This is a genomic window from Microbacterium sp. B19(2022) (genome assembly GCF_012030385.1).
GTDB lineage: Bacteria > Actinomycetota > Actinomycetes > Actinomycetales > Microbacteriaceae > Microbacterium > Microbacterium oxydans_B.
This window is the reverse complement of sequence record NZ_JAAUVO010000008.1, coordinates 111,747-195,555: the sequence shown is the minus strand read 5'-3', so window position 1 is coordinate 195,555 and position 83,809 is coordinate 111,747. Positions and strand designations below refer to the sequence as shown.

Here is an 83,809-nt window from a genome sequence, read left to right as displayed (position 1 = left end):
GACAGGGCCGACAGATGTCGGCCGCCCGCTCTTCCTCGCAGCGCTAGGCCGCCGTACCGACGACGATGCGGGGCGTGCCCGTCCATCGCTCGGCGTCGGTGGCGGCGCGTCCATCGACGAGCAGCTTGACTCCGGGCAGCTGGGCGGGAGCGAGCTCGCGGTAGTCGGCGTGGTCGGTCTGCAGGATCGCGAGGTCGACCTCGTCGCCGATCTCGTAGGGCTCGAAACCGAGACCGCGCAGTTCCTCGTCAGTGTAGAGCGGATCGTGCACCCGCACCTCGGCACCACGATCGCGCAGCGCCTTCACCGTGGGGAAGACTCCCGAGAAGGCCGTCTCCTTGACGCCTCCGCGGTAGGCGGCACCCAAGACGACCGCGCGCTGCCCGGAGAGGGAGCCGAGGATGCCCTCTGCCTGCGCCACCAGACGCTCCGGCATCGACGCGTTGAGCTGGCGGGCGACCCGCACGATGTCCGCGTCGGGGTCGGTCGCCAGGTAGAGCCGCGGGTAGACGGGGATGCAGTGTCCGCCGACGGCGATGCCAGGCCGGTGGATGTGGCTGTAGGGCTGAGAGTTGCAGGCTTCGATGACCTTGTAGACGTCGATGCCGTGCGATGCCGCGAAGAGGCCGAACTGATTGGCGAGACCGATGTTCACGTCACGGTAGGTGGTCTCGGCGAGCTTCGCCATCTCGGAGGCCTCGGTGCTCCCGAGATCCCAGACACCGTTGGGGCGGGGCAGGTCGGTGCGCTCGTCGAACTGGAGGACGGCCTCGTAGAACTCGCGCGCACGGCGGTTCCCCTCGGCGGAGAGCGCGCCGATGAGCTTCGGGTACTTGCGGAGGTCTTCGAAGACGCGCCCGGTGAGCACGCGCTCCGGCGAATAGGCGAGGAAGAAGTCCTCGCCCTCCGTGAGGCCCGATCCCTCTTCCAGCATCGGCTTCCAGCGGCTGCGCGTCGTCCCCACGGGCAGGGTGGTCTCGTAGGACACGAGGGTTCCCGGCGTCAGGTGCTCGGCGAGCGACGCGGTGGCAGCGTCCATGTACTTGAAGTCCGGTTCCCAGGTCTCGTCGTTCACGAAGACCGGCGCCACCAGCACGACGGCATCCGCGCCGGGAATCGCCTCGGCGTAGTCGGTCGTCGCACGCAGACGACCGGCGGGGATGAGCTCGGCGAGTCGCTCCTGGAGGTGCGCCTCGCCGGGGAAGGGCTCGCGCCCGGCGTTGATGGTGTCGACAGCCTTCTGGTTGACGTCGACTCCGATGACGTCATGGCCGGATGAGGCGAACTGGACGGCGAGGGGGAGCCCGATCTTTCCGAGGGCCACGACGGCGATACGCATGGGGTCCAGTCTACGGGCCCGTGGGTGCCCCAGAGCTCCCCCGCCGCCGTGTGACCGCGGTCAGAAGATGCGCCCGATCACCGGCACGCGACGCAACGGCACGACCAGTGCGAACGACAGCACCACCACGATGAGCCAGACCAGAACGGCCGACACGACGGACGTGGTCGCCGCGTCGGCGAACCAGGGCACCGACCGCACGGCGATCAGGAGCGCGAAATGCACGAGGTAGACCCCGAAGGTCGCTTCCGACAGCGTCCGGATGACCCGCCCCGCACCGGTGCCGACGTCCCCGGAGAAGAGACTGTTGACGAAGACGAAGAGAGTGAGGGCGATCACGACCGTGACGGGGCCGAGATAGCTCTGCGGAAGCAGCGCTGCGAGCAGCGACGCGGGATCGACGGAACCCGCCTGAAGGATCGTCCACGCGATGGCCGCCGCCGCGATCGCGCCGCACGCCCACATGCGCGCACCGGTCAGTCGGAGATCACGCAACGCGTAGCCCGCGACGAAGTAGCCGACGTAGGGCAGCCACTGCGTGAGCGCGCTCAGGATGATGGGCGACGGGCTCCCCGCCCACGCCAGCAGCGCTGACGTCGAGTACGTCGCGACCGTGACCAGGATGAGGACCCCGCCGAGAACGAGCGCGCGCCGACGTCCCCCCTCTCTGAGGAACGGGGCGAGAACCGGTGCGATGGCGTAGAGACCGACGATGAGCCAGAGGAAGTAGAGGTGAGTGTACGGCTGCCCGCGCAGGACGAGCGCGAGCATCGTCGCCGCGCTCTCGTCGAGCCCGCTCATCCACTGCCGCACGACGATCAGATAGAAGACCTGCCAGAAGATGAAGGCCGGCGCGAGCCGCATCAGACGCTGACGATAGAACGCGGCGGGGCCGGCGGCATGCGGCCGCGGGTCGAGCAGGAGGGCGCCGCTGATCATGACGAAGACCGGGACCGCCCAGATGAATCCGGCGTTCAGCGCGACCGCCACCCACCAGGAGCGGGATCCCTCCAGCTCAGGAGAGGAGCGCAGCGCTCCGAACGTGTGGATGCTCACCACGCCGATGATCGCCACGATGCGGAGGATGTCGAGTCCCCAGCGTCGGTGAGTGAGGGTACCTGGAAGCGATGTCACCCCCGTACGCTATCCCGTCCACGACCCGCGCATCGAAACCGCCGAGCCGCCACCGCGAAACCTCCGTGCTAGCGTGATATCGCCATGGCACACTCTCCCGCGCGCACCTGGTTTCTGCGCCACCGCAGCACGCTCCTCCTGTGGACGATCCTCGCATCGACGTTCCTCCTCACGTACGCCACGTATGTGAGGTGGTACCGGATGTTCTATCCGGACTCGCGCTACTACCTCGCCATGGCCTATCTCTTCCTCGGCAACGATCCCGAGACGGCCCGGCAGCTCACCGTGGACTACGCGGGCCCGCGCAACATCGACGTCCCCCCGGTGGAGGATCTCTTCGGATGGGGCCTGGTGCAGCCGCGCGTGGTCCTTCCGACACTCAGCGCCCCGTTCATCGCGCTCTTCGGTCCAGCCGGCCTCGCCGTCATCCCCCTGCTGGCGACGGCAGCGCTCATGGTCATCGCGGTGATCATGCTCCGTCGTCGCTTCGGCACGCTCGTCGCGCTCCTCATCGGCCTCCTCCTGAACACGTCGATGTTCCTCGTCTCCATCGGAACCGGGATGCTCACCGAGGGCCTCTCGGCGCTGTTCACGGCCGTCGCACTGCTGCTCGCGTGGCGTTGGCTGGAAAAGCCCCGCCCCTGGATGCTGATAGCGATCGGCGCGGTCACGGTGCTCTCGGCCTTCACGCGCCAGGCGACCCTCATCATGGCCGGCGCTTTCATCGCGGCCTGGGTCATCGGCTCACTGATCGAGCGTCGCAACAGCCGCATGATGCTCCCCGCGATCATCGTGGGCGCGGCGACGATCGGCTGCCAGGTCCTGCAATCGCTCATCTTCCCGTCGTTCTCGCAGCTGGACCAGTTCCTCATGCAGGCCGGGGCGAGTTCGCTCGGCGAAGCCCTCCTCAACGTTCCGCGCATGGCGTTCGACATCGTCAGAGCCGATGTCGTGACGATGCTGCGAGGCGACCGTTCACTGCTCGTGCTGATCTGCCTCGCGGTCGCCGGGATGATCATCTTCTGGCGGCGCGTGGAGTCGCATCTGCTGCTCGGTGCCATCGCCGCCACGGCGATCTACAACATCACGAACGGCACGCCCACGCAGTTCCGGTACGCGACTCCCGGACTGATCTTCTGGCTTCTCGCCGCCGGGATGCTCGTCAGCGCGACCGTGACCTGGGTGCAGCGGTCACGGACCAATCCGACCGGCCTTCCGGGCGCGCGCGATGACTCCGATCCCGTGGCACGCGAGTCGGAGGCGTCGGCCGAGCCGGAAAACGTGTCCCAGCCGGACGACGGGCCTCAGCCGGCGGACAGCACCTCGACGACGCGCCGCGCCGCGGAGCCGTCTCCGTAGGGAGCCTCGTCGGTCGGCGACGGGGCAGGACGTGCGACGGTCTCGGCCAGGACCGACGGGTCTGAGACCAGGGCGTTCCAGCCGAGCTGCACGGTTTCGACCCACTCGGTCTCGGTGCGCACCGTCGTGCACGGCACCCGCAGCAGGAAGGCTTCCTTCTGCAGCCCGCCCGAATCGGTGACGACGTGTCCGCTGCTGAGCACCGCTGCGATGAGATCCCGGTATGCGAGGGGTCGGTGCACGCGCAGGTTGCCCTGCTCGAGATCGATGTCGGCTTCCGCCGCCTTGGCGACCAGCCGCGGGTGGGCGAGCAGGACGGTCGGAGTGGCCAGCGCGCCCAGCGCCTCGATGATCTGCGCGAGGCGTACCGGGTCGTCGGTGTTCTCGGCGCGGTGGATGGTCGCGACCTGGAACTCGCCGGGAGTGAGCCCCAGCTCGTCGATGAGCACGGAGGGCTCGCCCGAGAGCTCGTCCCTGGTCGAGTAGAGGACGTCCGTCATCACGTCGCCGACGAGGACGGAACGGGCCTCGAGCCCCTCATCGGCGAGGTGCGCCATGGCGACCTCGGTCGGCGCGAGCAGGATGTCGGCCGCGTGATCGGTGAGCACGCGGTTGTGCTCCTCGGGCATGCGACGGTTGAACGACCGCAGGCCGGCCTCCAGGTGCGCGACGGGAATGTGCATCTTGACGGCGCTCAAGGCGGCCGCCACCGTCGAGTTCGTGTCGCCGTAGACCAGCACCCAGTCCGGTGCGTGGGCGTCGAAGACGGCATCGAGCTGTCCCAGCATCGCGCCGGTCTGCACACCGTGACTCCCCGAGCCGACACCGAGGTGCACGTCGGGGCTGGAGATGCCGAGCTCGGAGAAGAAGATGTCCGAGAGCATCGGGTCGTAGTGCTGACCGGTGTGCACGATGACGTGTTCCACTCCGGCCTCACGCGCGGCGCGGTCGATGGGGGCGAGCTTGACGAACTGCGGGCGGGCGCCGACGACGCTGAGGATCTTCACCCTACGATCCTATGCGGCGCGCGCCGCCCGTCGTGCCCGGCGCTGTGCGAGGAGCGAGGCCGAGAGGAAGCGCAGCGGGGCGTCACGGTCGAGCGTGCGGTGCAGCGAGGGCGTGAGCATCGCGCGGGGCTGCGCATACCGTCGCCGCCGTTCGACGAGCGCGGCGACGTCTTCGACCGGGGCGTTCGCCCGGAGCCGATCGATGAGCTCGCCGTCGAGGCGCGAGAGCGAGCGCAGCGCCGAGGGCGCCGACCTCAGCAGCGTCTCCAGCGCGGACGCCGCATCGCTCACGGCGGTGGCGTCCAGCTCACGTCGGCCCAGCGCCCCGAGCACGTGCACGCGGATGAGTTTGCGGGTCACAGCCGCCCGGGCCGTCTCACCGAGACCGCCCCACGTGTCCTCGGCGACGAGCAGCGGCGCGAAGGCGAGCTCGGTCGCGAGAGTTCGAGCGGATTCCGTGACACGGTCGACAGCATCGTCGCCGACGAGGTACGCGTCGCCGTCGGCCGCGGCGACCACCGTGCGCGCACCGAACCACAACCGGATGCTGGGGGCGATGTCCTCCCCCGTCTCCAGCCCCTCCACGGGGCGCGCGTGTTCACGGAGGTCGGCGGAGAAGAGTCCCATCGTGCTCGTGCGATAGCTCAGACGGTCACGCACCGGGTCCAAGACGACACGGCCGGGACGGCGCGGTGGGGTGGGGAACCCCTCCCCGACCGCGGGGATCAGCATCGCCGGCAGTACAGCGTCCGCTCCTCTTTCCTCGGCGCGACGGACCCAGCCGTCCAGGGCGCCGGGGCTGAGTCGATCGTCGGAGTCGATCTTCGTGAACCACGGAGCCCTCACCCGGTCGAGGGCGAAGTTCATCGGTCCGGCCGGCGACGGGATCCCGTCACGGAACCCGACGACTTCGACCCTGGCGTCCTCGGCATACGGCCCGAGCGCCGCTCGGATGCGATGCTCCTCGATGTTGTGCGCCACGACGAGAAGACGCACCGGCACGTTCGTGTGCTCGAGGACGCTCTGTGCGAGTCTACGCACCGGCCGCGATGCGGAGTGCACCGGAACGAGCACGTCGACCTGTGCGGGCGTGGCCATCGTCATCGGCCCGCGATCGTGTCGATGGCGCTCTTCCACACCGGCATCTGCGCTTCTGCGGACAGCTCGCGTGCCGCGTCGGCCGCCGCCGCCTTGAATCCGTCGACCCCCTGCGGGGTGAGTGCATCGAGCGCACGCGCCACGGCGTCGGCGGAGAAGTCGTCGGAGACGACACCCAGTCCGTGGCGCGTCAGCGTCGCGGCCATCTCCGGCGACGGTCCGATCACGAGCCCGAGCCGGGCCTGCACGTACTCGAAGAACTTGTTCGGCATGGCATACGCGTTGTTGTAGTTGGTGGGCGCGAGGATGTGGATGCCGACGTCGTACCCGGCGAGGGTGTCGATCAGCGAGTCGAACGGTACCGGGTCATGCATCCGGACCGTCGGCACCCGTGCTGCCGCCGCCCGGAGCTCTTCCAGATACGCCGGATCGTTCGGCGGGAGATACAGGTCGAGCGTGACATCGGCGGAGGTGCGCTCCATCGCCTCGATGAGCGTGCCGAGTCCGCGATTCCGCAGCGCCGCACCGGCGTGGACGACCCGGATCGGCGACGGCGTCGGGTGAGGTTCGCGCTCCGAGTAGGCGGGCGCGTTCATCACGAGCTTCGTGTCGAAGGCGAACTCGCGTCGATAGCGGTCCGCGATCGCTCGGCCGACGGTCGTGGTGGAGGATGCCTTCGAGACGAACTTCCGCAGCTGCCAGCGCAGGAACGGGGCGACGAAGAGCCGGAAGGTCAACTTCTCCGTGTGCAACGTGGGCGCGTACTCGTGCAGATCGACGTGGAAGCCCTTGGTCGGCGCGAGGCCGGCGGCCACACCGGCGGACTCCACCTCGTTGGCGAGGATCACGTCGAATCGGTGGCCGGCGAGATGGTCACGCGCCCACGCCAGGGCACGGTTTCCCCAGTACGCGCGGCGGTACTGTCGGGCGATCATCGCCGCGCGGGGATAACGCCAGACCGCGAGCTCTTCCGGGATCTCGAAGTGCTCGACGCTTCCCTCGGGCTTGGGCCCATAGCCGCAGGTGACGATCTCCCAGTCGTCTTGGAAGAGCTCGATCTGACGCCGCACCCGAGGGTCCGACTCGATTCGGGAGAACGAGAGGACGAGCAGCTTCATCTTTGTCCCTTCCTGTCCAGCGCCGTCTCATAGACGGCGTCGAAGGCGGCACGGCGCGCGTCGTCCGAGAAACGGAGCTCTGCACTGCGGCGGATCTCATCGCGGTCTCGATCCAGAACGTCTTCGACGGCGGCCGCCCAGTCCGTCGCGTCCGTCGTGCCGACGAGTGCCCCGTCCTCGGCGCGGACGAACTCGGTGTGGCCGCCTTCATCGCCGACGACGACGGGGAGTCCATGACGGAGCGCTTCTGCGATCGCCACTCCGAAGGTCTCCCCTTCCGTCGGAAGGAGGAAGACGCGAGCCGAGCCGAGCAGGCCCGAGATCTCGGCGGGATCGACGTTGCCCCGCAGCTCCACGCGGTCTCGAACCCCCAGTTCGGACGCACGCGCGAGCACACGAGCGCGCTCGGGGCCGTCGCCTGCCCAGATGAGACGGGGGTCCCGGCCTCGTCCCACCAACGCCGCGACGGTTTCGACGGCGAGCACGGGGCGCTTGCGTCCGATGAGCCCACCGACCCCGACGATCACCAGGTCGGTGATGTCGCGTGGCGGCTCCACCGGCGCTGACACAGCGTTCGGTACGACGACCGTCGGGCCAGTCCGCGTGCGGCGGACAGCGGTGGCGAGCTGCTCGCTGACAGCGATCACCACGGCTGGATGCTGAAGCAGTCGCGCCATCCAGCCCCCGACCACGCGCACCGGGAGAGGCGCGGTACGCGGGCTGAGCAGGCCGGACCAGTGCTCCGTGTGCACCCACGGAACAGACAGCCTTCGTGGCACGGCAGGCAGCGCGGAGATCGCGTGGCTGTGCACGATGTCGACACCGGCGGCACGTTCTCGGATGGCTCGACGCGCGCGACGGATCCCCCGGAGCGACGCCGCGGCATACGGGATGCGTTCGACGGCCGCACCGTCGAGCGGTCGATCGGTCGACGTGCTCAGGTGCAGCACCGACACCTCGTGGGACCGGCGGAGAGTCTCGACGTCGCGTTGCACGAAGACGCCGGTCTGCGGGTTCTCGACGGTGGGATACCACGGGGTGACGATGAGGATCCGCATCTCAGCTTCCCTCGCGCCCGGCGATCGCATCGAGGCTGCGCCGCCAGACCTGGACCTGCTCCTGCGCACCCAAGGCGTGGGCGCTGGCGTGCGCACGCTCCTTGTACCGGCGAACGTCTTCGACGGTCAGCGCATCGATCGTGCGAGTGAGGTCGGCGGCGTCGAAGCCGTCGGCGACCGCGCCGAAGCCGTACCGTTCCACGTACTCGCGCATCTCGGGCGATGGGCCGATCAGGACGCCGAGACGGGCCTGCACATAGTCGAAGATCTTGTTCGGCAGGGCCCACGTGTTGTTGAAGTTCGTCGGCGGAAGCAGGTGGATGCCGACGTCATAGGCGTTGATCGTGCGGATCAGGTCCGCATACGGCACGGGATCGAGGATTCTGACCCGCGTGCTCCCCTCGGTGAGAGCGCGCAGCTCCTCGAGGTAGTCCGGGTGGTTGGGGGTCAGATACAGATCCAGGGTCGCATCCGCACTGGACGCCTCGACCGCCTGGATCATCTCGTCGAGGTTGCGGTTACGCAGACACGCACCACTGTGCACCAGGCGCAACGGCCCCGCGACCGGAGTCGGAGTCAGGTCCGCGAAGGGGGCGGCATTCGTGACGAGCTCCGGACGGAAGCCGAACTCCTTCTCGTACTCACGGATCAGGCCGTTGCTCACCGTCGTCCAACTCGCGGCCTTCGACACATACGTCCGGCAGATCCACTCGTGATACGGCTTGATGCGCCGAGCCCACGCCGCATGCTCCTCGTTCAGACGCGGGGTGTACTCGTGGAGGTCGGCATGGATGCCGAGGCGCGGACGGAGCCACTGCGCGACGCCGACCGCTTCGGGTTCGTTCGCGAGGATGATGTCGTACTCACCGCGGGGAAGATGCTCGCGGACCCACTTGACCGCCGAGATCCGCCAGTAGACGGCGCGGTAGGCGTGGAGCGTGATCAGACGCCCGTTGTAGTCCTGGTAGTCGGCAGACCGCGGCACCTCCCAGTGGGCGGCCACCCCCTCGGGTGCGGGACCGTACCCGACTGTGGTGAGCTCGAAGTCGTCGCGGAAGGCGACGACCTGCTTGAGCACGCGCGCATCGGAGACGATCGGCGAGAACGAGATCAGCAGCAGACGCGGCTTAGTCATCCGTCGGGTCTTTCGTCAGACCGGCCAGCGCAGCCTGATGGGCGAACTCGGGCTCCTGCGCGATGACCTCTGCGAAGGTGCCGCGGGCGCGGACCTCTCCGTCCCGGAGGAACCACACCTGATCCGAATGCCGGATCGTCGACAGCCGGTGCGCGACCGAGATAACGGTGATCTCTGCGCCGAGCGCATCGATGGAGGCCGTCACCGCAGCCTCCGTTCGCGTGTCGAGCGCACTCGTGGCCTCGTCGAGGACGAGCACGAGCGGCTCTGCGTAGAGGGCGCGCGCGATCCCGAGACGCTGGCGCTGACCGCCGGAGAGCTGGAGCCCTCGGTCGCCCACGCGTCCGTGGATGCCGTCCGCTCTGGCTTCGACGACGTCGAGCAGCTGCGCCTTGCGCAGCGCTTCGCGCACGCGGGTCTCGTCGAAGTCATCCGTCCAGGTCAGGGCGACGTTCTGTGCGATCGTGGCGTCGAAGAGCGCCACGTCCTGTGGGACGTATCCCACGCGCCCGCGCCACGCGGCCATGACATCGGTGAGGTCCTGGTCCCCCAGCGCGATGTGTCCTGCCGTCGGGGTGAGGAGTCCGAGAAGCAGATCGACGAGTGTCGACTTCCCGGCCCCGGAGGCCCCGACGATCCCGACCCTGGTGCCGAACGGAATCGATCCGGTCACGTCGGCGAGGGCCGGCCGGGGCGCGTTGGGGAAGGTGAACCCCGCACCGTGGAAGTTCAGCTCGGTAGGAGTCCCGACGATGGGATCGTGCCCGATGTGCTCGGAATTGTCGCGGTAGCGCCGCGACGACTCGATGTCGCGCAGCACGGCCTCCACATGGGGGATGTTCGCGGTCATCATCGAGACGAGCGACTGGAATCCGGTCAGCGAGGGGACGAGACGGAACCCGGCGACGCCGAAGAGGGCGATGGCCGAGACGGCGGCCTCGAATCCCGAGAAGAGCATCGCCGCACCGCCGACGAGCAGGAAACCGCCCACGATGCCGGCGTCCAGGACGAAGCGCGGCACCGAGGAGAGGAAGTTCAGATTCGCCCGTGCCTTGGCCGACACGCTGCGATCCGCCTGGACGACGCGAGCGACCTCATCGGACTTGTTGCGCAGCGTGATCTCCTTGAGGGCGGACACCATGTCCGTCATCAGCGCGGCGACCCGGAAAGAGTAGTCGCGGTTCACCCGACCGGCCGTGACTGTGCGGCGCGAGAGCACCACGTACAGCAGCAGCGCGATGAGTCCGAGATAACAGACGGTCACGAGCGCGGTCAGCGGCTGCATGATGACGATGACCACCACCACGAGAAGCGACGTCGTGAGCAGAGCGGGCAGACTCATGAACGGCAGCAGGAAGCCCGACGTGACGTTGGCGATCCCGACGTCCGCGAGACGGACGAGATGCGTCGTGTTCCGCTGGAGCCTGTCGATCCACGGCGCGTGGATATAGCTCTGGAAGAGCTGATCGCCGATCTCGAGCTCGAAACTGGCGAGCCGTCTGGTCGCGAACCACTGCATGATCAGCGACGCCGTCGACTTCAGGATGATGAGTCCGGAGACGAACACGATGATCCAGATGTAGCCGTCGGGTCCGATGGCCCCGACCACCGGCAGCTGCACCGGAGTCCCGGCGAGCATGGACGAAAGGGAGACGGCGAGGATCATGAGCGCCGCGACATCGAGCGCGGCCAGCAGTGCGGAGAGCAGCACGAAGGTGTTGATGTAGCGACGGGCCGAGTCGGGGAGATTCGGCATGATGTCGCGATAGGTGGAGAAGATCGCTTTCATAGGACTTCCTCGCTCCAGGGAGCGGTCACGCCGAGGAAACCGGCGAGAGCGAGCGCCGAGCGCCGCCCGTCATGGACTCGGCGCACGAACGCGGGACCTCGTGCGGCGAGCGTACGGAAACTCTCGGGATCCGCGCAGATCTCGCGCAGGGCGTCTTCGAGTGTGTCGGGGTTCGCGAAGACGCACGGCGGAACAGCGCCGGCCTCCTCGGCCTCACTCACCGCGAGATCGGTGAGGTAGGTCACCACGACGCGCCCGGCCGCCATGGCCTCGACGGCCGCGACGCCGTAGTTGCCCATGCGCAGGGCGTCGATGACGATGTCCGCCGAACGGTACAGATCAGGCATCTCGTCCGCCGGCACCGCGTGCGCCTCCCGGTACTCGATCAGCCCTTCGGCCTCGAGGCGGGCAGCTGCTTCGCGCACGGCCGCCGTGCCTTTGACGATTCCGCTGCTGGGCACGTGCATGACGACCGGCTTCGCGCGGGTCATCGGAGGCTCGGTGCTCGCCCAGCGGTCGGGATCCACCACGACCGGGAGCCAGCTGGCGGGCGGCAGGTGCCGCGCCAGGGTGGCCGTCGAGTAGAACGTCGGCAGGGCCAGCGAAGACGCGAGTGCGCTGCGGACCTGAGCGCTCTGCTCCAGCAGGGGCGTCTGATCCCACTCGTCGCCGTGAAAGGGAGAGTAGGGGTTGTCGGAACGGTGCACGCTCGGGACCCGCACGTCGGTGCCGTGGGCGATCAGCCCCACCTGCAGGCCGGCGTCCTTCATCGCGGCGACCTCCTGCCGGACGTCACCGTCGAAGAGTTCGCCGAAGATCGGACGAACCGCTTCCACCAGCACGTGGGAGAACCCATTCACGACGGCGTCGAACTGCGCGCGCTGCCACCGCCGGCTCTTCAGGAACACTGCCGTGGGCAGGGCGTAGTCGGCAGGGAACCCGAAGTCGCCGGTCGGATTGCGGTACTGCATGTTCACCGCGCCCACCCCGGGGAGGAGCTCGGCGGCTCGCGCCCACCGGAACGCCTGCCCCGCGAAGTTCACCGGCGCGATGTACAGCCGGACGTCACCGTCGGGGGCGACCACCGGTGCGGGGACGTCTGCGGCGTCGAACCCGTAGCGAGAACCGGCGATGCGGAGCCGGATGCCCTCCGGAAGCGCGTCGAGGACGCGACCGGCGCTCCGACGCACGAAGGAACCGCTCATCGTGTCACCGGATCGGAAGGCGTCTGGCCCTGAGCCATGGTTCGACGACTCACAGCCTCACGGAGTCGCCGTCACGTGCGGACTCGAGCGCGGCTTCGACGACCACCAGCGTGCGAAGGCCCTGCTCCATGGTGACCACGTCGGTGCGCTGGCCGAGGACGGCGTCGCGGAACGCCTCGTGCTCGACGCGCAGCGGTTCGCGCTTCGCGAAGGCGAAACGGGTGACATCGCCTTCGGAGACCCCGCGGAACGACGAGACGGACTCCCACTCCAGCGGGATCGTGCCGTTCGCGTAGAAGGTCAGGTCGCCGGTGGACGTGTCGGCGAGGAACGCACCCTTCTCCCCCGTCACGACCGTCAGCCGCTCCTTCATCGGGCTCAGCCAGTTCACGATGTTGTTGACGATGACGCCCGACGCCGTGCGTCCTGTGATGGTGATCATGTCTTCATGCTCGCGGCCGCTCTTGAACGCCGTCTGCGCGAAGATGCGCTCGTAGTCGCTCTGCACGACCCACGCCGTGAGGTCGACGTCGTGCGATGCCAGGTCCTTCGCGACACCGACATCGGCGATGCGCGAGGGGAACGGCCCCTGCCGGCGCGTGACGACCTGGTACACGGCTCCGAGTTCGCCGGCTTCGATGCGGCGCCGGAGTTCCTGGACAGCGGGGTTGAAACGCTCTATGTGACCGACGGCCCCCACGAGACCGGCTGATGCGAAGGCGTCGACCATGCGCTGGCCGGCCTCGACGCTGTGCGCGATCGGCTTCTCCACCAGGGTGTGCACACCCGCGGCGGCCAGCTTCAGGGCTGCATCCTCATGGAATCGCGTCGGGACCGCGACCACGGCGATGTCGATGCCCGTGGCGATCAGTGCTTCGATGTCGGGGAGGATCTGGAGATCTCCGGCGACGCCGTGCGGGTCGCCCCCGGGATCGGCGATCGCCACCAGTTCGACGCCGTCGATCTCCCGGAGGACGCGTGCGTGGTGACGCCCCATCATCCCCACGCCGAGCAGGCCAGCGCGCAGAGTCATCACGCACCCGCCTTTGCGATCGCGTTGACGGCGGCGACGATGCGTTCGAGATCGTCCTGGGTCAGCGACGGGTGGACCGGCAGGGAGGCCACCTCGCGGGCGGCGCGTTCGGTCTCCGGCAGGTCGAGCCCCGGAGCGAAGTGCGTCAGCGAAGGCAGCCGGTGGTTCGGGATCGGGTAGTAGACCCCGGCGCCGACGTTGTATTCGTTCTTGAGCGCGGCGACGAAACCGTCGCGGTCCTCGGGAACACGGATCGTGTACTGGTGGTAGACGTGCACGGCGCCGTCCGCGACCGGAGGCACGATGACGCCCTCGAGATTGGCGTCGAGGAACGCGGCGTTGGACTGCCGGGTCTTCGTCCAGGCATCGACCTTGGTCAGCTGCACGCGTCCGATCGCGGCGTGGATGTCCGTCATGCGGGCGTTGAAGCCGATGACCTCGTTCTCGTACTGACGCTCCATGCCCTGGTTGCGCAGGAGCTTCACCTGGCGTGCGAGTTCGTCGGTCGCCGTGGTGACCATGCCCCCCTCGCCGCTGGTCATGTTCTTCGTCGGGTAGAGGCTGAACATGGCGAAGTCGCCGAACGAGCCCACCGGGCGTCCGTCGAGCGAGGCGCCGTGGGCCTGAGCCGCGTCCTCGTACAGCGCGATCCCGCGCTCGGCGGCGAGGGCCTCCAGCTCCCGCATGCGGGCCGGGTGGCCGTACAGGTGCACGGGGAGGATGCCCTTGGTCTTCGGTGTGATCGCGGCCGCGACCGCCTCGGGGTCGAGCGAGAACGTGTCGGGCTCGATGTCGACGAAGACCGGCGTACCACCGGTGAGGGCGACGGAGTTCCCCGTGGCGGCGAACGTGAACGACGGCACGATGACCTCGTCACCGGCACCGACGCCGGCCGCCAGCAGGCCGAGGTGCAGGCCCGCGGTGCCGGAGTTCACCGCGACGGAGGGGCGACCGGGCACGAAGTGCGCCGAGAACTCCTGCTCGAACGCGGCGACCTCGGGGCCCTGAGCGACCATGCCGCTGCGCAGGACTCGGTCGACGGCCTCCCGCTCTTCGTCGCCGATGATGGGCTTCGCGGGGGGAATGAACTCGCTCACACGGTCTCCTTGCTCAATGTGCCTTCTGATTCGATGTATCTGTCGCCGGTGCTCGGGCAGACCCAGATGTCTGCGTCGTCGGCGGGCTTCAGCGGGATCCCTGCTTCGCCCACCCATCCGATGCGCCGCGCCGGCACGCCGACGACGAGCGCGTATGCCGGGACATCCTTGACGACCACCGCACCGGCGGCGACCGTCGCCCAGGCACCGATCGTCACCGGAGCGACGCACGTCGCTCTGGCGCCGATGGACGCACCCGTCTCGATGGTCACGCCGACCGGCTCCCAGTCGTGTGCGCTCTTGATCGATCCGTCGGGGTTGATCGCCCGCGGGTAGGTGTCGTTGGTGAGCACCACGGCGGGTCCGATGAACACGCCGTCGCCGAGCTTCGCGGGTTCGTAGACGAGGGCGTAGTTCTGCACCTTGCAGTTGTCGCCCATCTCGACGCCGGTGCCGATGTAGGCGCCGCGTCCGACGATGCAGTTCTCCCCCATCCGCACGCCCTCGCGCACCTGCGCGAGGTGCCAGACGGCAGAGCCGTCGCCGATGACGGCGTCAGGGGACACATCTGCGGATTCGACGATCCGCACGCGAGAGGTTTCAGTCACGGGGGCTCCTAGCACGCCGCCGGGAACTGGCAGCACTGACGAGATTCTACTTGGCGCTGCGCCGCGAACCTCGACGCGCGCCGCGAACGACGTCCGCAGCCCGGGCGCCCACCGTACGCAACGACGCGTTGTCGACGGCCCAGGCGACGCGTGCGGGCCGCGCGTGCTCGGTGGTTCCGTCCGCCCACTCGGCGAGCAGTCGCCGCATCGCAGCGGCGACATCATGGGCGTCGAAGCCGACCGCTTCGCCGAGCCCTCCCGCGCGCACGACCTCTCCGCCGGTCTCCGCGCCGGCGAACAGCACGGGCGTGCCGACCGCCGCGGCCGCATACGTCTTGGTCGGTCGCGCGAAGTCGTAGCCGATGCCGGGGACGATGCTCACGAGCGCCGCCACTGCGCCTCTGAGCCACGAGGCGGACTCCGCGGGTCCGACGAGTCCCCCGAAATGCACGCGGCCCGGTGCGATCCGCTCCGCGAGCACCTTGAGTTCCGGTTCCACCGACCCCTGCCCGAAGAACCGGATGTGGACGTCGACCTCGGAGAGCTCCGCCAGGGCACGGATGAACACCTCAGGCTGCTGCCACTCCGACATGGTTCCCGTGTAGACGAAGTACGGGACGTCTGCCGACGGGGCCGGCACGTCGGGCGAGAAGACATCGGTGTCGATCCCGTTGCCGACGCTGATCACGCGCTCGGGACGGCCGCCGATGTCTCCCAGTCGTTCGGCGACCTCCGGCGACACGGCGATGGCGGATGCGGCGCGCCGCAGGACGAAGCTCTCGACGGCGCGCATGACCGCGATCACCGGTCGAGGCGCCTCCATGGACGCGACCGCGTCGGTCCAGACATCGCCCGGGTAGTACACCAGGACGCGTCCGGTGAGCAGGGCGGCGACCGCGGCGACGAGTCCGGTCGTGGGCGGTGCCTCCGCGACGATCACGTCGGCGCGATGCCGCAGCAGACGGAAGAACAACGGGATGTCGAAGGAGAGGTACTGCACGTAACCGCGGATGGCTCCGGTCCGATCGCGAAGGACCCGGGCTCGCCGAACGGTGACGCCCGGAGCATCGGTGGTCGTCATCCCGTGGGGTGGCCGAGTCGTGAGCACCACGACGTCGGAGTCGGGTGCGAGAGCCCGGACGAGTGCGTCCATCCGGAAGCTGGCGGCTGTGACTTCCGGCGTGTACAGCCGCGTCGCGACGACGACCCGTCTTCTCCTCGGCATCCTGCCCCTGTAGCTCGGTTGATGAAGGTCCGTTCGGACACCTGACACAATAGAACCATGTCCTCGAGCGTCCCCGCGCCTCCCTCCCCCGACCGCAGCGCCTGGGTCGTCATCCCCCTCTACAACGAGGCGAGCGTGATCGGCGGCGTGGTGGAGAGCCTGAAACCGTTCTTCGCGCACATCGTCTGCGTCGACGACGGCTCGCGAGACGGATCCGCGCGTGAGGCGGAGAAGGCGGGCGCCATGCTCGTGCAGCATCCCGTGAACCTGGGCCAGGGTGCGGCGCTGCAGACCGGATTCGACTTCGCGCTGGCGCACCCGGAGTGCGAGTACATCGTGACCTTCGACGCCGACGGCCAGCATCGCATCGAGGATGCTATCGGCATGCTGCAGCTCGCCCGCGACGAAGACGTCGCCATCGTCTTCGGATCCCGATTCCTCGACGACCGCACGAACCCCGGTTGGATCAAGAAGGTGATCCTCAAGACGGCCGTGTGGGTCACCAATCTCACCACGAGCCTCAAGCTCACCGACGCCCACAACGGGCTCCGCGTCATCCGACGCGACGCCGCAGCGGCGATCGATCTCCGACAGGACCGGATGGCGCATGCCACCGAGATCGTGCTGGAGCTCGGCCGAACCCATCTCTCCTGGAAGGAGTATCCGGTGGAGCTCCTGTACACGGACTATTCGAAGGCGAAGGGCCAGAGCGTGCTCAACTCCGTCAACATCCTCGTCGACTTGGTGGTGAGGTAGCCATGTGGATCCAGATCCTCCTGATCTCAGCCATCGTGGTGCTCGCGGTGTTCATGATGCGCCGGACGGGCGCAGACAGTCACCTCGCGATCCGTCGACTGCTCATGGGCCTGTTCGTGATCGCCGCAGTGCTCTCGGTGCTCTTCCCGCAATGGCTGAGCTGGCTCGCGCAGCTCGTCGGCGTCGGTCGCGGCACCGACCTCGTGCTCTACGCGCTGATCGTGATGTTCCTCGCGTTCGTGTACTCGCAGTACCGCCGCAACGTCGCCCAGCAGCGGCAGCTCACCCTCCTGGCCCGCAAGATCGCCCTGCTCGAGGCCTCAGAGAACGAGAAGCACCCTACTCACAACCCGTGACCTCGTAGAGGACGGCGTCGCCGACGCGGTCCACCTCGGTGAGGATCGAGGAATCGTCGAGGCCGTGCAGGCCGTCGAAGGTCGTGTAGTGGTTCTCGAACAGCACGCGGTCGCCGAAGTCGAGGGCGTGCGTCACGCCGAGTCTGTCGATCGCGTCGCACACGGCGGGCCCGCCCTCCACCAGGTACCTGGCCAGGGTCGACGCGTCATCGCCGTAGCGCCCGGTCACGTGCGGGAAGACCACGTCGTGCCCGGTGAATGCGAACAACAGGCCGGCTCCGGTCAGCGGGTCGCCGATCACGACGGCGTCGTCGGGCAACTCGTCGTCGATCTCGTCGAACAGCGCCACCTCGTCGGGTGAGAGCCCCTGCGACGCCTCGCTGAACTGGAAGCTCACGCTGCGCATGTAGCCCACGTCGTTGCGAAGTCCCACGAGGTGGGTCGCCCCTGCGACGGCGACGATCGCGACGACAGCGACCACGAGGCCCCTGCGTCCTGCCCGCCACCAGCCTCGGATCCATTCGACGACGACGGACGCGCCGAGCGCGGCGAGCGGCAGTCCCCACACCGCGATGAGCGCTCCGACGCGGGTCGTGTCGTCGTACCAGACGCCGACGAAGACACTGCGGATCGATTCGACCGGGAACCAGGTCGCCATCAGGAAGAAGAAGATGCTCACGGCGTAGGACCCGAGGATCCACCACGTCCGGTCCTTCACCACGCGCCAGATACCGATCGCCGCCAGCGGCCCGAGCAGGAGCCCCGTCGACCTGCCGACCGGGCTGAGGAATGCGACCTCGCCGAGAGCCTGCCCCAGAGAGGAGGTGGGAAGCCACTCGTGCGTCGTCACATTGGCCACGATCCAGACCACGGCGAGTGCGACCGCCCCCAGAACCACCGAGAGTGCGACGACGACCCGTGTCGTGGTTCCGCCCGCGCGAGCTGTGCGCCACGCCAACCAGACGAGGTAGGGCACGAGCAGCACCACCGCGCCGAGAAGTGCGGAGGGATGCGCGAGGGCGACCGCACCCGCGGCCGCGAGGGCGATGAGGATGCGCAGCGTCCTCCCCGCCCACGAGAGCGCCGGCGCGAAGGCGATCAGGACGACCGCGAGGAAGATCGGGATCAGCGCGGTGCCGAGCAGGTTGGGATAGAGGACGCCCCAGTTGAGGAAGCCGAGGGGGAAGACGCTGAAGCCCAGACCCACGAGCGGAGCCCACGTGGTGGCAGCCGGGCGGGACGGGAACGCCACGGCGGTCAGGCAGGCGAGGGCGACGGGCCACACCAGCGCGATCACCGCGACGGTGGTCACGTTGGTCGCCGCGACGATGCTGCCCGCGGCCGGCACGACGAGACTGACCAGCGCGTGCCAGAGGGTGGGATAGAACGACGTCGCGGCGCCGGGCACCACCATCGTCATGTGCAGCGGGGAGGCGTCGCCGGTCTCAGCGATGAACTCGACGGCGTTCAGGTGGAACAGGCCGTCATAGAGCTGGGAGGGGTTGCCGGGAGCCCCGATGCCCAAGGCGACGATGCCGATCCAGGCGACAACGGCCGCGGCGAGCGCGATCCATGCGCCCCTCCCCGCACGGGGTGCGGTGTCGACCGCGCGCCGGTCGAAGAACCGGAGCGCCGCGGCGACGACCCAGATGACGACGGTGACCACGGCCACGGGGATCAGTCCCCAGCGCATCCCCAGCAGCGGTGCGAGGAGAGACGCGGCAGCGAGAACGCCGAGGGAGACGGCGATCGCCACACCGAGGCGCACGATTCCCTGTACGCCGCGAAGGCAGAGCCCGATGGGCAGCCCCGGGACGATCAGAAGGGCGGCCGCGACGAGCAGCGCAGGGATCTGGCCGATCCAGTCGCTCACGCGTCCACCAGAGCGATGGCGCCCTCGACCTCACCGTCGTAGATGACCTCGCCCTTGTTGATCACGATGCCGCGGGTGCACAGCTCACGGACCATCTCCATGTCGTGGCTGACGACGACGAGGGTCTTGCCCGCGGCGATGAGCTCTTCGAACTTGAGTCGGCACTTCTCCCGGAACGGCGCATCGCCGACGGAGAGGATCTCGTCGACGAGGAGCACGTCGAGCTCGACGTGGATCGCGACCGAGAAGGCCAGCCGCATGAACATCCCGGAGGAGTAGTGCTTGACCTCCTGGTCGATGAACTGCTCGATCTCGCTGAACGCCACGATCTCGTCATAGCGAGCCTCGATCTCGTGGCGCTTCATCCCGAGGATCGCCGCGTTGAGGAAGACGTTCTCGCGTCCGGAGAGCTCGGGATGGAAGCCGGCGCCGACCTCGATGAGACCGGCGACCCGACCCCGGGTCAGCACCTGTCCGTCATCGGGCTCCATGACGCCGGAGACCAACTTGAGAAGCGTGGACTTGCCCGATCCGTTGAGCCCGAGGATGGCGACGGACTCCCCCTCGCCGATGACGAGGTCCACGCCTTTCAGCGCTTCGAACTGGCTGGTGAGCTTCTGCCGCTTGATCCAGGCGACGACGGTGTCCTTGAGGGAGAACGCGTGGTTGAGCGTGAACCGCTTGCGCACGTCGTCGATGATGATGCTCGGCCTGATCGCCGTCTGTTCACTCATAGGTCCTGTGCGAACTTTCCCTCGAGGCGGCGGAAGACGAACTGCCCGAGCAGCAAGGTGGCGACGGCGATGAGGAACGTCCACAGCGTGTTCCAGCCCAGGTTCGGCGGAAGCGCGACGAGTTCCGTACCCGCGTATCCGGCGGCCGAGACCATGCCCTCGGTCGCCGGACGCCAGAAGGCGTAATGGAAGAGTTCCACGCCCTGGGTGATCGGATTGAGGAGGTACAGGTCCACGAGCCACGACGGCCAGTGCAGCCGGTCTACGACCGCCTCCTGCACCATGATCCACGCGTACAGCACGGGTGACGCCCACGTGGCGAGCAGCAGCATCAGCTCCACGATGTTCTCGGCGTCGCGGAAGCGCACGTTGACGGCGCCGAAGAAGAGGCCGAGACCGAGGCTGAACACCATGACGATGATCATTCCCGCGAGCACGGCGAGGATGCTCAGCACCGAGATGTGCGCGATCCATCCCATCAGGAGGCAGACCACCAGCAGCAGCCCGACCTGCGGGAGGAAGTGCACGAACGCGACGATCACGGCCGAGACCGCGAACAGCTGGCGCGGAAGGAACACCTTGCGCACCAGCGGGGCGTTGCCGACGATCGACGTGGTCGCGTTCTTGAATCCCTCAGAGAACAGGTTGATCACCACGATCCCCGAGAACAGGTAGACCGCGTAGTTCGGGATCCCGTGGTCGAGCTTCATGAAGATGCCGAGGACCACCCAGAACACGAGGAACTGGGCCGCGGGTCGCACGTAGGACCAGGTCCATCCGAGCACCGAGTTGCGGTACCGCGTCGTGACGCCCGTGCGGACGAGAAGGTTCAGCAGATAGCGCCACCGCACCACGTCGATGAGCCCATGGCTTTTGCCGGGGATGTCGAAGTCGGCTCGCGGGATGATGGCGTAAGGATCGGGTTTGATCGTCACAGGTGTTCCATCCGGGAAAGGAGCAGCCTTCATACTAGCCGGGGCATTCTGAGGATCTGCGCTGCCCACGCGCAGACGATCTCAGCATCGACGAAGCTGGCCGATGCCCTCCGCGGAGAGCACCCCCGTCCCGCCGACCAGGGTGACGGTCGTCGCTCCCCTGGTGCGCAGGAACTCCGCCGCCTGGGGGAACATGCAGGTGCTCTGCGAGAGCACGAGCGGGACCCCGAGCCTGCCGGCGAGAGCCGATCCGGTGAGGGCGTCCGGGAAGTCGTCACCCGTGGCGACGAGCACACGCAGTGCCGTCGAGGGGAAGTACGCGTTGTTCACGGCGATGTTCGTCAGGTATCGATCGGTGCCGGAGAGCCGGTTCATCTTGAAGCCCTGGCCCTGCAGCTGGGCGACCACCGAATCCTTGACCACTCCGGCGCCTCCCACGACCGTGATGTTCGCGGCGCCGATCTTGCGGAGCGTCGCGATCGTCGCGGCATCAGCGCTGTTGGCGAGTCCGTCCACGAGCAGCACCGGAATGCGCCCTGCACCACCGGCGGCCGCCGCGCTGAGAGCATCCGGGAAGTCCGCACCGGTCGCCAGGAGAACGTTGGCGCTCGCGCCGGAGCTCTCGACGATGGCACGCGAGGTCGAGTAACGGTCTGCGCCGCTGATCCGCTCGATCTTGGCAGCCGGTACCGCGGCCTTCGTCTGCGCCGCCACGGCGTCCGAGATCACGCCCACCCCGCCGACGAGGACCACCCGGGTGGGTGCGAGCCTCTTGAGCTCCGCCGCGACGTTCGCCGGGATGGCTCCCGGGGTCGTGAGCAGGAGCGATGCCTGCGCCTTGCTCGCCGCCGCCACCGCCGAGAGGGCGTCGGGGAAGTCGAGGCTCGTCGCGAGGAAGACCGTTCTGGTCCCGGTGGGCCATGCGGCGCGGGAGGCTTCGACCGCGGTCTGCTCTCGACTGTTCCCGGAGATCCGGTCGACCTTCACCGTCGTCGCCGTGTAGGCGGCGGACTGTGCCGTCGCATCGACGTAGCCGGCACGCTTCGCCGTCAGCTTGACCTCGAGCTTCGTGCCGCTGTCGGCGACGGTCAGGTTGTACGACCGCCCGGTGGCACCGGGGATCGCTGTCCCGTTGCGGAACCACTGGTAGAGCGTCGTGGTGGCAGCGGGCGTGAAGACGCCCGTCGCCGTGAGGGTCTGACCGGGGATCACGTAGCCGTTGACGAGCGGCTTGCCCGCAGTGAAGGTCAGCGTCCGCGTCGGACCGAACCAGTCGGTGAAGTAGTTGTAGAAGTTCCGGTTGCCGTAGGCCGAGCATCCGTCACCCTCGCCGTAGCCGGCGCGCAGGGCAGCCGCGTTGGGCTGGTACGGCGTGTAGTAGTAGAGAGCCGACGTCGCCTTGTTCGCGACGTACACCGGCGCGGAGCCGCAGGATGCCTTGGGGTTGTAGAGGATGTTCCAGGTCTTGCCCGGCGCATACCACTGGAACCACTTGCCTTCCATGTAGATCTGCATCTGGCGGGCGGCGCCGTAGATCTGGTGGAAGAAGCCGATGAAGTTCGGGTCGCACGGCGCGGTGTCCGGGCATCCCTGCCCGAGAGCGATCCGATAGCGCCAGGCGCTCGGCCACGTGTGGGTGATCAGCCCCTGCTCCTTCTGGAGCATCACGATCAGTACCTGCGGGTTGATGTTGCAGGCCTGCGAGACGCGGTAGATGATGCGCGCGGCCGATTCGTTCGCGGCGCCCGTGTATCCGCTGCAGTACTGGTCTGCCGGGCGGGTGACCGTGGTCATCCGGAAGTCCTTCAGGCAGACGATCGCCTCGTTGTTCTCGTCACGGCCACCCAGGCAGCGCGCGACCTTGCCGTTGAAGAAGGTCTGGATCTGCGCCTCGGTCATCGTGCTCTTGTTCGTGAACACGGCGTCGCTGATGAGGTTTCCCGGTGTGAAACCGGTGAGGCTGCTCTTCGCGATCCCCGCATCGACGGGGGCGGCGGAGGCGTTCGCGACTGTCGCCACGGGTGACGCGACCGTCGCCTGAGCAGCGGCGGCGGGAACGACCGTTCCGAGAACGAGGGCGGAGACAGCGAGGAAACAGGTGAGGAGTGGGGCAGTCCTCAGGGTGTTTCGCGAGCGTGGGGCACGTCGAGACATGTGACCAGTGTGACGGAAGTTGCAGGATGATGCCACTGTTGCGCCTCTTTGGCCACAGCACCCCGGCGTGTCGCACCGATGTGCAGGTGGCTCCCAGCCCTCAGAGGTCGGCGTGCAAAGCCCAGAGCCGCTCCGCCGAACTCGCCCACGAGAAGGCCCTGGACCGATCCGCGGCCAGGACGCGCAGCCGGTCCGCCGCGGCATCCGTCGCCTCCGCCATGGCGTCCGCGATCTCGTCGGCGGCGACCAGCTTCCCGCCATCGGCGATGACATCCCGGTGCGAGCCGCTGTCTACCGCGACGACAGGGATCCCGAGGGCCATCGCCTCGACCGCGCGCCATGGCCACCCGGCAGAACTGCTCGTCGCGGCGAACACCGATGCCCCGGCCAGCACGGCCGCACGGTCCGCGGTATCCAACACACCTCGGATATGCGCGCGACGCTCGGGGAGCCCCGCGGCCGAGGCGAGCTCGGCGTAACGGGGTTCCGCACCTTCGGGCGCGCCCAGCACGACGGCATCGATCCCCGCTGCGACAGCGCCGCGGAAACCGTCGTGCAGATCGGCCGCCGACCCCGCCAGCACCACATAGTGTGCGGGCAACGATAACGCGGCTCGCCTTTCGGCGGCGTCGACAGGCGCCGCGAACCCACGGGGCGGAGCACCCGCCACCACGCGGACGCGATCGCCGAGACGTGCGAGTTCCGACAGCCGCTCGGCGACGGCATGCGAGGGCACGACCACGGCATCGGCATGCTTCACTGCCCGCCGGAGCATGCCGCGCTGCCAGGCGACGAGGCTCTTGGACAGCTGCTCCGGTGCGTCCCAGGCGCGCAGATCCCACAGCGTGACCGTGGTCTGGTGGTTGTCGTGCACGCGGTCATGCCGCACGAGCGGGGCCATCAGCGTCGGCGAATGGATCATTCCTCCGCCGACCCCCGGAGCGATCCCGAGCTGCCAGGAGGCGGCCAACTCGCGACGCCCGAGCCCGAGGGTCCGCACCTCGCCGACACCGGCGACCGGCACCTCCGCACCCGCAGGAACGATGGCGTCCACCGTGCACCCGGAAGGCGCCGTCGCGATCAGGCCGACCGTGAGATCGAGCGAGGCGGAAGCCTGGTCGGGGTCGACGACATGCACGAGCTGATCCAGAACAACACGCAGCCGAGCACCCATGCGATCAGGCTATCCTCGCCGCGCAGCTCCCCCGTGGAGCGCACCACCCGCGCCGCGACAATGTCAGCGTTCCCACAGTTTTCGCCCACCGCCGCCCCAGCGGTTCGTGCTTGAATGCTCGAGTGAGCGATGGTCGTCTTCCCGTCCGACGCCGATGGATCGGGTGGACCGTCGGCGTTCTGCTGTCGATTCTTCTCATCGCGGTCGGCTGGGTGGCGATCCGCGGGATCGGCGCGGTCAACGACCTTCAGCAGGTCGCCAAGGGCGCCACGCAACTGAAGGCATCGATCGCCTCGGGCGACCTCGAAGAGGCGGAGCGGATCTCCGGGAGCATCGCGCGCAACGCGGCATCCGCCGACGACCTCACCTCGGACCCCGTCTGGCAGGCATTCGGCGTTGTGCCGTGGCTCGGACCGAACTTCCGGGCGGTGAGCGAGATCGCCGAGATCGCGAACGACGTCTCGACCGACGCGCTCACGCCGTTGCTCGATGTGGCCGGCGGACTCGATCTGGCGGGCCTGGGCGTCAAAGGCGGCACGATCGACCTCGCCCCTTTCGCCGAGATCCAGAAGCCGCTCGGGACAGCGAGCACCGCCCTCACCGCTGCGGAGCAGCAGGCCAAGCGCATCGATGCGGACGCGACCCTGCCACCCCTCGCCGACGCCGTACGTGAACTGCGATCCGCGGTGACCGGGGCAGCGACAGCGGTCGGCTCCCTGCACGGTGCCTCTGTCCTGCTCCCGACGATGCTCGGCGGCGAAGGCCCGCGCAACTATGTCCTGGCCATGCAGAACAACGCCGAGTTGCGCTCCTCCGGCGGGATCATCGGCTCGATCGCTCTGTTGCATGCGGAGAACGGCACGATCACGCTGCAGAGACAGGCGTCGACCCGGGACTTCCCGCCGCTGGACACCGCTCTGCCGCTCAGCGAGTCCACGATCGCCCTGTTCGACGACCGCCCCGGTCGCTACCTCCAGAACATCACCGCCATCCCGGACTTCGCCGAGGCGGGCGAGATCATCGCGGCCCGGTGGACGGGTCGCTTCGGCGGGACCGTCGACGGCGTCATCGCCGTGGACGCCGTCGTCGCGGAGCACCTCATGAAGGCGACCGGAGACCTCGCTTTCGGACCCTTCACGGCCACAGCGGACACCGTGACGGACATCCTGCTGTCCCAGATCTATGCAGCCGTCCCCGATCCCGCCGCACAGGACGCGATCTTCGCGCAGGCGGCGGGCGGCCTGTTCAGCGCCGCGCTGTCCGGCGGCGACCCCCGGGCTCTCATCGGGGCACTGGCCACATCGGCGGACGAGAGTCGGATCCGCATCTGGAGCGCACACCCGGAGGAGGAGGCCGTGCTCGCAGCCTCCGAACTGGGCGGCACGATCCCCACGGACAGCGACGACGCGACCTACGTGGGTGTGCTGATGAACGACACCACCGGCGGGAAGATGGACTACTACACCCGTGCATCCATCACGACGTCGGTCGGCACGTGCCAGGGCGCTCCGACCACGCAGGTGCGCGTCACGTGGACGAATACGGCCCCGGCGGACGCCGCGACCTCGCTGCCCGCCTATGTCACGGCCGACGGTTTCTACGGCGTCCCCGCCGGCACGGTGCGCACGCTGATCGCGGTATACGGGCCCGAGGGCGCGACGCCCGCCCATGTCGACCGCGACGGCGAGGAGGAAGGCGTGCAGACGGCCATGCTCGGCGATCGTTCCGTCGTGCAGCACGAGGTCTCCCTTGCCCCCGGCGAATCGACGACGATCACGGTCGAGTTCGAGGGCACGGGCGCCGGAGAGCGATTCACGGAAGTGCGGCACACCCCGCTCATCGAGGCTCCGGAAACCGCACGGAAACCGCTGAACTGCGCAACGTGACATTCCGCGCTCGATAAGGTAGCGTTGAGCCACTGGGGAATATCTGGAGTCTGCAATCTTGCCGTGGGGGCAAGACGACTCCACGCAGTCGGATGCAGGGGTGTATCCGGATGCGATTCCGCGTGAAATTCTGGGGAGAAATCATGCTGAAAAAACTGGCTGCCATCAGCCTTACCGCCGGCGCGCTCGTGTTCATTGCGCCCGCCGTCGCATCCGCTGCGCCGTCGACTGTTCCGGCCGCGTCCACCGATTCGTACACGACGCCTCCCGGCGTCAAGGTCGGCGACCCGGTCATCGACATCTGCGAAGTCTCGACCATCGTGTTCGGACCGGGATACTTCCTGCCGTCCGAGAACGTGAATGTCTCCGTCTCCGGCCTCAACGCCGGAAATGCCGCCGTCTCGGGCAACACCGCCGCGACCGACGGCAGTCTGACGCTCACGTTCCGCCCGCCCTCCGATGGTGAGGGCTCCTACGCCGTCTCCTTCGGCGGCTCGCGCTCGTACACCGCGACGATCACCGTCGCGCACGGTCACGATGCAGCTTCGACGTGCGACCACGATCCTGGGGTCGCACCGGCAGGCGCGGAGATGCCGCTCACGGGCGACGGATTCGAACTCGCCCTCACCGGCGGAAGCGTCTCGCCGTGGGTCCTCGGAGGCGGCGCCGCGGCGCTCGTCGCCGGTGGCGCCCTCGTCGCGGTCGGAGCGTCTCGCCGCAAGCGCGCCTAGGTCCGGCTGCCGCCTCGCGCGGTGGTCGACTGGACGACGGTGATCCCTCCCCCTCCGATCACCGTCGTCTGGTGCATCCGGTGGCACCCACCGGAAGCCCACGGCCCGCCCCTTCTGGGACGGGAGGGCCGTGGGCTTTGTCGCGCACTCGTGGCCGGCGGACTGCCCGCCACCATCTCCGGTCGACGCGGACTAACGTCGTCAGGGAGCGGGGCTCGGCGTCTGCGTCGGGGGATGCAGCGACGTAGCGATCAGGTCGTGGATGGACCTGTAGTCCGGCTCATGTTCGTCCACGCCGAAGTCGGGCGTGAGCTCGATCGACGTGACCTGCTGCTCCTTCGCCTTGAGCATCAGGTCGAAGAACTCCGGCAGCTTGTCCGAGGGCAGATCGGTGCTGATCAGCGCCGTACCCGCCGCCGCCACCTCGTTGAACCGCGTGAGCACGGTCTGCGGTGTGAACTGGGCGAGGATCGCCTCCTGGAGCTCACGCTGACGCTTCATGCGATCCCAGTCGCTGGTCGTGTAGCGGGATCGGGCGTACCACTGAGCCGTGTCGCCGTTCATCCGCTGCGTACCCGGCTCGATCCAGCCGATGGCCCATTCGTTCACATCGGTGCCCGTCCAGCCCTCGGGCGGTCCGCCCTTCGGAAGGCGCTCGGTGACATCGATCTCCACACCGCCCAGAGCATCGACGAGCTCCGCGAAGCCGTGCATGTCCACGAACACGTAGTACGGGATCTCGATGCCGAGTACCCCCTCCGCTGCGTCCTTGGTCGCCTCGATCCCCGGGTCGGAGCCGTGGGCGACAGCGTCGGGATAGAGCCCTGCTCCCCCGTCTTCGCGGCACACCTCGGCCGCGTTGCGCACATGGTTCATCCACCCGTTCCAGCCGCACGTCGATGAGCTGTGCCCTTCGAAGCCGTTCGGATAGAGCTCCTGCATCGGGCTACCCTCGCTGAACGGGGCGTTCGGGAGTTCGCGCGGGATGCCGGTGATGGTCACAGCGCCGGTCTCGGCATTGACCGACACGACCGAGATGCTGTCGAAACGCATCGAGTCGCGGCCGTCGCCGCTGTCGGCGCCGAGCAGCAGGATGTTGTAGTACCCGTCGCTCGGCTCCACGCTCGGGCCGCTCTGCCCGAAGATCGAACCGAGCGTATTGCGCACCGAGCCCACCGCGGTCGCCGCATACGCGGCTCCCCCACCGACGAGCCCCAAGAGCACCAGGGCGACGACGGGGATGGCCATGCGGGACAGTCCGGGAACCTTCACGAGGCGCACGAGCCGCAGCGCGTCGAACGTCAACACGATCCAGAGCACGACGTATCCGACGATGAGCACCTGCACGATCGTGAGGACGGCGGCCGAGAAGAATCCGCCGCCGATCGTGATCCACAGCAGGACAGGGCGCGCGAACAGCGCGAGGCCGAGGGCGACGATCGCCAGGAACCAGGCGATGAGAGTCGCACCGAGGCCGAAACGACCGAGTCGACGATTGCCGGCGAGCACCTGCGCCGAGCCCGGCAGCAGGAGATTCATCGCGACGAGCCACCAGCCGCGCTTCGCCATCGTGCCCGGATCGGAGACATCCGGGTGCCGCAGCGGCCGGGTCTCGATCAGTGGGCGCCCTGATGCGCGCGGAGGCGCAAGGGTCACAGTGACCCCTTCAGCCGTTCGTTCTTCTGCTCGACCAGGGCCTCCAGCTCGCGCGCGAAGGCCTCGACCCGGTCGGCGATGTCGGGGTCTGCCGTCCCGAGGATGCGAGCGGCCAGGAGTCCTGCGTTGCGGGCGCCGCCGATGGACACGGTGGCGACGGGGATCCCGGCAGGCATCTGCACGATCGAGAGCAGCGAGTCCATGCCGTCGAGGTAGGCGAGCGGCACCGGGACGCCCACGACGGGAAGCGGGGTCATCGAAGCGAGCATCCCCGGAAGATGCGCTGCTCCCCCGGCGCCCGCGATGATGACGCGGACACCTCGGGAGCGCGCGTCACGCGCGTATGACATGAGCTTGTCGGGGGTGCGGTGCGCCGAGACGACTTCGACCTCGTGCGGGATGCCGAACTCGGTGAGTGCCGCGGAGGCGTCGCTCATCACGCGCCAATCGGAGTCGGATCCCATGACGACGCCGACAAGAGGAACGGCGGAGGAGTGCAGTGGCTCGGTCACCAGATCAGGCTACGGTCTGCCGCTGGGAGAAACCCCGAACGCCGCGCCTGTTCGGGCGCATGTTTCGCGCCCCACGGCGCCGAGAGCGGGCTCTGTTCAGTCGAAGTGCGCGGCGGTGGCCCGCGCCACGTACACGGCATCGTCGAGGTCGTCATCGACGACGTTCACATGACCGACCTTCCGGCCGGGCCGCGGCGCCTTGCCGTACGTGTGGATCTTCGCCTGCGGGTGCGCGGCCATCGCCGCACCGAAGCGCTCTTCGAGCGTGCCCTCCTCCGGACCGCCGAGGATGTTCACCATCACGGACCAGGCGGAGCGGGGCGCGGTACTTCCCAGCGGCAGATCGGCGACCGCCCGCACGTGCTGCTCGAACTGTCCGGTGACGGCGCCGTCCTGGCTCCAGTGCCCGCTGTTGTGCGGGCGCATGGCGAGCTCGTTGACGAGGATGCGCTCGTCGTCGGTCTCGAACAGCTCCACGGCGAGCATGCCCGTGACACCGAGCCCCTCGGCGATCGTGCGACCGATCGCCTCGGCGACCTCCACGAGGCGGTCCGCGGCGGCGGGCGCCGGGGCGATGACCTCGGCGCACACTCCGTCGCGCTGCACGGTCTCGACCACGGGGTACGCGACGATCTGCCCGCTCGGGCGGCGCGCCACCTGCTGGGCGAGTTCGCGCACGAACGGAACGAGCTCTTCGACGAGAAGTGCGTCATCTCCGGCCAGCGCATCGAGCCAGTCCTGCGCCTCGGAGGCGGCACGGACGACCCGCACGCCCTTGCCGTCGTATCCGCCGCGGGGTGTCTTGACGACTCCCGCACCGCCGTGCGCATCGAGGAAGTCCTGCAGCGCCGCCACGCTGCGCACGGGAGCCCAGTCCGGCTGCGGCACGCCGAGTTCGGCCAGACGGGCCCGCATGACGAGCTTGTCCTGCGCGAACTGCAGGGCATCGGGCCCCGGATGCACGACGACGCCATCGGCGACGAGCGCCCGCAGGACGTCCTGCGGGACATGCTCGTGGTCGAACGTCACGACGTCGACATCCGCGGCGAAAGCGCGCACCGTGTCGAGATCGCGATAGTCACCGACCGCGGTGGCCGCGAGAGCGGCGGACATCCCCTCGCCCTCGGCGAGCACTCGCAGGTCGAGACCGAGCTCCACCGCGGGTGCGATCATCATTCGGGCCAGCTGTCCTCCGCCGATCACACCAACACGCAGCGCCATGTGCCGTCTCCATTCGTCTGCACCCATTCTCGCGCACCGGGACGGGCGGAATCGACACGCTCCGAGTCAGCGGACGAAGGCCCGCCGTGCGGCGAGCAGCGAGCTCACGACGGGTGCGGTTCGTCCCCGACGGCCTGCGCATCGCGATGCGCCAGAATCTGGCCAACCTCGATCTGGTCGGCGAGCGTCTCGTGCACGAGGGTCACATTCGGGACGTTCGCGAGTCGGAGCGGCGCGTCGACGCCGTTCGAGAGAGTGATGTTGCCCGAGCCCCACAGCCGCTGCAGCGGGCCGCGGCGAACCGCGATCGTGTAGCCGCGAGCGTGCGACATCTCGCGGCGCCCACGAGCGCCGATGCCATGGTGCGCGATGACCCGCCGGGTCGTGACCGTGGTGCTCCGCGAATACCAGATCACGAAAGGGATCACGACCGCGAGGACGACCAGGAGCCCGGCTGCGGTGAGCAGCATCCAGTCCTCGAGACCGGCGGGAAGGTTGCCGTAGAAGTATGCGGTCGCACCGAAGGTCGCGATGAGCACGAGCGCCGACCAGAACAGCCGACGTGCGTGGCTCCGGAAGCGCGCGATCAGCAACTCCTCCGAAGGCGTACCGGGCGGCGGCATCAGGGGCCGCCCGCCGAGCGTCACAGGCTGGGTCACACCACCATTGTGCCTGTGATCGCCGACATCGCCGTCTGGACGACGGCGTGTCAGTTTCCGGCAGGGCGGACGTGAACGACATCGCCGGCGGAAATCGCCTGCTGCTCGCCGTCGACGGACACCAGCAGGCGCCCCTCCGGATCGAGCGCTGTGGCCACGCCCTCCAGCATCCGACCGGCCGGCAGCGACACCCGGACCGACTGTCCGATCGTCGCGCACCGGGCGGTTGCCGACGCATGCAGCCCGCTCGTGCCCGCATCGCCCGTCGAGACGAGCGCCGACAGCAGGTCATCCAGCGCGGTCAGATAGGCGGTCAGGAGCCGATCCTCGTCGACGCCGACGTCGAGGGCCGCGAACGACGTTGCGGTCGGCACCGGAAGCTGCGCGGCGGTCATCGCCGTGTTCACACCGGCGCCGACGACCACGGCATCCGCCGTGGCCTCAGCGAGGATGCCGCAGATCTTGCGGCCGTCGACCAGCACGTCATTCGGCCATTTCACCCTGACGTCGTGTTCCGGCAGCTGCGCCCCAACCGCTTCGGCCATCGCCACGCCCGCGGCGAGAGGCACCCAGCCCCGTGCCGCCTGGTCGAGAGGAAGGGTGCGCAGAAGAACGGAGACGGCGAGCGCCGCGCCCTCCGGGGCGACCCAGCTGCGGTCGAGACGACCCCGCCCTGCGGTCTGGTCCCGCGTCACGATGGTCGACAGGTGCGGCCAGCCGACGGCGTCCTCCGCGTGCGCACGAAGGTCGGCGTTCGTCGACCCGGTTCGCGCCAGAACCTCCAGACGAGGGACGATCGTGTGCGCCAGCGGGAAGTCCATGCTCATACTTCCTCGTCGTCGACTTCCTCGTCGTCGTCGTCCTCGTCCTCGCGGATCGCCCCCACCTCGTGAGCCTGCCACCGCTCCCACTCCTGCATGAGCCAGTCGACCGCCGCGTGGAACTTCTCGGTCGCCACTCCCTGCGTCGTGTCGCCGAAGTAGTGCTGCACCCACATGCGCAGACGAGCGGTGGCAGCCTCGTCGGCTCGCACCCGTTCGACCTCGGCGACGATGTCGTTCGCCGCCTCGGCTGTCAGCCATTCGCAATCAGCCAGATAGCCCTGCGTGTCGATGGAGGCACGTTCGTCGGTCGGACGCGTGATCATCAGCGGCTTCCCCGCGGCGAGACGGTCGTAGACCATCGCGGAGATGTCGACGATCGCGACGTCGGCCACCGTCAGCTGCCACCCGAGCTCCGGCGCATGGTCGTAGACGTGCTGCGCGGTCGGGTCCGCCGCATTCGCGGCGTTGATCGCCGCGATGATCCGCCGGTGGGCGGCACCGTAGGCCTCGTCCACGACCCCGCTGCGGGGATGGGGACGGTAGATCACCCGATGCGCACCGGTCGCCAGCAGTCGCGTCACGAGGACTTCACCATGCGTGGCGATCGAGCCGTAATGAGCGCTCGGCCGGTCACCCTCCCAGGTGGGCGCGTAGAGCACGACGGTCCGCGCATCCGGCACGAACGGGAGCGTTCCCGAATAGTGATCCGCCTGCGGCCGGCCGATCTCGATGGTGCGGCGGTCCACGTCGTAATCCCACAGCGTGCGCGACAGCCGATCTCGCGCAGCCTGACCGGCCACGAAGGCGTAGTCGTACGCCTTGTACTGATTCGTGGTCATGTACATCTTGTCGGACTCGCCGTGGTTGATGAACACGTGCCACCGCCGGCCGTAGCGGAACATCTGGAAGTTACGGGTGTTCTGGTTCACGTACAGCACCACGCGGATGTCCTGCGTCGCGATGAACCGTTCGAGGTCGCGGACCTTCGGCACGAAAGCGACAGGAGGGGAATCCTCCTCGAGCAGCCTCTCGGTGCCGGTCGCCTGTCGTGAGAGCACGACGACGGGCCACCGCTTCGCGAGTTCGGCGAGCGGGCGGTACCACTGACGCATCTGGTACATGTTCACGGCACCGTCGGCGAAGTACACCGCCACCTGGAAGTGGTCGGTCGGGAGCGGTTCGCGTTCGGAAAGCCGTCGACGCACGCGTTGCACGGCGGTGCGGGATGCGAGCGCCCGCGTCAGCAGTCGGTACGCCTTCTTCGCATCAGACAGTGCACCCATCCCTCCAGAATAGTTCGTCGAGGCGGCATCGTCCGGCGTCTGGGGACGGATCCATCGCCGGAAGGGCGATAGTCCGCGTCCTGCTCAGGATCACCGGGAGCCACCGTGACATGATCGTCATGTGCCAGCCGACGAAACAGCCGCTCCCCTGCCCGGGGTGTCCTTCGTGATGCCGGTGCTCAACGAGCGCGCCTATCTCGAGCACGCGATCGAATCCGTACTCGCTCAGGACGTCGATGTCCCCACCGAGCTCGTCCTCGCGCTCGGGCCGTCGAACGACGGCACGACCGAACTCGCTCAGCGTCTGGCGGAGAACGACGAGCGCATCCGGCTGGTCGACAACCCCGCGGCGCACATCCCCGTCGGACTCAACGCCGCGATCCGCGCGAGCCGCTATTCGACGATCGTTCGCGTCGACGCACACTCCGAGCTCTCGGCCGGCTACGCCGCCCGGGCGCTTCAGACTCTGGAACGCACCGATTCGGCCAACGTGGGCGGCGTCATGCACGCCGAGGGACGCACACCGTTCCAGAAGGCCGTCGCCCGCCTGTACAACTCCCCCGTCGGACTCGGCGGAGGCGCGTATCACGGCAGCTCCCAGGAGGGCGAGGCCGAGTCCGCCTATCTCGGCGTCATGCGGCGCGAGGTGCTGGACGAGGTCGGCCTGTTCGACGAGTCGATCCGGCGGGGCGAGGACTGGGAGCTCAACCTTCGCATCCGTCAGGCGGGCCACCGCGTCTGGTTCGACCCCGAGCTGTCCGTCACCTACTGGCCCCGTGAGAGCTGGATACGTCTGGCACGTCAGTTCCGCGCGACCGGTGCTTGGCGCGGCGAGCTCGTGCGTCGCTTCGGTCGCCGCAACGGCATCCGCTACTTCGCTCCGCCCGCGCTCGTGCTGCTGGCCGTGCTCGCCCTCGTGACGGGGATTCTTCAGCTCACCGGAGTGCTCAGTGGCGCGGTCTCGCTGGTCGTCTCCCTCATCGTTTACGTACCGCTCGCGCTCTACCTGCTCCTGGTGCTGGGCGTCGCTCTCACGCCCGGCGGCGGCGGCGTACGCCAGCGGCTGTGGACAATGCTCGTGCTGCCGACCATGCATGTCTCCTGGGGCATCGGCTTCATCGGGGGCGTGCTCCGCGGAGCACGCGACACCGTCGATGCCTCACGCCTCGGCACTCGCAACACACCGCTTCCCTGACCCGATCCGGCGGCGACGACGGCGACGTCAGAGCGTGACGAAGCCGAGATCGAGGATGCGGTCGACGACACGCTGAGCAGCGTGGCCGTCGTCACGGGGGTTGAACTGTCGGCGCCACGCCGCATACCGCTCGGCGAATGCGGCTTCGTGACCCGCGTCATCGAGGGCAGCGGTGAGCTCTTGTTGCGTGCGCACCAGGGGCCCGGGTGCACGTTCGGCGAGGTCGAAGTAGAAGCCGCGCAGCTGTCCGCGGTAGTGATCGAGGTCGGGCACCAGGAAGTACATCGGCTTGCCCGTGACGCTGAAATCGAACATCACCGAGGAGTAGTCGGTGATCAGCGCGTCGGCGGCGAGCAGCAGCCGTGCGGTCTCCGGATACCCCGTCACGTCGATGACACGCGCGCCGTCACGGTCGCGGCCCTGCTCCAGGGTGCGGGAATGACCGCGCACGAGCACCACGGCGTTGGCCTGGCGAGCCAGGAGTTCGGGGTCGACGAAGTCGACCATCTCCGTGCGGTCGTCTCGCCAGGTCGGGGCATACAGGAGCACCCTCTCCTCGGCACCGATGCCCAGAGAGCGGCGGATCGCGGCGGCGTCCCCGGAGATCAGCGTGTCGTTCCGGGGATAGCCGTCCACCCAGATCGGTCGCCCGAAGAACGCGTATGCCTTCCGCAGAATGCGCTCCGAATAGGTGTTCTGGGCCAGGAGGACGTCCCAGCGGCGGGATTCCTTGACCACGGCCGCCATGCGTCGCGGATCGAAGCCCGGCCGGTGCAGCGCGAGCCGCTTCAGCGGGGTGCCATGCCAGGTCTGCAGAACCTTCTGTCCCGGTTTGCGGGCGAAGCGACGCCGCAACCAGTCGTTCACGACGAGCAGACGGGCCGCTCCCCGCGCATGCCACCACTGGGGGCTCCCCTCGACGACGGCGATCGCGCCCTCCGGAACCTCGACCGAGAGGTCGACGACGCTCCAGTAGCGCCGCACGTGCGGAGCACGAACCGCGAGCTCGCGGTCGATCGCGCGCGGATTGCAGCCGACGCTGCGGCCGTAGAAGCTCTCGAAGAAGACCGCGTTCTCGGTGCCGCCGCTCTGAGCGACGTAGCGCTCCTCGAGCGTCGACCTGCCCTCCGCCGTCTCATACACGGGCTCGATCGGCGCGGCGATGCGCACGGTGCCGCCGTCGACGGCGATGCGCACGCCGGTCAGGACGACCGGATCGATCCTCAACTCCTGCAGGTCGGCACCCGAGATCCGCAGTTCGTACGTTCCGGTCGGCAGCGGGAGCGACGGTCCTCCCCAGCGCGAGGCCTCGAGCGGGAACGTGGCCTTCCACGTCTTGCCACCGCCACTGATGCGGGCCTCGACCCGAGCGCGCGGTCCGACCAGCGCCGCATCCGCCGGTCGCTCCCCGGTCCCTGCGACGACCAGCGCCTGTGCCGCGTCGTCGATGCGGGCCGTTGTCATACTGCTCCCTTCGGCGCGGGAATCCCCCGTGCGCGGATCACGTCATAGACGCGCTCGGTGTTGCATCCGTCTCGATACGCGTGCATCCCCGCGCTGAGCGTAGCGGACCGCTCGGACGCCGCGTCGTACACGCGACGGTCGGCGAGCAGATGCTCGAGTTGCACGAGCAGCCCGGGCCAGTCCGCGGCCGCATCGTTACCCGCGACCTCTTCATACCCGCCGTAGAAGCCGCGTGTCCGCGCGTACTGCTGCGCATCGGGCGCCAGGAACAGCACCGGCACCGGCAACAGACCGACGTCATACGCGAGGGAGGAGTAGTCGGTGACGAGCACGTCCACTGCTGCCAGCACCGGGGTCACATCGGCGATCACGGACGACCCCAGAGCGCGGACCCGCCTGCTCGGCAGCGGAGGCGCGTAGCCGCCGGCGCCCAACGGGTGCGAGCGCACGAGGAGAACGGCATCCTGCGCTTCGAGGAGGCGGATGATCTGAATCCACTCCGCAGCGGACGGCACGGCCGGGTCGGGAGCGCCGTCCCGCCACGTGGGGGCGTAAAGGACCGTGCGTGCCGACCCGGGGATGTCGCCGACAGCCCGACGGAGAAGTTCGGATGCGGCGCTGCGTCGTTCCTCTCGCGAATTCGCGGAGAGGACATCGACGCGAGGCTCACCGGTCACGACGACCCGGTGATCGCCGAGACCGAATGCGGACTCCAGCCTGCCCCTCGCGCGATGGGACGCGGCGGGTAGCACGCGGATCCGCTGCGCGGCGGCGCGGTAGAGCACCGCGATCGCGCGACGCAGCAACGGTGCACCGGGAACGTTCGGCACCTCGGTCGTCGCCGGTGAGTCCAGCCCGATCCGCTTCAGCGGGATGCCGTGCCAGAGCTGGACGACGAACGCGCCGCCGTTCGCATAGCGGTTGACATCTCCCAGGCCGTGAGTGACCACCAGCACGCCGGCTCTGGCTGTCGCCCACCAGCCGCGCAGACCGCTCTTGCGGACGAACCGGATGCCGTGGGCGGCCGCCTCGCGGTCTTCACGATCGGAGGAAGTGAGCCAGAGCGTGTCATGGCCGGCCGCTGCGGCGTGCTGCTGCAACGCGAGCGCACCGTCACCGATCCCGGCGCCGCAGCCGAACACCCACCGCCGACCTCGCGGGAGGAGGAGCGTACCGATGCGTCCGACGGCATACAGCGGGATCCGGAGCAGTTTGGCCGCGTTGCCGGTGCCGAAAGAGAAGGACGCCACCCCGCGAGCCTATCGCGCGGGGTGGCGTCCTTCGCTGTGAGGCGCCGGGTCAGCCGGCCAGTTCGCCGAGGGTGACCTCGACGTCGTAGTCCTTGCCGTCGCGGACATACGTGACCTTGGCGTCGCTGCCGGCCGCCGCCGCGCGCACCTGCGCGGTGAGGTCGGTGGCGCTGGTGATCGGCACGCCATTGAACGACGTGACGATGTCGCCCTTCTCGATGCCCGCTGCGGCAGCAGCGCCACCCTCATTGGCCTTGGCGATGTAGGCACCGGCGACGGTCGCGCCCTCGATGCTCGAGGCATCCTGGACGGATGCGTTCAGCAGACCGTGGGTCGCGACGCCGTCGGCGATGATCTCCTCGGACACTCGCTTGGCGATGTTCGAAGGGATCGCGAAGCCGATGCCGATCGAGCCGGACTCCTCGGAGCTGCCCGAACTCGCGATCGCCACGTTGATGCCGATCAGCTCGCCCTTGCTGTTCACGAGCGCTCCACCGGAGTTTCCGTGGTTGATCGCGGCATCCGTCTGGATGACGGCGATCGAGATCGACTCCGAGGTCTGCTGCTGCTCGCCGCTGCCGGGGATGTCGAACTGGAACGGCCCCTGACCCTGGCCCTCGGGAGACTGCTCCTGCGGCGCGTCTTCGGTGGACGAGTCCGGCAGAGCGGAGGATGCGATCTGGATGCTCCGGTTGAGCGCGCTCACGATACCGGTCGTCACCGAGTTCGCCAGGCCCAACGGGGCGCCGAGCGCGACGGTCGTGTCGCCGACGTTGAGCTTCGACGAGTCAGCGAAGTCGATGGGCGTGAGCCCTTCTGCGCCCTTCAGCTTGATCACGGCGAGATCGTAGATGGGGTCGGTGCCGACGACGGTGGCCTCGTAGATCTTCCCGTCGGATGCGGTCACACGGATGGTGGGATCTGCCGCTGCACCGCCGAGGGTCACGACGTGCGTGTTCGTGAGCACGTAGCCGTCGTCGCTGATGATCACGCCGGAGCCGCTGCCGGCCTCCTGCGACCCGGCGACCTCGATGGTGACCACGGACGGCAGAGCAGCGGTCGCAACCGCGGTGGTCTCGTTGACCGAGCCGGGGTTGTTGACCGTCACGGTCTGCGGTCCGGTCGCCGTGCCCGATGACGGGGTGTTCTGGAGCCCGTTCAGCAGAGCACCACCGCCGAAGCCGGCGACACCGCCGACGAGTGCGGCCGCGACGATCAGCGCCGCGAACTTCGTGCCCCCTCGCGGCTTCTGCTCCTTGGTCTTGGTGCCATCGCCGACGAGCGGCTCCGCGCCGTACGGCTGCGTGGGCTGCGTGTGCGACGCCGTCGGGATACCGAAGGCCGCGCCCGAAGCGGTGCCCGTCGCCGGCGCAGATGGCGCGCTGAATGCGTGCGGCACCGGCGCGACCTGCGGCGCGGGCGCCACGTGCGACGTGAACATCGACGGCACCTCGTGCCCCTGCACCGGTGCACCGGGCGTCGGCGCGGCGGGGGTGGGCGCGGCGGATGCCGACCCGGTCGTGTCAGCGGCGGCAGCCGTCGCCGGCTGAGCGGCGACCTCTGCAGCCTCGGTGGACGGCACGGCGTCGTTCGACGCGGGTGCCGAGTGGTCCTGGGGTTCGTTCTCGTTCATGGTGTGCTCCTTCAACGACCACTTCAGAATGACGCCTGTGTCTGTGTGTTCCTTATGTCAAGGATGAGTTTCAGCTATGGCCTTAGCCTGTTCTTCATGAGTGTCATTCCCGGCGCATGGCGGCGCACGGCGGCCGGTGCAGGTCTGCTCGCCGCAGACGGAACCGTCGCGCCCACCATCTTCGCAGAGATGTCCGCAGCAGCAGCCCGTACCGGGGCGATCAATCTCGGACAGGGCTTCCCCGACGAGGACGGGCCGGCGGAGGTGCTCGAAGCCGCCCGGAGCGCGATCGCGCATGGCGCCAATCAGTATCCGCCGGGGCGCGGCATCCCCGACCTGCTCGCCGCCATCAGCGAGCATCAGCGGCGCTTCTACGGTCTCGATGTGGACCCGGCCAGCGAAGTGGTCGTGACGGCCGGAGCGACCGAGGCACTGACGGCGACGCTGCTCGCGCTGATCGACGGTCCCGACGACGAAGTGGTCGTCTTCGAGCCGTACTACGACTCGTACGCGGCGGCGGTGGCACTGGCGGGCGCGCGACTGCGCACTGTTCCCCTCCGCGCTCCCGACTTCCAGCCCGACCTCGATCAGCTCGCCGCCAGCGTGACCGATCGCACCCGGATCATCCTCGTCAACGATCCGCACAATCCGACGGGTGCGGTCTTCGGACGCGACGTTCTCGAGGAGATCGTCCGGCTCGCCACGCGGCACGATGCCGTCATCGTCACCGACGAGGTCTACGAGCACCTCGCGTTCCACGCGCCGCACACGCCGATCGCCACGCTCCCCGGAGCGGCCGAGCGCACCCTCACGATCTCCTCGGCAGGCAAGACCTTCTCCGCGACGGGATGGAAGATCGGCTGGGTCCACGGCCCCGCCGATCTCATCACCGCCGTCCTCACCGTGAAGCAGTACCTCACGTATGTGAACGGCTCGGCCTTCCAGCCTGCTGTCGCCGTGGGGCTCCGGCTGCCCGATTCGTACTTCACGGATGCCGCGGCGACGCTCGCCCGCAAGCACGAGATCCTCGGGGATGGGCTGCGCACTGCCGGGTTCACCGTGTACGCCCCGCAGGGCGGCTACTTCACGGTGGCGGATGCGACGGCACTCGGAGGCACGGATGCCGCAGCATTCTGTCGCGCCCTGCCGGAGCGCGCCGGAGTCGTGGCGATCCCCCTGACGGCGTTCGTCTCCGAGCCCCGCCGGCATGAGTACGCGGGTCTGGTGCGCTTCGCCGCCTGCAAGCGCGTCGATGTGCTCGAGGAGGCGGCTTCGCGCCTGGCGCGGTTCTCCGCCTGACCGGCTCTCCCCGCAGCGGAACCCGCCCTCAGCGCGGTACGACCGCGTACCTCCGCACACGCAGCGAGGGATTGCTCCGTCGCACCCGCTCGATCGCCGCGGCCTCCACGACCGCGACCGCGATGCCGGGGGCTGTCCCGACCCCCGCCAGGACCACGCCCTGCGGGTCGATGATCTGCGAGTGGCCGACGCCGATCGGCGTCGGGTGATCGGCCGCGACCACGTAGACGGTGTTCTCGATCGCCCGTGCGGCGAGCAGCGTCGTCCAGTGGTGCTCCTTGAGCGGTCCTCTGACCCACTCGGCGGGGACGACCAGGACGTCGGCCTGCGCATCGACGAGCGACCGGGCGACTTCAGGGAACCTCAGGTCGTAGCAGGTCATGAGTCCGAACCGGAGACCGCCGAGTTCGAACGTCGCGGCCTCCCCCACGTCTCCGGCCTCGATCCAGTCGGACTCGGTCTGCCCAAAGGCGTCGTAGAGATGCTGTTTGCGATAGACGGCGAGGATGCCGTCGCCGCGGACCGCCACGACCGTGTTCCGCACTCGATGTCCATCGGAGGCACGCTCGACGAGGCCGGCGACGATCACCACCGCGCGGTCGGCGGCCAGCGCGGTCAGCGTCTCGACGAACTCGCCGTCGAGATCTTCCGCATTCGCGGCGAGGGTGTCGTCCATCGGGTCGACGAAGTAGCTCGAGTACTCGGGGAAGACGATCAGCTTCGCGCCCCGCGCGGCCGCATCGGCAGTCAGCTCCGCGATCTGCACGAGGTTGTCGGCTCGGGAAGCTGTCGGCGCGAACTGGCACACGGCGACGGCGACGGCAGGGGTCTCAGGCATATCCCCATCCTCTCGCATCGACACGCCCGGGGCGTCGCGCAGGGCGGCCCCGATTGGCCGGGCCCCGGGATCCGTGATAAGTTACTTCTTGTGCCGCGGGGTGGAGCAGTTCGGTAGCTCGCCGGGCTCATAACCCGGAGGTCGCAGGTTCAAATCCTGTCCCCGCAACAAATGAAAGGCCCTCTGACTCGGAGAAATCCAGGTCAGAGGGCCTTTCGCTTTTCCCGGACGAGGTCGACTTCCCCGATGAATTCGTCGATCCACGTCGGCCGGAGACGAGAATGGGCGCCCCCGAAGGGGCGCCCATTCTCTTTCACCGTGAAGAGGGAGTGATCACTCCCCCGCCGCGGACTCCAACTGCAGGAGCTTCTCGACCGCTGCGGTGAGGCGTTCGTCCGCCTCGGCGAACTTGGCGAGGTCGCCGGCCTTCAGTGCCGCCTCGCGATCGATCAGGGCCTCCTGTGCAGAGGCCAGGGCGTCCGCCTCGGCATTCGTCGGCTGCGTGGGCTCTGTCGGCGTCTCTCCGGTCTCCGGGTCCTCGGTGCCTGGTTCGGTGGGTTCGACCTCGTCATCGCCACCGGTCGCACCGGAGTCACCGCCGAAGAGGGTGTCGAGCGCCTCGGTGAGGGTGTTCTCGAACGCGACTCGGTCACCGAAGGCGACCAGCACCTTCTGCAGACGCGGCAGCTGCGTCCCCTCGGACGACTGCACGTACACGGGCTGCACGTACAGCAGACCGCCACCGACGGGCAGCGTCAGCAGGTTGCCGTAGATCACCTCGGACTCACCCTGCTGGAGCAGGTTGAGCTGCGGGACCACCGACGTATCGGAGTTGTACGTGTTCTGCACCTGACCGGGGCCAGGAACTGTCGTGTCGGTGTCGATCTCGAGCATGCGCAGCTGGCCGTAGCCCTCTGCCTTCTTGCCCTTCTCGGAACCGGCATCCGAGTCCACCGCGAGGTAGCCCATCAGCACATCACGGCTACCACCCGCGCCCTGCGAGTTCGGGATGAACGTCGAGAACATCGAGAACCGCGGCGAATCCTGGCCGGGCATCTGCATCGTCAGGTAGTACGGCGGCTGCAGCATCGCCTCGCTGCGCGGGTCGTTCGGCGTCTGCCACCGGTTGTCCTGCTGGGCGAACGAGCCGGCCTTGTCGACGTGGTAGACGCCGAGGACGTCGCGCTGCACCTTGAACAGGTCGGTCGGGTAGCGCACGTGACTCATGAGCTCGCCCGACATGTCGCTGATCGGCTTCAGGGTTGACGGGTAGATCTTCTGCCAGGTCTTGAGCACCGGGTCTTCGTCATCCCACGCGTAGAGCGTGACGGAACCGTCGTAGGCGTCGACCGTGGCCTTCACCGAGTTGCGGATGTAGTTGATGTCGTCGATGGCGAGCGTCGGCGACGGGACGTTGGAGTCCGCGATCGCGTCGGACAGGCTGACGCTCGTCGAGTACGGGTAGGTCGAGCTGGTCGTATAACCGTCGACGATCCACACGATGCGGCCGTCCACCACGCTCGGGTACGGGTCGCTGTCGAGCTCGAGGTACGGAGCGACCTTCTGCACGCGCGTCTTCGGATCGCGGTCGTACAGGATCTGCGACTCCTCGTTCACCAGGTTCGAGAACAGGATCTGCTCCGACTGGAACTTGAGCGCGTAGAGCAGCTTCGTGAACGTGTCACCGATCTGCGGACCACCGCTCCCCTCGAACGTGGTCTTCGTCTCGCTCGAGCCGTCCTTGCCGCGCGGGTAGTCGATCTCTGCGGGCTCGGATCCGTCGGGAGCGCCGACGATCGAGTACTCGGGTGAGTTCTCGCCGAAGTAGACACGCGGCTCGAAGTTCTCACGGTCCGACAGGAAGCCGGACGTGGGGATGCCGCGCTCGAGGAACACGGGCTCGCCGTCGGTGGTGCGCTGGTTGCCCGCAGCCGCGACGAGGCCGTAGCCGTGGGTGTAGACCGCGACCCGGTTGTTCCAGTTGTCTCCGTCGCCGAGCCCGGACATGTCGAGGTCGCGCACCGACACCACGGTGTCCTGCATCTTGCCGTCGATCTCGTACCGGTCGACGTCCATGGTCTTCTGGAACTGGTAGTACCCGCGGTACTGCTCGAGCTGGCGGACCGTCGGCGGGATGACCTTCGGGTCCATGATGCGCGTGGACGCCGTGGTCTCCGCGTCGGCGCGCAGCTGGCCGGCCTCGGCGTCGGTCTTGGCGGCGAAAGGCGTGGTCTCGAGGTTCGCGACCCCGTACGCCTCCTTCGTGCCGTCGATGTTCCGCTGGTAGTACTCGGCCTGGTAGGCGTTCTGGTTCGGCTTCACCTGGAAGGTGGTGACCACCCAGGGGTAGCCGACGCCGACGACCAGGGCGGCCACGATCAGCAGTGCCGTGGCCGCGAGCGGGAAGCGCCAGCGGCCGATGACGGCCGTGACGAAGAAGAGGATCGCGACGACGCCGGCGATGATGGCGAGGATCGCGAGGCCCGGGATGGTCGCGTTGACTCCCGTATAGGCCGCGCCGGTGATGCGGTCGTCGGGCTGCACCAGCGTCTTGTACTGATCGAGCCAGAGGCTCGCCGCCTGCACGAGGAGGTAGAGACCCGCGATGACCGCGAGCTGGATCCGGGCGGGCTTGGAGATGCGGAGCTCACCCTGGCCGATGCGCACCGAGCCGTAGAGGTACGACACGAGAGCGGTGACGAGCAGCGAGAGCAGCAGAACGGCCGACACGAAGGCGAGCAGGATCGAGTAGAACGGCATCGCGAACATGTAGAAGCCGGTGTCGATGCCGAACTGCGGGTCGACGCTCGACGTGGCGACGCCGTTGGCCCAGAGCCATACGGTCTTCCACTGCCCCGCGGCGGCGAAGCCGGCGAACAGTCCGAAGAAGATCGGCATGCCCCACATCGCCAGACGGCGCAGGGGTTCGATGACCTCCTGGTACCGGTCCAGCTGCGAGCTGAGTCGCACGTAGACCGGGCGCAGCCGGTAGGCGAGCTGGATGGCGACGAACAGCGGCACGGCCATCCCGAGGAAGCCGACGACGAACATCACCGCCGTGGCGATCCACTGCGTGGTGAGCACCCCCGTGAAGCCCACCTGATCGAACCACAGGAACTCGGTGTACAGGGAGGCGAACACGAAGAACACCGCGATCAAGGCGGCGATGATCACCAGGGAGATGCCGAGAATACGTCGGGACGTTCGAGGCGTGGCCGGAGTCGATGCTGAGGGTGAGGTCACCCTTCCATCCTAGGCATCGCTCACTGTGCGCGGGCTGTCATCCCGATCACGGCGAGGTCACGGCCGCTCCCGCGGATCAGCCGGCGACGCGTTCGCAGGTGGGCAGCGAGGCGACGTCGCCGTCGTCCGCGATCACCTCGAGCGCCGCGAGCGACTCGTCGAGCGTGGCCGTGCGGATCACTTGCAGCCCGTCGGGAACGTGTCCGACGACCTCGTCGCAGTTGGCCTCCGGGGCGAGGAAGTACTCCGCTCCGGCGTCGCGCGCGCCGTACAGCTTCTGTCGGATCCCACCGATCGGCCCGACCGTGCCGGCGGCGTCGATCGTGCCGGTGCCGGCCACGTTCTCCCCGCCGTTGAGCTCGCCCTCGGTGAGGGTGTCGATGATCCCGAGCGCGAACATCATCCCGGCGCTCGGTCCGCCGACGTTGTCGAGCTGGATCGTGACGTCGATCTCGAAGTCGTAGTCGGTGCGGAGCGTGACGCCGATGAGCCAGGTCGTCACTCCCCCCTCGGTGTGTTCCTCCGGCGTCACCTCGACGCTCTGCTCCTTGCCGTCTCGCAGCACCGTGAGCGTCACCGGGTCTCCCCCGGCCTTCTGGATCGCGGTCCGCAGCTCCGTCGCCGACTCGACGGCCGTGCCGTCGATCGCGGTGATCACGTCGTCGGCCTCGAGCGTGCCGTCGGCTGGAGTGTCGGCGACCGCCTCCACGACGACGACCTCTGCGCCCGTGTCGTAGCCGAGCTCGTTGAGTGCGGCCGCCGTCGCCTCGTGCTGCGAGTCGACCATCAGCGTGGCGTTGCGCTCGTCGCGCTGCTCGGTGGTGACCCCCTCGGGGAAGACCGAGTCCAGCGGCACGACAGCGCGCGAGGAGTCCATCCAGGCCAGCGCCAGCTCGAACCAGCTCGGGGTGCGCTCGCGATTGCCGACGACCTGCACGGTGGTGAGGTCGAGGGTGCCCGCCGTCTCGAACGTCTCGGCGCCTTCGACCTTGATCAGGGGAACCTCGTCGCCCTCCTTGTCCGTCGCGGTACCGAGGGTGTCGTAGACCGGTCCCGGCCGCTGGATCACGTACGGCGACGGCAGGAACGTCAGCACGACCAGGGCGACGAGTGCGACGATCAGCGCCCAGACTCCGAGTCCGAGCTTTCCAGACCGCGTTCGATCCACTGCATTCCTCCGTCGTTCGCGGGCGGCGTACACCGATCTGCCCGCATCGGGTTCGCGCGCAGAAACCTGTGACTAGCGTAGAGGCCACGGCTTCAGACCTGCTGAGAGGCGAGCGACATGGCAGACAACGACCCCACCCCCGAGGACTTCCAGGAGTTCCTGCGAAGGATGCTCGCGAATCAGGGCGGTGGCGACATCGACCCCGAGGCGCTTCGGGGCGCCTTCGAAGGCATGGACGGCTTCACCCTCGACCCCGCGATGATGCAGACGATCATGTCGCAGCTCCAGGGCGCGTTCGGTGGCGACCCGTGGGAGAACGCGCTGCGGCAGGCCCTGTTCATCGCCAACCGCGATGGCCAGGGCGTCACCGACGGCGCCCGCACGTCGCTCGCGGATTCCTTCTCCCTCGCGAACCTGTGGCTCGGCGAAGCCACCACGATCTCCGAGCTCTCCGAGGCGCCCACCGCGATGACCCGCGGGGAATGGGTCGAGAAGACGCTGCCGGTGTGGAAGGAGATCGCCGACCCGGTGTCGACCAGCATCGCCGACGCGCTCACCTCCGCACTCGACACGCAGGTGCCCGAGGAGATGCGCAGCGTCGTCCAGGGCGCGGGCAAGCTCATGCGCGGGCTCGGCGGCTCGGTGTTCGCCGCCCAGTTCGGCCAGGTGCTCGGCAACCTGTCGCTCGAGGTCGTCTCCGGAGGCGACGTCGGGATCCCCGTGCTCCCCGCGGGCACGGCCGCCGTCATCCCCCAGAACCTCACGGCATTCGGTGATGGCCTCGAGATCCCGGAAGACCAGATCGCGCTCTATCTCGCCACCCGGGAGCTCGCCTACGCCCGGCTCTACCGGCACGCGAAGTGGCTGCACCTGCACGTGATGGCGCAGATCACGGACTTCGCTCGGGGTGTGACCGTCGACGTGGACGCCCTCGAAGACGTCGCGAGCCGGTTGGACCCCTCCGATCCTGAGGAGCTGCGTGCGGCCATCGAGGGTGGCGCGCTCCTACCCGTGCAGAGCGAAGCGCAGCGCGAGGCCCTGACCCGGCTCGAGAACCTCATCGCGACGATCGACGGCTGGGTCGACGTGGTGACCGCACAGGCCACGTCCCGCCTTCCGGACGGCGCACGGATCGCCGAGGCCGCCCGTCGCCGCCGCGCAGTGGGCGGACCCGCCGAGGACGCGCTCGGTGCGCTGGTTGGACTGAAGCTGCGACCACGGCGCATGCGCGAAGCGTCCGCGATGTGGCAGGCGGTGACGGATGCCGTCGGCATCAGCGCCCGCGACTCCCTCTGGGACTACCCCGACCTGATGCCGACGGCCGAGGACATCGACGATCCGAGCGCCCTCGTCGCCCGGTTGCAGGCGGTCGAACGCGGCGAACAGCCCGTCGCGGACGAGTTCGACGAGGCGCTCGCCCGCCTGCTCGACGGCGACGACTTCTCGGAAGAGGCACCGGCCGACGGCGCGGACGACGATGCCGAGGACGATGGCGACGCCGCCCCGGAGGGGGACCGCCCGGTCTGAGGACCAGACCTCGACGGGGGCGAAGGGGGTCAGCACCTCTCCTCCCCCGTCGGGGACACGCGCGGCAGTTGTCCACGGATGCCTCGACAGCACCCTGCGGCCTCCGGTGTCCCTCCAGAATCGGAGAGATGCCTCTCACACCGCCGATCCTCACGCGCCTCGACCCCAGCGCACCGCTGCTGTGGCGGGACGAGCACACACTGCAGCTCGGCGACGGCGACGGACTGCGCATCGAGGCGGACGCCGCCTGGGTGGAGCTCCTCCTCAGCCGCCTGCGCACGAGTTTCCGCCGCGGGTCGTTCGACGTGATCGCGCACGCCGCCGGCGCACCGCGCGAAGCAGCCAGGGCTCTGCTCGCGCGCCTGGAGCCGGTTCTCCTCGATGAGCCCACCGCGCCCCGCCAGGCCTGGGTCGAGAGCATCGGCATCGACGACGGGCGCAGCGAATACCGCATTCGGGAGGCGCTCACCGATGAGGGAGTCTCCCTCGTCGACCACGGCCACCGACCGGGAGTGGGCGTCGTGCTCGTGCGAGGCGCCGCTGCAGCTCTGCAGTTCGCGCGCCACCTGCGCGAAGACACCCCGCATCTGCCCGTCTCCTTCGAACCGGGCAGGGTGACCATCGGGCCGCTGGTGGTCCCCGGTGAATCCGCCTGCCTCGCCTGCCGCGATGCGCACGCCACCGAGCTCGACCCGGCCTGGCCGCTGCTGCACACCCAGATGATCGACCGTGACCCCGGCCCGATCCGCGCCGCGCAGGTCGCCGAGGCCGGACGCCTCGCAGCCCTGCTCCTCGCAGGCGACCGACGCGCTGACGGGCGCGTGGTGCGCGTCAGCGCGGACGGTTCCCGCGTGTGGCGTTCGGTGACATTTCACGAAGAATGCCGGTGCCGCGGGCTGTGGTCCCCATCTCAGCGAGGAACCTCGACGGAGCACGTTCCCCCCGTCCTGCCGATCTCGACCAGGACAACGAGAGCGTTCGCGCGGCCCGCGTGACGCCCACGTAGGCCAGACGACGCTCTTCGTCGACCGACTCGAAGCTCGTCGCGTACGAGATCGGGAGTGAGCCCTCGGCCCAGCCGGAGAGATGCACATGAGGCCATTCCAGGCCCTTCGCCGCGTGCAGGGTCGAGAGGGTCACCGTCCGCATCGTGGGTTCGTGCTGGTCTTTCGCCCGCGCCATCAGTGCGTCGCTGAAGCTGCGCAGAGTCGCGTCCGGCCCCGCCTCCTCGGCGAGCCGCAGGATGGCGCGTCGCGCCTCCCAGCCGCCGCGCTGGGCCCCGCCGGCCGCCGGCGGCTCTTCGGTCAATCCGAGCTCGCGCAGCACCCGCTGCACCCCGGGCAGGAACCCCTGCTCGGTGGGCGCCACCGCCGCGGCACGCAGCGCCAGGATCGCCTGGCGCACCTCGGGCATCGAGAAGAAGCGGGTCCCGCCCAGCACCGTGGTTGCGATGCCCTCCGCGGCGAGGGCCTGTTGCAGCATCGCGGACTGCGCATGCGCTCGATACAGCACGGCGATCTCCGAAGGGGATGCTCCCGCCGCGATCTGCGCGGAGATGGCTGCGGCGATGCCCGCGGCCTCTTCGCCCTCGGTGTCGTACGCGGTGACGGTGGGGGCGTCGGCGGTGAACTGCTCTCGCGCCGGCATGAGTTCCAGCGCGCCGGGACGACCCTGCATCAGCGCATTCGCGACGGTGAGGATGGGGGGCTGGGAGCGGTAGTTCGTCTCGAGCCGCACGACCGTGGCGTCGGGATGACGACGCTCGAACTCGAGCAGGAACCGCTGCTCCGCCCCGGCGAAGGAGTAGATGGTCTGGCTGGCGTCGCCGACGACGCAGATGTCGTGCCGGTCCCCGAGCCACAGCTCCAGCAGCCTGTTCTGCAGCGGCGAGACGTCTTGGAACTCGTCGACCGTGAAGTGACGGTACTGCTCGTGGACGGATGCAGCGACCCGCGGCTCCGCCTCCAACATGCCGGCGCACGCGAGCAGCACATCCTCGAAGTCGAGTTGACGGCGATCGTCCTTCAGCGCTTCGTAGCCGCGCATGAGCTCGACCAGTTGACCGGCGTCGACGCCGCTGATCGGACGCCCGAGCGCGGCGTACTGCTCGATCGAGAGCATCGAGACCTTGCGCCATTCGATCTCGGAGGCGATGTCCCGAAGGGTGGCCGTGCTCGGGCGGAGCCGGATCGCATCCGCGGCCTGCCCCAGCATCCGCACCTTGTTGTCGATGATCGACGGCGCAGGCGAGCCGGCGAGCGTCGGCCAGAAGAAGTTGAGTTGCGCGAGGGCTGTCGCGTGGAAGGTCCGAGCGGCGACGCCCTCGACGCCGAGCGCCCGCAGCCGCCCCCGCAGTTCGCCGGCCGCCTTGGCAGTGAAGGTGACGGCCATGACGCGCGACGGCGAGTACGCCCCGGTGTCGACACCGTGCGCGATGCGATGCGTGATGACACGCGTCTTGCCGGTGCCGGCTCCGGCAAGCACCACGACGGGCCCGCGAAGGACGGATGCTGCAGCCCGCTGCCGCTCATCGAGGGCATCGAGTGCACTCACGCGTGATCCTCGTACCAGTCGACGATCAGTGCGCGGGCGATCGACGCGTGACCCGGAAGCCCGACCGGACCGTCTCCGGCGAGGGCAGAACCGATCTCGGCGCGCGTGAACCACCGCACATCGATGATCTCCTCGCCGTCTGCGAGCGCCGCGGACTCGTCGTCGACGACGGCGCGGAACCCCACCATGAGCGAACGTGGGAACGGCCACGCCTGCGATGAGATGTAGCGCAGCGACGACAGGCGCACGCCGGACTCCTCCTCGATCTCGCGGTGGACGGTCGATTCCAGCGACTCCCCCGCCTCGGTGAAGCCGGCGAAGCACGAGTACATGCGGCCGCCCCAGTTCGCGTTGGCGCCGAGGAGCAGGCGTTCGCCGTCACGGCTCTCGACAGCGACGATCACGGCCGGATCCGTGCGCGGGAAGTGCTCGCGCCCGCACACCAGGCAGCGTCGCGACCATCCGCCATTGCGCAGTTCCGTGCCGCCCCCGCAGGTGGGGCAGAACCGTGCATCGCGGAGCCACCCGGCGAGCGCGATGGCACCGGTGAGCAACTCCGTCTCCTCGCCGTCGATGCGACCGCCGAGATCACGCAGTCCGAGCCAGACCTCATCGGGTGCGGTGTCGAGCGCATCGGTCTCGGGCGGGGCAGCGGCGAGGAGCAGAACGGTGCCGTCGGCGTCGCGGCCGAGGAGAGCCCAGGTCGCCTCGACCACGGTGTCGGCGGGGACCCGCAGGAGTGTCGAATCGACGACTCGGACACGCCCCTCGCGGACGACCACCACCCGGGTGGCCGGGTCGTCACGGAGGCGGTCTATGACGTCCGGCTCGTCGCGGAGTTCGGCTGCACGGTCGAGGGACGGGCGCTGAATGGTCATCGACTCCCTCTTTCACGGGCGTGGCGGAGGCGGGACCGCCCCTGAGCCCACCTACCCTGGGGGCATGGGACGCTCTCCATTCACTCTAGCCGCGGCAGTGACCGCCGCACTGCCCGGGGCGGAGGTCACCGGCGCCCGGAGCTTGAGCGCGGACGGCGACGCGCGGTTCGACTCGGCAGTGGCCTCGCTCGCCGACGGCCGTGAGCTCGCGATCCGTGTCGCAGACGATGACGACACCGCGCGTGAGCTCGCTGCCGAGGCACTCGCGTTGCGCGCACTGACCGACGGCGCACGGGCGATGCTCCCCTTCCGCGCTCCCGCCTACATCGGCGAGACCCGACTCGGCGACGCACGCGCCCTCGTGACCGAACTCCTCCCCGGGTTCCAGATCGAAGCCGCGCTGGTGCCGGCCGGGCGTGGCGCCGCCGAATCCATGGGCTCGTCGATCGCCGCCGTGCACGGCCTGCCGACATCGGTCGTCCGGGGTGCAGGGCTCGCCACTCGCAGCGCCGAGGAGAGCCGCGCGGAACTGGATCGCCTGATCGACACGGCCGCTGCCACCGGCCGCGTTCCCGCCCGACTCACGGTGCGCTGGCGCGATGCCGTCGCCGACGACGAGCTGTGGCGTTTCGAGTCCACCGTCATCCTGGGCGGCGTCCAGGCGACCTCGTTCCTGTTCGAAGACGACCCCGAGCGCGGCCCCGAAGTGGTCGGACTGCTCGGATGGCATGGACTCTCCGTCGGTGATCCGGCCCTCGATCTCTCCTGGCTCTCGGCGGCCCCGGACGCCGCCGCCGACGTGCACGCGTCATACGCCCGTGCTGTCGACCGCGCACCCGACAGCGGCCTCGAGGTGCGGGCGCGCCTGCTCGCCGAGCTGGAATTCGCCCGGTGGCTGGTGCACGGCGATTCGATGCGCCGCCCGGACATCGTCGACGATGCCGCCGCCCTGCTGGAGGCACTCGCCGAAGGTATCCGCGACGACGACCTCAACCTCATCGACTCTCGCGGCGTCGGCGTCGACTCCGCCCTCGACGCCCTCGACCGTGTTCCCCAAGACGCCGCCGCGGAGATCGACACGTCGATGCACACCGATGCGTACAACCCGGAAGAGCTGTGGGCGAACGCCCCCGACGACTCGGACCCGGCGCAGACCGAGACCGCATCGCACGACCGGCTCCCGACCACCGGGACCGAAACCGGCCGTCGCCCCGACGAGAGCGCGCACCGGGCGGAGATGCTGAACATCGAGACCGAAGACCTCTCGGGCGTCGCGAGCCTGTTCGCCGGCACCAGCGGCGCCGCCGGAGCACGCGAGGACTCGCACCCCCTCGCCCCGCGCGAGGACACCGACGACGACGGGGAAGACTCCGATGAGGCTCAGCGCGCCGCGCGAGCGGCACTCCAGCGCTGGAAGAGCTCTTCCTCCGAATAGACGCGGTCGCCGCGGATGATCAGATCGTCCGCCACGTAATACAACGCCACGTCGATGTCGTCGAGCGGCACCTCGAATCGCCGATGATAGGCCAGGCGGTAGAGCGCGAGCTGCAGCATCCGCTCGTCGCGCTCCTGTGGTGTGCGCGGCGCCCGACCGGTCTTCCAGTCGACGATCTCGATTCGGTCGCCGCGGTCGGCGCGCCGGTACACCGCGTCGAGCTTGCAGATCACGATGTGGGCCCCACCCCGGTGTTCCGCCTCAGGCAGTCCGGACCCGAGGGCGAAATCGATCTCGATCTCCACGGCGATCGGCTTGAGCGCGCCCCATTCGCTGCGCTCGAAGGTCTCCTGCAGGGCAGCGAGGTCGGCCGCGTCGGCTGACGCGCCCGAGCCTTCTCGGACGGGATCCGGCCCGGTCTCGTCCTCGTCGATCTCCCAGAGCGCCTCGTCGACGCGACTGCCGACTCCGACGAGCTCGGACCGCTGCTCGACCCAGGCGTGGAACAGGGTGCCGAGGCGCGTCTGCCGATAGGGGCGTTCCGGCATGGGGCGCACGATCGACGACAGCGTTCCCGAGAAATCGGTCACGTAGTCCTTGAATCGTGAGGCGGGCACACGCGTCGGGGCCTCGGCATCGGTCCCGCGCTGGCGGGCCGCGCGCTCGGCCAGCAGACGCTCGAGCTCGATCGTCGGCTCGGCCGTCCCGGCCCGCATCGCCTCCTCGACAGACGTGGCGGCTGCGGAGACGACCGCCCTCCGCGCTCCCAGCGGATCGAGCGGCCAGCGAAGCGTGGACCCGGGCCCGTCGTACGGATTGTCGTCCGGGTCCACCGTCTCGATCGGCTCGAGGCCACGCACCTCGATCGCCTCGATGAGGAAGGGACTCGGCGTGCGCGGGGCCTTCTGACCGGCCCAGTGCGCACCGCTGAGAAGCAGATCCGTCCGCGCACGGGTGACCGCGACGTAGGCGAGGCGCCGCTCTTCTTGCTGCTGGTACGCACGGTAGGCGTCCTTGAACCGCTTGAGCGCGCCCCCGTGCGGATTCGCTTTCGTCGCACCGCCCGAGAGCGAGGCCTGCGCGAGCTTCTGCCTCTTCGCGGGATCGGCCTCGCCGCCCATGGCCTCGACGGGGTCCCACTCGAACCGCGGCAACGCGTCGCGGTCACCCCGCAGGGCGAACGGCACGACGCCGAACCCGAACCAGCCGGAGGTGTCGGAGACCCTGCTCGGAAGCTCGTCGGCCACCAGCCGGACCACGGCGACTGCATCCCACTCGAGTCCCTTGGACCCGTGGATGGTGAGCAGCTGCACGACACCCGCCTCCGGCGGCTCGGGCCGCGGCATCAGCTCATCCGTGCTCTCGGCCTTGTCGAGCCAGGCGAGCAGGCTGCCGATGCTCCCCCGCTCGTCGGCCGCGAGGAACGCCCGCACCTCGTCGGCGAAGGCACGCAGCTGCGTGGCCGCGATACGTGCGGGGCCCCTGGTCTCGTTGGCCGCGAGCTCGATGTCCAGGCGGAGTTCGAGCTCGATGAGTCGGATCAGCTCCGGGATCGGCTGCGACGAAGCGCGTCGGAGCCGTTCCAGCATCTCCCCCGCTGCTCTGACCCGCGCCCGCCCGTCGGGGGTGATCGATTCGAGCAACCGGTAGTCGTCGCGCACCGCGCGCACCACGTCGACCGCGTCGATGATCGACACCGCCTCGTCCGCGCCGCGGGAAGATCGCAGCCGTGCCCGCACTTCTTCAGGGAGGGGCGCCATCGCGGTGTCGCGCTCGGACAGTGTGCGCCCCAGGTCATAGAGGGCCGCCATGTCGGCGACGCCGACGCCGAACCGGGGGCCGGTGAGCAGGCGGATCAGCGCAGACCCCGCGGTGGGGTCGTGCACGACGCGAAGGGTCGAGACGACGTCGACGACCTCCGGTGTCGCGAGGAGTCCACCGAGGCCGAGGATGCGGTGCGGGACGCCGCGGCCGGCGAGCGCCGCCGCGAAGGTCTGCATGTGCCGTTTGGAACGGAACAGGATCGCGCCGGTGTGGGGAATCGTTGTGTGGCCCGCGCCGCCCGCACGCGCTTCGTGTTCCGCCCGCCGCTCGACGAACCAGTCCGCGACGGCTGCGGCCTCCTCGTCGACCGTGAACGGGAATCTCACGGTGACCGTGCCTTCGCCCGCTCCGGGGCGGGGTTCGAGCGGCGGGACATCGAGCCCCGGCCGCTGCAGCGGCTCGAGCACCCGGTTCGCGATGTCGAGGATGCCCCGGTCGTTCCGCCAGCTCGTCATGAGGCTGTACGTCGTCGCTGTTCCCGTTCCCGAGAAGGTTCCCGAGAAGGCGTACAGGTTGTCGGCGCTCGCACCGCGCCAGCCGTAGATGGACTGGTGCGGGTCGCCGACCGCCATCACCGCGGAATCACGGAAGAGCTCGGCGAGGAAGCGCGTCTGGATCACCGAGGTGTCCTGGTACTCGTCGAGGAGCACGACGCGATGCTGCTCACGGAGTTCAGCGCGGACGTCGGGAGCGGACTCGACGATGTCGTAGGCGCCACTGACCTGATCGGCGAAGTCCAGCACGCCACGGCGTTGCTTCGCATCGATGTAGTCGCGCACCAGGCGTGCGATCGTCGGCAGACTGAGCAGGTTGACCGCCGCCTTCTCGACATCGGCGTTGCCGCGATACGGCTCGAACGCCAGCGCCTGCTCCTCCGCGATCCGCTCAGCCAGGTCGAGGTCGACGCGATGATCGAGGGCGTCGCCCGCGAGCCGCTGCACCGCGTCGATGACCGTGGCGAGCGCGTAGTCGATGTTCTCCAGCTCGGGAAGATCGCTGCGGAGCACGACCTCGCGCGCCAGCATCCACGAGGCTGCCTGGCTGAGCATGGCGACGTCGGGATCCCGGCCGATCCGTGCCGCGTGTTCGCGGACGATGCCGTCGGCGAACGCGTTGTACGTCGAGACGCGCGGCCGGACCATGAGGTCTTCGGCCGATCGAGGCGTCGCCGGATCCCACCCGGTGCCGTGGTGCGCGGCAAGCTCATCGAGCACGTGCGCGCGCACGAGCTCGCGCTGGCGGCCCGGCACCGCCTCGTCGACACGACGCAGTGCCCCCGCGCGCACGATCTCGGGCACGTGCGGCAGAAGACCTCGGCGTCCGTACTCGTCGATGACCGCGAGCCGGTGTCCGATCCGTTCTGCGAGCTCGCCCGCCGCCTTCCTGGTGAACGTCAGACCGAGGATCTCGTCTCGCCGCACGTGTCCGTTCGCGACCAGCCACACCACGCGCCCCGACATCGTCTCGGTCTTGCCGCTGCCGGCGCCGGCGACGACGAGCGCGGGCTCGGGTGGCGCCTCGATCACGCGCTGCTGCGCAGGTGTGGGCGACGGCTGGCCGAGCGCGGCGGCGATATCGGTGGCGGAGATCCCCTCGCCACCGCTCCACGCGGTCACGAGCTCACCGCCGGCACCGTGTGGATGCGACACGGATGCACGCGGCGCTGCGTGTCCGCACAGTGCGACTCCACCTGCGCGGTGAAGCTTGATGCCGACATGCCGCGCGCGGCATCCGACACCCGCCGCAGGAATGCGGAGCGCGATTCGTCACTCAGCGTGTGCTGATGAGCGATGCGATAGTCGCTCTTGGAGAGCGTCTTCGAGACGATCACGAGCCGCGCCCCCGCCAGCGACGTCGGCGGAGCACCCTCGACGAGCCCCTCCTGGACCGCGACCTGATAGGCGGCCAGCTGCGCGTGCTCGACGACGCCGGAGTCGGATTCCGGGTCGTTCTTCCCGGTTTTCAGATCGACGACGACCACCGGGCCTTCTTGACCGCCCGACATCGGCTCCCAGCCGCGCCCGCGGGCGTGGGAATGCTCGCCGGCCGCCGGCGGATAGGCCTCGACTCGGTCGATGTACCCGTGGATGACGGCCTGATTCGCCCGGTCATCCCCCACCGGGTGCACGGTCGGCACAGCTTCGCCCTCCGCTTCCGGCGCCACGTCGACGGCGAAGCGGAACTCCATCTCACTGCCGATCACGCGGCCGCCCTCGCGCCGCACATCGCCGAGATAGGTGTGCAGGCGGTTCACGAGCACATCTGCGCGCCGCCGCTCCTTGCGGCCGATCCACTCGGTCTCGAAGTCGAGCTCGGGCCAGTGCTCCTCGACGATCGCCCGCATCCGCTCCAGGTCGCCGTCGGGAACGCGCTCCATCGCCTCGTGCACGATCGTGCCGATCCCGGCGGTCGGCGGCATCACCGTATCGCCGCCGAGCGCCGAGACGACCCAGTTGAGGCCGCACTCCTCATACGACTCCATCTTCGACGGCGAGACCCGCGCACCCGTGACCGCGAGATCTCGGAGTGGGGCGTCGCTCGACGCGGGGGTCATTCCGTACCACTCGGCCGGATCGGACCCAGGCACCCCCTCCCGGGCGAGCACGGCGAGCTGCCCGGCGGCGTCGCGTCTGAGCGACTCCGCGTGGGCGGTGGTGAGGCTGCGTCGATGCCGTGCGACCAGTCCGCGCAGGGTGAGAGGATGCTCGGCTGACGCGTGGCGTTCCGGCGGTTCCGGGGCCGGCAAGAACCCGAAGAAGGGACTCGGCGTGAGATCGTCGTCGTCGACCGCCGTGATCAGCAGGCGATCGCGCGCACGCGAGACCGCGCGGACGAACAGCCGGAGTTCGTCGTGGAGTGCCGCTCGCCGGCGATCCAGCACACCCGCGGGCTCGGTGCTGACACCGGTGCGAGCCGCGTGCATCGCATCCGCCAGCCGCCACGTCTGCAGCAGTCCGCCGCGCAGGCGCACGTTCGGCCAGATGCCGTCCTGCACCCCCGCGACGACCACGGCGTCGAACTCCGTTCCGAGGGCGGTCGCCGGGGTCAGGAGCGTGACCCGGCCCGGGCGGTCGGGGGTCGACAGCGAATCTTCGGGGACTTCGCTGTCGAGGATGTCGCGCACGAAGGTGTGCGGCTTCTCGTTCGGAGTGCGCTCGACGAACCTCTTCGCCGCATCGAAGAGCGCGACGAGGGCGTCGAGTGAGCGCGCCGTCTCGGCGCCGGTCGGCACCTGCGAGATCTCTCGCCAGACGACCTGCAGCCGACGACCGTCCACGGCGCGGGCCTGGTCCCACACCCGCCACAGCAGATCGTGGATCGTCTCCCCCTGAGCGGCCGCTCTGGCCGTGGCCTCGATCGTCTCGGCGAAGCGCTCCGCCGTGCGCGACTCAGGCGCATCGATGAGGGTCAGGTGCGACGGATTGGCCATGGCCTGCCGCAGCAGCTCTCGCGCGGGGGTCGCGCCGCCCTGCTCGAGCTCGACGTGTCGGAGCCGCGCGCGGAGTCGCCGCAGTCCGATCGCGTCCATCCCCCCGAACGGGGTGCGCATGGCCTCTTCGAGCGCTTCGGATGTGCGCTCCTCCATCGGGGTCAGCGCCAGCCGGACGATGCCGACGATGTCTCGCACGATGCCCTCGCTGCCGAGCGGACGCTGCACTCCGGCGGCCCGGGTGGGGATCTCCCGGGCGGCGAGCTCGGTCTCGAGGGTCGTCACCTGTCGGGTGTCGTGGGCGATGACGGCCATCCGGTCCCAGCGGATCCCCTCGGCGAGATGCCATTCCCGCATCACACCGGCGATGCGATCGAGCTCCTCGTAGGGCGAGGGGGCGACGAAGGTCGAGACCCGGGCGTCGATCTCCTCCGCTGTCACCGGCACGGGAGCACGTCGATGCTCCACCCTGCCGGAGACACCGATCGCCTGCGTCACGGTCCGCGTGAGGGCGGTGAGCGCCGGCTGCTGGCGATGCGCACCGTCGAGCACATGCACCTCTCCGAGCGCGCCCGCGAGCTGGGCGAACAGCTCAGGGCTCGCTCCGCGGAAGGAACCGGACGAGATGTCGGGGTCGCCGAACGCCAGGACGGCGATGCCGCGGCCACGCAGGCTCCGGACCATGGCGATCCCGCCGCGGGTGAGCTCCTGCGCGTCGTCGATCAGCACCACGCGCAGGGGCGCCAGAGGGCCGAGCGTCGCGGCGTCCGCTCCGTGCAGGATCGTGCTCGCCTCGCTCAGGAGATCGGCCGCGTCGCGGTGCGCGGAACGCAGCGCATCGAGCACCGTCCGATACTCGACCAGGAACTCGGCCGCCGCGGCCCACACATCGTTGCCCGACGCTCGGAGCTCGTCGGGGTGGACACCGATCTCGGTGCACTCCGCCAGGAACGCCCGAAGCTCGGAGCGGAATCCCTTCGATGCGCGAACGGAGGCGCTGAGGGCATCCGGCCAGGGGATGCGCCCGTCTTCCGTGTCACCGGCGAGGAGCTCGGCGATGATACGGTCCTGGTCTGCGCCGGTGAGCAGCGCGGGCGGTTCCGCGCCCTCGCGCACCATCGCTCCGCGGACCAGCTGGAAGGCGAAGGACCCGAGTGACCGCGCCAACGGCCCGGGGGTGGCCTGACCGATGCGCACGCCGATGCGATCTCGCAGCGCCGTCGCCGCCTGACGACTCGGGGTGAGCGCGAGGACCTCTTCGGGTCGCAGCCCCTGCGCGTCGAGCAGATGCACCACACGGTCGACGAGGGTGCGGGTCTTCCCCGTTCCCGGTGCGCCGATGATGACGCCCGATGCCGACGGCTCCGCGGCGATCACAGCTCGCTGCGCGGCATCCGATGTCATGTCCTCCACGCTATCCGGACGCGCGGACATCGGCGTGCGTCCTCGCCTGTGCGCTCAGGGCGAAACCACCGCGGTCGGCCGATCCGGCCCGAGGCGCGCGGGGTAGAGTTGGGCCAGTCCCCGAACTTCAAGGAGCACGCGTGGAAATCCGCATCGGCATCATCAACACCGGCCGTGAACTGAGCTTCGACACCGGCGCGAGCGCGGACGAGGTCCGCACCCAGGTCGCCACGGCGCTGGAGCAGAACTCGACGCACGTGAGCTTCGCCGATGTGAAGGGCAACTCGTACATCGTCCCGACCGCGAACCTCGCCTACATCGAGCTGGGCACCGAGGAATCGCGCCGCGTCGGCTTCGTCGCCTGATCCGACGATGTACATCCTCCTCGCACTCGTCGGGGCGTGCGCGCTGGGAATCGCGGTGCACTTCCTGATCGGTGACCGCGAGCTGCGCGGGGTCGTCCTCGCCCCCGCCATCGCGACGGCCGCATCGGCGATCCTCTACACGGGCCTGCAGTGGCTGGGCGTCGGCGAGGACAGCATCTGGCTGTGGCTCGCGAGCGTGCTCGGCGCCGCCGTGATCGCCGCCGTCGGGACCATGGCCATCACGGCGCTGCGCAAGCGCTCCGACTCGGCGACGAGGACCGCACTGGGCATCTGACCCGGACGCCCCTGGTCCGCGGCGGCCTCTAGGACGCGAGGCCCATCGCATCCATGCGTCGCGCGTGCGCGCCCATCAGCTCGGTGTACACCGGCTCGATGCGGGCGTCGTCGACGTCGAGCAGCTCGGGACGCAGTGCCGAGCGGCAGACGAGGATCGTGTCTCCGACCAGTCGCCGCGCCCACATGGACAGCAGCGAACGCCACTCCTCGTCGCTCTCGATCGTCTCCTGGATGATCGCGACGATCTCGTGGCCGGCGTCGTCCTCCCGCAGGATCTGCGCGACCCGGCGGCCGGTGTCGCCGTAGCTCGAGGCCAGCGCGAGGTAGAAGTCGTCGAGCATCCCTGCGGTGATGTACACCGCCAGCAGGGTCTCACGCGGACGCGCACCGATCGTCTTGCGTCGGAACGCATCGAGGTGCTCGCGGAACGGCAGCATCACCTGCGTGGGATCTCCGCCACGCTCGGCGATGACCTCGACGATGCCGCGGTGTTTCGTCAGCGCTGCTCCGGCCGCGCGCGACAGCGACTCTTTCTCGGACAGCTCCGGCGTCGCCCGGATCAGCCGGGTGAGCGTCTCGAAGTACCCCAGCTGCAGGTAAGCCGCCTGGCCGAGGAAACGATCCAGTTCGGGGGCGAGTTCGGCGAAGTCGATGCGCGTGGCATCGCTCTGCTCCCCTCGACTGCGAAGTGCGAGGGTACGCCGCGGCGCGTCTTCGCGCTGCCAGAACCACTTAACCACGAGGTCTTCCTCCCGAGTCCACCACGTCGTTCACAATACCCGCGCCGCGACCTTCTCCCGGGTCCTGACGACCCCTCGGGTAGGCTGGGCGTGTCCCCGCCGTCGGAGCGGGGCCCCGCGCCTGTGGCACAAGAGACGGCGTGGCTCCGTTTACGTGGCGATCCCCCAGGCTCGCCGGACAGGCAATCTGAATAAAGTGACAACTTTCGCCGATCTCGGCATCGATCAGGACATCGTCGACGCGCTCGCCGCCAAGGGCATCGTCGACGCGTTCCCGATCCAGGAGCAGACCATCCCCCTCGGCCTTCCCGGCCAGGACATCATCGGCCAGGCGAAGACCGGAACGGGAAAGACCTTCGGGTTCGGCATCCCCGTCGTCCAGCGCCTCGGCAAGGACCCGGAGCACGGCGTCAAGGCACTCATCGTGGTGCCGACCCGCGAGCTCGCGGTGCAGGTCTACGAAGACATCGACCTGCTCACCAGCAACCGTTCCACCAGCGTCGTCGCCATCTACGGCGGCAAGGCGTACGAGGGGCAGATCGACCAGCTCAAGGCCGGCGCACAGATCGTCGTCGGCACCCCCGGTCGCCTGATCGACCTCGCGGGCCAGCGCCTGCTCGACCTCTCGAACGCGACCGAGGTCGTGCTCGACGAGGCCGACAAGATGCTCGACCTCGGCTTCCTCGCCGACATCGAGAAGATCTTCCAGAAGGTCCCGGCGGTCCGCCACACGCAGCTGTTCTCGGCGACCATGCCCGGCCCGATCGTGGCGCTCGCCCGCCGCTTCATGTCGAACCCGATCCACATCCGCGCGAACGACCCCGATGAGGGCCTCACGCAGGCGAACATCAAGCACCTCGTCTACCGCGCGCACTCGATGGACAAGGACGAGATCATCGCCCGCATCCTGCAGGCCGAGGGTCGCGGCAAGACGGTCATCTTCACGCGCACGAAGCGCGCTGCACAGCGCCTCGTCGATGAGCTCGGCGACCGCGGCTTCAACGTCGGCGGCGTGCACGGCGACATGGGCCAGGACCAGCGCGAGCGCTCGATGGCCGCGTTCAAAGCCGGCAAGCGCGACGTGCTCGTCGCCACCGACGTCGCGGCCCGCGGCATCGACGTCGACGACGTCACGCACGTGATCAACCACACGATCCCGGATGAGGACAAGACGTACCTGCACCGCGCCGGCCGTACCGGTCGCGCGGGCAAGACCGGCATCGCGGTCACGTTCGTCGACTGGGAGGACCTGCACAAGTGGGCCCTCATCAACCGCGCCCTCGAGTTCGGCCAGCCGGATCCGACCGAGACCTACTCGTCGAGCCCGCACCTGTTCGAGGACCTCGACATCCCGCAGGGCACCAAGGGCCGTCTCGTTTCGGCTCCGAAGACCGAGTCGGTCAAGACCGAGCGCACCCGCCGTCCCGAACGGGCTGCGGATGTCGCGGCCGAGGGTACCGAGGAGGGCGGCACGCGCCGCCGCCGGCGTCGCCGCAACAGCACCACCCCGGTCGGTTCGACCTTCGCCGAAGGCGCTGCCGAGTCCACGTCGGACGAGGGTCAGTCCGCGCCGGCAGCCGACCGTGGCGCCGAGGGCGCCGGCACGCACGACGGTGCAGGCAAGGAGCACCACGACGGCAAGCCGGCTCCGGCACGTCGTCGCCGGCGTCGTCGCGGCGGTTCCGGCGCGGGAGCGGCTCCGGTCGCCGGAGCCTGACAGGCCTCAGCACCTCACGAAGGGCGCGTCCTGCGGACGATCATCCGCAGTGCGCGCCCTTCGTCGTGCACCCGGATCAGACCGGCGCTCGAGCAGCCTGCCCGCGTTGCAGCAACGCGGCAGGAACCTGTGGCGGATACACCCACGCGACGAGGACGACCGAGATGATCATGAGCAGGAACCACGAGGTCAGCTTGCTCGGAGACACCGGCTGCCAGCCCTCGGCCTGGTCGGGATACGCCCAGGCACCCGCCCAGGTGCCGATGTTCTCGGCGAGATAGATGAACACGGCGACACCGGCGAAGACGGCCAGGAGCGGTAGCCGGATCGTGCGTCGCCACACGCGGGCGTGCATGACCGTGGGCAGCCACAGCAACACGACGCCGACCAGCAGCACCCAGCGCGCATCCCACCACCAGTGGTGCGCGAAGAAGTTGACGTAGATCGCGACCGCGAGGATCGCCGTCATCCACCGACGCGGATACCTCTCGAAGCCCAGGTCGAAGAGGCGGTAGACGCGCACCATGTAAGACCCGACCGCGGCATACATGAAGCCGCTGAACAGGGGCACCCCGCCGATGCGCAGGAATCCGTCCGCGGCATAGGCCCACGATCCGACATCGGTCTTGAACAGCTCCATCACGGTGCCGGTGATGTGGAAAAGCACGATGACCCACAGCTCGCGACCGCTCTCCAGCCGGAAGACGAGCATCGCCGCCTGGATGAGCACCGCGGCGATCGTCAGCGCATCGTTGCGGGCGAGCGCCGCATCGTCGGGGTACCAGATCCGCGCTGCGACGATCACGACGAGCAGTGCCGCCCCGAAGATGCATGCCCATGCCTGCTTCAGCACGAACACCGCGAACTCGATCAGGCCGGCACGGATTCCGTTCGCCGGGGCGCCGCGGAGGACGCGGTGAGCGATCGCATCGACGCGCCGCTCCAGGGAAGTCGCTCGCTGCATGCCTCGGACGGTATCGGTCGCCGTCGACAGCCCGCCGGGAGATGACCGACAGAATGCCGAGGATCAGGGATAACGCGGGGAGATACCGGTGCCGCGTGCTATGAGCCGCGCGACCATCTCGTCGGACGTGGTGTTCTCGCCCGGACGGTTCGGCTTGCCGCTGCCGTGATAGTCGCTGGACCCGGTAATGATGAGGTCATGCTCGGCGGCGATCTCCCGCAGCTTCCGCTTGCCGGCTTCTGTGTTCTCGCGATGGTCGATCTCGAAGCCACCGAGGCCGGCGTCGATCAGTCGCTCGATGAACGACACCGGCATCATCCGGTCGCGGCCCGACGTCACGGGGTGCGCGATGACGGCAACTCCCCCAGCCTCCGTGATCAGCCGTACCGCGGTGAGGGGATCCGGTGCGTAGTGCGGCTCGTAGTACCCCTCGCGCGGGTGCAGGATGCCGTCGAACGCCTCGGTCCGGTCCCGGACGATGCCGCGGGCGATCAGCGCGTCGGCGATGTGGGGGCGCCCCACCGTCGCATCCAGGTTCGTCTGCGCGACGACGTCCTCCCAGTGGAGGTCGTAGTCCCGCCCGATGTTCCGAACGATGCGCTCGGCACGGCCGATCCGGTCTCCGCGGATGCGATCGGTCTCGGCGCGCAGCGCCTCGTTCTCGGGGTCGAAGAGATAGCCCAGTACGTGCACACTGCGCCATTCGTGCTTGGCTGAAAGCTCCATGCCGGGGATGAAGGTCATTCCGAGCGCGACGGCCGCATCGCCCGCCTCGGCCCACCCGGTGGAGCGGTCGTGGTCGGTGAGCGCCGCCGTGCGGATCCCGTGCGCGTGGACCTGCCGCATCACCTCGGCCGGCGACTCCGTGCCGTCGGACTGGTGGGAGTGCAGGTGCAGGTCGGCGGGACCGGCGAACCCGGCGGACGGAGTGGCCATCCTCCGAGCGTACCGAGCGTCACCCGCACCGGGCGCGGAGGGGATGTCGGGGCAGGGACTTCACAGGCGGCGCTTCTAGGCTGGAGGGGATGTTTCGACTACTGGGGATCCTCTTCACCGTGCTGCTCGCGATCGCGACGGCGATCGTCGTGTGGCCGCAGTTCTTCCACCTCGAGCAGACCTATCCCTTCGCGCAGCTCGTCTCCGTCCGCGGCCTGGTCCTCGGCGGCTTCCTCATCATCGTGGTGCTCGCCCTCCTGCTGCTGTTCGCACGGCCGCTTCGCGGGTTCGCCGCGTCGGTGCTGATCGTCGCGCTGTTGGGAGCGAGCGCCACCGCATTGATCGGAGCCAGCAGGGGCTTCGGAGCGACCGCCCTTCCGGAGAAGACCGACAGCAGCGTTCGAGTGCTCACCTGGAACACCGCGGGCGAGGCCGTGTCGGCCGACGTGATCGCACAGCGCATCCTCGACCAGGGCGCGGACGTGGTCGCGCTGCCCGAGACCACCGAAGAGGTCGGTGAGCGGATCGCCATCATGCTGAGGGAGCAGGGGCACCCGATGTGGGTGCACCACGTGCAGTTCCGTCCCGATGTGCAGGACGGACCGCAGTCCTGGCAGACCACGGTCCTGGTCGCCCCCGATCTCGGCGAGTACTCCGTGATCGAGTCGGCGAAGGACGGCACCAGCAACACGGGTTCCGTGCCCAGCGTCGTCCTGATGCCGATCGACGGCACAGGTCCCACGATCGTCGCCGTGCACGCGGTCGCACCGCGCATGGAAGAGATGCAGCAGTGGCAGACCGATCTGCAGTGGATCGCCGACCAGTGCCCGCAGGGGGACTTCATCCTGGCGGGAGACTTCAACGCGACGATCGACCATATGGCCGGACTCGGCGTGGAGGGCGGCGACATCGGCTACTGCCGTGACGTGGCGGCGCGCACCGGCAACGGCGTCACCGGCACCTGGCCGAGCTCGCTCCCGCCGCTCGCCGGTGCGCCGATCGACCACGTGATGGCCTCGCAGAACTGGACGCCGACCGGCTCCGTCGTGCTCGACGATGCCGGCGGCAGCGACCACCGTGCGCTCGTCGTGCAGCTGGAGCCCGCCGGCTGAGCTCCCGTGTACTCCCTGCAGATGACAGACTGGAGGGATGAGCACCGGAGAGCGCGACACGATCGCAGAACCCACCGTCGAAGCATCGGCCGAGAACAGCACCACGAACCGCAAGCAGCCGTTCCCTCAGGGCTTCCTCGACACCATCTCCACCGGCTGGGCCGAGCGCCCGGAGACCCTTCCGGCTCCCCGCGCACAGGCCGCCTACGCCGCCGTCCGCCGTGCCGCCGTCTCGGCCGCGTTCCCCGGCAAGCGCCTGGTGATCCCCGCCGGCTCCCTCAAGCAGCGCAGCAACGACACCGACTACGTCTTCCGGGCGCACTCCGCCTTCGCGCACCTCACCGGATGGGCGTCGGACGCGGAGCCCGACTCGGTACTGGTCTTCGCGCCCACCGACTCGGGGCATGACATCACGCTCTTCTTCCGCGAGCGTGCCGACCGGACGACGACCGAGTTCTACGCCGATGCCACGGTCGGCGAGTTCTGGATCGGCCCCCGCCCGTCCCTGGCCGGCGTCGCCGCCGACCTCGACATCGCCACCGCCCACCTCGACGAGCTCGAGGCCGTGGCGGGCGAGCTCGTGCTCGAAGACGACGAGGCGCTGACCCGATTCGTCTCCGAGCTGCGCCTCATCAAGGACGAGTTCGAGATCGCCGAGATGCGCCGTGCGGTCGAGATCACGGCCGACGGGTTCGACGACATCATCCGCGAGCTTCCCGCCGCCGTCGCCCACGCCCGCGGCGAGCGCGTCGTCGAAGGAGTGTTCCACCGCCGGGCCCGCGAAGACGGCAACGGCGAGGGCTACGACACGATCGCCGCCTCGGGTCCCCACGCCTGCTACCTGCACTGGACGCGCAACGACGGCACCGTCGTCCCCGGCGACCTGATCCTGGTCGATGCCGGTGTCGAGGCCGACAGCCTGTACACGGCCGACATCACCCGCACGCTTCCCGTCTCCGGCACGTTCACCGAGGTGCAGCGCCGCGTGTACGAGACGGTGCGCGAAGCAGCGGATGCGGCCTTCGCTGCAGCGCGGATCGGTGTGCGGTTCCGCGATGTGCACGGCGCGGCCATGAAGGTCATCGCCGAGCGCACCGCCGAGTGGGGCCTGCTTCCGGTCACCGCCGAGGAGGCGCTCGATGCAGACAAGGGCGGCCAGCACCGCCGGTACATGGTGCACGGCACCTCGCACCACCTCGGCATCGATGTGCACGACTGCGCGCAGGCACGTCGGGAGATGTACTACGACGGCATCCTGGCCCCCGGCATGGTGTTCACGATCGAGCCCGGCCTGTACTTCCAGATCGACGACCTGACGGTTCCGGCCGAGCTCCGCGGGATCGGCGTGCGCATCGAAGACGACATCCTCATGACCGAGGACGGTCCGGTCAACCTGTCGGCGGACATCCCGCGCACGGCCGACGAGGTCGAGGCCTGGATCGCCCGGCTGAAGGCCTGACGCCATGTTCGGAGTCGTCAGCTTCTTCGCCATCGTCCTGATCTACGCCGTCGCAGCGCTCATCGCCGGCGCGGTGATCTACTTCGCCGTGCTGCTCGCGCTCAAGTCGCACACGCGCTGGGTGGATCAGGGGAAACCAGGCCGTTCCCGGCCGTTCTGACGTATGCACGTCGCCGAGTTCGCCCTGCTAGCGGCGGACGAACTCGGCGACGATCGGCGCGAGAGATTCGCCGATCTCGGAGGCGGGACGCTTCTGTCCCTTCACCTCGAAGGTGTGGCCGCCGCCCTCGATCCAGACGACTCGGGCATCCTGACAGGACGCGACCGCTTCTTCGAACTGCGAGATCGGCTGGATGAAAGGGTCGTTCGTCCCCTCGACGAACAGCTGCGGAACCGCGATGGCCGGCAGATGCTCCACGCGCGGCTTCTCGGGCCTGCCCGGTGGGTGCAACGGATAGCCGAGGTACGCCAGGCCGTCGACGATGAGTCCGTCCGCGACGGCCATGGACGCCATGCGTCCGCCGTAGGACTTGCCCGTCGCCCACACCGTGTTTCCCGGTTCCTGCGCGCGGGCGAACGCCACAGCGGCCTGCCACGTCGACATGGCGTGCGCCGCGGGTCCGGGCATCTTCCTGCCCTGCTCCACGTACGGGAAGTTGAAGCGCAGAGTGGAGAAACCTAGTCCGCCGAGGGCCTCCGTGAACCCTGTGAGGAACGGATGGCCCTTGCCGGTGCCGGCACCGTGCGCGACGAGCACCGTCATGCCGTTCTCGCCCGCGGACCAGTCTGCGCTGACCACGGTCGGCTCCGTCGGGAGATCGACCTGGATCGTCGCCATCAGGCGCGTGCGAAGGGGATGGCGAAGGGGACGCGCATGACGCCTCCCGACGACACCCGCACCGTACCGATGATCACGAGCACGACGTGGAGCAGTGAGACGGCGAAGTACAACGTGATGGGGATGCCCAGCGGGAAGAACCCGGTGGACGCGGTGCCCTGCGAGGTCAGGGTGATGAGCAGCACGAAGTGCATGACGAGGAGCACCGTCGACACCATCAGGTAGGTCAGTCCCCAGTTCAACGCCGATCGCGCGTTCTCCGCAGCGGGTCCGCCGGCTCGTCGCGCCGATGCTCCGCTGACAGCCATCGCGAGGCCCGACGCGAGCCCTCCGATGAACGGGAAGGGGATGAGCACCAGGAAACCGAGCGCCCACGGGAGCAGACCGCGCGCCGGCGCGACCGCTGGGGGGAACTGCCCGGGGTAGCCGGGGGCGGGGTACGTCTGCGACGGATATCCGGGTCCTGGGTACGCCGGCGGGGCATACCCGGGCGGCACCGCAGCAGCCGGTTGGCCGGGTGCCTGGTAGGTGGGCGCCGGGTACCCGGGTGCGGGGTATCCGGGTGCGGGGTATCCCGCGGGCGCCGTAGGCGCAGGGTATGCCTGAGCCGGCGGCGCCGGGGGCACAGGCGATGCAGGCGGCACGGTCGGCGCAGGGGGAACGGGCGGTGCAGACGGCGCAGGGGGCGCGGCCGGTGCAGGTGGCACCGGCGGCGCAGGTGGCGGCGGCGGAGCGAACTCCCCCGGCTGATGGGGCTCGGGAAGCGTCATCGTCGGTCACCTTCCGGCGCATCCGAGCCGGGCACGATGCCGGGTTCGGGAACGGGCAGCGGGGAGATCGGCTCGGCCTCGTCGGCCGCGGGCGCCGCAGGGGCGGCTTCGGGGGCGGGACCGCCGTCCGGCTGCTGTGGTTCCGCGACGGGATCGGCCGGACGCGGCGGGACCACGGGCTCCGCGGGCTCGGGAGTCACCGCACCGGGCGTGATCCGCTCGCCGTAGCGCGGCGGCTCGTCGAGGTTCACGGGCGGCCGCACCGGCGCCGTCTTCGTCGCGCCGAGCACCTGACGGGCCTTCGCGAGCGATGCTGCCTGCACCGTCACCTCGTAGTGGTCGGCGGCGAACTGCGTGACGCTCGCGAAGTCGCGTCGGCGACGAACGATCGCGTAGGTGACGAGGCTCAGCAGCATCCCGAGCGCGACGCCGATGAAGACGAAGCCGACGAAGAGCTGGATCGGCACCTCGGGGTTGCCGATCACGAGGATCGCCGAGAGGAACAGGCCGATCAGGACGCCGTTGACGGCGCCCGAACGCGCGGCCGCCGCATACCCCAGCTTTCCGGTGACGCGCTCGACCGTGCGCACGCTCTGCCCGACGATCGCGATGTCCCTGGCCGGCACCTCCCCCGCGATCAGCTTCGACACCGTCTTCTGCGCGCTCTCGTAGTCGCGCGTCGAAGCGACCATCTCGCCGGTCTCGGTGCCGCTCGCGGGGCGGTTCAGCATGCTCATCCGGCTATTCTTCCACGCGCACCCGTCGACGGCCCGAGGCGCGACCATCCCGCCCTCGACCGGACCCGCCGACTACTCTGGAGAAGTGAGCACACAACGGGTTTTCGCCGCGCGCCTGGCCGGGTGCGCCGTCTTCGACCCCCTCGGCGACCGGCTCGGCAAGGTCCGGGATGTCGTCGTCGTGTATCGAAGTACCGCGGCGCCCCGCGTGATCGGCCTGGTCGTCGAGATCCCGGGGCGACGTCACGTGTTCCTCTCGATCGGCCGGGTCACGTCGATCCGGTCCGGACAGGTCATCACCACCGGACTGATCAACGTGCGACGCTTCTCTCCCCGCGCCGGCGAGGTGCGCGTGCTCGCCGAGATGCTCGGACGGCGCGTGAGCTTCGCCGACGGCAGCGGCACGGCCGTCATCGAAGACGTCGCGATCGAACCGAACCGCCTCGGCGAATGGGCGATCAGTCAGCTCTTCCTCCGCCGCCCGAAGACCAGCGCCTCGCCGTTCGCGAAGGGTCCGACCACGTTCGCCGCCTGGAGCGAGGTCGCCGAGCAGCGTGCACCGGGCGAGTCTCAGTCCGCTGAGCAGCTCGTCGCCTCGTACTCGGAGCTGCACGCCGCCGACCTCGCCAACACCCTTCTCGATCTTCCGCAGCAGCGCATGATCGAGGTGGCCGAAGAGCTGTCGGACGACCGTCTCGCCGACGCACTCGAGGAGATGCCCGAAGACGAACAGGTGCACATCCTCGACCGTCTCGGCGATGAGCGCGCGGCCGACATCCTCGACCAGATGGAACCGGACGACGCCGCCGATCTGCTCGCCCAGCTGGCCCCGGACCGACTCGAACAGCTTCTCGAGCTGATGGAGCCGGAAGAGGCCGAAGACGTCAGGATGCTGCTGCGCTACGGTCCCGACACCGCGGGTGGTCTGATGACCCCGGAGCCGATCATCCTCTCCGCAGACGCCACCGTCGCGGAGGCATTGGCCCTGATCCGCCGTCACGAGCTGCACCCCGCACTCGCCGCCGCCGTGTTCGTGACCCTGCCACCGTTCGAGACGCCGACCGGGCGCCTGCTCGGCCTCGTGCACTTCCAGCGGATGCTGCGCTACCCGCCGCACGAGCGCCTCGGAGCGATCCTGGACGACAGCCTCGAGCCCGTTCCCGTCACCGCGTCCGCCGCCGAGGTGGCGCGGTTGCTGGCGAGCTACGACCTCGTCTCGCTCCCGGTGATCGACGCAGCGCACCGGCTCGTCGGCGCGATCAGCATCGATGATGTGCTCGACTATCTGCTCCCCGATGACTGGCGATCGCACGACAGCGACACACCGTCCCCCGCGAAGGAGGCACGCTGATGCCCCGCTCGCCGCGCCTCGATGCCCCCGGCCGCAGCACGACGAGGCCCCGCACGACCTCGCGCGACCGGTTCGGCCGGTTCACGGAGTGGGTGGCCCGCGCGATGGGCACACCGACCTTCCTGCTCATGCTCAGCTTGTTCTGCGTGGCCTGGATCGTCTGGAACACCTTGGGGCCTGACGAGCTGCGCTTCGACGACGCCGCCCTCGGCTTCACCGCCCTGACCCTCATGCTCTCTTTGCAGGCCTCTTATGCCGCGCCGCTGATCCTGCTCGCCCAGAACCGACAGGACGACCGCGACCGCGTGCAGATCGAGCAGGATCGCCAGCGCGCGGAACGCAACCTCGCTGACACCGAGTACCTCGCCCGGGAGATCGTGGCGCTGCGGATGGCGCTCGAGGAGCGCAATTCGCAGGCCGTCACGCGTGACGTTCTCCGACAGGAGCTGAAGGCTCTCCTCGCCGAGCTCGAAGACACCGGGGACAAGCCGACGGCGGGCGCCGCATCGTGACCGAGACCGACCTCGTCCGTGCCGCGGTCTCCGCGGTGACGGACCCGGAGCTGCGCCGCCCTATCGGCGAGCTCGACATGGTGCGTGAGATCGCCGTGGACGGAGACCGCGCTCAGGTCGGCATCGTCCTGACGATCGTGGGCTGCCCTGCAGCGGCGCGCATCGAGTCCGACGTGCGCGAGGCTGCGGCATCCGTCCCCGGCATCGCCTCGGTCGACGTCGAAGTGGGCGTGATGACGCCGGCGGAGCGCAAGGCGCTGACCGAGAAGCTCCGCGACGGCAGGCCGGCCCGCCAGATGCCCTTCGGGCCCGACTCGCTCACCCGCGTGATCCTCGTCTCCAGCGGCAAGGGCGGCGTGGGTAAATCGACGGTCACCGCCAATCTCGCCGTGGCACTCGCAGACCAGGGCCTGTCCGTGGGCCTCGTCGATGCCGACGTGCACGGATTCTCGATTCCCGGGCTCCTCGGCATCCCCGCCGGGACGCAGCCGACTCGTATCGACGACCTCATGCTGCCCCCGGTGGCGCACGGCGTGAAGACCATCTCGATCGGGATGTTCCTCCGCGACGGCGAGGCCGTGGTGGCGTGGCGCGGACCGATGCTGCACCGCACGGTGCAGCAGTTCCTCACCGACGTGTTCTTCGGCGACCTCGATGTGCTGCTCATCGACATGCCGCCCGGCACCGGCGACATCGCCATCTCGATCGGCCAACTCCTCCCCCACGCCGAGGTCCTTGTCGTGACGACGCCGCAGACCGCCGCCGCAGAGGTGGCCATCCGCAGCGGACTCGTCGCGCGGCAGACAGGTCAGCGGGTGATCGGCGTCATCGAGAACATGGCGGCGTACACGCTCCCCGACGGCACGGTCATCGATCTGTTCGGCTCGGGTGGAGGGGCTGCGGTCGCCGAAGCTCTCTCCGAGCCGGGCGCCACGGTCCCGCTGCTGGCCTCGATTCCCCTGAGCCCCGCGCTCCGCGAGGGGGGCGACGCCGGCCTCCCGATCGTCGCCGGCGAGACGACGGATGCCGCGGCCACGACGATCCTCGACCTGGCGCGCACGCTCGCCCGGCAGGGGCGGGGCCTGTCCGGCCGCTCGCTGCCGATGACGATCGGCTGAGTTCGCGGCCCTCCTACGGCTCGGGCGACTCCGTCCAGGACTCGTGCGCGCGCTCGGCATCTCGCGTGCTTCTCCGTCTGGTGACCCGACGGCGGACCAGGATGACGACGGGCAGCAACGCGGCGACGGGAAGACAGAACACCGCACCGAACGCCAGGAGCGTCCCCGTGGCGAAGTCGTTCCCCCCTGTGCGTCCGAGTCCAATGGAGCCACTCCCGAAGGCGTCCCCGGCGACGAGGAACTCGCCGTCGTAGGTGTCGAGCGAGTCGATACAGGTGACGGTATGGACGCCCTCATGAGCAGCGGTGAACTGCGTGTGCTGCTCGAACCCGCGTTTCGGGGTCATCCACCAGAGCGTGTCGTCCCACGACAGCGAGGGTCCTCCGCGCTGAGGGAGAGCGGCGCCGTCCGGGCCCGACACCGAGCACTCCAACGTCCCCAGCATCGCGGAGATGCCGCTGCCCCAGATGCCGACTCGCTCGCCCGCCCGCAGCTCGACCGTCTCCCCCCGTCCCAGCGGAACCGGGTCCGCATCTCTCACGGAGGCCGCGACGGGCAACACCCAGAGCGTCCAGATCAGCACACCGATGCACGCGCACAGCGCGGAGAACCCGAATGCCACGGCATCGCGATCGGCGAGCCGCCCTCGGGTCACGTGGCTTCGGGGTCGAACGGAGGCCGGTTGCTCGCGCTGAACTCCTGCGGGAGCGCACGGGGAGCGACAGGCTCCGCGATCGTCTCTCGCGCCTGCGTCGGCGTCGCGGCCGGCTGCGGCTCCTCGAACAGCGCGTCGCGGATGATGCGTCGCGGATCGTACTGACGGGGGTCGAGCTTGCGCCAGTCCACATCGTCGAGCTCCGGACCCATCTCCTCGCGCATGCGGGACTTGGTCGAGCGAAGATACTCGCCGGCCTTGCGGACCATGCGGGAGAAGCCTTCGGCAGCTCGCGGAAGACGTTCCGGGCCGATGATGAGGACCGCGATGAGGCCGATCAGCAGCAGCTTCTCGAAGGTGAGCCCGAACGTCATCTCTACAGGCTACCGTCGCGCCTGCGGTCCGCGGGTACACCGAGCGAATACTCTGGAGGGGACCACCGGGCAGGCAGGGAGAAACAGGCCATGAGCGAGCACGACGCGAACGCGCGATTCCTTCGCGAGTCCATCGTGGAACCCGACTCCATCGCACGTGCGCGCGCGCACGCGGTCGAGCTCGGCGCGATGCCGATCAGCACCGTCGTCGGTTCCCAGGTCGCCGTGCTCGCCGCCGCGACCGGCGCGCGCTCGATCGTCGAGATCGGCACCGGCGCAGGAGTCTCCGGACTCTGGCTGCTGCACGGAGCGCCGCAGGCCGTGCTCACCTCGATCGACAACGAGCCCGAGCACCTCGCAGCAGCGCGAAAGGCTTTCACCGACGCGAAGGTGCCGTCCACCAAGGTCCGATTCATCACCGGTCGCGCCATCGACGTGCTCCCCCGCATGAATGAGTCCTCGTACGACATCGTGCTCGTCGACGCCGACCCCGACCACATCATCGAGTACGTCGAGCACGGACTCCGCCTCGCCCGCACCGGCGGCATCGTGCTGGTGCCGCGGATTCTCGGCGGCGGCCGCGTGGCCGACCCGGTGCAGCGCGATGAGGTCACGTCGGCCTACCGCTCGCTGGTGCAGGAGACGCAGGAGTCTTCGGCCGTGTTGGCGACCGTGTCACCCGCAGGCGAAGGACTGCTCCAGCTGATCAGACTCGCCGAACGCGACTGAGAAGAGCCGCGCTCGGGTACGCCCCGGAATCGACAAAGGGCGGTGGATCCGAGGATCCACCGCCCTTTCGGTCCGCGGATGCGGACCTCAGATCGTTCAGGCCGGTGCCACGACGGCTGCAAGCACGTCGTGAAGTTCCTTGGCCTCGGCGTCGTTCACGGAGACGACCAGACGGCCGCCGCCTTCGAGCGGAACGCGCACGATGATGAGTCGTCCTTCTTTCACGGCCTCCATGGGTCCGTCTCCGGTCCTCGGCTTCATCGCTGCCATCGTGGCTCCCTTTCCTCCGGTGGTATGGAATGAGTTTATCGGGTGTCACCGGGACCTGGAGGTCACCGAGCAACAATTGGGTCGCCGGACACCGTCAGGGCACCTGCCAGAACGTGCTTCCGAGCGCATACACGTGGTAGATCCAGAGCCATTGGCCCAGGAGGCAGAGGGCCACCACACCGACGCGCCACCACCTCGATCGAGGAACCGCGACGGCGCCCCAGAGCGGGCTGAGGGGCAGCAGCAGGCGGAACGTGCTGGACTGCGGGAAGAACACCGCGAGGAGGTACAGGAGATAACTGGCGCTCCACAGACGCAGGTCACCGCCGAGGGCGCGCACCTGGGGCGAGCGCAGGAGGGCGACGGCGGCCGCCGCGACCAGGAGCACGAGCGCCACCGGCCCCCACCACTGCGGCATGCCCCAGAGCGCGAACCAGAACTGCGAGGCCTGAACCCATCCTTCGAACGGCAGAAAACCGTCGACGCCGCCGACGATCCAGTGCCGGCGCCACGCGAGTTCCGTCGCGAGATAGGCACCGGGATCGCCCGTGACGACACCGGCGATCAGCTGCCAGGCGAAGCCCGCCGCGGTCGCGAGCGCCCCGAGCGCGACGATGTGCGTGATCTCCCGCCCGGTGAGCGGCTCCGTCTTCCGGCGGAACCAGCGCACGACGCCGTGCAACCCGAGGTAGAGGGCGAAGGCGAGGATCCCGGGGCGTGTGAAGGCCATCACCGGGATCAGGAGGTAGAGCCGGCCGTACTCGTGTCTGATCGTCGCATCGAGCGCGAGGAACAGCAGCAGCAGGAACAGAGTCTCGGCATAACCGACCTGGAACATCGCGGCGATCGGCCCGGCAGCGAAGAACACGACTGCCCAGAGCGCCGCAGAAGCGCCGATGCGGTCACGGAGCAGACGATGAAGCGCGAGGCACGCGAGATACCCCGCGGCCAGCGAGATCAGGAGAGCGCCGACTCCCCAGGACCCGAAGACGAAGCCCACCGCCTTCGCCGCATATGCGAACACGGGCATGAATGCCCAGGCGTTCTCGGCGACTTCGCCCGACTCGGTCAGGGGAAGCTCGGTCGGATAGCCGGACTCGGCGACCAGCCAGTACCACTGGGCGTCCCAGCCGAGGATGAAGTCATCGAGTCCGGCATCGGCCCCGAAGCGCGAGAACGACGTCGACAGCGACGCGGCGATGAGCAGGAAGATCGTGGTCGTTGCCCGTGCCGCGAGGTAGATGATCGCGATCCGCAGCGCGATCGGCGCCTGCGCCCAACGGCGAGCCGTGCTCAGCGCGAGGTGAGCCATGCGCGCAGGCCCCGCTCCACGGCGTCGATCTGCGCGAGCGGTACGCGCTCCTCGTCGTGGTGCGCGAGGTGCGGGTCGCCGGGACCGTAGTTCACCGCCGGAATGCCGAGCGCCGAGAAGCGGGCGACGTCGGTCCAGCCGTACTTCGGGCGCGGCTCGGCGCCCACAGCCGCCACGAACTGCTTCGCGATCTCGGCGTCGAGTCCGGGGCGCGCGCCCTCGGCGGCGTCGGTGATCTCGATCTCGAAGCCGGCGAGAACCCCGCGGAGGTGCGCTTCAGCGTCCGCGGCGGACTTGCTGGGCGCGAAGCGATAGTTGACCTCGACCTCGCACGCGTCGGGGATGACGTTGCCCGCGACGCCGCCGGCGATTCGCACGGCGCTCAGGCTCTCCCGGTACAGGAGCCCCTCGACCGGCACCTCCCTGGCGCGGTACTCGGCGAGCCGCGTCAGGATCGGCGCCGCACGGTGGATCGCGTTCTCGCCGATCCACGCTCGTGCACTGTGTGCGCGAACGCCGGCCGTGCGCACGATCGCGCGCAGCGTGCCGTTGCATCCGCCCTCGACCTCGCCGTTGGAGGGTTCGCCGAGGATCGCGAAATCCGCCCGGAACAGGTCGGGTCGCACCGCGGCGAGCAGGCCGAGGCCGTTCTTGGACGCCTCGATCTCTTCGTTGTCGTACCACATCCAAGTGATGTCGATCGCGGGATCGGTGAGCTCCGCCGCGAGCTTGAGCTGCACGGCCGTGCCCGCCTTCATATCGACGGTTCCGCGCCCCCAGAGATAGGGCACGCCGTCGATCTCGATGTCCCTGGTCGGCAGGTTCGCATTGATCGGCACGGTGTCGATGTGACCGGCGATGGCGACGCGCTGCGCGCGCCCGAGATCGGTGCGGGCGACGATCGTGTTGCCGTGGCGGAAGACTTCGAGGTGCGTCAGCGGCGTGATGGCCGCCTCGATCGCGTCGGCGAGGGTCTTCTCGTCGCCGGACACGCTCGGGATGTCGCAGATCGCACGGGTGAGGTCGACGGAGGACGCGGTCAGATCGAGCACCATGGGTCAAGCCTACTTACCCCGTCATGCGTGAAGTCCCCCGCCTCCCGGCGCGATAGCGTGGAGGGATGAGCGACGCACGCACCGTATGGGGTATCGGCCTGACCACGATCGCCGGCGATGGCACGGTTCTCGATGCGTGGTACCCGGATGTCCGCACGGGATCTGCCTCAGCAGACGATGCGGCCGTCGCCGCGCTCGAGCCCCTGGTCGGCGCCGATGAGCGACGGAACGTGACCGTCGAGATCATCCGGCTCCAGATCGACCTCGACGCAGCTCCCGCTTCCACGGCCGACGCGTACCTGCGACTGCACGCCCTCTCGCACCTCGTCGTGCGCCCCAACGAGCTGAACCTGGAGGGCATCTTCGGCCACCTGCCGAACGTCGCCTGGACGAACGCCGGCCCGGTGCTCCCCGCCGACGCCGCCCGTCTGCGGCCGCACCTCCAGCGCGCCGGCATCCAGGTGCAGGGACTGGACAAGTTCCCGCGCCTGACCGACTACGTGCAGCCTGCGGGCGTCAGGATCGCCGATGCCTCGCGCGTGCGGCTCGGCGCACACCTCTCCCCCGGCACCACCGTGATGCATGAGGGCTTCGTCAACTTCAACGCCGGAACGCTCGGCTCCTCCATGGTCGAGGGACGCATCTCGCAGGGCGTCGTCGTGGGCGACGGCAGCGATATCGGCGGCGGTTCCTCGATCATGGGCACGCTCTCGGGTGGGGGCACGCACCGGGTGTCGATCGGCTCGCGCACCCTGCTCGGAGCGAACGCCGGCATCGGCATCTCCCTCGGCGACGACTGCGTGGTCGAGGCGGGCCTGTACGTGACCGCCGGGACGAAGATCGTGCTGGTCGACGGCCCCATGACGCCGGACGGCGGACGCAAGACGGTGAAGGGCGGAGAACTATCCGGCCAGGACGGGCTGCTCTTCCGCCGGAACTCCCTCAGCGGCGCCGTCGAGGCCGTGCGCCGTGCCGGCGTGGGCGTGACGCTCAACGACGCCCTTCACGCCTGAGAGCCTTCCCTGCGCGTGCGTCGGCCGCCCGCGACCCGCGCGTGGAGGCGGCATGCAGCCGACGGCATGCACGCACTGGTAGACTGACACCGTTGTCCGCACCGCCGGTGCTGCAACATCGTCGTCGTCATGGGGTCTCCGAGGACCGAAGCGAGCAGAACTGCTCCCACCACCAGCATGAGCTGGCATTTCGAACGGCGAACCGATGCGCAATTCCTGCGCCGTCGCCCACCTCACCCCTTATCTCGCGCCGATCACTCGTGCGCTGACGGAGTTTCTGCATGTCTACTTTCCTTGAACTCGGCGTTCCCGCCGAGCTCGCCGCCGTTCTCGCCGATTCCGGCAAGACCGAGGCCTTCGCGATCCAGCGCGACACCCTTCCCGACTCCCTCGCGGGTCGCGACCTGCTCGGCCGCGGACGCACGGGCAGCGGTAAGACCATCGCCTTCGCCCTGCCGCTCGTGGCGCGCCTCGCCGCATCCGGTGGTCAGCGCCGCGCCGGCCTCCCGCGCGGACTCGTCCTCGCCCCGACCCGTGAACTCGCGACGCAGATCGCCGCGACCATCGCCCCGCTCGCCGAGGCTGCCGGCCTGCGCGTCACGACCGTCTTCGGTGGCGTCAGCCAGCGTCCGCAGGAGCAGGCGCTGCGCGGCGGCGTCGACATCGTCGTGGCCTGCCCCGGTCGACTCGAAGACCTCATGAAGCAGCAGGTCCTGCGCCTCAGCGCGATCGAGGTCACCGTGCTCGACGAGGCCGACCACATGGCCGACCTCGGCTTCCTCCCCGGCGTCACCCGCATTCTCACCGCGACGCCGGCCGGTGGCCAGCGCCTCCTGTTCAGCGCGACGCTGGACCGCGGCATCGACACCCTCGCCCGCCGCTTCCTCTCGAACGCGGTCAGCCACGAGGTCGATGAAGAGAGCGTGCCCGTGGGCGAGATGACCCACCGCGTGCTGGTCGTCGACTCCACCGACAACAAGACCGCCCTGGTGAAGGAGCTCGCCTCCGGCACCGGCCGCCGCATCCTCTTCACCCGCACCAAGCACCAGGCGAAGAAGCTCGCGAAGCAGCTCACGGCTGCCGGCATCCCGGCCGTCGACCTGCACGGAAACCTGTCGCAGAACGCTCGTGAGCGCAACCTCGGCGCCTTCTCCGCCGCACCGGAAGACGGCGGAGTGCGCGTTCTCGTCGCAACCGATGTCGCCGCCCGTGGCGTGCACGTCGACAACGTCGACCTCGTCGTCCACGTCGACCCGCCCGTCGAGCACAAGGCATACCTGCACCGTTCGGGACGTACGGCCCGTGCCGGTGCTGCCGGCACCGTCGTGACCGTTGTGCTCCCCGAGCAGCGCCGTGACGTCAAGGACCTGCTGCGCAAGGCGGCTATCTCGGCTCCGCTGGAAGATGTCACGACCGCTGCCGTCACGGCCCTGGTCCCCGAGCGCGCCCCGCACGTGCGCCCGGCTCCCGTGCAGGCTCCGCAGCAGCAGCAGCGTCAGTCGTCCAAGCAGCGTCCCGCCGGTGGCGAGAAGAGCGGTGCGGCGAACCCGCCCGCACGTCGTCGTCGCCGCCCCCGCGCCGGTGGCGCCGGTGGCCAGGGCAGCGGCTACCAGGGCGGTGGCTACTCCACGCAGAGCGGACAGTCCCGTCAGGGCGGCCGCAGCGCGCAGGGTCGCTGACCCGCGGACGCAGCTCGACAGCAAAGCGCCCCTTCCGTTTCGGCGGAAGGGGCGCTTTCTCGTTCTGTGCTCAGCGCGTCGGGAAGGACCGCTCGGGAGAGCCCGTGTACAGCTGCTGCGGGCGGCCGATCTTGGTCTGCGGGTCGAGCTGCAGCTCGCGCCACTGCGCCAGCCAGCCGGGCAGACGACCGATGGCGAACAGCACCGTGAACATCCGGGTCGGGAAGCCCATCGCCTTGTAGATGACGCCCGTGTAGAAGTCGACGTTCGGGTACAGGCGACGCTCACGGAAGTAGTCGTCGGCGAGGGCGAGTTCCTCGAGCTCCTTCGCGAGGTCGAGAAGCGGATCGGTGACGCCCAGCGAGGAGAGCACCTCATCGGCGGCGTCCTTGACCAGCTTGGCGCGCGGATCGTAGTTCTTGTAGACGCGGTGCCCGAAGCCCATGAGCTTCACGCCCTCCTCCTTGTTCTTCACCCGCTCCACGAAGCGCGAGACGCTCTGGCCGGAGTCGCGGATCTGCCCCAACATCGTCAGGACGGCCTCGTTCGCACCGCCGTGCAGCGGACCGGAGAGTGCCTGGATGCCGGCGGAGACCGAGGCGAACTGGTTCGCGCCGGTAGAGCCCACCAGGCGGACAGTCGAGGTGGAGGCGTTCTGCTCGTGGTCTTCGTGGAGGATCAGGAGAAGCTCGAGAGCCTTCGACATGACCGGGTTGACCTCGTACTCCTCGCTGTGCACGCCGAAGTTGAGCTTGAGGAAGTTGTCCACGAAGCTCAGCGAGTTGTCGGGGTACAGGAAGGCCTGGCCGACGCTCTTCTTGTGCGCATAGGCCGCGATCACGGGCAGCTTGGCGAGCATGCGCACCATGTTCAGCTCGACATGCTCGGGGTTGTGCGGGTCGGTCTGCCCCTCGTAGTACGTCGAGAGGGCGGCGACCGCCGACGAGAGCACCGACATCGGGTGCGCCGTGTGCGGCAGAGCCGAGAAGAAGCGCTTGAGGTCTTCGTGTAGCAGCGTGTGGCGACGGATCTTCTCGTCGAACTCCGCCAGCTCGGAAGCCGAGGGCAGTTCCCCGTAGATCAGGAGCCAGGCGACCTCGAGGTAGCTCGTCGATCCTGCCAGCTGCTCGATGGGATATCCGCGGTAGCGCAGGATGCCCTTGTCGCCGTCGATAAACGTGATGTCGGACTTGGTGGACGCCGTGTTGACGAAACCGTAGTCGAGGCCGGTGTAGCCGGTCTGCCGGGTCAGCGTCGAGAAGTCGATGCTGTCGTGGCCTGCCGTACCGCGCAATACCGGGAATTCGGCGGTTGTATCGCCGATCGTCAGCTTCGCCGTCTGCTCTGCCGCTGCGCTCACGCGGTCCTCCTCCTGGCGTCCGACCCCGCTGGTCGCGGTGCATCGGACAAGATCTTGATCAAGTCGGAACTGGCGATCTCACGGCGCTGTGGCACCAGGTCGAGACACGACCGAATCGCCTTTACAGCCTAGTAGGCACACAGGCCTACTGTGACATCCGCCAAACAGATGCGATCTTCACGGAGAAAACCTACAGAGCCGAAGCGGTGAGCCGGCGCGCGGCTTCTCGCACCCGCTCGGTGGGAGCGGTCAGCGCGAGGCGCACATGCTGCGAGGAGTCCGCGCCGTAGAACGGACCGGGACCGGCGAGGATGCCGAGATCGGCGAGGCGTCCCATCGACTCCCAGGCATCGCGCCCTTCCGTCGCCCAGAGATACAGCCCGGCCTCCGAACCATCGATGCGGAAGCCGGCGGCCTCCAGCGCGGGGCGCAGTGCTTCTCGCCTGGTGCGGTACAGCTCCTTCTGGGCGGCGACGTGCTCGTCGTCCCCCAGCGCCACCGCCATGGCGTGCTGCACGGGCGCGGGCGGCATGAGTCCGAGGTGCTTGCGCGCCGTGAGCAGGTCTCCGACGACGCGCGCGCAGCCGGCGACGAACGCGGCTCGATAGCCGGCGAGATTCGACTGCTTGCTCAGCGAGTACACGCTGAGCAGGTTCGCCCTGCTGCCGCCGGTCACCCGAGGGTCGAGGATCGAGGGGATCGGCTCGGTCGCCCAGATTCCGTCCCAGCCCAGCTCGGCGTAGCATTCGTCACTCGCGAGGACGGCTCCGAGTTCGCGCGCACGGCGCACGGCCGCAGCGAGCTCGTCGACCGTCCAGGTCCGGCCGTCCGGGTTGCCCGGAGTGTTGATCCAGATGAGCTTGGTGCCCTCCGGCCACTCGGCGGGATCGTCGGCCGGGAGCGGAGTCGCGCCGACCACGCGGGCGCCGACCTCGTACGTGGGGTACGCCACACGGGGATGCACCACGATGTCGCCCTCGCCGAGTCCGAGGAGAGTGGGCAGCAGTGCGACGAGCTCCTTGGACCCGATCGTCGGCAGGACGTTGTCGACGCGGAGGTCGGACACTCCCCTGCGCCGCGCGTACCACTCGACGATGGCTTCGCGCAGCGTCGGCGTGCCGACCGTCTGCGGGTAGGCGTGCGCGTCGGTGGCCTCGGCCAGCGCACGACGGATGAGCTCCGGCGTCGGGTCCACCGGTGATCCCACGGAAAGGTCCACGAGGCCCTCGGGATGCTCAGCGGCACGCGCACGGAAGGGGACGACGGCGTCCCACGGGTAGTCGGCGAGGTCGCGGACGCTCACGGAAGACGCCTACTCGCCCTGGGGCGGGAGCGCGGCGATGATCGGGTGGTCGAACGTGTAGACGCCGACCTTGGCGGCGCCTCCGGGCGAGCCGACCTCATCGAAGAACTCGACGTTCGCCTTGTAGTAGTCCTGCCATTCGTCGGGCAGGTCGTCTTCGTAGTAGATGGCCTCGACCGGGCACACCGGTTCGCAGGCGCCGCAATCCACACACTCGTCGGGGTGGATGTACAACGACCGTTCACCCTCGTAGATGCAGTCAACGGGGCACTCGTCGATGCAGGCGCGATCCTTGACATCGACGCACGGGAGGGCGATCACATACGTCACCCCTCCAGTCTACGACTCGTGGCGCTCGGGTTCCTGCGCGGCAGGCGCGACCGTGCGGACCGGAACCCGTGAGAAGGAGGGCCAGGCGATCACGAGCAGCACGATTCCCGCGACCAGGTACGTCCAGATCTGCCCACTCAGGGAATCCGGGACGACGACGGATCCGCCGGGACCCACGCCGGAGATCAGCACCAGCATGCCGATCATCCCGAGGCCGGCTGCCACCGCCGCCCCTCTGTCGTGGGTGAGTGCTCGTACGGCGACGAGGATCGCCGCGCAGGCGATGGCGGCGACGATGAGCCCCACCGGGATCGGTCCCCACATCACACTGTGCGCGATCGTGCCGGCGATGCCATAGACGCCGCCCACCAGGGCCGCAGCGACCCACGACAACACTCTCGACACCCAGCTCACGCGCACCCGTCGATCTTACCGGCGCGCCCCCTGTGACCGAGCAGTCCGTCACGAGGCGAGGCCGAAGAGCCGCAGGAGCGCGGCGACCAGTGCAGCCGCCGCCACGACGACGAGGAACGACTGTCGGAGCCACAGGAGCCCTCCCGCGACGAGCAGGGCGGGCACGCGCGCGTCCACCGTGATGGACTGGCCGTCGCCGAGGGTCTGCACCGCGACGAGCGCTGCCAGCAGCGCGACCGTCAGCAGGTCGGAGATGCGAGCAGTGCGAGGCGCTTCGAGGACCTTGGGCGGCACCAGGTATCCGGCGGCCTTGAGCGCGACGCAGATGAGCGCCGCGAGGAGGATCGCACTCCACAGGCTCATGGCGCCTCCTCCGTTCGGATGCCGGCGGGACCACCCGACGGCGTCTCGCGGCCGCCCAGCCAGTTGAACCAGCCGACGGCGATCGCCACGACGGCCGCGACGAGCACCGGGAGACCCGGCATGAGGAAGGGGGTGAACGCTGCAGCGACCACCGCGGCCGCCACACCCACCGCGATGGCCTGCCGCTGCCGGAGCCGAGGCCAGAGCAGTGCGAGGAATGCGGCCGCGGCAGCGGCGTCCAATCCCCACGTCCGCGGGTCGCCGAGCACGTCACCGACGAGCGCGCCGACGAGGGTCGTGATGTTCCAGCCGATGAAGATGCCGATGCCGGTGACCCAGAAACCCACCTGGCGCAGCCGCGGGTCGCTCTGCGAGATCGCCACGGCCGTGGACTCGTCGATCGTGAAATGCGCAGCGGCAGCCTTGCGCGCCGGCCCCCCGCCCACGATCGGCGACATGCGCATCCCGTACGCGACGTTGCGCACGCCGAGCAGGGCGGCGGACGCGACCGCGGAGGGCAGAGCGGCGAGGCCTCCCGCGGTGAAGACGCCGATGAACGCGAACTGCGATCCTCCGGTGAACATCAGCAGGCTGAGGACGCACGTCTGCCAGACGTCGAGTCCGGACGCCACGGCCAGCGCGCCGAAGGAGACGCCGTAGGCGCTGGTCGCGAGCACGACGCCGAGCGCCTCGCGCCAGACCTCACGCTCGGCGGTCATCGCCCGCCCCGAGGACCTCTGTTCGCTTCGCTGAACACATGACGATAATTCTGAACACTCGCGAACGGATAGTCAAGCGAACGAACGTTTGGCATGATGAACGCATGGAAGACCTCCGCACACGCATCGCCCGCACTCTGCGCCGAGAACGAGAGGCCGTCGGCCTGTCGATCTCGGAGCTCGCGCGCCGCGCCGACGTGTCCAAAGCGACCGTCTCGCAACTCGAGGCCGGAGCCGGCAATCCGAGCGTCGAGACGCTGTGGGCGCTCGGCGTCGCCCTCGGAGTGCCGTTCGCGGTGCTCGTCGACCAGCAGAGCAACGCCCCGACGCTGATCCGCGCCGATGACCTTGCCGGCGTCCCGTCGTCCGCAGCCGCGTACAGCGCCACCCTGCTGGCGGCCAGCCCTCCCGGCGCGCGACGCGACATCTACCTGATCCAGGCCGAACCGGGCGATGCCCGACGCTCTGACCCACATCACCCCGGCACCATCGAGCACGTCATCCTGATCTCCGGGCAGGCCCTGATCGGACCGGCGGATGAGCCGGTGCTGCTCGAGCCCGGCGACTATCTGACGTATGCCGGCGACGCCCCGCACATCTTCGAGGCGACGACAGCGGCCACGAGCGCCGTGCTCATCTCCGAGCTCCGCTGAGCCTCCCTCCCCGCCGGCGACAGGCGACGGGTTGGGATCTCACGGTCTCAGTACCAGTTCATCGCCTGCGAGTGCGACCAGGCGCTGCACGGACTTCCATAGGCCGCCGAGATGTACTCGAGGCCCCAGGCGATCTGCGTGGCGGCACTGGACTGCCAGTCTGCTCCCGCGGATGCCATCTTGCTGCCGGGCAGAGCCTGCGGAATCCCGGTGGCCCCGCCGTCGGAGTTGTAGGCCTGGTAGTTCCAGCCCGATTCCTTGGTCCACAGCGAGTCCAGGCACGAGAACTGATCCCCGCCCCAGCCGTACCGGCTCGACATCTGCTGCTGCGCGGAGGCCTTGGCACCCTCGACGGTGTTGGCGGAGGCGAGCGCCGCGGCGGCTGCCCGCTCGGCGGCCGCATGCTCTGCCGCAGCCTTGGCCGCCGCTGCGGCCGCTTCCTCCGCGGCGCGCTTCTCCTGCGCCGCGGTGAGCGCGGTGCGGAGATCCGCGGTGTCCGAGATGACCTTCGTCAGTTCCGACTCCACGTCGTCGGTGACGATGCCCACGAGGAGCAACGGCGTC

The 83,809-nt window shown here is 69.1% G+C and carries 74 protein-coding genes and 1 tRNA gene (1 of these 75 running past the window's edge); 23 read left to right on the top strand and 52 right to left on the bottom strand.

The features are described from left to right. Window positions 1-43: 43 nt before the first annotated feature. Window positions 44-1,339: a nucleotide sugar dehydrogenase gene (locus tag HCX50_RS09630; protein WP_091033992.1), complete on the bottom strand. Its 1,296-nt coding sequence runs from the start codon at window positions 1,337-1,339 to the stop codon at window positions 44-46. Window positions 1,340-1,399: 60 nt separating this feature from the next. Continuing rightward, on the bottom strand, window positions 1,400-2,473 hold the full coding sequence (locus HCX50_RS09625) for an acyltransferase family protein (protein WP_167634039.1): 1,074 nt from the start codon (window positions 2,471-2,473) through the stop codon (window positions 1,400-1,402). Window positions 2,474-2,557: 84 nt separating this feature from the next. On the opposite strand from HCX50_RS09625, the gene HCX50_RS09620 reads away from it, so the two are divergent. Then, window positions 2,558-3,832 carry an ArnT family glycosyltransferase gene (locus HCX50_RS09620; protein WP_091033997.1) on the top strand — a complete coding sequence of 425 codons (1,275 nt, stop codon included), beginning with the start codon at window positions 2,558-2,560 and terminating at the stop codon, window positions 3,830-3,832. On the opposite strand, the gene wecB is transcribed toward HCX50_RS09620, so the two are convergent. From wecB to HCX50_RS09565, 11 genes are read right to left on the bottom strand one after another with little or no spacing between them, the layout of a single operon-like run. Continuing rightward, a complete protein-coding gene (wecB, locus tag HCX50_RS09615) occupies window positions 3,778-4,839 on the bottom strand; it encodes a non-hydrolyzing UDP-N-acetylglucosamine 2-epimerase (RefSeq protein WP_091033999.1) in 1,062 nt (353 codons plus the stop codon). The two genes, HCX50_RS09620 and wecB, sit on opposite strands and share 55 nt — an antisense overlap. A gap of 9 nt (window positions 4,840-4,848) precedes the next feature. Beyond that, on the bottom strand, window positions 4,849-5,943 hold the full coding sequence (locus HCX50_RS09610) for a glycosyltransferase family A protein (protein ID WP_167634037.1): 1,095 nt from the start codon (window positions 5,941-5,943) through the stop codon (window positions 4,849-4,851). Further along, on the bottom strand, window positions 5,940-7,055 hold the full coding sequence (locus tag HCX50_RS09605; protein ID WP_167634036.1) for a glycosyltransferase family 4 protein: 1,116 nt from the start codon (window positions 7,053-7,055) through the stop codon (window positions 5,940-5,942). Before HCX50_RS09605 ends, HCX50_RS09610 begins: the two co-directional genes overlap by 4 nt. Then, the gene (locus tag HCX50_RS09600) at window positions 7,052-8,113 is read right to left on the bottom strand and encodes a glycosyltransferase family 4 protein (RefSeq protein ID WP_167634034.1); all 1,062 of its coding nucleotides are present in this window, start codon (window positions 8,111-8,113) and stop codon (window positions 7,052-7,054) included. The genes HCX50_RS09605 and HCX50_RS09600 overlap by 4 nt, the downstream gene beginning before the upstream one ends. 1 nt (window position 8,114) lies before the next feature. Continuing rightward, window positions 8,115-9,248: a glycosyltransferase family 4 protein gene (locus HCX50_RS09595; protein WP_167634032.1), complete on the bottom strand. Its 1,134-nt coding sequence runs from the start codon at window positions 9,246-9,248 to the stop codon at window positions 8,115-8,117. Next, complete coding sequence (locus HCX50_RS09590; protein ID WP_091034012.1) at window positions 9,241-11,037, bottom strand: ABC transporter ATP-binding protein; 1,797 nt, start codon at window positions 11,035-11,037, stop codon at window positions 9,241-9,243. The genes HCX50_RS09595 and HCX50_RS09590 overlap by 8 nt, the downstream gene beginning before the upstream one ends. After that, the gene (locus HCX50_RS09585) at window positions 11,034-12,242 is read right to left on the bottom strand and encodes a glycosyltransferase (RefSeq protein ID WP_167634030.1); all 1,209 of its coding nucleotides are present in this window, start codon (window positions 12,240-12,242) and stop codon (window positions 11,034-11,036) included. The genes HCX50_RS09590 and HCX50_RS09585 overlap by 4 nt, the downstream gene beginning before the upstream one ends. A gap of 49 nt (window positions 12,243-12,291) precedes the next feature. Further along, a complete protein-coding gene (locus HCX50_RS09580; RefSeq protein WP_208617662.1) occupies window positions 12,292-13,278 on the bottom strand; it encodes a Gfo/Idh/MocA family protein in 987 nt (328 codons plus the stop codon). Next, a complete protein-coding gene (locus tag HCX50_RS09575) occupies window positions 13,275-14,372 on the bottom strand; it encodes a DegT/DnrJ/EryC1/StrS family aminotransferase (protein ID WP_091034020.1) in 1,098 nt (365 codons plus the stop codon). Before HCX50_RS09575 ends, HCX50_RS09580 begins: the two co-directional genes overlap by 4 nt. Then, window positions 14,369-14,980: an acyltransferase gene (locus HCX50_RS09570; RefSeq protein WP_036303408.1), complete on the bottom strand. Its 612-nt coding sequence runs from the start codon at window positions 14,978-14,980 to the stop codon at window positions 14,369-14,371. Before HCX50_RS09570 ends, HCX50_RS09575 begins: the two co-directional genes overlap by 4 nt. A gap of 46 nt (window positions 14,981-15,026) precedes the next feature. Further along, complete coding sequence (locus tag HCX50_RS09565; RefSeq protein ID WP_091034023.1) at window positions 15,027-16,205, bottom strand: glycosyltransferase family 4 protein; 1,179 nt, start codon at window positions 16,203-16,205, stop codon at window positions 15,027-15,029. Between the two features lie 57 nt (window positions 16,206-16,262). On the opposite strand from HCX50_RS09565, the gene HCX50_RS09560 reads away from it, so the two are divergent. Together HCX50_RS09560 and HCX50_RS09555 are read left to right on the top strand one after the other, a co-directional pair. Continuing rightward, complete coding sequence (locus HCX50_RS09560; RefSeq protein WP_091034025.1) at window positions 16,263-16,961, top strand: glycosyltransferase family 2 protein; 699 nt, start codon at window positions 16,263-16,265, stop codon at window positions 16,959-16,961. A gap of 2 nt (window positions 16,962-16,963) precedes the next feature. After that, a complete protein-coding gene (locus tag HCX50_RS09555; protein WP_029262010.1) occupies window positions 16,964-17,317 on the top strand; it encodes a DUF2304 domain-containing protein in 354 nt (117 codons plus the stop codon). Here HCX50_RS09555 and HCX50_RS09550 read toward each other — a convergent pair. The 5 genes from HCX50_RS09550 to HCX50_RS09530 form a co-directional block, all read right to left on the bottom strand. Then, entirely contained in the window at window positions 17,301-19,190 is a 1,890-nt protein-coding gene (locus HCX50_RS09550; RefSeq protein ID WP_167634028.1) for a DUF6541 family protein, read from the bottom strand. The two genes, HCX50_RS09555 and HCX50_RS09550, sit on opposite strands and share 17 nt — an antisense overlap. Next, the gene (locus HCX50_RS09545) at window positions 19,187-19,924 is read right to left on the bottom strand and encodes an ABC transporter ATP-binding protein (RefSeq protein WP_091034031.1); all 738 of its coding nucleotides are present in this window, start codon (window positions 19,922-19,924) and stop codon (window positions 19,187-19,189) included. Before HCX50_RS09545 ends, HCX50_RS09550 begins: the two co-directional genes overlap by 4 nt. After that, window positions 19,921-20,859 (bottom strand): ABC transporter permease, encoded by a 939-nt coding sequence (locus HCX50_RS09540; RefSeq protein WP_244176001.1) that lies wholly within the window; start codon window positions 20,857-20,859, stop codon window positions 19,921-19,923. The genes HCX50_RS09545 and HCX50_RS09540 overlap by 4 nt, the downstream gene beginning before the upstream one ends. Window positions 20,860-20,940: 81 nt before the next feature. Then, window positions 20,941-23,013, bottom strand: coding sequence for a cell wall-binding repeat-containing protein (locus HCX50_RS09535; protein WP_091034037.1), 2,073 nt, complete (start codon window positions 23,011-23,013; stop codon window positions 20,941-20,943). A 100-nt stretch (window positions 23,014-23,113) separates the two neighbouring features. Next, window positions 23,114-24,187 (bottom strand): glycosyltransferase, encoded by a 1,074-nt coding sequence (locus HCX50_RS09530; protein WP_167634026.1) that lies wholly within the window; start codon window positions 24,185-24,187, stop codon window positions 23,114-23,116. Window positions 24,188-24,309: 122 nt separating this feature from the next. Here HCX50_RS09530 and HCX50_RS09525 point away from each other — a divergent pair, with 122 nt between their 5' ends. Both HCX50_RS09525 and HCX50_RS09520 read left to right on the top strand, forming a co-directional pair. Continuing rightward, window positions 24,310-26,073 (top strand): DUF4012 domain-containing protein, encoded by a 1,764-nt coding sequence (locus tag HCX50_RS09525; RefSeq protein WP_167634024.1) that lies wholly within the window; start codon window positions 24,310-24,312, stop codon window positions 26,071-26,073. A gap of 143 nt (window positions 26,074-26,216) precedes the next feature. Then, on the top strand, window positions 26,217-26,804 hold the full coding sequence (locus HCX50_RS09520; protein WP_167634022.1) for a hypothetical protein: 588 nt from the start codon (window positions 26,217-26,219) through the stop codon (window positions 26,802-26,804). Window positions 26,805-27,005: 201 nt separating this feature from the next. Here the strand turns inward: HCX50_RS09520 and HCX50_RS09515 are convergent, their stop codons facing one another. From HCX50_RS09515 to HCX50_RS09490, 6 genes are all read right to left on the bottom strand, one after another. Further along, window positions 27,006-28,460 carry an LCP family glycopolymer transferase gene (locus HCX50_RS09515; protein WP_167634020.1) on the bottom strand — a complete coding sequence of 485 codons (1,455 nt, stop codon included), beginning with the start codon at window positions 28,458-28,460 and terminating at the stop codon, window positions 27,006-27,008. Beyond that, window positions 28,457-28,924, bottom strand: coding sequence for a 5-(carboxyamino)imidazole ribonucleotide mutase (gene purE / locus HCX50_RS09510; RefSeq protein WP_091034535.1), 468 nt, complete (start codon window positions 28,922-28,924; stop codon window positions 28,457-28,459). The genes HCX50_RS09515 and purE overlap by 4 nt, the downstream gene beginning before the upstream one ends. Window positions 28,925-29,068: 144 nt before the next feature. Further along, window positions 29,069-30,193 (bottom strand): 5-(carboxyamino)imidazole ribonucleotide synthase, encoded by a 1,125-nt coding sequence (locus tag HCX50_RS09505; RefSeq protein WP_167634018.1) that lies wholly within the window; start codon window positions 30,191-30,193, stop codon window positions 29,069-29,071. 104 nt (window positions 30,194-30,297) lie between these two features. Further along, window positions 30,298-30,816: a PH domain-containing protein gene (locus tag HCX50_RS09500; RefSeq protein WP_091034537.1), complete on the bottom strand. Its 519-nt coding sequence runs from the start codon at window positions 30,814-30,816 to the stop codon at window positions 30,298-30,300. A gap of 86 nt (window positions 30,817-30,902) precedes the next feature. Further along, window positions 30,903-31,679 carry a biotin--[acetyl-CoA-carboxylase] ligase gene (locus HCX50_RS09495; protein ID WP_237682425.1) on the bottom strand — a complete coding sequence of 259 codons (777 nt, stop codon included), beginning with the start codon at window positions 31,677-31,679 and terminating at the stop codon, window positions 30,903-30,905. Beyond that, a complete protein-coding gene (locus tag HCX50_RS09490; protein ID WP_167634016.1) occupies window positions 31,676-32,959 on the bottom strand; it encodes a CDP-glycerol glycerophosphotransferase family protein in 1,284 nt (427 codons plus the stop codon). Before HCX50_RS09490 ends, HCX50_RS09495 begins: the two co-directional genes overlap by 4 nt. A gap of 121 nt (window positions 32,960-33,080) precedes the next feature. Between HCX50_RS09490 and HCX50_RS09485 the strand changes: the two genes are divergently transcribed. Beyond that, on the top strand, window positions 33,081-34,154 hold the full coding sequence (locus tag HCX50_RS09485) for a glycosyltransferase family 2 protein (RefSeq protein WP_279627354.1): 1,074 nt from the start codon (window positions 33,081-33,083) through the stop codon (window positions 34,152-34,154). Window positions 34,155-34,181: 27 nt separating this feature from the next. Here the strand turns inward: HCX50_RS09485 and HCX50_RS09480 are convergent, their stop codons facing one another. From HCX50_RS09480 to HCX50_RS09470, 3 genes are read right to left on the bottom strand one after another with little or no spacing between them, the layout of a single operon-like run. Beyond that, window positions 34,182-35,618, bottom strand: coding sequence for a CDP-glycerol glycerophosphotransferase family protein (locus HCX50_RS09480; protein WP_091034057.1), 1,437 nt, complete (start codon window positions 35,616-35,618; stop codon window positions 34,182-34,184). Beyond that, the gene (locus tag HCX50_RS09475; RefSeq protein ID WP_167634014.1) at window positions 35,615-36,868 is read right to left on the bottom strand and encodes a CDP-glycerol glycerophosphotransferase family protein; all 1,254 of its coding nucleotides are present in this window, start codon (window positions 36,866-36,868) and stop codon (window positions 35,615-35,617) included. The genes HCX50_RS09480 and HCX50_RS09475 overlap by 4 nt, the downstream gene beginning before the upstream one ends. A 49-nt stretch (window positions 36,869-36,917) precedes the next feature. After that, a complete protein-coding gene (locus HCX50_RS09470; protein WP_237682424.1) occupies window positions 36,918-38,501 on the bottom strand; it encodes a S1C family serine protease in 1,584 nt (527 codons plus the stop codon). 96 nt (window positions 38,502-38,597) lie between these two features. On the opposite strand from HCX50_RS09470, the gene HCX50_RS09465 reads away from it, so the two are divergent. Further along, window positions 38,598-39,800, top strand: coding sequence for an aminotransferase class I/II-fold pyridoxal phosphate-dependent enzyme (locus HCX50_RS09465; protein WP_091034062.1), 1,203 nt, complete (start codon window positions 38,598-38,600; stop codon window positions 39,798-39,800). A 28-nt stretch (window positions 39,801-39,828) separates the two neighbouring features. Here the strand turns inward: HCX50_RS09465 and HCX50_RS09460 are convergent, their stop codons facing one another. Further along, complete coding sequence (locus HCX50_RS09460) at window positions 39,829-40,638, bottom strand: carbon-nitrogen hydrolase family protein (protein ID WP_167634012.1); 810 nt, start codon at window positions 40,636-40,638, stop codon at window positions 39,829-39,831. Between the two features lie 94 nt (window positions 40,639-40,732). Between HCX50_RS09460 and HCX50_RS09455 the strand changes: the two genes are divergently transcribed. Continuing rightward, window positions 40,733-40,806: transfer RNA gene (locus HCX50_RS09455), tRNA-Met, on the top strand. Window positions 40,807-40,971: 165 nt separating this feature from the next. Here HCX50_RS09455 and HCX50_RS09450 read toward each other — a convergent pair. Both HCX50_RS09450 and HCX50_RS09445 read right to left on the bottom strand, forming a co-directional pair. Next, window positions 40,972-43,881 (bottom strand): UPF0182 family membrane protein, encoded by a 2,910-nt coding sequence (locus tag HCX50_RS09450; protein WP_091034067.1) that lies wholly within the window; start codon window positions 43,879-43,881, stop codon window positions 40,972-40,974. Window positions 43,882-43,957: 76 nt separating this feature from the next. Continuing rightward, window positions 43,958-45,049 carry a YlbL family protein gene (locus tag HCX50_RS09445; RefSeq protein ID WP_091034069.1) on the bottom strand — a complete coding sequence of 364 codons (1,092 nt, stop codon included), beginning with the start codon at window positions 45,047-45,049 and terminating at the stop codon, window positions 43,958-43,960. A gap of 117 nt (window positions 45,050-45,166) precedes the next feature. Here HCX50_RS09445 and HCX50_RS09440 point away from each other — a divergent pair, with 117 nt between their 5' ends. Then, window positions 45,167-46,576 carry a zinc-dependent metalloprotease gene (locus HCX50_RS09440; protein WP_091034072.1) on the top strand — a complete coding sequence of 470 codons (1,410 nt, stop codon included), beginning with the start codon at window positions 45,167-45,169 and terminating at the stop codon, window positions 46,574-46,576. 831 nt (window positions 46,577-47,407) lie between these two features. Here HCX50_RS09440 and HCX50_RS09435 read toward each other — a convergent pair. Next, window positions 47,408-49,129 carry a UvrD-helicase domain-containing protein gene (locus tag HCX50_RS09435; RefSeq protein WP_167634010.1) on the bottom strand — a complete coding sequence of 574 codons (1,722 nt, stop codon included), beginning with the start codon at window positions 49,127-49,129 and terminating at the stop codon, window positions 47,408-47,410. Next, the gene (gene nudC / locus HCX50_RS09430) at window positions 49,126-50,007 is read right to left on the bottom strand and encodes an NAD(+) diphosphatase (RefSeq protein WP_167634008.1); all 882 of its coding nucleotides are present in this window, start codon (window positions 50,005-50,007) and stop codon (window positions 49,126-49,128) included. Before nudC ends, HCX50_RS09435 begins: the two co-directional genes overlap by 4 nt. Window positions 50,008-50,071: 64 nt before the next feature. Here nudC and HCX50_RS09425 point away from each other — a divergent pair, with 64 nt between their 5' ends. Then, window positions 50,072-51,442 (top strand): hypothetical protein, encoded by a 1,371-nt coding sequence (locus tag HCX50_RS09425; protein WP_205828953.1) that lies wholly within the window; start codon window positions 50,072-50,074, stop codon window positions 51,440-51,442. Here HCX50_RS09425 and HCX50_RS09420 read toward each other — a convergent pair. Then, entirely contained in the window at window positions 51,388-54,915 is a 3,528-nt protein-coding gene (locus HCX50_RS09420) for an ATP-dependent DNA helicase (protein ID WP_244176004.1), read from the bottom strand. The genes HCX50_RS09425 and HCX50_RS09420 overlap by 55 nt on opposite strands. After that, a complete protein-coding gene (locus HCX50_RS09415; protein ID WP_167634006.1) occupies window positions 54,879-58,100 on the bottom strand; it encodes an ATP-dependent helicase in 3,222 nt (1,073 codons plus the stop codon). The genes HCX50_RS09420 and HCX50_RS09415 overlap by 37 nt, the downstream gene beginning before the upstream one ends. A 140-nt stretch (window positions 58,101-58,240) precedes the next feature. Between HCX50_RS09415 and HCX50_RS09410 the strand changes: the two genes are divergently transcribed. Then, window positions 58,241-58,465, top strand: a complete 225-nt coding sequence (locus HCX50_RS09410) for a DUF3107 domain-containing protein (RefSeq protein ID WP_091034081.1) — start codon at window positions 58,241-58,243, stop codon at window positions 58,463-58,465. A gap of 7 nt (window positions 58,466-58,472) precedes the next feature. Further along, window positions 58,473-58,760, top strand: a complete 288-nt coding sequence (locus HCX50_RS09405; RefSeq protein WP_091034084.1) for a hypothetical protein — start codon at window positions 58,473-58,475, stop codon at window positions 58,758-58,760. 28 nt (window positions 58,761-58,788) lie between these two features. Here the strand turns inward: HCX50_RS09405 and HCX50_RS09400 are convergent, their stop codons facing one another. After that, entirely contained in the window at window positions 58,789-59,502 is a 714-nt protein-coding gene (locus HCX50_RS09400; protein ID WP_167634004.1) for a ferritin-like fold-containing protein, read from the bottom strand. Window positions 59,503-59,698: 196 nt separating this feature from the next. On the opposite strand from HCX50_RS09400, the gene HCX50_RS09395 reads away from it, so the two are divergent. After that, window positions 59,699-61,219 (top strand): DEAD/DEAH box helicase, encoded by a 1,521-nt coding sequence (locus HCX50_RS09395; RefSeq protein WP_091034090.1) that lies wholly within the window; start codon window positions 59,699-59,701, stop codon window positions 61,217-61,219. 76 nt (window positions 61,220-61,295) lie between these two features. On the opposite strand, the gene HCX50_RS09390 is transcribed toward HCX50_RS09395, so the two are convergent. Further along, window positions 61,296-62,183 carry a DUF817 domain-containing protein gene (locus tag HCX50_RS09390; RefSeq protein WP_091034093.1) on the bottom strand — a complete coding sequence of 296 codons (888 nt, stop codon included), beginning with the start codon at window positions 62,181-62,183 and terminating at the stop codon, window positions 61,296-61,298. A gap of 63 nt (window positions 62,184-62,246) precedes the next feature. Beyond that, window positions 62,247-63,119 (bottom strand): PHP domain-containing protein, encoded by an 873-nt coding sequence (locus HCX50_RS09385; protein ID WP_091034096.1) that lies wholly within the window; start codon window positions 63,117-63,119, stop codon window positions 62,247-62,249. An 89-nt stretch (window positions 63,120-63,208) separates the two neighbouring features. Here HCX50_RS09385 and HCX50_RS09380 point away from each other — a divergent pair, with 89 nt between their 5' ends. Genes HCX50_RS09380 through HCX50_RS09370 form a run of 3 tightly spaced genes read left to right on the top strand, consistent with a single transcriptional unit; the run spans window position 63,209 to window position 65,850 of the window. Continuing rightward, entirely contained in the window at window positions 63,209-64,231 is a 1,023-nt protein-coding gene (locus HCX50_RS09380; RefSeq protein ID WP_167634002.1) for an endonuclease/exonuclease/phosphatase family protein, read from the top strand. A gap of 37 nt (window positions 64,232-64,268) precedes the next feature. Then, window positions 64,269-65,690: an aminopeptidase P family protein gene (locus HCX50_RS09375; RefSeq protein ID WP_091034101.1), complete on the top strand. Its 1,422-nt coding sequence runs from the start codon at window positions 64,269-64,271 to the stop codon at window positions 65,688-65,690. A gap of 4 nt (window positions 65,691-65,694) precedes the next feature. Next, window positions 65,695-65,850, top strand: a complete 156-nt coding sequence (locus HCX50_RS09370; RefSeq protein ID WP_167381614.1) for a hypothetical protein — start codon at window positions 65,695-65,697, stop codon at window positions 65,848-65,850. A 27-nt stretch (window positions 65,851-65,877) separates the two neighbouring features. Here the strand turns inward: HCX50_RS09370 and HCX50_RS09365 are convergent, their stop codons facing one another. The 3 genes from HCX50_RS09365 to HCX50_RS09355 form a co-directional block, all read right to left on the bottom strand. Next, complete coding sequence (locus tag HCX50_RS09365; RefSeq protein ID WP_091034104.1) at window positions 65,878-66,528, bottom strand: alpha/beta hydrolase family protein; 651 nt, start codon at window positions 66,526-66,528, stop codon at window positions 65,878-65,880. Next, window positions 66,528-66,884 carry a DUF4870 domain-containing protein gene (locus HCX50_RS20175; protein ID WP_140403348.1) on the bottom strand — a complete coding sequence of 119 codons (357 nt, stop codon included), beginning with the start codon at window positions 66,882-66,884 and terminating at the stop codon, window positions 66,528-66,530. The genes HCX50_RS09365 and HCX50_RS20175 overlap by 1 nt, the downstream gene beginning before the upstream one ends. Before the next feature lie 410 nt (window positions 66,885-67,294). Continuing rightward, window positions 67,295-68,035 (bottom strand): general stress protein, encoded by a 741-nt coding sequence (locus tag HCX50_RS09355; protein WP_237682423.1) that lies wholly within the window; start codon window positions 68,033-68,035, stop codon window positions 67,295-67,297. An 85-nt stretch (window positions 68,036-68,120) separates the two neighbouring features. Here HCX50_RS09355 and HCX50_RS09350 point away from each other — a divergent pair, with 85 nt between their 5' ends. The 3 genes from HCX50_RS09350 to HCX50_RS09340 are packed head-to-tail and all read left to right on the top strand — an operon-like array spanning window position 68,121 to window position 71,016. Beyond that, complete coding sequence (locus HCX50_RS09350; protein WP_091034547.1) at window positions 68,121-69,386, top strand: magnesium transporter MgtE N-terminal domain-containing protein; 1,266 nt, start codon at window positions 68,121-68,123, stop codon at window positions 69,384-69,386. Further along, the gene (locus HCX50_RS09345) at window positions 69,386-69,898 is read left to right on the top strand and encodes a DUF1003 domain-containing protein (protein WP_091034110.1); all 513 of its coding nucleotides are present in this window, start codon (window positions 69,386-69,388) and stop codon (window positions 69,896-69,898) included. The genes HCX50_RS09350 and HCX50_RS09345 overlap by 1 nt, the downstream gene beginning before the upstream one ends. Beyond that, window positions 69,895-71,016 carry a P-loop NTPase gene (locus HCX50_RS09340; protein WP_167634000.1) on the top strand — a complete coding sequence of 374 codons (1,122 nt, stop codon included), beginning with the start codon at window positions 69,895-69,897 and terminating at the stop codon, window positions 71,014-71,016. Before HCX50_RS09345 ends, HCX50_RS09340 begins: the two co-directional genes overlap by 4 nt. 13 nt (window positions 71,017-71,029) lie before the next feature. On the opposite strand, the gene HCX50_RS09335 is transcribed toward HCX50_RS09340, so the two are convergent. After that, the gene (locus HCX50_RS09335; RefSeq protein ID WP_167633998.1) at window positions 71,030-71,671 is read right to left on the bottom strand and encodes a hypothetical protein; all 642 of its coding nucleotides are present in this window, start codon (window positions 71,669-71,671) and stop codon (window positions 71,030-71,032) included. Continuing rightward, on the bottom strand, window positions 71,668-72,045 hold the full coding sequence (locus HCX50_RS09330; protein ID WP_091034118.1) for a twin-arginine translocase TatA/TatE family subunit: 378 nt from the start codon (window positions 72,043-72,045) through the stop codon (window positions 71,668-71,670). Before HCX50_RS09330 ends, HCX50_RS09335 begins: the two co-directional genes overlap by 4 nt. Window positions 72,046-72,135: 90 nt before the next feature. Here HCX50_RS09330 and HCX50_RS09325 point away from each other — a divergent pair, with 90 nt between their 5' ends. After that, the gene (locus tag HCX50_RS09325; RefSeq protein WP_167633996.1) at window positions 72,136-72,774 is read left to right on the top strand and encodes an O-methyltransferase; all 639 of its coding nucleotides are present in this window, start codon (window positions 72,136-72,138) and stop codon (window positions 72,772-72,774) included. Between the two features lie 96 nt (window positions 72,775-72,870). On the opposite strand, the gene HCX50_RS09320 is transcribed toward HCX50_RS09325, so the two are convergent. The 3 genes from HCX50_RS09320 to dapE all read right to left on the bottom strand — a co-directional run bounded on the left by HCX50_RS09320 (window position 72,871) and on the right by dapE (window position 75,411). Further along, window positions 72,871-73,044, bottom strand: coding sequence for a DUF3117 domain-containing protein (locus HCX50_RS09320; protein ID WP_017203323.1), 174 nt, complete (start codon window positions 73,042-73,044; stop codon window positions 72,871-72,873). Between the two features lie 94 nt (window positions 73,045-73,138). Further along, complete coding sequence (locus HCX50_RS09315; RefSeq protein WP_167633994.1) at window positions 73,139-74,356, bottom strand: hypothetical protein; 1,218 nt, start codon at window positions 74,354-74,356, stop codon at window positions 73,139-73,141. After that, entirely contained in the window at window positions 74,338-75,411 is a 1,074-nt protein-coding gene (gene dapE / locus HCX50_RS09310) for a succinyl-diaminopimelate desuccinylase (RefSeq protein WP_167633992.1), read from the bottom strand. The genes HCX50_RS09315 and dapE overlap by 19 nt, the downstream gene beginning before the upstream one ends. A 65-nt stretch (window positions 75,412-75,476) precedes the next feature. Here dapE and dapD point away from each other — a divergent pair, with 65 nt between their 5' ends. Together dapD and HCX50_RS09300 are read left to right on the top strand one after the other, a co-directional pair. Further along, on the top strand, window positions 75,477-76,424 hold the full coding sequence (gene dapD / locus HCX50_RS09305) for a 2,3,4,5-tetrahydropyridine-2,6-dicarboxylate N-succinyltransferase (RefSeq protein WP_167633990.1): 948 nt from the start codon (window positions 75,477-75,479) through the stop codon (window positions 76,422-76,424). A gap of 281 nt (window positions 76,425-76,705) precedes the next feature. Next, on the top strand, window positions 76,706-78,103 hold the full coding sequence (locus HCX50_RS09300) for a DEAD/DEAH box helicase (protein ID WP_167633988.1): 1,398 nt from the start codon (window positions 76,706-76,708) through the stop codon (window positions 78,101-78,103). A 70-nt stretch (window positions 78,104-78,173) separates the two neighbouring features. On the opposite strand, the gene HCX50_RS09295 is transcribed toward HCX50_RS09300, so the two are convergent. The 6 genes from HCX50_RS09295 to HCX50_RS09270 form a co-directional block, all read right to left on the bottom strand. Next, window positions 78,174-79,463 (bottom strand): citrate synthase, encoded by a 1,290-nt coding sequence (locus HCX50_RS09295; RefSeq protein WP_081859847.1) that lies wholly within the window; start codon window positions 79,461-79,463, stop codon window positions 78,174-78,176. Between the two features lie 190 nt (window positions 79,464-79,653). After that, window positions 79,654-80,766, bottom strand: coding sequence for a succinyldiaminopimelate transaminase (gene dapC / locus HCX50_RS09290; RefSeq protein ID WP_091034135.1), 1,113 nt, complete (start codon window positions 80,764-80,766; stop codon window positions 79,654-79,656). 9 nt (window positions 80,767-80,775) lie between these two features. Continuing rightward, on the bottom strand, window positions 80,776-81,096 hold the full coding sequence (fdxA, locus tag HCX50_RS09285; RefSeq protein ID WP_167633986.1) for a ferredoxin: 321 nt from the start codon (window positions 81,094-81,096) through the stop codon (window positions 80,776-80,778). Between the two features lie 9 nt (window positions 81,097-81,105). Continuing rightward, window positions 81,106-81,516, bottom strand: a complete 411-nt coding sequence (locus tag HCX50_RS09280; protein WP_029262902.1) for a hypothetical protein — start codon at window positions 81,514-81,516, stop codon at window positions 81,106-81,108. 42 nt (window positions 81,517-81,558) lie between these two features. Continuing rightward, the gene (locus HCX50_RS09275) at window positions 81,559-81,873 is read right to left on the bottom strand and encodes an AzlD domain-containing protein (protein ID WP_091034138.1); all 315 of its coding nucleotides are present in this window, start codon (window positions 81,871-81,873) and stop codon (window positions 81,559-81,561) included. Further along, complete coding sequence (locus HCX50_RS09270; protein WP_091034140.1) at window positions 81,870-82,592, bottom strand: AzlC family ABC transporter permease; 723 nt, start codon at window positions 82,590-82,592, stop codon at window positions 81,870-81,872. Before HCX50_RS09270 ends, HCX50_RS09275 begins: the two co-directional genes overlap by 4 nt. A gap of 104 nt (window positions 82,593-82,696) precedes the next feature. Between HCX50_RS09270 and HCX50_RS09265 the strand changes: the two genes are divergently transcribed. Next, window positions 82,697-83,245: a helix-turn-helix domain-containing protein gene (locus HCX50_RS09265; protein WP_167633984.1), complete on the top strand. Its 549-nt coding sequence runs from the start codon at window positions 82,697-82,699 to the stop codon at window positions 83,243-83,245. A 47-nt stretch (window positions 83,246-83,292) separates the two neighbouring features. On the opposite strand, the gene HCX50_RS09260 is transcribed toward HCX50_RS09265, so the two are convergent. Next, window positions 83,293-83,809, bottom strand: partial view of a phospholipase gene (locus HCX50_RS09260; protein ID WP_205828952.1) — the 3' portion only. Its footprint extends 389 nt past the window's final position; the window shows 517 of its 906 coding nt (coding positions 390-906); its start codon lies beyond the right edge, outside the window; it ends in the stop codon at window positions 83,293-83,295.

Bases quoted from the DNA above. Each gene is read 5' to 3' on its own strand.
- HCX50_RS09600 (WP_167634034.1), bottom strand. From the start codon at position 8,113: ATGCGGATCCTCATCGTCACCCCGTGGTATCCCACCGTCGAGAACCCG.
- HCX50_RS09355 (WP_237682423.1), bottom strand. From the start codon at position 68,035: ATGAGCATGCTGAACCGCCCCGCGAGCGGCACCGAGACCGGCGAGATG.
- dapE (WP_167633992.1), bottom strand. From the start codon at position 75,411: ATGGTGCTCGATCTGACCGCGTCCTCCGTCGACCTCACCCGTGCGATC.
- dapD (WP_167633990.1), top strand. From the start codon at position 75,477: ATGAGCGACGCACGCACCGTATGGGGTATCGGCCTGACCACGATCGCC.
- HCX50_RS09595 (WP_167634032.1), bottom strand. From the start codon at position 9,248: ATGACTAAGCCGCGTCTGCTGCTGATCTCGTTCTCGCCGATCGTCTCC.
- HCX50_RS09270 (WP_091034140.1), bottom strand. From the start codon at position 82,592: ATGACCGCCGAGCGTGAGGTCTGGCGCGAGGCGCTCGGCGTCGTGCTC.
- HCX50_RS09630 (WP_091033992.1), bottom strand. From the start codon at position 1,339: ATGCGTATCGCCGTCGTGGCCCTCGGAAAGATCGGGCTCCCCCTCGCC.
- HCX50_RS09405 (WP_091034084.1), top strand. From the start codon at position 58,473: ATGTACATCCTCCTCGCACTCGTCGGGGCGTGCGCGCTGGGAATCGCG.
- HCX50_RS09605 (WP_167634036.1), bottom strand. From the start codon at position 7,055: ATGAAGCTGCTCGTCCTCTCGTTCTCCCGAATCGAGTCGGACCCTCGG.
- purE (WP_091034535.1), bottom strand. From the start codon at position 28,924: ATGGGATCCGACTCCGATTGGCGCGTGATGAGCGACGCCTCCGCGGCA.
- HCX50_RS09585 (WP_167634030.1), bottom strand. From the start codon at position 12,242: ATGAGCGGTTCCTTCGTGCGTCGGAGCGCCGGTCGCGTCCTCGACGCG.
- HCX50_RS09530 (WP_167634026.1), bottom strand. From the start codon at position 24,187: ATGGGTGCTCGGCTGCGTGTTGTTCTGGATCAGCTCGTGCATGTCGTC.
- HCX50_RS09320 (WP_017203323.1), bottom strand. From the start codon at position 73,044: ATGGCAGCGATGAAGCCGAGGACCGGAGACGGACCCATGGAGGCCGTG.
- HCX50_RS09385 (WP_091034096.1), bottom strand. From the start codon at position 63,119: ATGGCCACTCCGTCCGCCGGGTTCGCCGGTCCCGCCGACCTGCACCTG.
- HCX50_RS09390 (WP_091034093.1), bottom strand. From the start codon at position 62,183: ATGCAGCGAGCGACTTCCCTGGAGCGGCGCGTCGATGCGATCGCTCAC.
- HCX50_RS09425 (WP_205828953.1), top strand. From the start codon at position 50,072: ATGGGACGCTCTCCATTCACTCTAGCCGCGGCAGTGACCGCCGCACTG.
- HCX50_RS09300 (WP_167633988.1), top strand. From the start codon at position 76,706: ATGTCTACTTTCCTTGAACTCGGCGTTCCCGCCGAGCTCGCCGCCGTT.
- HCX50_RS09465 (WP_091034062.1), top strand. From the start codon at position 38,598: ATGAGTGTCATTCCCGGCGCATGGCGGCGCACGGCGGCCGGTGCAGGT.
- HCX50_RS09490 (WP_167634016.1), bottom strand. From the start codon at position 32,959: ATGGGTGCACTGTCTGATGCGAAGAAGGCGTACCGACTGCTGACGCGG.
- HCX50_RS09380 (WP_167634002.1), top strand. From the start codon at position 63,209: ATGTTTCGACTACTGGGGATCCTCTTCACCGTGCTGCTCGCGATCGCG.
- HCX50_RS09500 (WP_091034537.1), bottom strand. From the start codon at position 30,816: ATGCCGCCGCCCGGTACGCCTTCGGAGGAGTTGCTGATCGCGCGCTTC.
- HCX50_RS09555 (WP_029262010.1), top strand. From the start codon at position 16,964: ATGTGGATCCAGATCCTCCTGATCTCAGCCATCGTGGTGCTCGCGGTG.
- HCX50_RS09370 (WP_167381614.1), top strand. From the start codon at position 65,695: ATGTTCGGAGTCGTCAGCTTCTTCGCCATCGTCCTGATCTACGCCGTC.
- HCX50_RS09315 (WP_167633994.1), bottom strand. From the start codon at position 74,356: ATGGCTCACCTCGCGCTGAGCACGGCTCGCCGTTGGGCGCAGGCGCCG.
- HCX50_RS09565 (WP_091034023.1), bottom strand. From the start codon at position 16,205: ATGCCGAGGAGAAGACGGGTCGTCGTCGCGACGCGGCTGTACACGCCG.
- HCX50_RS09480 (WP_091034057.1), bottom strand. From the start codon at position 35,618: ATGACAACGGCCCGCATCGACGACGCGGCACAGGCGCTGGTCGTCGCA.
- HCX50_RS09610 (WP_167634037.1), bottom strand. From the start codon at position 5,943: ATGACGATGGCCACGCCCGCACAGGTCGACGTGCTCGTTCCGGTGCAC.
- HCX50_RS09330 (WP_091034118.1), bottom strand. From the start codon at position 72,045: ATGACGTTCGGGCTCACCTTCGAGAAGCTGCTGCTGATCGGCCTCATC.
- HCX50_RS09470 (WP_237682424.1), bottom strand. From the start codon at position 38,501: ATGAACGAGAACGAACCCCAGGACCACTCGGCACCCGCGTCGAACGAC.
- HCX50_RS09375 (WP_091034101.1), top strand. From the start codon at position 64,269: ATGAGCACCGGAGAGCGCGACACGATCGCAGAACCCACCGTCGAAGCA.
- HCX50_RS09365 (WP_091034104.1), bottom strand. From the start codon at position 66,528: ATGGCGACGATCCAGGTCGATCTCCCGACGGAGCCGACCGTGGTCAGC.
- HCX50_RS09560 (WP_091034025.1), top strand. From the start codon at position 16,263: ATGTCCTCGAGCGTCCCCGCGCCTCCCTCCCCCGACCGCAGCGCCTGG.
- HCX50_RS09590 (WP_091034012.1), bottom strand. From the start codon at position 11,037: ATGAAAGCGATCTTCTCCACCTATCGCGACATCATGCCGAATCTCCCC.
- HCX50_RS09520 (WP_167634022.1), top strand. From the start codon at position 26,217: ATGCTGAAAAAACTGGCTGCCATCAGCCTTACCGCCGGCGCGCTCGTG.
- HCX50_RS09325 (WP_167633996.1), top strand. From the start codon at position 72,136: ATGAGCGAGCACGACGCGAACGCGCGATTCCTTCGCGAGTCCATCGTG.
- HCX50_RS09275 (WP_091034138.1), bottom strand. From the start codon at position 81,873: ATGAGCCTGTGGAGTGCGATCCTCCTCGCGGCGCTCATCTGCGTCGCG.
- HCX50_RS09545 (WP_091034031.1), bottom strand. From the start codon at position 19,924: ATGAGTGAACAGACGGCGATCAGGCCGAGCATCATCATCGACGACGTG.
- HCX50_RS09460 (WP_167634012.1), bottom strand. From the start codon at position 40,638: ATGCCTGAGACCCCTGCCGTCGCCGTCGCCGTGTGCCAGTTCGCGCCG.
- HCX50_RS09265 (WP_167633984.1), top strand. From the start codon at position 82,697: ATGGAAGACCTCCGCACACGCATCGCCCGCACTCTGCGCCGAGAACGA.
- HCX50_RS09535 (WP_091034037.1), bottom strand. From the start codon at position 23,013: ATGTCTCGACGTGCCCCACGCTCGCGAAACACCCTGAGGACTGCCCCA.
- HCX50_RS09440 (WP_091034072.1), top strand. From the start codon at position 45,167: ATGGCAGACAACGACCCCACCCCCGAGGACTTCCAGGAGTTCCTGCGA.
- HCX50_RS09495 (WP_237682425.1), bottom strand. From the start codon at position 31,679: ATGAGCATGGACTTCCCGCTGGCGCACACGATCGTCCCTCGTCTGGAG.
- HCX50_RS09505 (WP_167634018.1), bottom strand. From the start codon at position 30,193: ATGGCGCTGCGTGTTGGTGTGATCGGCGGAGGACAGCTGGCCCGAATG.
- HCX50_RS09620 (WP_091033997.1), top strand. From the start codon at position 2,558: ATGGCACACTCTCCCGCGCGCACCTGGTTTCTGCGCCACCGCAGCACG.
- nudC (WP_167634008.1), bottom strand. From the start codon at position 50,007: ATGACCATTCAGCGCCCGTCCCTCGACCGTGCAGCCGAACTCCGCGAC.
- HCX50_RS09345 (WP_091034110.1), top strand. From the start codon at position 69,386: ATGCCCCGCTCGCCGCGCCTCGATGCCCCCGGCCGCAGCACGACGAGG.
- HCX50_RS09415 (WP_167634006.1), bottom strand. From the start codon at position 58,100: ATGACATCGGATGCCGCGCAGCGAGCTGTGATCGCCGCGGAGCCGTCG.